General features: G+C 57.9%; 108 protein-coding genes, 1 tRNA gene and 6 pseudogenes (2 of these 115 cut by a window edge). 63 read left to right on the top strand and 52 right to left on the bottom strand.

Annotation, left to right across the window (positions count from 1 at the left end; all coding sequences use genetic code 11):
* The 5 genes from AC1MEW_RS23435 to AC1MEW_RS23415 all read right to left on the bottom strand — a co-directional run.
* Window positions 1-300, bottom strand: the 5' end (the start) of a protein-coding gene (locus AC1MEW_RS23435; RefSeq protein WP_480423761.1) for a peroxiredoxin-like family protein. Its footprint begins 384 nt before the window's first position; only the first 300 of its 684 coding nucleotides appear in the window; the start codon lies at window positions 298-300; its stop codon lies beyond the left edge, outside the window.
* Entirely contained in the window at window positions 297-1643 is a 1347-nt protein-coding gene (locus tag AC1MEW_RS23430; RefSeq protein WP_201256462.1) for an LLM class flavin-dependent oxidoreductase, read from the bottom strand. Before AC1MEW_RS23430 ends, AC1MEW_RS23435 begins: the two co-directional genes overlap by 4 nt.
* Before the next feature lie 15 nt (window positions 1644-1658).
* Complete coding sequence (locus AC1MEW_RS23425) at window positions 1659-2621, bottom strand: ABC transporter substrate-binding protein (protein ID WP_480423759.1); 963 nt, start codon at window positions 2619-2621, stop codon at window positions 1659-1661.
* Between the two features lie 314 nt (window positions 2622-2935).
* Window positions 2936-4519 carry a rhodanese homology domain-containing protein gene (locus AC1MEW_RS23420; protein ID WP_480423758.1) on the bottom strand — a complete coding sequence of 528 codons (1584 nt, stop codon included), beginning with the start codon at window positions 4517-4519 and terminating at the stop codon, window positions 2936-2938.
* Entirely contained in the window at window positions 4516-5124 is a 609-nt protein-coding gene (locus tag AC1MEW_RS23415; protein ID WP_480423756.1) for a cysteine dioxygenase family protein, read from the bottom strand. Before AC1MEW_RS23415 ends, AC1MEW_RS23420 begins: the two co-directional genes overlap by 4 nt.
* A 230-nt stretch (window positions 5125-5354) precedes the next feature.
* Here AC1MEW_RS23415 and AC1MEW_RS23410 point away from each other — a divergent pair, with 230 nt between their 5' ends.
* Window positions 5355-6260, top strand: a complete 906-nt coding sequence (locus AC1MEW_RS23410) for a LysR family transcriptional regulator (protein ID WP_201256466.1) — start codon at window positions 5355-5357, stop codon at window positions 6258-6260.
* Window positions 6261-6380: 120 nt separating this feature from the next.
* Window positions 6381-7175 (top strand): class II aldolase/adducin family protein, encoded by a 795-nt coding sequence (locus AC1MEW_RS23405; RefSeq protein WP_201256467.1) that lies wholly within the window; start codon window positions 6381-6383, stop codon window positions 7173-7175.
* A 125-nt stretch (window positions 7176-7300) separates the two neighbouring features.
* Here AC1MEW_RS23405 and AC1MEW_RS23400 read toward each other — a convergent pair whose 3' ends face one another.
* Window positions 7301-8248 (bottom strand): Dyp-type peroxidase, encoded by a 948-nt coding sequence (locus AC1MEW_RS23400; protein WP_480423754.1) that lies wholly within the window; start codon window positions 8246-8248, stop codon window positions 7301-7303.
* A 249-nt stretch (window positions 8249-8497) separates the two neighbouring features.
* Window positions 8498-9586 (bottom strand): LLM class flavin-dependent oxidoreductase, encoded by a 1089-nt coding sequence (locus tag AC1MEW_RS23395; protein ID WP_201256469.1) that lies wholly within the window; start codon window positions 9584-9586, stop codon window positions 8498-8500.
* 362 nt (window positions 9587-9948) lie between these two features.
* Between AC1MEW_RS23395 and AC1MEW_RS23390 the strand changes: the two genes are divergently transcribed.
* From AC1MEW_RS23390 to AC1MEW_RS23340, 11 genes are all read left to right on the top strand, one after another.
* Entirely contained in the window at window positions 9949-10821 is an 873-nt protein-coding gene (locus AC1MEW_RS23390) for an ABC transporter permease (protein ID WP_201256470.1), read from the top strand.
* Between the two features lies 1 nt (window position 10822).
* Window positions 10823-11611, top strand: a complete 789-nt coding sequence (locus tag AC1MEW_RS23385; RefSeq protein WP_201256471.1) for an ABC transporter ATP-binding protein — start codon at window positions 10823-10825, stop codon at window positions 11609-11611.
* Window positions 11604-12620: an ABC transporter substrate-binding protein gene (locus tag AC1MEW_RS23380; RefSeq protein ID WP_480423753.1), complete on the top strand. Its 1017-nt coding sequence runs from the start codon at window positions 11604-11606 to the stop codon at window positions 12618-12620. Before AC1MEW_RS23385 ends, AC1MEW_RS23380 begins: the two co-directional genes overlap by 8 nt.
* A 193-nt stretch (window positions 12621-12813) precedes the next feature.
* Entirely contained in the window at window positions 12814-13851 is a 1038-nt protein-coding gene (locus tag AC1MEW_RS23375) for an isopenicillin N synthase family dioxygenase (RefSeq protein WP_480423752.1), read from the top strand.
* 20 nt (window positions 13852-13871) lie between these two features.
* Window positions 13872-14696 carry a MetQ/NlpA family ABC transporter substrate-binding protein gene (locus AC1MEW_RS23370; protein ID WP_480423751.1) on the top strand — a complete coding sequence of 275 codons (825 nt, stop codon included), beginning with the start codon at window positions 13872-13874 and terminating at the stop codon, window positions 14694-14696.
* Entirely contained in the window at window positions 14693-15664 is a 972-nt protein-coding gene (locus AC1MEW_RS23365; protein WP_201256095.1) for a methionine ABC transporter ATP-binding protein, read from the top strand. Before AC1MEW_RS23370 ends, AC1MEW_RS23365 begins: the two co-directional genes overlap by 4 nt.
* A complete protein-coding gene (locus AC1MEW_RS23360; RefSeq protein ID WP_369125120.1) occupies window positions 15661-16332 on the top strand; it encodes a methionine ABC transporter permease in 672 nt (223 codons plus the stop codon). Before AC1MEW_RS23365 ends, AC1MEW_RS23360 begins: the two co-directional genes overlap by 4 nt.
* Window positions 16329-17885 (top strand): sugar ABC transporter ATP-binding protein, encoded by a 1557-nt coding sequence (locus AC1MEW_RS23355; protein WP_480423750.1) that lies wholly within the window; start codon window positions 16329-16331, stop codon window positions 17883-17885. The genes AC1MEW_RS23360 and AC1MEW_RS23355 overlap by 4 nt, the downstream gene beginning before the upstream one ends.
* On the top strand, window positions 17878-18903 hold the full coding sequence (locus AC1MEW_RS23350; RefSeq protein ID WP_201202824.1) for an ABC transporter permease: 1026 nt from the start codon (window positions 17878-17880) through the stop codon (window positions 18901-18903). The genes AC1MEW_RS23355 and AC1MEW_RS23350 overlap by 8 nt, the downstream gene beginning before the upstream one ends.
* Before the next feature lie 30 nt (window positions 18904-18933).
* Complete coding sequence (locus AC1MEW_RS23345; RefSeq protein ID WP_322268270.1) at window positions 18934-19989, top strand: substrate-binding domain-containing protein; 1056 nt, start codon at window positions 18934-18936, stop codon at window positions 19987-19989.
* A gap of 441 nt (window positions 19990-20430) precedes the next feature.
* Window positions 20431-22818 carry a TonB-dependent receptor plug domain-containing protein gene (locus AC1MEW_RS23340; RefSeq protein ID WP_480423749.1) on the top strand — a complete coding sequence of 796 codons (2388 nt, stop codon included), beginning with the start codon at window positions 20431-20433 and terminating at the stop codon, window positions 22816-22818.
* Window positions 22819-22859: 41 nt separating this feature from the next.
* On the opposite strand, the gene AC1MEW_RS23335 is transcribed toward AC1MEW_RS23340, so the two are convergent.
* Window positions 22860-23321, bottom strand: coding sequence for a DUF3574 domain-containing protein (locus AC1MEW_RS23335; RefSeq protein WP_201256092.1), 462 nt, complete (start codon window positions 23319-23321; stop codon window positions 22860-22862).
* Window positions 23322-23714: 393 nt separating this feature from the next.
* On the opposite strand from AC1MEW_RS23335, the gene AC1MEW_RS23330 reads away from it, so the two are divergent.
* The gene (locus AC1MEW_RS23330) at window positions 23715-24224 is read left to right on the top strand and encodes a hypothetical protein (RefSeq protein WP_201256091.1); all 510 of its coding nucleotides are present in this window, start codon (window positions 23715-23717) and stop codon (window positions 24222-24224) included.
* 194 nt (window positions 24225-24418) lie between these two features.
* Here the strand turns inward: AC1MEW_RS23330 and AC1MEW_RS23325 are convergent, their stop codons facing one another.
* The 4 genes from AC1MEW_RS23325 to AC1MEW_RS23310 form a co-directional block, all read right to left on the bottom strand.
* Entirely contained in the window at window positions 24419-25009 is a 591-nt protein-coding gene (locus AC1MEW_RS23325) for a helix-turn-helix domain-containing protein (protein WP_201256096.1), read from the bottom strand.
* A gap of 53 nt (window positions 25010-25062) precedes the next feature.
* Window positions 25063-25224, bottom strand: a complete 162-nt coding sequence (locus AC1MEW_RS23320) for a hypothetical protein (protein WP_201256090.1) — start codon at window positions 25222-25224, stop codon at window positions 25063-25065.
* Between the two features lie 311 nt (window positions 25225-25535).
* Window positions 25536-26906 carry an LLM class flavin-dependent oxidoreductase gene (locus tag AC1MEW_RS23315; protein WP_201256089.1) on the bottom strand — a complete coding sequence of 457 codons (1371 nt, stop codon included), beginning with the start codon at window positions 26904-26906 and terminating at the stop codon, window positions 25536-25538.
* Between the two features lie 340 nt (window positions 26907-27246).
* Complete coding sequence (locus AC1MEW_RS23310) at window positions 27247-28200, bottom strand: aliphatic sulfonate ABC transporter substrate-binding protein (RefSeq protein ID WP_480423748.1); 954 nt, start codon at window positions 28198-28200, stop codon at window positions 27247-27249.
* Between the two features lie 226 nt (window positions 28201-28426).
* Between AC1MEW_RS23310 and AC1MEW_RS23305 the strand changes: the two genes are divergently transcribed.
* Window positions 28427-28642 carry a TOBE domain-containing protein gene (locus AC1MEW_RS23305; RefSeq protein WP_034150404.1) on the top strand — a complete coding sequence of 72 codons (216 nt, stop codon included), beginning with the start codon at window positions 28427-28429 and terminating at the stop codon, window positions 28640-28642.
* Window positions 28643-28789: 147 nt separating this feature from the next.
* On the opposite strand, the gene AC1MEW_RS23300 is transcribed toward AC1MEW_RS23305, so the two are convergent.
* Window positions 28790-29422, bottom strand: coding sequence for a response regulator (locus AC1MEW_RS23300; protein WP_201256087.1), 633 nt, complete (start codon window positions 29420-29422; stop codon window positions 28790-28792).
* 39 nt (window positions 29423-29461) lie between these two features.
* Complete coding sequence (locus tag AC1MEW_RS23295) at window positions 29462-30817, bottom strand: cache domain-containing protein (RefSeq protein ID WP_201256086.1); 1356 nt, start codon at window positions 30815-30817, stop codon at window positions 29462-29464.
* A gap of 277 nt (window positions 30818-31094) precedes the next feature.
* Here AC1MEW_RS23295 and AC1MEW_RS23290 point away from each other — a divergent pair, with 277 nt between their 5' ends.
* Window positions 31095-33152 carry a carbon starvation CstA family protein gene (locus tag AC1MEW_RS23290; RefSeq protein ID WP_323570349.1) on the top strand — a complete coding sequence of 686 codons (2058 nt, stop codon included), beginning with the start codon at window positions 31095-31097 and terminating at the stop codon, window positions 33150-33152.
* A gap of 15 nt (window positions 33153-33167) precedes the next feature.
* On the top strand, window positions 33168-33365 hold the full coding sequence (locus tag AC1MEW_RS23285; RefSeq protein ID WP_201119648.1) for a YbdD/YjiX family protein: 198 nt from the start codon (window positions 33168-33170) through the stop codon (window positions 33363-33365).
* A gap of 185 nt (window positions 33366-33550) precedes the next feature.
* On the opposite strand, the gene AC1MEW_RS23280 is transcribed toward AC1MEW_RS23285, so the two are convergent.
* A complete protein-coding gene (locus AC1MEW_RS23280; RefSeq protein ID WP_201257017.1) occupies window positions 33551-34411 on the bottom strand; it encodes a LysR substrate-binding domain-containing protein in 861 nt (286 codons plus the stop codon).
* A gap of 242 nt (window positions 34412-34653) precedes the next feature.
* Here AC1MEW_RS23280 and AC1MEW_RS23275 point away from each other — a divergent pair, with 242 nt between their 5' ends.
* Genes AC1MEW_RS23275 through metC form a run of 10 tightly spaced genes read left to right on the top strand, consistent with a single transcriptional unit; the run spans window position 34654 to window position 45388 of the window.
* Window positions 34654-35496 (top strand): transporter substrate-binding domain-containing protein, encoded by an 843-nt coding sequence (locus tag AC1MEW_RS23275; protein ID WP_480423747.1) that lies wholly within the window; start codon window positions 34654-34656, stop codon window positions 35494-35496.
* Window positions 35497-35542: 46 nt separating this feature from the next.
* The gene (locus AC1MEW_RS23270; RefSeq protein ID WP_201257015.1) at window positions 35543-36394 is read left to right on the top strand and encodes a transporter substrate-binding domain-containing protein; all 852 of its coding nucleotides are present in this window, start codon (window positions 35543-35545) and stop codon (window positions 36392-36394) included.
* Entirely contained in the window at window positions 36391-37815 is a 1425-nt protein-coding gene (locus tag AC1MEW_RS23265) for an FAD-binding oxidoreductase (protein WP_323570347.1), read from the top strand. Before AC1MEW_RS23270 ends, AC1MEW_RS23265 begins: the two co-directional genes overlap by 4 nt.
* Window positions 37812-39023, top strand: coding sequence for an aminotransferase class I/II-fold pyridoxal phosphate-dependent enzyme (locus AC1MEW_RS23260; protein ID WP_480423746.1), 1212 nt, complete (start codon window positions 37812-37814; stop codon window positions 39021-39023). The genes AC1MEW_RS23265 and AC1MEW_RS23260 overlap by 4 nt, the downstream gene beginning before the upstream one ends.
* Window positions 39020-39754 carry an amino acid ABC transporter permease gene (locus AC1MEW_RS23255; protein ID WP_201257012.1) on the top strand — a complete coding sequence of 245 codons (735 nt, stop codon included), beginning with the start codon at window positions 39020-39022 and terminating at the stop codon, window positions 39752-39754. The genes AC1MEW_RS23260 and AC1MEW_RS23255 overlap by 4 nt, the downstream gene beginning before the upstream one ends.
* The gene (locus tag AC1MEW_RS23250; protein ID WP_201257011.1) at window positions 39744-40532 is read left to right on the top strand and encodes an amino acid ABC transporter permease; all 789 of its coding nucleotides are present in this window, start codon (window positions 39744-39746) and stop codon (window positions 40530-40532) included. Before AC1MEW_RS23255 ends, AC1MEW_RS23250 begins: the two co-directional genes overlap by 11 nt.
* The gene (locus tag AC1MEW_RS23245) at window positions 40519-41355 is read left to right on the top strand and encodes an amino acid ABC transporter ATP-binding protein (protein ID WP_322268276.1); all 837 of its coding nucleotides are present in this window, start codon (window positions 40519-40521) and stop codon (window positions 41353-41355) included. The genes AC1MEW_RS23250 and AC1MEW_RS23245 overlap by 14 nt, the downstream gene beginning before the upstream one ends.
* Window positions 41356-41372: 17 nt before the next feature.
* Complete coding sequence (locus AC1MEW_RS23240; protein WP_201257009.1) at window positions 41373-41969, top strand: cysteine dioxygenase family protein; 597 nt, start codon at window positions 41373-41375, stop codon at window positions 41967-41969.
* Window positions 41966-42622, top strand: coding sequence for a glutathione S-transferase N-terminal domain-containing protein (locus AC1MEW_RS23235; protein ID WP_201257008.1), 657 nt, complete (start codon window positions 41966-41968; stop codon window positions 42620-42622). The genes AC1MEW_RS23240 and AC1MEW_RS23235 overlap by 4 nt, the downstream gene beginning before the upstream one ends.
* Window positions 42623-42646: 24 nt before the next feature.
* A complete protein-coding gene (metC, locus tag AC1MEW_RS23230; protein WP_480423745.1) occupies window positions 42647-45388 on the top strand; it encodes a cystathionine beta-lyase in 2742 nt (913 codons plus the stop codon).
* A gap of 49 nt (window positions 45389-45437) precedes the next feature.
* On the opposite strand, the gene AC1MEW_RS23225 is transcribed toward metC, so the two are convergent.
* Window positions 45438-45647 carry a hypothetical protein gene (locus AC1MEW_RS23225; RefSeq protein WP_322268279.1) on the bottom strand — a complete coding sequence of 70 codons (210 nt, stop codon included), beginning with the start codon at window positions 45645-45647 and terminating at the stop codon, window positions 45438-45440.
* Window positions 45648-45969: 322 nt separating this feature from the next.
* Window positions 45970-46167: a hypothetical protein gene (locus AC1MEW_RS23220; protein WP_322268280.1), complete on the bottom strand. Its 198-nt coding sequence runs from the start codon at window positions 46165-46167 to the stop codon at window positions 45970-45972.
* A 287-nt stretch (window positions 46168-46454) separates the two neighbouring features.
* Here AC1MEW_RS23220 and AC1MEW_RS23215 point away from each other — a divergent pair, with 287 nt between their 5' ends.
* The 3 genes from AC1MEW_RS23215 (at window position 46455) to AC1MEW_RS23205 (ending at window position 47244) form a co-directional block, all read left to right on the top strand.
* Window positions 46455-46640, top strand: coding sequence for a hypothetical protein (locus AC1MEW_RS23215; RefSeq protein ID WP_322268281.1), 186 nt, complete (start codon window positions 46455-46457; stop codon window positions 46638-46640).
* Window positions 46641-46707: 67 nt separating this feature from the next.
* Window positions 46708-46899 carry a hypothetical protein gene (locus AC1MEW_RS23210; RefSeq protein ID WP_201196426.1) on the top strand — a complete coding sequence of 64 codons (192 nt, stop codon included), beginning with the start codon at window positions 46708-46710 and terminating at the stop codon, window positions 46897-46899.
* A gap of 60 nt (window positions 46900-46959) precedes the next feature.
* The gene (locus AC1MEW_RS23205) at window positions 46960-47244 is read left to right on the top strand and encodes a hypothetical protein (RefSeq protein WP_322268282.1); all 285 of its coding nucleotides are present in this window, start codon (window positions 46960-46962) and stop codon (window positions 47242-47244) included.
* Window positions 47245-47283: 39 nt separating this feature from the next.
* On the opposite strand, the gene AC1MEW_RS23200 is transcribed toward AC1MEW_RS23205, so the two are convergent.
* On the bottom strand, window positions 47284-47964 hold the full coding sequence (locus AC1MEW_RS23200) for an SOS response-associated peptidase family protein (RefSeq protein WP_201257236.1): 681 nt from the start codon (window positions 47962-47964) through the stop codon (window positions 47284-47286).
* Between the two features lie 309 nt (window positions 47965-48273).
* Here AC1MEW_RS23200 and AC1MEW_RS23195 point away from each other — a divergent pair, with 309 nt between their 5' ends.
* From AC1MEW_RS23195 to AC1MEW_RS23185, 3 genes are all read left to right on the top strand, one after another.
* Entirely contained in the window at window positions 48274-48360 is an 87-nt protein-coding gene (locus tag AC1MEW_RS23195) for a YceK/YidQ family lipoprotein (RefSeq protein WP_369125116.1), read from the top strand.
* Between the two features lie 128 nt (window positions 48361-48488).
* Entirely contained in the window at window positions 48489-48725 is a 237-nt protein-coding gene (locus AC1MEW_RS23190; RefSeq protein ID WP_322268283.1) for a YceK/YidQ family lipoprotein, read from the top strand.
* Window positions 48726-49611: 886 nt separating this feature from the next.
* On the top strand, window positions 49612-50019 hold the full coding sequence (locus AC1MEW_RS23185; protein ID WP_480423744.1) for a hypothetical protein: 408 nt from the start codon (window positions 49612-49614) through the stop codon (window positions 50017-50019).
* A 252-nt stretch (window positions 50020-50271) separates the two neighbouring features.
* Here the strand turns inward: AC1MEW_RS23185 and AC1MEW_RS23180 are convergent, their stop codons facing one another.
* The 4 genes from AC1MEW_RS23180 to AC1MEW_RS23165 all read right to left on the bottom strand — a co-directional run bounded on the left by AC1MEW_RS23180 (window position 50272) and on the right by AC1MEW_RS23165 (window position 54914).
* Window positions 50272-50535: a hypothetical protein gene (locus tag AC1MEW_RS23180; protein ID WP_322268284.1), complete on the bottom strand. Its 264-nt coding sequence runs from the start codon at window positions 50533-50535 to the stop codon at window positions 50272-50274.
* A gap of 610 nt (window positions 50536-51145) precedes the next feature.
* Window positions 51146-51820: a polysaccharide lyase family 7 protein gene (locus AC1MEW_RS23175; RefSeq protein ID WP_322268285.1), complete on the bottom strand. Its 675-nt coding sequence runs from the start codon at window positions 51818-51820 to the stop codon at window positions 51146-51148.
* A gap of 234 nt (window positions 51821-52054) precedes the next feature.
* Entirely contained in the window at window positions 52055-53602 is a 1548-nt protein-coding gene (locus tag AC1MEW_RS23170) for a sensor domain-containing diguanylate cyclase (protein WP_322268286.1), read from the bottom strand.
* A 547-nt stretch (window positions 53603-54149) separates the two neighbouring features.
* On the bottom strand, window positions 54150-54914 hold the full coding sequence (locus tag AC1MEW_RS23165; protein ID WP_322268287.1) for an SDR family oxidoreductase: 765 nt from the start codon (window positions 54912-54914) through the stop codon (window positions 54150-54152).
* 97 nt (window positions 54915-55011) lie between these two features.
* Here AC1MEW_RS23165 and AC1MEW_RS23160 point away from each other — a divergent pair, with 97 nt between their 5' ends.
* On the top strand, window positions 55012-55953 hold the full coding sequence (locus tag AC1MEW_RS23160; protein ID WP_322270885.1) for a LysR family transcriptional regulator: 942 nt from the start codon (window positions 55012-55014) through the stop codon (window positions 55951-55953).
* Window positions 55954-56075: 122 nt separating this feature from the next.
* Here the strand turns inward: AC1MEW_RS23160 and AC1MEW_RS23155 are convergent.
* Both AC1MEW_RS23155 and AC1MEW_RS23150 read right to left on the bottom strand, forming a co-directional pair.
* Window positions 56076-56150, bottom strand: a pseudogene (locus AC1MEW_RS23155) (GFA family protein); the annotation flags it as partial.
* 117 nt (window positions 56151-56267) lie between these two features.
* A complete protein-coding gene (locus tag AC1MEW_RS23150) occupies window positions 56268-56930 on the bottom strand; it encodes an NADPH-dependent F420 reductase (protein WP_322268289.1) in 663 nt (220 codons plus the stop codon).
* Between the two features lie 102 nt (window positions 56931-57032).
* Here AC1MEW_RS23150 and AC1MEW_RS23145 point away from each other — a divergent pair, with 102 nt between their 5' ends.
* Together AC1MEW_RS23145 and AC1MEW_RS23140 are read left to right on the top strand one after the other, a co-directional pair.
* Window positions 57033-57926 carry a LysR family transcriptional regulator gene (locus AC1MEW_RS23145; protein ID WP_322270886.1) on the top strand — a complete coding sequence of 298 codons (894 nt, stop codon included), beginning with the start codon at window positions 57033-57035 and terminating at the stop codon, window positions 57924-57926.
* A gap of 416 nt (window positions 57927-58342) precedes the next feature.
* The gene (locus AC1MEW_RS23140; protein ID WP_322268290.1) at window positions 58343-58795 is read left to right on the top strand and encodes a hypothetical protein; all 453 of its coding nucleotides are present in this window, start codon (window positions 58343-58345) and stop codon (window positions 58793-58795) included.
* 347 nt (window positions 58796-59142) lie between these two features.
* Here AC1MEW_RS23140 and AC1MEW_RS23135 read toward each other — a convergent pair whose 3' ends face one another.
* The 4 genes and pseudogenes from AC1MEW_RS23135 to AC1MEW_RS23120 form a co-directional block, all read right to left on the bottom strand.
* Entirely contained in the window at window positions 59143-60849 is a 1707-nt protein-coding gene (locus AC1MEW_RS23135) for a hypothetical protein (protein ID WP_480423743.1), read from the bottom strand.
* Window positions 60850-61597: 748 nt separating this feature from the next.
* On the bottom strand, window positions 61598-63433 hold the full coding sequence (locus AC1MEW_RS23130; protein ID WP_480423742.1) for a hypothetical protein: 1836 nt from the start codon (window positions 63431-63433) through the stop codon (window positions 61598-61600).
* A gap of 165 nt (window positions 63434-63598) precedes the next feature.
* Window positions 63599-64021, bottom strand: a pseudogene (locus AC1MEW_RS23125) (Heme peroxidase); the annotation flags it as partial.
* A 294-nt stretch (window positions 64022-64315) separates the two neighbouring features.
* The gene (locus AC1MEW_RS23120) at window positions 64316-64462 is read right to left on the bottom strand and encodes a DUF1654 domain-containing protein (RefSeq protein ID WP_480423741.1); all 147 of its coding nucleotides are present in this window, start codon (window positions 64460-64462) and stop codon (window positions 64316-64318) included.
* A 315-nt stretch (window positions 64463-64777) separates the two neighbouring features.
* Between AC1MEW_RS23120 and AC1MEW_RS23115 the strand changes: the two genes are divergently transcribed.
* On the top strand, window positions 64778-65233 hold the full coding sequence (locus AC1MEW_RS23115; protein WP_480423740.1) for a hypothetical protein: 456 nt from the start codon (window positions 64778-64780) through the stop codon (window positions 65231-65233).
* 509 nt (window positions 65234-65742) lie between these two features.
* Here AC1MEW_RS23115 and AC1MEW_RS23110 read toward each other — a convergent pair.
* The 3 genes and pseudogenes from AC1MEW_RS23110 to AC1MEW_RS23100 form a co-directional block, all read right to left on the bottom strand.
* The gene (locus AC1MEW_RS23110; protein WP_480423739.1) at window positions 65743-65952 is read right to left on the bottom strand and encodes a hypothetical protein; all 210 of its coding nucleotides are present in this window, start codon (window positions 65950-65952) and stop codon (window positions 65743-65745) included.
* A 40-nt stretch (window positions 65953-65992) separates the two neighbouring features.
* Entirely contained in the window at window positions 65993-66754 is a 762-nt protein-coding gene (locus AC1MEW_RS23105; protein ID WP_201257253.1) for a S24 family peptidase, read from the bottom strand.
* Window positions 66755-66781: 27 nt separating this feature from the next.
* Window positions 66782-67301 (bottom strand): annotated as a pseudogene (locus AC1MEW_RS23100) (IS3 family transposase); the annotation flags it as partial.
* Window positions 67302-67911: 610 nt separating this feature from the next.
* On the opposite strand from AC1MEW_RS23100, the gene AC1MEW_RS23095 reads away from it, so the two are divergent.
* From AC1MEW_RS23095 to AC1MEW_RS23060, 8 genes and pseudogenes are all read left to right on the top strand, one after another.
* Window positions 67912-68961 (top strand): hypothetical protein, encoded by a 1050-nt coding sequence (locus tag AC1MEW_RS23095; RefSeq protein ID WP_201257246.1) that lies wholly within the window; start codon window positions 67912-67914, stop codon window positions 68959-68961.
* Window positions 68962-69072: 111 nt separating this feature from the next.
* Window positions 69073-71184, top strand: a complete 2112-nt coding sequence (locus AC1MEW_RS23090) for an iron-containing redox enzyme family protein (RefSeq protein ID WP_480423738.1) — start codon at window positions 69073-69075, stop codon at window positions 71182-71184.
* The gene (locus AC1MEW_RS23085; RefSeq protein ID WP_480423737.1) at window positions 71181-73022 is read left to right on the top strand and encodes a carbamoyltransferase family protein; all 1842 of its coding nucleotides are present in this window, start codon (window positions 71181-71183) and stop codon (window positions 73020-73022) included. Before AC1MEW_RS23090 ends, AC1MEW_RS23085 begins: the two co-directional genes overlap by 4 nt.
* Window positions 73023-73171: 149 nt before the next feature.
* Window positions 73172-74128 carry a TauD/TfdA family dioxygenase gene (locus AC1MEW_RS23080; protein ID WP_201257248.1) on the top strand — a complete coding sequence of 319 codons (957 nt, stop codon included), beginning with the start codon at window positions 73172-73174 and terminating at the stop codon, window positions 74126-74128.
* Window positions 74129-74171: 43 nt separating this feature from the next.
* Window positions 74172-75428: an ATP-grasp domain-containing protein gene (locus tag AC1MEW_RS23075; protein WP_480423736.1), complete on the top strand. Its 1257-nt coding sequence runs from the start codon at window positions 74172-74174 to the stop codon at window positions 75426-75428.
* Complete coding sequence (locus tag AC1MEW_RS23070; RefSeq protein ID WP_201257250.1) at window positions 75425-76621, top strand: ATP-grasp domain-containing protein; 1197 nt, start codon at window positions 75425-75427, stop codon at window positions 76619-76621. Before AC1MEW_RS23075 ends, AC1MEW_RS23070 begins: the two co-directional genes overlap by 4 nt.
* Before the next feature lie 124 nt (window positions 76622-76745).
* Window positions 76746-77381 carry a LysE family translocator gene (locus AC1MEW_RS23065; protein WP_201257251.1) on the top strand — a complete coding sequence of 212 codons (636 nt, stop codon included), beginning with the start codon at window positions 76746-76748 and terminating at the stop codon, window positions 77379-77381.
* A gap of 167 nt (window positions 77382-77548) precedes the next feature.
* Window positions 77549-77758: pseudogene (locus tag AC1MEW_RS23060) on the top strand (organoarsenical effux MFS transporter ArsJ); the annotation flags it as partial.
* Here AC1MEW_RS23060 and AC1MEW_RS23055 read toward each other — a convergent pair.
* From AC1MEW_RS23055 to AC1MEW_RS23045, 3 genes are all read right to left on the bottom strand, one after another.
* Window positions 77663-78073: a nucleoid-associated protein gene (locus AC1MEW_RS23055; protein WP_416195267.1), complete on the bottom strand. Its 411-nt coding sequence runs from the start codon at window positions 78071-78073 to the stop codon at window positions 77663-77665. The pseudogene AC1MEW_RS23060 and the gene AC1MEW_RS23055 overlap by 96 nt on opposite strands.
* Before the next feature lie 120 nt (window positions 78074-78193).
* Window positions 78194-78397: a hypothetical protein gene (locus AC1MEW_RS23050; protein ID WP_322268304.1), complete on the bottom strand. Its 204-nt coding sequence runs from the start codon at window positions 78395-78397 to the stop codon at window positions 78194-78196.
* A 40-nt stretch (window positions 78398-78437) separates the two neighbouring features.
* Window positions 78438-79199, bottom strand: a complete 762-nt coding sequence (locus tag AC1MEW_RS23045; protein ID WP_201257253.1) for a S24 family peptidase — start codon at window positions 79197-79199, stop codon at window positions 78438-78440.
* Window positions 79200-79294: 95 nt separating this feature from the next.
* On the opposite strand from AC1MEW_RS23045, the gene AC1MEW_RS23040 reads away from it, so the two are divergent.
* The 4 genes and pseudogenes from AC1MEW_RS23040 (at window position 79295) to AC1MEW_RS23025 (ending at window position 82323) form a co-directional block, all read left to right on the top strand.
* Window positions 79295-79543 (top strand): Cro/CI family transcriptional regulator, encoded by a 249-nt coding sequence (locus tag AC1MEW_RS23040; protein ID WP_480423735.1) that lies wholly within the window; start codon window positions 79295-79297, stop codon window positions 79541-79543.
* Window positions 79488-79619 carry a hypothetical protein gene (locus AC1MEW_RS23035; protein ID WP_323570491.1) on the top strand — a complete coding sequence of 44 codons (132 nt, stop codon included), beginning with the start codon at window positions 79488-79490 and terminating at the stop codon, window positions 79617-79619. Before AC1MEW_RS23040 ends, AC1MEW_RS23035 begins: the two co-directional genes overlap by 56 nt.
* A 12-nt stretch (window positions 79620-79631) precedes the next feature.
* Window positions 79632-81848 carry a hypothetical protein gene (locus AC1MEW_RS23030; RefSeq protein WP_480423734.1) on the top strand — a complete coding sequence of 739 codons (2217 nt, stop codon included), beginning with the start codon at window positions 79632-79634 and terminating at the stop codon, window positions 81846-81848.
* 31 nt (window positions 81849-81879) lie between these two features.
* Window positions 81880-82323, top strand: a pseudogene (locus tag AC1MEW_RS23025) (structural protein).
* A 236-nt stretch (window positions 82324-82559) separates the two neighbouring features.
* Here the strand turns inward: AC1MEW_RS23025 and AC1MEW_RS23020 are convergent.
* The 3 genes from AC1MEW_RS23020 to AC1MEW_RS23010 form a co-directional block, all read right to left on the bottom strand.
* Window positions 82560-83363, bottom strand: a complete 804-nt coding sequence (locus AC1MEW_RS23020; RefSeq protein WP_201257256.1) for a glycosyltransferase family 2 protein — start codon at window positions 83361-83363, stop codon at window positions 82560-82562.
* Between the two features lie 641 nt (window positions 83364-84004).
* Complete coding sequence (locus AC1MEW_RS23015; RefSeq protein ID WP_201257257.1) at window positions 84005-84214, bottom strand: hypothetical protein; 210 nt, start codon at window positions 84212-84214, stop codon at window positions 84005-84007.
* Between the two features lie 215 nt (window positions 84215-84429).
* Window positions 84430-84517: transfer RNA gene (locus tag AC1MEW_RS23010), tRNA-Ser, on the bottom strand.
* Window positions 84518-84640: 123 nt separating this feature from the next.
* Here AC1MEW_RS23010 and AC1MEW_RS23005 point away from each other — a divergent pair.
* Window positions 84641-85312, top strand: coding sequence for a Bax inhibitor-1/YccA family protein (locus tag AC1MEW_RS23005; protein WP_201204159.1), 672 nt, complete (start codon window positions 84641-84643; stop codon window positions 85310-85312).
* Window positions 85313-85384: 72 nt separating this feature from the next.
* Here AC1MEW_RS23005 and AC1MEW_RS23000 read toward each other — a convergent pair whose 3' ends face one another.
* The 3 genes from AC1MEW_RS23000 to AC1MEW_RS22990 are packed head-to-tail and all read right to left on the bottom strand — an operon-like array spanning window position 85385 to window position 86613.
* The gene (locus AC1MEW_RS23000; protein ID WP_201257258.1) at window positions 85385-85777 is read right to left on the bottom strand and encodes a VOC family protein; all 393 of its coding nucleotides are present in this window, start codon (window positions 85775-85777) and stop codon (window positions 85385-85387) included.
* Window positions 85778-85788: 11 nt separating this feature from the next.
* Window positions 85789-86118 (bottom strand): YceK/YidQ family lipoprotein, encoded by a 330-nt coding sequence (locus AC1MEW_RS22995; protein WP_201257259.1) that lies wholly within the window; start codon window positions 86116-86118, stop codon window positions 85789-85791.
* Between the two features lie 57 nt (window positions 86119-86175).
* Entirely contained in the window at window positions 86176-86613 is a 438-nt protein-coding gene (locus AC1MEW_RS22990) for an Lrp/AsnC family transcriptional regulator (RefSeq protein ID WP_201257260.1), read from the bottom strand.
* A gap of 135 nt (window positions 86614-86748) precedes the next feature.
* On the opposite strand from AC1MEW_RS22990, the gene AC1MEW_RS22985 reads away from it, so the two are divergent.
* Window positions 86749-87642 (top strand): DMT family transporter, encoded by an 894-nt coding sequence (locus tag AC1MEW_RS22985; protein WP_322268308.1) that lies wholly within the window; start codon window positions 86749-86751, stop codon window positions 87640-87642.
* A gap of 3 nt (window positions 87643-87645) precedes the next feature.
* Here AC1MEW_RS22985 and AC1MEW_RS22980 read toward each other — a convergent pair whose 3' ends face one another.
* Together AC1MEW_RS22980 and AC1MEW_RS22975 are read right to left on the bottom strand one after the other, a co-directional pair.
* On the bottom strand, window positions 87646-88683 hold the full coding sequence (locus AC1MEW_RS22980; RefSeq protein ID WP_201204148.1) for an FUSC family protein: 1038 nt from the start codon (window positions 88681-88683) through the stop codon (window positions 87646-87648).
* Window positions 88684-88721: 38 nt separating this feature from the next.
* Complete coding sequence (locus tag AC1MEW_RS22975) at window positions 88722-90347, bottom strand: NADP-dependent glyceraldehyde-3-phosphate dehydrogenase (protein WP_201204146.1); 1626 nt, start codon at window positions 90345-90347, stop codon at window positions 88722-88724.
* A gap of 378 nt (window positions 90348-90725) precedes the next feature.
* Here AC1MEW_RS22975 and AC1MEW_RS22970 point away from each other — a divergent pair, with 378 nt between their 5' ends.
* The 4 genes from AC1MEW_RS22970 (at window position 90726) to AC1MEW_RS22955 (ending at window position 94519) form a co-directional block, all read left to right on the top strand.
* Window positions 90726-91088 (top strand): c-type cytochrome, encoded by a 363-nt coding sequence (locus AC1MEW_RS22970; RefSeq protein ID WP_201257262.1) that lies wholly within the window; start codon window positions 90726-90728, stop codon window positions 91086-91088.
* A gap of 18 nt (window positions 91089-91106) precedes the next feature.
* Window positions 91107-92501, top strand: a complete 1395-nt coding sequence (locus AC1MEW_RS22965; protein WP_480423733.1) for a D-arabinono-1,4-lactone oxidase — start codon at window positions 91107-91109, stop codon at window positions 92499-92501.
* A 74-nt stretch (window positions 92502-92575) separates the two neighbouring features.
* Entirely contained in the window at window positions 92576-93784 is a 1209-nt protein-coding gene (locus AC1MEW_RS22960) for a DSD1 family PLP-dependent enzyme (protein ID WP_201205298.1), read from the top strand.
* 213 nt (window positions 93785-93997) lie between these two features.
* Window positions 93998-94519: a GNAT family N-acetyltransferase gene (locus AC1MEW_RS22955; RefSeq protein WP_201257263.1), complete on the top strand. Its 522-nt coding sequence runs from the start codon at window positions 93998-94000 to the stop codon at window positions 94517-94519.
* 1 nt (window position 94520) lies between these two features.
* Here the strand turns inward: AC1MEW_RS22955 and AC1MEW_RS22950 are convergent, their stop codons facing one another.
* Complete coding sequence (locus AC1MEW_RS22950; protein ID WP_201257264.1) at window positions 94521-95213, bottom strand: aspartate/glutamate racemase family protein; 693 nt, start codon at window positions 95211-95213, stop codon at window positions 94521-94523.
* Window positions 95214-95291: 78 nt separating this feature from the next.
* Here AC1MEW_RS22950 and AC1MEW_RS22945 point away from each other — a divergent pair, with 78 nt between their 5' ends.
* A complete protein-coding gene (locus AC1MEW_RS22945) occupies window positions 95292-96059 on the top strand; it encodes an AraC family transcriptional regulator (protein ID WP_201257265.1) in 768 nt (255 codons plus the stop codon).
* Window positions 96060-96128: 69 nt separating this feature from the next.
* Window positions 96129-96623, top strand: coding sequence for a hypothetical protein (locus AC1MEW_RS22940; RefSeq protein ID WP_322268310.1), 495 nt, complete (start codon window positions 96129-96131; stop codon window positions 96621-96623).
* Window positions 96624-96749: 126 nt separating this feature from the next.
* On the opposite strand, the gene AC1MEW_RS22935 is transcribed toward AC1MEW_RS22940, so the two are convergent.
* Both AC1MEW_RS22935 and ccoN read right to left on the bottom strand, forming a co-directional pair.
* Window positions 96750-96971 (bottom strand): cbb3-type cytochrome c oxidase subunit 3, encoded by a 222-nt coding sequence (locus tag AC1MEW_RS22935; RefSeq protein ID WP_201204127.1) that lies wholly within the window; start codon window positions 96969-96971, stop codon window positions 96750-96752.
* Between the two features lie 15 nt (window positions 96972-96986).
* Window positions 96987-98414, bottom strand: coding sequence for a cytochrome-c oxidase, cbb3-type subunit I (gene ccoN / locus AC1MEW_RS22930; protein WP_201204125.1), 1428 nt, complete (start codon window positions 98412-98414; stop codon window positions 96987-96989).
* Window positions 98415-98825: 411 nt separating this feature from the next.
* Between ccoN and AC1MEW_RS22925 the strand changes: the two genes are divergently transcribed.
* The 3 genes from AC1MEW_RS22925 (at window position 98826) to AC1MEW_RS22915 (ending at window position 102230) form a co-directional block, all read left to right on the top strand.
* Window positions 98826-100499: a nitrite/sulfite reductase gene (locus AC1MEW_RS22925; protein WP_480423732.1), complete on the top strand. Its 1674-nt coding sequence runs from the start codon at window positions 98826-98828 to the stop codon at window positions 100497-100499.
* Window positions 100496-100990, top strand: coding sequence for a DUF934 domain-containing protein (locus tag AC1MEW_RS22920; RefSeq protein ID WP_480423731.1), 495 nt, complete (start codon window positions 100496-100498; stop codon window positions 100988-100990). Before AC1MEW_RS22925 ends, AC1MEW_RS22920 begins: the two co-directional genes overlap by 4 nt.
* A gap of 271 nt (window positions 100991-101261) precedes the next feature.
* A complete protein-coding gene (locus AC1MEW_RS22915; protein WP_480423730.1) occupies window positions 101262-102230 on the top strand; it encodes a hypothetical protein in 969 nt (322 codons plus the stop codon).
* Between the two features lie 181 nt (window positions 102231-102411).
* On the opposite strand, the gene AC1MEW_RS22910 is transcribed toward AC1MEW_RS22915, so the two are convergent.
* The 7 genes and pseudogenes from AC1MEW_RS22910 to AC1MEW_RS22880 form a co-directional block, all read right to left on the bottom strand.
* Window positions 102412-104772 carry a tetratricopeptide repeat protein gene (locus tag AC1MEW_RS22910; RefSeq protein WP_480423729.1) on the bottom strand — a complete coding sequence of 787 codons (2361 nt, stop codon included), beginning with the start codon at window positions 104770-104772 and terminating at the stop codon, window positions 102412-102414.
* 89 nt (window positions 104773-104861) lie between these two features.
* Window positions 104862-105005, bottom strand: a pseudogene (locus AC1MEW_RS22905) (transporter); the annotation flags it as partial.
* Between the two features lie 66 nt (window positions 105006-105071).
* Window positions 105072-106478, bottom strand: coding sequence for a DUF1254 domain-containing protein (locus AC1MEW_RS22900; RefSeq protein WP_201257269.1), 1407 nt, complete (start codon window positions 106476-106478; stop codon window positions 105072-105074).
* 203 nt (window positions 106479-106681) lie between these two features.
* The gene (locus AC1MEW_RS22895) at window positions 106682-106885 is read right to left on the bottom strand and encodes a hypothetical protein (protein ID WP_201257283.1); all 204 of its coding nucleotides are present in this window, start codon (window positions 106883-106885) and stop codon (window positions 106682-106684) included.
* Window positions 106886-106895: 10 nt separating this feature from the next.
* Window positions 106896-107687: a hypothetical protein gene (locus tag AC1MEW_RS22890; protein ID WP_201257270.1), complete on the bottom strand. Its 792-nt coding sequence runs from the start codon at window positions 107685-107687 to the stop codon at window positions 106896-106898.
* Window positions 107688-108087: 400 nt separating this feature from the next.
* Complete coding sequence (locus AC1MEW_RS22885) at window positions 108088-108453, bottom strand: DUF6124 family protein (RefSeq protein WP_201257271.1); 366 nt, start codon at window positions 108451-108453, stop codon at window positions 108088-108090.
* Between the two features lie 395 nt (window positions 108454-108848).
* Complete coding sequence (locus tag AC1MEW_RS22880) at window positions 108849-109274, bottom strand: YciI family protein (protein ID WP_480423728.1); 426 nt, start codon at window positions 109272-109274, stop codon at window positions 108849-108851.
* Window positions 109275-109530: 256 nt separating this feature from the next.
* On the opposite strand from AC1MEW_RS22880, the gene AC1MEW_RS22875 reads away from it, so the two are divergent.
* The 3 genes from AC1MEW_RS22875 to AC1MEW_RS22865 all read left to right on the top strand — a co-directional run.
* The gene (locus AC1MEW_RS22875; protein WP_201257273.1) at window positions 109531-109974 is read left to right on the top strand and encodes an SRPBCC family protein; all 444 of its coding nucleotides are present in this window, start codon (window positions 109531-109533) and stop codon (window positions 109972-109974) included.
* A gap of 253 nt (window positions 109975-110227) precedes the next feature.
* A complete protein-coding gene (tpx, locus tag AC1MEW_RS22870) occupies window positions 110228-110728 on the top strand; it encodes a thiol peroxidase (protein ID WP_008030203.1) in 501 nt (166 codons plus the stop codon).
* A 175-nt stretch (window positions 110729-110903) separates the two neighbouring features.
* On the top strand, window positions 110904-110959 hold the 5' end (the start) of the coding sequence (locus tag AC1MEW_RS22865; protein WP_201204106.1) for an MdtA/MuxA family multidrug efflux RND transporter periplasmic adaptor subunit. It continues 1255 nt past the right edge of the window; only the first 56 of its 1311 coding nucleotides appear in the window; the start codon lies at window positions 110904-110906; the stop codon falls past the right edge of the window.

The raw sequence follows: 110959 nt of genomic DNA, 5'->3' as shown, positions 1-110959 counted from the left end.
ATAGAGCCGACGCTGATAATAGGGCAGGGCGATGTTGCAGGCCGGGCAGCCGGCGAAGCGGAAGAAAATCAGCACGGCCGGACCGTTGGCGAGCAATTCGTCACGGCTCAGGCTGCCACCTTCGACCTTTAACAATGTGAAGGGCTCGAGCGAATCACCGGCATTGACGAAGTCCTCGACCCGAGCTTCATTTACCAGGCGTTGACGCTGATCGATGTTGACTTGCAGGGCTGCTGGTTCCCAAGTTGCCAGGCGTTGCGCGTGCAAGTCCGCGAGCAAGCTGTTCAGGGATTCGCTCATGCCAGCGCCTCGCTTTTTTCCTGAGTTTGTGTGGTCGCGTGACGGTTGGCGGGAACGTCGAGGCCGAGGTTGTCGCGCAGGGTGTTGCCGCTGTACTCGTCACGAAACAGCCCCCGCTGTTGCAGCACCGGCACCACCAGTTCAGTGAAATATTGCAGGCCATCGGGTAACAGTGAATTGATGATGAAACCATCGGCGGCGCCGGCTTCGAACCAGGTCTGAAGGGCGTCGGCGACTTGTTCGGGTGTGCCGACGAAATCACGCCGTGGCCGCGAGAAGCGCAGGGCGACCTGACGCAGGGTCAGGCCTTCGTCCTTGGCCAATTGTTTGATCCGGTCCGACCCACCTTTCTGACTGTTGGACCCCAAATCACCCAGCTCGGGGAACGGTGCATCCAATGGGTACTGGCTGAAATCATGGTCGTTGAATGGCCGGCCGAGGGCGACAATCGCATCCTCGATGCTCACCAGTTCCACCGCTTGCTGATAGCGGCTTTCAACTTCCGCTTCATCGCGGCCAACGATCGGGCGGATGCCCGGCAGGATCGACAGCTTCCGGGCGTCCCGGCCAAAGCCGCTGGCGCGTTGTTTCAGGTCTTGATAGTAGGCGCGGGCTTCGTCGAAGGTTTCGGGGCTGACGAAAATCGCATCGGAGTTTTCAGCAGCGAAATTGCGACCGGCCTCCGAGGTGCCGGCCTGGAAAATCACCGGCTGACCTTGCTGCGAGCGGGCGATGTTGAGCGGGCCTTTCACCGAGAAAAACTCACCCTTGTGTTCCAGCGCATGCAATTTGCCGGGGGTGAAAAACTCGCCGCTTTGCTTGTTGTAAGCGAAGGCATCGTCTTCCCAGGAGTCCCACAAACCCTTGACCACATTCAGATGCTCCTTGGCGATGCGGTAGCGCACGGCGTGGGGCGGGTGCTCGGCCTTGCCGAAATTATCGGCGGTGCCGCTGAGCCAGGAAGTCACCACGTTCCAGCCGGCGCGCCCACCGCTGATGTGGTCCAGCGAGGCGAACTGACGGGCGACCTGAAACGGTTCGGTGTAGCTGACGGTGACGGTCGCCACCAGGCCGATATGGCGGGTGGTCGCGGCCAGTGCCGAAAGGATGGTCAGTGGCTCGAAGCGGTTGAGGTAATGCGGGCTCGACTTCTCGTGGATGTGCAGGCTGTCAGCGATAAACACGAAGTCGAACTTCGCCCCTTCGGCCAGTTGGGTCTGCTGCTTATAAAAGTCGAAGTTCACGCTGGCGTTGGCCAGGGCCTGCGGGTGGCGCCATTCGCCCCAGCCATGGCCGACGCCATGGACCATCGCACCGAATTTCAGTTGGCGTTGTTTGCTCATGGTTCTACTCCTGAATTAGCGCGATGCCTGGCTGATAGGGGCACGCAGGGCGTTGAAACTCTTGTCGAAGCCTTGGGAGACGTCGATGTGCTGGGTGAGGATGCCTTCCTGCTGATAGATGTCTGCGGTGGTTTGCAGGCCGCTGATCACCGTGTCGTCAATCGTCACCGGTTGCATGTGTGTGCCTTTGGCTACGGCCAGGTGCACGGCCAGTGGCAGGCCGGTGACTTTGGCCTGGGCGGCGGCATATTCCTCAGGGTGGCTGTTGGTCCAGCGGTAGGCGCGATCGACCCGAGCGACGAAATCGTCGAGTTGCGGGCGTTTGCTTTCGATGGCCTGGCGGGTGGCGGCGAAGTACAAATGGTTGGTCAGCAAGGTGTCGCCGCTGACCAACACCTTGGCCTGACTCTGAGTGGTGGAAATCGTGGTGTAAGGGTCCCAGGTCGACCAGGCGTCGGCGCTGCCGTTATCCAGCAGGATTCGCGACTCGCTCGGCAGCAGGTAGATGAACTGCACGTCGGCAGTGCTCAAACCGACGCTGCGCAAGGCTTTGATCGCCAGGAAGTGGCCGATGGAACCGCGGGTGGTGACGATCCGTTTGCCCTTGAGGTCGCTGGCGGTGTTCAGCGGCGAATCTTTTGGCGCGAGGATGGCTGTGGTGTAACGACCCTCGGCGTGCACGATGCTGACGACTTTGAGCGGCGCACCGGCGCCGAGGGCGAACACGTAAGGCGCATCACCGAGGGCGCCGATGTCCACCGCGCCAGCGTTCAATGCTTCGCCTAATGGTGCTGCGGCGGGAAACTCGGAGAACTGGATCTCGTAGGGCACATCTTTCAGTTCGCCGGAGACTTCCAGCAGCACCTTGATCGTGGACTTTTGATTGGCCACCAACAGCGGTTGCAGGTCGGCCGCGTAGCTGACGGCGGTGAAACCCAGGGTGCAGAAGAGGCTCAACAACAGCGGTTTGAGTGACATGACAAGCTCCAGGCGGGTTCGTGTGGCCTCCGCCTGGAGAAGGGGTCGGTCTGAGATTGACGTTATATCTATAAAAATCTGATGGGAAAGTCTTTCTGGTTATATGCTAATTATTAAGTAAGCTGATTATAAAATTAATCAATATGAAATAAATGCATTTAATTGGGGCTTTAGTCAGGCGAGAACCTGTGGCGAGGGAGCTTGCTCCCGCTGGCTGCGCAGCGGCCCCAAAATGCTTGTGAGCGCTGCGCACTCAAGCGGTAGCAAACTCCCTCGCCACAGGTTTAGTGTGAAGCTGGCATCTATACGGTTGCTTAGATCACAAAAAAGCCGTGCGTGGCGTCGCTGGCCAGTTGCGCCACCAAACCATATTCCCAATCCAGATAGGCTTGCATCGCTTCGCGCGGGCTATCGGTGCCTTCGTACGGGCGGCGATAGCGGTCGATGCGCGGTGAAGCCAGATGGGTTTCGCCATCCTCCAGCGGAAATTGCGCCGCGATCCAACTGGCGGTGCCGCCCTTGAGCAGGAACACCGGTTTGTCGGTCAAGGCCTCGACGTCGGCGACGGCCAGCCGTGCCAACTGGCTGCTGCCGCAGGTCAGTACGTAGCGTTGAGCGGCAGGTATTTTGGCCAGCGCTTCGCTCAATTGCCCGCGCAGCGCCCACCACGCGCCGGGGATATGGCGTTTGACGTAGTTGGCGCTGCTGGTGAAATCCAGCACCACGCTGTCGCCGTGGGTAAGCCATTCGACCAGGGTTTCGACGCTGATTTCTTCGGCCTGCTGCGGTGCAGGAACCGGCGCCTGCCAGGCACTTTTTTCGCTGAAATGCGCAGGCTGTACGTCATCCAGCACATGCACCTCCCAACCCAGTTGCGAGAGCCAGGATGCCGACATGTTGGCGCGCACGCCGTCGTCATCCACCAGCACCAAACGCGCACCGCGGACACTGGCGAAGTGGTCGGTTTCCTGCACCAGTTGGCCGCCGGGTGTCGAGCGGGCGGTAGGCAGGTGGCCAGTTTCAAATTCTTCCGGCGTGCGGACGTCGAACAGATAAGTGCTACGGGTCGACTCCTGCTGCCAGCGCTGAAGATCCGCCAGGGTTGCGCGACCGACCAAGGCTTTGTCGGCAACGCGACGGGCATCCTGGGCGGCGATGTGACGATGTTCCTCGCTGGTCGGGGCGAACCGGCGGGACTGGCCGTGTTGCAGCGTCTGACCGGCCAGGGTCCAGCCGATGGTGCCGTTGCGCAGGGCTGAAACCGGGTTGGCAATCCCTGAGTTGATCAACGACTGCGTGCCGATGATGCTGCGGGTGCGTCCGGCGCAGTTGACGATGATCCGCGTTGCCGGGTCCGGCGCCAGTTCGCGAGCGCGCAACACCAGTTCCGCCCCCGGTACGCTGATGCCGGTGGGAATGCTCATGGTCTGGTATTCGTCGAAACGCCGGGCGTCGAGCACCACCACGTCGGCCTCGCTGTCGAGCAGCGCTTGCACCTCTTCCGCCGCCAGGGATGGCGTATGGCGTTGGCTTTCCACCAGTTCGCCGAAGGCTTTGCTTGGCACGTTGACGTCGATAAACAGCTCGCCACCGGCACGACGCCAACCGTCGAGACCACCTTCCAATAAGCTGACATTGACGTAGCCGAGCCCTCGCAGGCGTTCAGCGGCGACTTGCGCCAGGCCTTCGCCATTGTCGTAGACCGTCACCGAGGTATCGAGCCGTGGAATCCGCGAATACACCTCCAGCTCAAGTTTCGACAACGGAATATTCGCCGCGAACAATGGGTGCGCCTCGGCGAAAGGCGCTTCTTCGCGCACATCCACCAGGGCCAGTTCTTGTTTGTTCAGCAGCGCCTTGCGAATCTCGGCGAAGGAGCGGGTCAGTGGGTGGCTCATAATGCTTGGCTCTCTTTAGACAGATCCCAGATGTTGGGGAGAAAGGCGTTGGAATAACCGGAGATAAAGAGCTTTTCGCTGCCATCAGGCTGATACACCGCGCGGCGCACCGCACCGATATTGGCGCCGTAGACATGGATGCTGATGGATACCTGATCTTCAAAGGCGTTGCTGACCTGATGAATGTCGCCAATCTTCGGCGACACGGCTTCGACCTGGCCTGGCAGCAACTGAATCCGCTCATCCACGGGCAGCAACGTGCCGTCAGTTTGGCGTGCAAAACCCTGGGAATATTCCGCGCCACGCAACATGCCGATCAGGCCCCAGACCCGATGATCATGGATCGGCGTGCGTTGCCCAGGCCCCCAGACAAAACTGACGATGCTGAAACGCTGCCGTGAATCAGCATGCAACAGGTATTGCTGATAGCGCTCCGGGTCGGGTTGGGCGAAGTCTTCCGGCAGCCAGTCGTCATGGCTGACCAACTGGCCAAGCAGCTTGCCGCCACGATGCAGCAGGTCGCCTTCGCGCGGATTACTGTCGATCAATTCCGCCAGGGCGCCTATGAATGCTCTGAGTCTCTCCGGGTGTCGGGCCTGGGTCATGGCAATTCCATCGTTCGTTTCGAAAGTTGTTGTGATCATCTAAGCATAATGATCGTTCTTAATATGCTAGTTTTTAATGATTAGGTTATAGCTGAAAGGAATTTAGAACCCGATTGAATAGCGTTAGACGTTATCGATAGAGACGCTGAAGCGCTTCGGGCTATCCAGATTCCAACAATCGAACTATGCTTTTCAGACATCTTATTGACTGTTCTCTATGTGCGGGCCAAATGAAAATTGATGATATCGATGCCTTCGTCGAGGTGATTCGTTGCCAGTCCATCAGCCATGCGGCGGAGTCGTTGCAGCTGACTCAGCCGGCCATTACGCGGCGCGTGCAAAACTTTGAGCAGGCGTTGGGCGTGGAGTTGTTCGACCGCAACACCAAGCCGCTCAAGCCCACTTTGATCGGAACTCGGGTGTATGAACAGTGCCGTTTGATCCTGCGGGAGATGGATGCGCTGCGCGAACTCGTTGCCACCGACGCGCCGCCCACCGGGCTGCTGCGCCTGGGCGTCCCGCAAACCATTGGTGATGTGGTACTGCTCGATGCGCTCAAGCATTTGCGCGTCGAATATCCGGAATTGCGCGCCCAAGTGGCGACGGGCTGGGGCAGTCAACTGGTCGGCAAGATCGAACGTGGTGAACTCGACGCGGCGGCTGCGCTGTTCCCGGCGGGCAAGATTTTCCCGGACAACATCGTTGGTGAGTCCATCGGCAAGATGGAACTGGTGGTGGTCTGCGCCAAGGCGCAAGTGCCTAAGCGTGCGTGCAAACTGGCCGACGTTTACCAGAGCGGCTGGATTCTGAATCCCGACGGCTGTGGCTTCCGCGCCGGGTTGCAACGCACCCTGTCAGATCAGGGGCTGGCGTTGCGCGTCAACCTGGAGACCTTTGGTACCGAATTGCAGTTGGGCCTGGTGGCCGATGGCCTCGGTCTCGGGCTGGTACCGCGTCCGTTGCTGGAACGCAGTGCGCATTTCGAGCAGTTGGCGGTGGTGCCGCTCAAGGATTTCAAACCAGTGATGGACCTGTGGCTGATCTACCCGCGCTTCCTCGGCAACCTGCAAGGGCCGGTCGATGCCTTTGGCAAACTGGTTGCCGGCTCGCTGCAGAAGATCAAGAGTGCGGCATGACGGGTGCTTGAAGACATAAAAAAAAATAATAATTAGCTTAGATTAAAATGTGCTTTTTATTATTTTTTGGCTTGCCATAGGCTGACTGGAGATCCTTAAGGCCATCCAGGAAGTTTTGCCATGAGCAGCGTCAGCCCGTTATCCAGCGTCTCGAAAAACGTCCGCCAGCGCGTCACCCCCGAAGAATGGGAAGTGCGGGTCAAACTGGCGGCGGCTTATCGGTTGGCTGCCTTGTTCAAGTGGACCGATCACATCTACACGCACTTTTCCGCACGGGTACCGGGGCCGGAGGAACATTTCCTGATCAACGCCTTCGGGCTGTTGTTCGATGAAATCAGCGCCTCCAACCTGGTCAAGGTCGACATCGATGGCACCATCGTCGACGACCCGACCGGCCTGGGCATCAACTACGCCGGTTATGTGATTCACAGCGCTATTCACGGCGCGCGTCCCGACCTGCAAGCCGTCCTGCATACCCACACCCGCGACGGCATCGCGGTCTCGGCGCAGCGCGACGGGCTGTTGCCGATCTCCCAGCATTCCATCGGTTTTTCCGGGCGCGTGGCTTATCACGGTTACGAAGGCATCGCCCTGGACCTGGACGAGCGTGAGCGACTGGTGGCGGATCTGGGGGACAAAAGTGTGTTGATCCTGCGTAACCACGGGCTGTTGACGGCGGGTGTCAGCGTCGAACACGCGTTCCAGCAACTGCACGGTCTGGAGCGTGCCTGCAACATTCAGATCGCCGCGCAGGCTGGCGGCAATGCCGAGTTGATCTTTCCGCCGGCCGAGGTGGTGGCCAAGGTCGAGAAGCAGGCTGAGGTGTTCAAAAGCGGTGACGGGCCGGGTGTGGCGCGGCATTGGAATGCGTTGATTCGGCAGTTGGAGCGTAGTGATACGGCCTATAAAGAGTGACACGACACACCACAACCCCTGTGGGAGCGGGCTTGCTCGAAGGTGGCGGGTCAGTAAACACAATCGCTGAATGACACACCGCCTTCGCGAGCAAGCCCGCTCCCACAGGTTATGCGCCTTAACTGTTAAGGCGCGCGATCCGCCAACTCTTCAAGCAAGTCCGCCGAAGGCACAAAGAACAAACCACCCGTCACCGCCGTGCTGAAATCCAGCAAACGGTCATAGTTGCCCGCCGGACTGCCGACAAACATGTTCTCAAGCATCAGCTCAATGGGTTCTGGCGAACGGGCATAGCCGATAAAGTAAGTGCCGAATTCTCCAGCGCCTGGCCGGCCGAACGGCATGTTGTCGCGCAGGATTTTCACTTCCTGGCCGTCCTTGGTGATGGTCGTCAACGCGCTGTGTGAATTGGTCGGTTTGACCGAATCGCCGAGTTCGATATCGGACAGCTTGGTGCGTCCGATAATGCGTTCCTGAGCTTCGACGGATAACGCGTTCCACGCGCTCATCTTGTGCAGGTACTTCTGCACCAGCACATAGCTGCCGCCGGCAAACTCGGGATCTTCATCACCGATGATGGTGAACTCGGCCATGTGCCGATCATCCGGATTCTCCGTGCCGTCGACAAAACCGATGATGCTGCGCATGTCGAAATAGCGGAAACCCTGGACCTCATCGACCACCGACACTGCATCGCCCAGGGCTGAAAGCAGCTGTGTGGCCAGCTCAAAACACAGGTCCATCTGGTCCGCACGTATGTGCAGCAAAATGTCCCCTGGCGTAGCCGGCGCATGACGACCCTCCTCGCCGAATTCGCGAAAGGCGTGCAGTGCAGCCGGGCGCGGGCCGCCAAACAAAGTGTCCCAGGCACTGGAACCAAAACCGCAGACACAGGACAAGTAACCGGTAGGCACGCGTTTGCCGACGGAGCGGGTGAGGGCGGCGATATCGCCGCACCAGCCTCGGACTTTTTCAGCGGCATCGTTGCCGGGGGCCAATGTGGCCACGATGAAAATCGCGCTTCTAGTGATCGGCGCGCAGACGGCTTGAGGATCAGGCGTTTGATTGGTCATGGGTGTGAACGCTTTCTTCGATGCGAAGTGCAAAGACAGTAGCAGATTCCACCCTCAGGGGATCAAGCCCGCCGCTCGATAAGACTCGGCGATTTGTGAGCGACACAAAACCACTGTGGGAGCGGGCTTGCTCGCGAAGGGGTCATCACATTCAACATCATCGTTGAATGTCACACCGCTTTCGCGAGCAAGCCCGCTCCCACCGGGGATCAGTATTGAGCTTTTCTGTTTGCGCGGGATCGCTTCTGATCAGGCGACTTTTTCCGCCGCTTGCCGCTCCCGTTCAGCCACCAGTTGACGAGTCAACGGGATCAGGCGCTTGCCATAATCGATGGCGTCGTTAAGCGGATCAAAGCCACGGATCAGGAACGTGGTAATGCCCAGGTCGTAGTAATCGAGCAACGCTTCGGCCACCTGTTCCGGGGTGCCGACCAGCGAGGTCGAATTACCCTGCGCACCCAGCAGACCCGCAATGCCGGTCCACAGCCGTTTGTCCAGCCGCGAGCCCTGGGCGGCGGCCGCCAGCAAGCGTCGGGAACCTTCATTAGGCGGTTCGCGGCGGACAAATCCATTCTGTTCGGCCAGGGCAGTGGCCTGTTGCAGGATGCGCTCGGCCCGTTCCCAGGCTTGCGCTTCGGTGTCTGCCAGGATCGGGCGCAACGACAGGCTGAAGCGAATGCTGCGCCCATGCTTCGCTGCTTCGGCGCGCACCTGATTCACCACTTCACGCACCTGTTCGTAGGTTTCACCCCACAGCGCATAAACGTCCGCATGCTTGCCGGCCACCGCAATGGCCGCCGCTGACGAGCCGCCGAAATACAGCGGAATGTGCGGCTGTTGCGGTGATTTCACCGAAGAGTACGCGCCATCGACCTGGTAGTACTTGCCGTCATAGTCGAAGGGCTTTTCGCTGGTCCATTCCTGACGCAAAACATCGAGGTATTCATCGGTGCGGGCATAGCGCTCGTCCTTGCCGATGTAGCTGCCGTCGGCGCGCAGTTCGCGGTCATCGCCGCCGGTGATGATGTGCACGGCGGTGCGTCCGCCATTGAATACATCGAGGGTGGTGAACTGGCGTGCCGCCAACGTTGGCGCGGCGAAACCCGGTCGATGGGCAATCAGGAACTTCAGCTTTTTCGTCACGCTGGCAGCATGGGAGGCAATCAGCGTGCTGTCTGGACTGTTGGAGTGGAAGGCCACCAGGGCACGGTCAAAACCGGCTTCCTCATGGGCGCGGGCGACGGTTTCCACATAGTCAGGCTGCAACACCGGACCGCTGCGAGGCTGGATTTCGGAAGATTGGTGGCCGCCGATGTAACCGATAAATTCGATGCTCATGCTGAGTTCCTTGTCGTTGGATAGGCGTGATTCAAGCCTCCACCTGGCAGGGGGTCGGTCCGTGGTGTCGAAAATAGGCGCAGCGAGGCAGGGCTGTGAAATGCCGTTTTGTTCTAAGTTAATTATTAATTAAATGAATCATAATAAATTATAAATATCAGAAATGCGCATTTTGATCCACGCCAGGGATGCAGGCGGCGAATGGCACGGGCTGAGGGCTTTAATTATGCAAATAATTTATCTGGATTATTTTCTATCTGATTTTTAATCATATTAGGTTATTCCCAAAAAGAATTTCACTGAGGTTTTTTATGCGAATAGCATGAATCCGAAGCCATGTTCTTGATGAGGAAGGAAGTCTGATGACCGAAAAGACATTCGACACGCAGAGCGCCAGCAACTCGCTTTACGTCGATAAGGCTGTTGATAGCCAAGGCGCGTCACGGCTGATACCTGACTGGCTGAGGAACTGGCGAACCCCGGAAGTCTTTCTGCGCTTGCTCAGCCCGATCGCGCTGCTGCTGTTGTGGGAACTGGCTTCGCAGCTCGGCTGGATCCCGCAACGGATCATCGCCGCGCCCTCGCAAATCGGCGGCACGCTCTGGGCGATGATTGTGTCTGGCGAGTTGGGCAAGCATTTGCTGGTGTCACTCCAGCGGGCGCTGCTGGGCTTGAGCATCGGGGTCAGCATCGGCGTGGTGGCGGCGCTGATCACTGGCCTGTCGAAGCGCGGCGAGGTGATCCTCGATTCGCCGATGCAGATGCTGCGTACCATTCCTTCGCTGGCGCTGGTGCCACTGTTCATTCTCTGGTTCGGCATCGGCGAGTTCACCAAAATTGCATTGATTGTCACCGGCACCACCTTCCCGGTGTACCTGAACCTGTTCTCCGGCATTCGCAACATCGACCCCAAACTGATCGAGGCCGCCAACACCCTGGGCCTGAATCGTCGCGAGTTGATCTGGCACGTCATCCTGCCGGGCTCCTTGCCTTCGTTTTTTGTCGGCTTGCGCTATTCCCTGGGGATTTCCTGGCTGGCCCTGGTGTTTGTCGAACAGATCAACACCACCGCCGGCATCGGTTTTCTGGCCAGCGATGCGCGGGACTTCATGCGCACTGACGTGATCGTCATCTGCTTGCTGATTTACAGCGTCCTCGGTTTGGTGATCGACGGCTTGATCCGCACGCTGGAGCGATTTGCCCTGGCCTGGCGCCCATCTTTTGTGAGGAACTGACATGTCGACTATCGCGGCAAAAAACCTGCATTCAGACGCTCCGGTACAACTGCGCAACGTGGTGCGCCAGTTCGGTCAACAACGAGTCATCGATGGCCTGGACCTGGACATCGCACCCGGCGAGTTCGTCGCACTGCTCGGGGCCAGCGGTTCCGGCAAAACCACGTTGCTGCGCAGCCTCGCCGGGCTCGACAGTATCGACAGCGGCCAATTGCGAGTGCCCAAGGCCCGGGCGGCGGTATTTCAAGAGCCACGCCTGATGCCATGGAAACGCGCCTGGAAAAACGTGATCCTTGGCCTGCGCGTCCCGGACGCCAAGGCCCGTGCGGTGCAGGCCCTGACTGAAGTCGGGTTGGCTCATCGACTGGAAGCCTACCCGGCGACACTCTCCGGCGGTGAAGCGCAACGTGTCGCACTGGCCCGAGGCCTGGTGCGCGAGCCGAAGCTGTTGCTGCTCGACGAGCCGTTTGCCGCCCTCGATGCGCTGACCCGGATCAAGATGCATCGGCTGATCATCGAGTTATGGCGCAAACACACGCCGGCGGTGCTGCTGGTGACCCACGACGTCGACGAAGCAATCCTGCTGGCCGACCGGGTCATCGTGCTGGCCAACGGCAAGATTGCCGAGCAACTGACTATCGATTTGCCGCGCGCCCGAGACTCCGGACAGGAGGGTTTTCAAGCGATCCGCGCACGACTGCTGAGCCTGTTGGGTGTTGAAGTGGAAACCGCTGCGGTGGCTGAGCGTCAGGCTACCCACAGCACGGTTCGGCGGTTTGCCCATGGTTAATCGACGTGTTTTGATCTCGGCGATGGCGTTGCTGTCAGGTGCCGCGTTGTTGCTCAGCGGCTGCGGTGACGCCATCGAGCCAAAAGCCCAATCGGACCTGTCCAGCGTCACGCTGATCCTCGGCGATCAAGCCAAGGGCTTGCGCACGGTGGTCGAGGCCGCCAACGCGCTGGAGGGCATTCCCTACAAGGTTCAGTGGGCGAACTTCCAGGGCGCCGCGCCGTTGTTCGAAGCCTTGCGCGCCGGGGCCGTCGATCTGGGGCCCGCCGGCGATACCCCGGTACTTGCTGCGGCCACCGGCGGCACGCCGTTGCGGATTGTCGCGGTACGGCGCAGCCAATCGAGAGGCATCGCCATCCTGGTCCCGGCGGATTCACCGATTCACAGCGTCGCTGATTTGAAAGGTCGCAACGTGGTGGTGTCGTCGGCCCGCGGCAGTATTTCCCAGTACTTACTGATTCGCGCGTTGGCCAATGCCGGGGTTGACGAGAAAGACGTCAACGTCGGATTCGTCCTGCCCACCGACGCGTTGGCGGCATTCAACGCCGGCAAGATCGAAGCCTGGGCCACGTTCGGGATCTATCAGGCATTTGCCGAGCAGCAGGGCGCGCGGGTGCTGATCAGCGGCGAAGGGATCAACACCGGGCTGACGTTCATTACGGCGTCCGATGAAGTGCTCACTGACCCACTCAAACGCAAGGCCCTCAGCGACGTGTTGCAGCGTTTCGCCAAGGCTTTTGAATGGGCACGGCAAAACCCTGAGGAGTACGCGCGGGTGTTCGCCAAGGCCAACGACGTTTCGCTTGAAGTCTCGCAGCGGCTGCGCAGTTGGGGCGATGAGTCGCTGTTGCCGGTCGAGCCGCGGGATGTCCAGGCCTTGCAGCAGGTCGATGATTTGTTCGTCGAGAAGAAGATCTTTCCCCATCGCGTCGACGTAGAGAAATTCACCGACGCCCAGGTGTTTTCCAACGAGTCGCGGGCCCTGAGTCGAACCACGTCTACCCAGTAAATTAACGCCGATTCACCTCGCCTGGCGGAACGCTCCTGTCTCTATGACAGGGGCGTTTTTGTGCTTCCAGAATGTAAAAACGCCACTCGAAGCGAACCTAAGCTAATGCGAAAAAGATATTTATTACTGGTTTTTAAGATCGTTTAGCTTGGATCCATTGCCAGATAAATATCGTTTCACCTGGGAGTGAACCATGCCGCAGCCCCTGGACATCACCACCTTACCGACCCTCGACCTGTCACTGCTCGACGGCACCCCGGCTCAGCGCCAGGGCTTTCTCGACGACTTGCGCCACGCCGCACGGGACGTGGGTTTTTTCTACCTGACCGGCCATGGCATCGACAGCGCTTTGTTGAGCCAGGTTCAGGACCACGCCCGCCAATTCTTTGCCCTGCCGGACAGCGAGAAAGCCGCCGTCGGCATGATCAACTCGCCCCACTTTCGTGGCTACAACCGTGCCGCTTCAGAGATCACTCGTGGCAAGCCGGACTTGCGCGAACAGTTCGATCTGGGCGCCGAACGCGAGGTGTTGCCGCAGGCTGAAAACAGCCCGTACTGGGCGCGTCTGCAAGGCCCCAATCAATGGCCGGCCGCGCTACCGGCGCTCAAGCCATTGCTGCTGGATTGGCAGCAAGCCATGACCCGCATGTCGCTGCGCCTGCTGCGCGCTTTCGCCCAGGCGTTGGCGCTGCCGCAAGACGCTTTCGACCGGTTGTACGGCGACAAGCCCAATGAGCACATCAAGTTGATGCGCTATCCGGGGCAGGCCGCAGACGCCAGCCATCAAGGTGTCGGGGCGCACAAGGATTCGGGTTTCCTGAGCTTCCTGCTGCAAGACCAGCAGGCCGGCCTGCAAGTCGAAATCGAGGAGGGGCGCTGGATCGATGCGCGGCCTCGGGACAACACCTTAGTGGTGAACATCGGCGAATTGCTGGAGTTGGCCACCAACGGTTACTTGCGTGCCACGGTGCATCGGGTGGTGTCGCCGGCCAAGGGCAACGAGCGTTTGTCGATTGCGTTCTTCCTCGGCGCGCAACTCGATGCCGTCGTGCCGCTTTACCCGTTGCCCACGGCGCTGCTGCGTGAAGCACGAGGTCCGGCCAGCGATCCGGACAATCCATTGTTTCGAGACGTCGGCTGGAACTACCTCAAGGGCCGGCTGCGTTCACATCCCGATGTTGCCCAGCGTTTTTACGCCGATGCACTGATCCCCAAAGCACTGACTGCCTAACCTCATCAAGGACTAAGAACATGTTCAAGAAAACAGGATTGACCCTGGCTGTGCTGGGCGCTCTGGTGACGTCTTTCAGTGCCCTGGCCCTTGAGCCGCTGCGAGTGGCAGCGGACCCGGTGCCCCACGCGCAGATTCTGGCGTACGTGCAAAAAATCGACCCGCAACTGAACCTCAAGATCATCGAGATCCCCAACGGCGTGAACTCCAATGAGTTGCTGGTGCATGGCGACGTCGATGCCAATTACTTCCAGCACTTGCCATACCTGAAGTCACAGGAGCAGGCCCTCGGCGAAAAACTCGCGGTGGCCGCGACGGTGCATATCGAGCCGCTGGGTATTTACTCCCACAAACACAAAAATTTCGCTCAAGTCCCGCAAAACGGCACGGTGGCGGTTCCCAACAACGTCACCAACCTGAGTCGCGCGCTGTACCTGTTGCAGGACAACGGCTTGATCAAACTCAAGGCCGGCTTCAACGACCCGGCCACCGATCAGGCCACACCGAAGGACATCGCCGAGAACCCGAAACAGCTGAAGATCCTCGAAATCGAATCGCCGCAAATTCCCCGCGCCCTTGATGATGTGGACCTCGCGGTGATCAATGGCAACTACGCATTGGAAGCTGGTTTGGTCCCGGCCAAGGATGCGCTCGGGTTGGAAAAAGCCGAGCACAACCCCTACGCCAATATCCTGGTGACCACGCCAAAATTGCAGGACGACCCACGGATCAAGCAACTGGCCAAAGACCTGACGTCGCCTGAAGTGGCCAAGTTCATCACCGACAACTTCTCCGGTTCAGTGATTCCGGTGAGCCCTGTGACCGTAGCGGCCACTAAGCCATGATCGTCGTCGAGCAGTTGAGCAAAACCTATGCGCCAGGGCAGGCGCCTGCCCTGGATCAGGTATCCCTGAGCATTCCCGATGGTGCGATCTACGGGATTCTGGGGCGCAGCGGTGCGGGTAAATCGACGCTGCTGCGGTGCCTCAATCTGCTCGAACGGCCCAGTGCCGGGCGCATTCTGCTGGACGGCGAGGACCTGACAGCCTTGTCCGACATCGAACTGCGCCGGCAACGCCAGCGCATCGGCATGATCTTTCAGGGCTTCAACCTGCTGCACTCGCGCAACGTCTTCGACAACATCGCCGTGCCGCTGGAAATCGCCCGCGTAAGCAAAACACAGCGTCATGCGCGGGTCAGAGAACTGCTGGATCTGGTGGGCTTGAGTGATAAGGCTCAGGCGTTTCCTTCACAACTGTCCGGTGGGCAAAAACAACGGGTAGGCATCGCCCGGGCGTTGGCGGCGCGACCGGCGTATCTGCTGTCGGACGAAGCCACCAGCGCCCTCGACCCGCAAACCACTGCCTCGATTCTTGAACTGCTGCGCGACATCAACCGCCAGTTGGGGCTGACTATCGTGCTGATCACCCATGAGCTGGAGGTGGTCAAGTCGATTTGTGATCACGCCGCTTCACTGGCTCACGGCCGATTGGTCGAGGCCGGGTCGATTGCACAACTGTTGGCTAACCCGGATTCCAGTCTCGGTCGCTCACTGCTGCCGGGATACAGCACACCGTTGGGCAACGATGCCCTGGACTTGAGCTTTTTCGACAACCTTTTGGCCACTCCTGTGCTCAATGAATTAAAGCAACAGGGCGTGGAACTGAACCTGCTCGCCAGTGGCGTCGAGTCTGTCGGCGGGCGCCAGGTCGGGCGTTTGCGCGTGGCATTCCGGCAGCCTGGCGATGAACTGAAACTGAACCAGGTCGTGGCGTTTCTCAAACAACGTGGCGTCAGGGTGGAGCGCTCATGAATCGCGTGATCGACTGGAACGAGATCTTCCAACTGGTGCTCACGGCCACCGGTGAAACCCTGTACATGGTCCTGCTGGCGGGGTTGTTTACCTTGCTGATCGGCTTGCCGCTGGGTGTGTTGCTATTCATCAGTCGTAGCGATGGTCTGTTCCCAATGCCCCGGCTCAGCAAAGGCCTGGGAGGGCTGGTCAACCTTGGTCGCTCGCTGCCGTTTGTGGTGATGCTGATCGCCTTGATCCCGCTGACGCGATTGGTGGTCGGTACGACCCTGGGCAGCACCGCAGCGGTGGTGCCGATCACCATCGGCGCCTTTCCGTTCTTCGCCCGAATTGTCGAGAACGCCCTGGACGAAGTCGACAAGGGCCGCATCGAAGCGATCCTCGCCATGGGCGGTGATGTCTGGCATGTGATTTTCAAAGTGCTGTTGCCCGAAGCGCTGCCCGCGTTGTTGGCAGGCATCACCTTGACCCTGGTGATGCTGATTGGTTTTTCCTCCATGGCCGGGGTCATCGGTGGCGGTGGTCTGGGAGATTTGGCGATTCGCTACGGCTACCAGCGCTTCAACAATCAGGTGATGGTCGCCACTGTGGTGGTGCTGGTGATTCTGGTACAGAGCGTGCAAAGCCTCGGTGATCGGCTGGTGCGCTCCTTGGCACACCGACGATGAGTTCGCCTGTTTCCGTGGCACCCGAGTCGCTGATTCGTGTGCGTGAGCTGAGCAAAACCTTTGGCGCCAGCCGTGCGCTGGATCGGGTCAGCCTGGAGATTTACCCCGCCGAAGTGGTGGCGCTGCTGGGGGCCAACGGTGCGGGAAAATCGACTTTGGTGAAGATCCTCGCCGGCAGTCAATCCGCCGATGCCGGTGAGCTTTGGGTCGACGGCCAGCCCCGGTATTTCACCTCGCCACTGTCGGCGCGCCGGGTCGGGATTGTTGCGGTGCACCAGCAAGTCAACGACGGCATCGCACCCGGATTGAGCGTGGCGGAAAACCTCTTGCTCGATGAACTCTGCCAGCCCGGCGCGGACTTTTGGCTGAATCGCAAGCGCCTGTTCGAGCGGGCCGCGAGCATCGCTGCCGGCCTCGGCCTGGAGCTGCCGCTGGAGCAACCGATCGAACGCCTCGGCCAGGCCGAACGGCAACTGGTGGTGCTGGCACGCGCGTTCGCCCTGCAGCCGCGTCTGCTGATTCTCGACGAGCCCACGGCCGCCTTGTCGGACGTCGAAGCCCAGCGCCTGTTCGGCTTGATCGACACGCTGCGCAGTCGTGGGGTGGCGATTTTGTACATTTCCCATCGTTTGTCCGACCTGCAGCGGGTGGCGGATCGCGCCATCGTCCTGCGCGATGGCCAACTGGCCGGCGAGTTCGGCGCCCGCCAGTTGCCCGAAGCGGTCGAGGCCATGCTCGGTCAGGCGCTTGATACTCACGTTTACGAACCGCGCACGGCTGGGCGGGAAGTCCTGACCCTGCGCGCCGCGAAAATCACACCGCATAAAAAGGCGTTCGATCTGACCCTGCACGAAGGCGAAGTGGTGGTGCTCACCGGATTACTGGGCGCCGGCAAAACCGAGATCGCCGAAGTGCTGTTCGGCCTGCGCGAACCGGCGGCTGGCACCCTGCAACTGGATGGCAACGACTGGCAACCCGAGTCGCCACGCCAGGCGATCCACAGCGGAGTGTTCTTTGCCGCCGAAGATCGCGCCAGCCAATCATTGATCGCAGATTTTTCCCTGCGTCGCACCCTGACCTTGCCGTTCCTCGAACGCTTCACCCGTGGCGGTTTCATCCGCAACCGGGCCGAGGCGGCAGCGGTCGAGGCACAGGTCGCGGCATTGGGGATCAAGACTGCCGGAATCGACGTGCCGATGAGTGCGTTGTCCGGCGGCAACCAGCAGAAGGTCGTACTGGGCCGCTGGTTGCTGGGGGACGGGCGGGTGTTGATTCTCGATGAACCGTTTCAGGGCGTGGACGTACGCGCCCGCCGCGAAATCGGCCAACTGCTGCGCGACAGTGCTGGCGGCCGCGCAACGCTGGTGATCTGTGCCGATGTCGACGAAGCCCTGGAAATTGCCGACCGGATTCTGCTGGTGCGCAATCACGCGGTGGTCGCCGAATACTCCCGCGCCGGGCTGAGCCGCGCCACGCTGGTGGCGGCGCTTGCTGGCGTCGAAGTCACTGTTCCAACTATTCATGCCACGCCAAGGAGTAGAGCGAGTGCCTGATTCAAGTTTGCTGTTATCAACCGCCCCGGCGCCCGCCGAGCATCTGCTGCAAGCGCTTATCCGCTATGGGTTGCTTTGGGTGCTGGCGCTGATCCTGGTGTTTTTCAGCTTCGCGGAGCCGGCATTTCTGCGGGTCGGTAACCTGTTCAGCATCTTGCAGTCGGTATCGATTGTCGCGTTGTTGGCCTTGGGCGTGACCCTGACCATGGCCGTCGGCGGCCTCGATTTGTCGATTGGCGCGGTGGCGGCGATGAGTTTGATGATCGCCAGTTACGTCATGGTGGTGCTCGGTTGGGGCGCTGTGCCGGCGGTGCTGATCAGCCTGGCGGGCGGGGCGGCGGTGGGGCTGCTCAACGGCTGGCTGATTGTGAAAATGCGGGTGCCGGACATCCTCGCTACCCTCGGCAGCATGTTTCTGGTGATCGGTGTGCAACTGATCCCAACCGGCGGGCGCTCGATTGCGGTGGGCATGACCCTGCCCAATGGCGATGAGGCCGAAGGCACGTTCAGTGCGCTGTTTCTGGCCCTCGGCCGCGGTCGGTTGTGGGACACCGTGCCGATCCCGGTGCTGATCACCGCTGTGGTCGCGTTGATGGTCTGGCTGTTCCTGGAGCGCACGCGCATTGGTCGTTTGTTCTACGCCATCGGTGGCAACGAGCAGGCGGCACGCCTGGCCGGTGCGCCGGTGCAGCGTTTCAAACTGCTGGCGTACGTGCTTTCAGCCTTGCTCGCGTCATTGGGCGGGTTGCTGCTGGCGGCACGTTTGGGCCGTGGCGATGTTAGCTCGGGTAATGGCCTGGTGCTCGATGCCCTAGGGGCCGCGTTGATCGGTTTTGCCGTGCTCGGGGCGAAGAAACCCAATGCGTTCGGCACGTTGATTGGTGCGTTGTTGGTGGCCACGCTGCTGAACGGCCTGACCATGCTCAACGCGCCTTATTACGCTCAGGATTTCGTCAAGGGACTGGTGCTGGTGCTGGCGCTGATGTTCACCTTCGGCCTCGCGCATCGGGCGCGTTGAGCTGCTTTTAATGTCTCGCAAGGAAGATGTATGCACGGATCATTCAAGGGTTTTGTTCGTCACTGCCTCGCTGGCGCCGTGCTCACGGCACTGGCGCTGAATGCCCAGGCCAAGGCGCTGCCGGGGGCGCCGGCACCATTCGACAAGGGCAATGTGCAAATCGCGTTGGTGGGCTATCTGTTTTCCGGGGATTTCACCGAAGCCTATTTGCGTGGCGTCGAGAAACAGACCGAAGCCCTCGGTGCAACGTTGCGGGTGTTCGATGCCCGGCAGCAGGCGGCGAGTCAGCGGGAGATGATCGATCAGGCCATCGACCTCGGCGTCGACGGCATCATCGTTCAGCTCGGTCTGGCGGAAACCCTCAAAGGCCCGATTGACCGGGCCATCGCCAAGGGCATCAAGGTCGTCGCATTCGACGTCGATCTGAACACCCCGCAGGTCACTCAGGTCGAGCAGGATCACCATGCGTTGGCTCGTCTGGCGCTTGATCAGGCGCTCAAGGACAACGGCACGCGCTTCGATGCCGGTTACGTCTACATCAGTGGTTTCACCCCGATGGAGCGGCGCGATGAGATCTGGAGTCAGGTCAAAGCGGCGAACCCGGGGATCATCGAGAAGGCGCGTTTCGGCACGTTGAATCCGCCGATTGCCAACTCGGTCGCCGATCAGGCCAGCGCCGTGTTGCGCGCCAATCCAGGCATCAGCGTGATCTTCGCGCCGTTCGACGAATTCGCCAAAGGCGCAAAAATCGCCGTGGACGAAGCCGGTCTTGGCAAGAAAGTGAAAATCTACAGCGCCGATATTTCCACTGCTGATATCCAGATCATGAAAGAGCCGGACAGTGCCTGGGCGGCTACCGCTGCAGTCAACCCGCAAGTGGCCGGGGCGATCAGCGTGCGGAGCCTGGCGATGCTGATTGCCGGGGAGAATCCGGGGCATAAAGTGTTGGTGCCGCCGACGCTGATTACCCGTCAGCAACTGGTGGATCTGGACGTGAAAAACGTCCGTGATTTGGCGCAGAAACTGCCGGCGTTTGGCGACACCGCCAATGTGGCGCGCGCGGCGTGGATTCCTTCCGCGGACTAAAGGCAGGCATATAACTAATGTGGGAGCGGGCTTGCTCGCGAAGAGGGAGTGTCAGTCGATATCAATGTTGCCTGACACACCGCTTTCGCGAGCAAGCCCGCTCCCACATTGACTGTGTTTGGTTTGATATAAGTGTTTGAAAGTTGAAGTGGTTAGTTGATGTTAGTTGTTGCCCACTAAACACCCCTGTTGCCCAGCCAACAGTCCGTTCGTCCGATATAACCTAAGTAGTATTGGTTCTTTTCCAAAGATAACCGCCTCGTCTAGCATCGCCTCTCAAGTATTTGTATCAACTTGGAGACGTTCGCGCTTTAAACCTGTTCTACAGCCTTCGCTGCCTTCCGGATTATTAAAACTACAGCAGACATTGCCGTGCACTTGTTGCCGACTTTTTTATGGTCGGCAGGGCCGGGTATTAGCTGCGATAAAAGGAGCTGTTCCATGTATCACCGTTCTCGTTCATTACTCGCCGCTGCTGTAGTCACAGCAATGACACAACTTCCCGCGCAGGCCGAAGAAACTTCCGCCCGTGTCGACGACGACACACGGTTGGGTACCGTGCTGGTCACCGGCACCCGCGGAACTGCCCGCACGGTGCTGGATTCGCCGGTGCCGGTGGACGTGCTGACCGCCGAGGACCTCAAGTCGGCCGGTGCCAGCGGCGGTGAACTCGGTCAGGCGTTGCAGACGTTGCTGCCGTCATTCAGTTTTCCGCGTCAATCCAACTCCGGCGGCGCTGACCATGTGCGGGCGGCGCAGTTACGTGGCATGAGCCCCGATCAGGTGCTGGTGCTGGTCAACGGCAAGCGCCAGCACACCTCGGCGCTGGTCAATGACTCGTCGAAGATCGGCCGCGGCACGGCGCCGGTGGACTTCAACTCGATTCCCATCAGCGCGATCAAACGCATCGAGGTGCTGCGTGACGGTGCCGGTGCACAATACGGTTCCGATGCGATTGCCGGGGTGATCAATATCATTCTCGACGACGCCCCGGAGGGTGGCGAAATCTCCACCACTTACGGCGCCTACCACACCCATCAGGATGCCATCGGCAGGACCACCACCGACGGCCAGAACAGCATGACCACCGCCAAGGTCGGCACGCGCCTTGGCGAGGAGGGCGGGTTCATTCGCGGCGGCACTGAGTACAAGGATCGCGACCCGACCAACCGTGCCGGTTTCGATGGCTTCGCCGATACGCCGGGCCAGCGCAACTACGTCATGGGCGACGGCATCGCGCGGGACGTCAATGCCTGGTTCAACTCCGAATTGCCCCTGGCCGGTGGCAAGGCGTACTCGTTCGGCACCTACAACCAGCGCCACACCACCGGCGCCGAGTTCTACCGCTACCCATCCGAGCAGCCGCAGTTCTACCCCAACGGGTTTCTGCCGCAGTCCCTCGGCGACAATCAGGACCTGTCCGCCACGGCCGGTTTCAAGGGCCTGATTGGCGATAACTGGGACTTCGACAGCAGCGTCACCCACGGCCGCAACCACTTTGATTCGGCCACTCGACGCACCCTCAACGTGAGCTTGGGCGCTGAGTCGCCAACGCGTTTTGACACGGGTGAATACGAACTGCGCCAGACCACCGCCAACCTCGATTTCACCCGCGAGCTGCGCCTGGCCGAGCGTTCGTTCGTGCTGGCCGTGGGCAGTGAATATCGCTACGAAAACTACCTGACCTACGCTGGCGACGAAGCCTCGTACATCGGCACCGGGGCCGACGGCGCCAACGGTTTGCGCCCGAGCGAAGAGGTGAATCTGGATCGCAATGTATTCGGCACGTATGCCGAGTTGTCCGGCGATCTGACTGACCGCTTTTTCGTCGACGCCGCCACGCGCTGGGAGCATTACGACGACGCCGGCAGCAAACTTACCGGCAAGCTCAGTGGCCGTTATCGCCTCACCGATCAATGGGCGCTGCGTGGTGCAGTCTCGAACAACTTCCGCGCGCCGTCCCTGGCACAGGTCGGCTTTCAGAGCACTACCAGTAACTTCGGAACGGGCGGCACACTCACGGACATTCGCGTGCTTTCCGTCAACGACCCGATTGCCCGCGCCCTCGGAGCCCAGAAGCTCGACCCGGAAACCTCGAAGAACTTCAGCCTCGGCCTGACTGCGCAACTGAGTGAACGCTTTGATGCGTCCCTCGACGTGTTCCGCATCGACGTCAAGGATCGGGTGACCCTGTCCCAGCGCATCGGCAGTGATGCCCTGGAGCAGTACATCAACGACAACTTTGGTGTGGCCGGTGTGCACGACGTGAACTTCTTCACCAACGCCGCCGACACCCGCACCGACGGCGCCGAACTGGTGCTCAACTACCATCAGCCGTTGTACGAAGGGCTGCTGGGGTTGACCACGGCCTACACCTACAACCACACCAAAGTCACTAACACCAAGGGCACACCTTCGCAGCTCACCGCGCTGGGCATTGGCAGCGACGCGTTGGTGGGCGTGGAGGAACGCAACACCCTGACCGACGCAGCGCCCAAGGATCGCTTCATGATTTCCGCGAATTGGGCCAGTCAGCATTGGGGCCTGCTCGGGCGTCTGACGCGGCAGGGCGAGACCACGCGGGTCTTTGATTTCGGCGACTCCCAGCCGGAGCAAACCTATGGCGCGGTCTGGCAGCTGGATGCCGAGGTGCAATACAAATTCACGCCAAAATTCGACATTGCCGTGGGCGGCAACAACCTGACCGACAACTACCCGGAGCGCTCCAAGTCGGAAATCAACTACGGCGGCAACCTGCCGTATGACGTGCTGTCGCCGATCGGTACCAACGGCGCCTACTACTACGCTCGCGCCACCTACGGCTTCTAAACGAAACCGCCACCCGGTAAGGGTGGCGGTTGATTGGTTGGTTAGAACGACACCTCGGCCGGTTGCGACAGCCGCAGCACCGACAAATCCCCGGTAATCCGCTTCCAGGCCAGGCGAATCGCTTCGATGTCCTTGCCATGTTTCGCGTCGTTCTCGTGAAGAATCACGATGACTTTGGTGCCCAGGCGCTCCGGCTCCTTGGCGCCATGGTCACGCCACTGGCCGTAGGCGTCGAGGACGCTGAAGCCGTCTGGAAAGCGCGGCGTGACTTCCTGATCGAGAAACTCGCGCCAGCGCGCGGGGCTGATCACTCCTTCCTTGCCCTCCAATGGTCCCACCGAGAAATACAGCTCGGTGCGCAGCCATTGCGCCTGCGCCGGGCGCGAGGCATCGCCTTGCAATGTCGAACTGGCGGGGTCTTTTGTATGAACCGAAACGGCAGGCGGGCTGGCACAACCAGCCACCGCCAGGAACAGTGCAGCCAGTAAAAGGCGTTGATGCATGGAACGTCCTTATTTAGCGAGTTGGAGAGCGTTGCCATTATAGGGGCGGCGCTTAATAGCTAGAAAAGATTAAAAAGTGATCCTGGATTGAACTTAAGTAATAAGCGAGAGCATGAAAAAAGTGGGGGCTGTTTAGAACGATTATTTCTTTCAGTTATTTATATAGCTGTCAGTCGAATATCTATCGCCGATGAAACGGCGTCACTGCTTTTAAAGTGTCTGCAATAACAATCAATAGGATGCTACAGCAGTCATAACTGATCGGTGCGCTGCACTAAGTCGGTTCTGGCGCCCATTTTTGCTGCTGGATCAGCCTCTTGTCGACCCTGCGCCAATCCTTAGAATCCACTCCATCAGCTCCGTCTTACTCTTAAATATTCAGGGAACACCATCATGATGAATGCCATGCAGATGCAAATGCCGATGAACGCCAACATGCCAATGATGCCGATGATGGGCATGCCGATGATGATGGCGACCATGAGCTGCGAAATGATGGACGACGGCATGATGTGCAAAATGATGCCGGCCGCTGGCATGGACATGGCGATGTTCAAGAACAGCGCTGAAATGATGCAGATGATGATGAACTGCGGCATGCCGATGATGATGCATTGCGGCAACATGAGCATGATGTGCATGTCCCAGGCGGCCATGACCATGCCGATGATGAACATGATGATGCCAATGCCGATGATGGGCATGCCGATGCCATCGATGAAGTGCGTGATGGAATGCACCATGATGGCGGACGGCATGATGTGCAAAATCATGCCAATGGCCGGCATGAACATGGACATGATGAAAAACTGCTGCGCCCTGATGATGAAGATGATGAACGACTGCAGCATGCCGATGATGATGAGCTGCAACGGCATGCCGCTGATGTGCTGCACCTGCTGATCCCGGGCCGCACAAAAAAGCCCCCGCAGCCATAGGCCTCGGGGGCTTTTTCATTCCAGCAAACACCACAAATCTCCTGCGAAAATGAAATCCCTGTGGGAGCGGGCTTGCTCGCGAAAGCGGTGTGTCAGGCACAACAATGTTGACTGACACTCCCTCTTCGCGAGCAAGCCCGCTCCCACATTGATTGTCGATTAGTCCAGGCGTTCGGGGTAGGTGACCACCAGATAAGCGACGGCTTCACTGTCGGCCGGGTTGCGATAGCGGTGAGGCTGGTCGGCGTAGAACAGAATCGAATCACCGGTCGAAAGTAGGTAACGTTCATCGTTGACGCTGATTTCCAGCACACCCTGGGACACCACCAGGTTCTCCTGAACCCCAGGGCCATGCCCCTCGGAAACGTCTTCACCCAACGGACTCAAGCGCAGTTCGTAAAACTCCGATTGGCGGGCCACGTCGAACGGAAACAGCGCTCGGCTGACAAAGGCACCGCTGGCACTGACCAGGCGTTTGCTCTGGCTCGCCGACAACACGGCGACACCTTCAAAGGCCCGATGCTCAAGAAATGCGGCCACTGACACCTTCAAGCCCTTGGCGATTTTGCACAGCACTTTGATCGACGGCACGCTACGCCCGGACTCGATCTGCGCCAGCATCGCCCGGCTCACACCGCACTGGCGGGCGAGGGCATCGAGGGACAAATGTCGCTTGCCGCGCAGGCGTTGCAGGTTCTGCGCGACGCGATCACAGGTCGGGTCTTCTTCCAGTGATTCCAGGTTATTCAAATCCAGCACGGGTTCGTCGGCGCTCGCCAGAAAGCGCGAGGGTTGCTGCACGTTCACGCGTGACGCGTCTCGGAAGCCTTGGCCGCTTGCACCCACTGAAAGGCCTGCAAACCGGCGTTACATGCGTACATTTCCCACATGGCCCGTGCCCGTTGCTGAGCCTGTTTGCGTTTGCGGTAGCTGGCGAAGTCGATGAGGTTGTCAGTCGGATTCATAGGGCACTTCACTGTGGTGATGAATGACGGGATGAGCTGACAATACGCGGATATTTTTATAACGATAAATACTGATTTTGTATTTATTAATTCTTTTTGGTTCTTATAAGTCTTGCCACGGGGCGCAGGAGCAGAACATCAACATCGCGCCGGATTACGCGCAGTACGCCTTCGTGCTGGAGAACGGCCGGAGGGATGAAGGTTCGGCGGCCGAGTTGGCTGCTTGGGAGGACTTGCGCACTTACTATCAGGGGGCTGTGGGGTAGGGCATCTGCCTGGCGCCTGTCCTTGCGGGCAGGCGCCATGGCTGATCAATAGCGGAACGAGGCGCCGTAAGCCGAGTCCGGCAGATGGCTGGTGCCGTCCGCTCGCAACCTTGATCGCAGGGTGCCGCGCTGCGGTTCGGTGCGATACAAACCGCGCTTTTGCAGCTCGGGGATGATCAGTTCGACAAAGTCTTCCAGGCTGCCGGGACTGAGCAGCGGATTGAGCATGTAGCCGCTGGTGCCGCTGATGCGCGCGTGTTCTTCAATGCGGTCCGCCACCTGTTGCGGATTGCCCACCAGGATCAGATCACTGCCACGGGTGACGTTGGCGAAACGCTGTTTGACGTCGCCCGCGGTCAAGGGCTTGCCGCTGCCATCGGGACGCATCACGTAGGAGGTCATGCCTTCGGTGTGAGTGGACAGCGCGTCACTGTCGGCGTAGCGGCTGATGTCGATTCCGGTATCGCCGGCATAACTGACCAGTTGCGCCTGCAAGTGGTAGTTGCTTTGCAGTTCGTCATATTTGCGTTGGGCTTCGATCTCGGTCTTGGCGGTGACGATCCGCAGCACCGTCAGTGATTTCACATCCTCTGCCTGCCGACCGCGGGCCCTGGCCTGGGTCCAGATGTCTTCCAGGCCCTGGCGGATTTCCTGGGGGTTGGATTTGGCGACGAAAATCAGTTCAGCGTGCTTGGCCGCGAACTCGCGACCACGGCCCGACCACCCGGCCTGGATCAGCAGCGGCGTGCGTTGCGGCGAGGGCGCGGTCAGGTGTGGTCCGGCCACCCGGTAATGTTCGCCGACGTGGTTGATCGGGCGTACCCGGTCGCCTCGTGCGTAGAGCTGGCGTGCCTTGTCTGCTACCACTGCGTCGTCGGCCCAGCTGCCTTCCCAGAGCTTGTAGACCACATCGAGGAATTCTTCGGCGCGTTCATAACGGTCGTCGTGCTTGATCATTTGCTCCAGGCCGAAGTTGCGCGCGGCGCTGGTCAGGTAGGAGGTGACGATGTTCCAGCCGATCCGGCCGTTGGTCAGGTGATCCAGGGTGCTGAAGCGTCGGGCATGGGTAAACGGGTGTTCGTAGCTGGTGGTGACGGTGACGCCGAAGGCCAGGTTTTCCGTGACGGCGGCGAGTGCCGGGATGATCATCAGCGGATCGTTGGCCGGTGCTTCCACGGCCCATTTCATCGCCGCATCGGCGTTGCCGCCAAACACATCGTAGAAGCCCAGCACATCACCGAAAAACAACATGTCGAGGTGAGCCTGATCGGCAATGCGTGCCAGGTTCGACCAGTAACCCAGTGAGTTGATGGCCAGGCGTTCGTCAGCCGGGTGAGTCCAGAGGCTTGGGGCGCCACCGCAACCCACACTGGCTTGCTCGTAGAGGGCGAACAACAGAGGTGTTGGATCAGACATTGTGCTTCCTGAATGAAATTAAGACCGCGCCGACGTATTTGGCGGCGCGCAGTCTTGACCAAGGCGTTGCTGCAACGCCGTGGCACTGGAGAGTTTTTGGGGAGGGTCGCCAGGTGGCGTGGCCTGATCTGGATCGGCATCGCTGACCGGGGGGGTGAACCTTGGATGCCAGAGTGCGTATATATTTAAACGCACTATAAAAGTGCGCTGTACGGCTTTTATGGAATAACTGGCTTGCTTTGCGCTATATCAACGCGCTGGCCGAAAGGGCCCTGAGATTCAGAATCTTCGTTGACTGTTACGCCGCCATCGCGAGCAGGCTCATTTCTACATTGGAGTCCTAGGGTGTCCAGATGTCGACGTCTTTGGCATCGACTGCTCTGGGCAATAGTCCCTCGGCGAAAAATGCGTCGGCGATTTTTTGTTGTTCGCCTAGTTGATCAGCCTTTACCGGTTGCACCTGGTAACTGCGATGGGCATTCGCGGCCTCAACGGTTTCCACATCAAGGTTGCCCCACAACGGGCCGAGTACTTGTGCTGCATCACGGGGGTTGTGCTTTACCCAGTCGCCGGCCTTGTGCAGTTGCTCGTAAACCAGCTTCAGAATTTCAGGATGCGCCTTGGCGTAGGAGGTGCTGGTCAGGTAGTAGCGTTTGTAACTGGCCAGGCCAGAGCCGTCCGCCAGGGTGCGGGTCGGCAGTTGACGTTGCACGCCGGTGAGGAAGGGTTCCCAGGTGACCCAGGCGTCGACCTTGTTGTTCTCGAAGGCCGCCCGACTATCGGCCGGTGACAGGTACGCCGGCTCAATATCGGAAAATTTCAAACCAGCCTTGTTCAGGGCTGCGATCAGCAAATAGTGCGAACCTGCCGCTTTGGTCACCGCGACTTTCCTGCCTTTCAAATCCGCCAGTTGCTGCAACGGCGATTCCTTGCGCACGACGATTGCCTGGGCTGAAGGCGAGGGTGCTTCCTGGGCAAAGTAGGTCAGTTTGGCCTGGGCGGCCTGAGCGAAAATCGGCACGGTATCGGCCACGTCAGCGCTGATATCGACATTGCCGACATTCAACGCCTCCAGCAGCGGCAAGCCACTGGAAAACTCATGCCAGGTCACATCGATATTGTTTTCTGCGAGGGTCTTTTCCAGGGTGCCTTGGGTTTTCAGCAGGGTGATCAGAGTCGATGATTTCTGATAGCCGATCCGCACCGTTTCCCGGGCCTGGGCCGGTAGTACGAAGGACAAGGCGAGCGCAACAACCAGACTGGTAAGGACAGCGTTTTTGAGGGGCTTTGACATGGCGAACTCGACAGTTAGCAAAGGAGAAGGTGGCTATCTGTCATGAGCATAGGGTTCTAAGAATTATTCTTTAAATAATTTTTAGGTCTTAGCTTAAGGGTTTCGTATATTCAATTCAGGAATAAACAAATCGTTATTTATTCCTTTTGTCGTCCGCTGAACAGGTGCATTTTGAAGGCCTGCACCTCAGTGCGGTTTTGCCCCACATCAGACAGGAAGCCTCAACATGACTATCAAAGCGATCAACGTTCGTAACCAGTTCAAAGGCGTCATCAAGGAAATCCTGGAAGGCGAAGTGGTCTCGGAAATCGATGTGCAAACCGCCTCCGGAATCGTCACCTCGGTAATCACCACCCGCTCAGTGCGCGATCTGGAATTGAAGATTGGCAGCGAAGTGATTGCCTTCGTTAAATCCACGGAAGTGTCGATTGCCAAGCTCTGATTTGCTGTTGTGGCGAGGGAGCTTGCTCCCGCTTGAGTGCGCAGCACTCACAAAATCTTGGGGCCGCTGCGCAGCCCAGCGGGAGTAAACTCCCTCGCCACAGGCAAGTCCCCCTCACCACAAGGTTTCTTGTTTGACTCGAGATTTTCAGCGAGAAATCAACCCACGCTCAATCGCGTAGTTGAGCAACGCCGCCGGTTTGTCGATGTTCAGTTTGCGGCGGATGCTCAGGCGATGGGTTTCCACCGTGCGCACACTGATATCCAGTTCGCGGGCCATTTCCTTGTTGTTCAGCCCCAAGACCATTTTGCACAGCACCTGACTTTCTCGCGGAGTCAGTTCGTTATCCGTGGGCCGGTCAGCCGCCAGTTTCTGGGCGATTTCGGCGCTATAGAAGGTGCCCCCACTGGCAATCGCCTCGATAGCCGCAATGATTTCCCGTGAAGGGGAATTCTTCAGCACATAGCCGCTGGCACCCGAACGCACCGATTCGCTCACGTACTCATTGTTGTCGTACATGCTCAGTATCAGGATCTTGATCGACGGGTGTTCCTGGCGCAGTAGGCGGGTCAGCTCAAGACCGTTCATGTCCTTGAGACCAATGTCCACCAACAGCAAGTCGGGCTGGGTCTGGCGGACCATTTCAACCGCGCTCGCACCACTGTCGGCTTCACCGACGATTTCCAGAAAGTCCACCACCGTCAGCAAGGCGCGAATGCCGTCGCGTACCAGTGAATGATCGTCGACCAGGGCGACGCGGATCGGGAAGGGCAGGCTCATCAGGTTATTTCTCTTATTGTTGTGTGACGGTGATCGGCTTCAGGTGGCCGTCACACTCATGGGCAGCAGAACGTTCAGCTCGCTTCGGCCCGGCGTTGAATGAAGGTCGAACCGGCCACCAAAATGCTCGACCCGTTCACGGATATTGCGCAGGCCGATGCCGGCGTTCAGGCGTTCGACTCGATTGACGTTAAAACCGATGCCGTCATCCACGACGATCAAGCGCAATGCCTGCGCCGATCCTTGCAGCGTGATCGACACCGTGCTGGCCTGGGCATGCCGTTCAATATTGGTCAGGCCTTCCTGGGCGATGCGGAACAGGGCCACGGCCGCGCCGTCTACCAGATCACAATCCACCAAGTCGCTTTCATAATTCACCTGCAAACCACTGCGCTGCTGGAACTCAGCGGCCAACTGCCCCATGGCGGCGGGCAGGCCCAGGGTGTCGAGCAGCGATGAGCGCAAGTCATGGGAGATGCTCCGAACCTCGCCAATGGCACTACCGAGGCGCTCGGTGGCTTCACGCAAAATATTCAGGCCATTGTCCCGACCGGCCTCGATCAGGTGGCTGGCCAACTCGAACTGAAACTTGATGGAAACCAGCAACTGACTGATGCCGTCATGCAGTTCGCGGGAGACCCGCGAGCGTTCTTCTTCCTGCAAGCTGACGATGCGCTGGTTGAGTCGCTGGAGCTTTTTGTCGGCCAGGCGATGTTCGCTGACGTTCAATGTCATGCCGCTGATAAACACCAGCAGCACGGCAATCAGCGCGACGGCGGCGATTGCCAGCATGGTGCCGTGGATACCTTGGGCGACTTCATCGCGGGCTTGTTGGGTGGCTTGCTCGATGTCTTCGAGGTAGATACCAGTGCCGAGCATCCAGCCCCAACGGTCCAGCATCACCACGTAGGCGAGCTTGTCGGTGACCGCGCCGGTCGAGGGTTTTTTCCAGGCGTAACGTTGGAAACCGGCGCCGGATTCTGCGCTTTTCAGCAAGGCTTGAATCACCGGCAAACCGTGCGGGTCGGTCATGTTCCAAAGGTATTTGCCGACCAGCTCGGACTGCCGCGCGTGCATCAGGCTGCGACCCTGGCGGTCATAAACGAAGAAGTAACCGTCGATGCCGAAGCTGAGTTTGCGCAGTTCTTCGAGCACGCGCTGCTGTGCCGCTTCGTCACCCTTGCCATCGGCATACAGCGGCTCGATCAGGCTCTTGGCCATTTCTACGTAGTTTTTCAACTCCGCGCGTTTACTGGCGAGGATGCTGTCTTCGATCAACTGCGCCTGCTGTTCGCCGAGCTGTCGATTCTGGACGATGACCAGCGCGCAAATAACCGCAATCGCCAGGATCAGCGGCAGGATACCGAGGGCAACAATTTTGTGTTTGAGCTGCATATCTACTCCTGTCCAGACCGGGCGACGGTGCGGCAGGGCCGTTGGCGGGTGTCGTGGTGGGGGCATGATAGGCCAAAAAGACCTTCACTTCGCCAGCGTAAAGAGCCGTCGGACTAATGGATAAAACCGATCTGCGTAGTACTACGTAGAAGGGCCTTACGTAGTACTGCGGATTTCACTGATGGCGACATGCGCGGATATTAGGCAGGCTCGCATAACGGGCACCATTATAAAAATTATCGCCGCGGCCTATCGGACTGCCGGCAGGAGACACGCAATGACCCGTCTGGTTAAACACCTCGCCTGGTTTGTCGTGGCTGTCATTGGAGCGTTTGCGCTGAGTGTCGTGGCCTTGCGCCGCGGCGAAGCGATCAACGCCCTTTGGATTGTCGTCGCCGCCATCGCCATCTACCTTGTTGCCTACCGCTATTACAGCCTGTTCATCGCCAATAGGGTGATGGAACTCGATCCCAATCGAGCGACCCCCGCCGTACTTAACAACGATGGTCTGGACTACGTCCCGACCAACAAACACATCCTTTTCGGTCACCACTTTGCAGCCATCGCTGGTGCCGGGCCTTTGGTCGGTCCGGTGTTGGCAGCGCAGATGGGCTACCTGCCCGGCACACTGTGGCTGATTGCCGGTGTGGTGTTCGCCGGCGCGGTTCAGGACTTCATGGTCCTGTTCATGTCCACCCGCCGCAACGGTCGCTCGCTGGGCGACATGGTCCGTGAAGAAATGGGCCGCATCCCTGGCACCATCGCGCTGTTCGGCTGCTTCCTGATCATGATCATCATCCTTGCGGTGCTGGCGCTGATCGTGGTCAAGGCCCTGGCCGATAGCCCGTGGGGCATGTTCACCGTGATGGCGACCATCCCGATCGCGATGTTCATGGGCATTTACATGCGCTACATCCGTCCGGGCCGCATTGGTGAAATCTCGGTGATCGGCGTGGCGTTGCTGCTCGGTTCGATCTTCGTGGGCGGGCAGATTGCTGCTGATCCGGTGTGGGCCAAAGTGTTTAGCTTCACCGGGATTCAGATTACCTGGATGCTGATCGGTTATGGCTTTGTCGCGGCGGTGCTGCCGGTGTGGCTGATCCTGGCGCCACGCGACTACCTGTCGACCTTCCTGAAAATCGGCACCATCCTGGCGTTGGCGGTTGGGATTCTGATCACCATGCCCGAGCTGAAAATGCCGGCGCTGACCCAATTTATCGACGGCACCGGTCCAGTATGGAAGGGCGGGTTGTTCCCGTTCCTGTTCATCACTATCGCTTGTGGCGCGGTTTCGGGTTTCCACGCGCTGATCGCTTCCGGCACCACACCGAAATTGCTCGCCAGTGAAGGCCATGCCCGTTACATCGGTTATGGCGGCATGTTGATGGAATCCTTCGTTGCCATCATGGCGATGGTTGCCGCTTCGGTGATCGAGCCGGGCGTGTACTTCGCCATGAATAGCCCGGCCGCCGTGGTCGGTAGTGACGTGGTGACTGTGGCGCAAACCGTCAGCAGTTGGGGCTTTGCGATTACCCCGGAAGCCCTGCAATTGGTGGCCAAGGACATTGGTGAAACCACCGTACTGGCTCGCGCCGGCGGTGCACCAACGCTGGCAGTCGGCATTGCGCAGATCCTGCACAGTGTGTTGCCGGGTGAAAACACCATGGCGTTCTGGTACCACTTCGCGATCCTGTTTGAAGCGCTGTTCATCCTGACCGCCGTCGACGCCGGCACGCGGGCCGGACGCTTCATGCTTCAGGATTTGCTCGGCTCCTTCGTTCCGGCGCTCAAACGAACGGAATCCTGGACCGCCAACCTGATCGCGACTGCCGGTTGCGTGGCGATGTGGGGTTACTTGCTTTATCAAGGCGTGATCGATCCGCTCGGTGGCATCAACACCTTGTGGCCGTTGTTCGGTATCTCTAACCAGATGCTCGCTGGTATCGCGCTGATGCTCGCCACCGTCGTCCTGATCAAAATGAAACGTCAACGCTACATCTGGGTGACTTTGTTGCCGGCCGCGTGGTTGCTGATTTGCACCACCACCGCCGGTTTCATTAAGTTGTTCGACGCCAACCCGGCGATTGGCTTCCTGGCCCTGGCCAAGAAATACAGCGATGCCCTGGCCAACGGTCAGATCCTCGCGCCGGCCAAGGACATCAATCAGATGCAACACGTGATCTGGAACGCCTACACCAACGCAACGCTGACAGCGCTGTTCCTGTTCGTGGTGTTCAGCATCCTGTTCTATGCGCTCAAGGTCGGGATTTCGGCTTGGGGCAGCAAGGAACGTACGGATAAAGAATCACCGTTCCAGGCTGTGCCGGATGCGTGATCAAGGATTGCAACGATGTTCAATGACCTGAGTCGCCTCGGTAAATACCTCGGTCAGGCCGCGCGCCTGATGGTCGGCATGCCCGACTACGACAACTACGTCGAGCATATGCAAACCAAACACCCGGACAAACCGGTGATGAGCTACGAGATGTTCTTTCGGGAACGTCAGGAAGCGCGTTACGGCAGTAAGGCTGGGCCGAAGTGTTGTTGATCTATTGGCACTGAAGTAACGCAGTACCCTGTGGGAGCAGGTTGAACCGGATATTTGTGAGCGACCCCCAAACCACTGTGGGAGCGAGCTTGCTCGCGAAAGCGGTGTGTCATTCAACATTAATGTCGACTGACACGGCCTCTTCGCGAGCAAGCTAGCTCCCACATTTGTTTTGTTTTGTGCTGTTAGTGCCCTTGATTGCTTTTGATCAACTCGTAAGCCCGGCGCACCAACGGGTTCACCGTATTCGGCCGAATCCACAAGTGATATGTCACGTCCGGCAACCGCGGCAACCCATCGTTTTCCCCCAATACCCGCATGTCCGGCCCGAGCATTTCCATGCTTCTCGGGGTCACGCCCAACCCTGCACGGGTCGCAGCCTTGATGCCAATCAGGTTCGACGCCAGGTACGCCTGGCGCCAGGGAATGTTCGCGCGTTCCAGCGCTTCCAATGCATAGCGCCGATAGATGCTCGGTTCATCCACCAGGATCAGCGGCAACGGTTCACTGGGGTTGTGAATGTACTGCGCCGAGCAAATCCACCACACCGGCGAGGTGCGCAGGGCGAAGCCTTCGAGAGTCGGATCCGCGCGAGTGGAAATCACCATGTCGACCTTGCCCCGGTGCAGGTCTTCCATCAGGAAGGGACTGCGCCCGACATCGATCTCCAGGCGCAAGCGCGGTGCCGAGCGGGCTATGTGGCTGAGCATCGGCGGCAGGATGGTGTCGGCGATGTCATGGGGCGAGCCGATACGCAGCACGCCGCTCAAGCTGCTTTCGCGCAAGGAGTTCAGCGCGTCGTCATTGAGCGAAAGCATTTGCCGGGCATGACGTAGCAACTGCTGACCCGCTTCCGTGAGTTGTTTTTGCCGGCCGCGCTTTTCGAACAGGCTCACGCCCACCTGTTGTTCCAGCCGCTGCATGTGCTGGGTGACTGACGATTGCGTGCGGTCCAGCTGCGCGCCGGCTTCGGCAAAACTGTGGTGATCGACCACCGCTATGAAGGTACGCAGTAATTCGAGATCGAGGGTAGGCAGGGTCGACATGGAGGCTGCTTTTATATCAAGGGCACGAACATAAACATTACATATTTTTATGTGTTCGGAGAAATGGATTTTCTTGAGTCGTGTTTAGCGCCCGCAAACACGGCGATATAAGCGTTTTGCTAAAAAGTAAAACCTTCCGAGTTATAACGATATTAGATATTTGCATTTCCGTTGCCTGAGCGCTGTACCTAGGATGCCACTCATCAGGTCGGGGTACGCCGATCATCCATGAGGGGAAATCCATGTTGCTCGAGCGCTCACCCGTTAAACGATTGTTGCCTGTGGTGCTGGGCGCGTTGATTTCCTTGTCGGGCATCAGCGCCGCGCAGGCCGATGCCACGCTGGACAAGATCCAGCAACGCCACGTGTTAGTGGTCGGCGTGCTGCTGTCCGGCGGGCCCTTTGGTGCGATAGATCCCTCCAGCCAAAAGCCTCGCGGCTTGAATGTCGACCTCGCTGAGGAGCTGGGACGCCAGCTTGGCGTCGAAGTGCAACTGGTGCCGGTCCTGCCGGCCAACCGCGTGCAGTTTCTGCAGCAGGGCAAAGTCGATTTGCTGATCGCCAACATGGAATGGACCACTGAACGCGGTGAGATCCTCGGCTTTGTGCCGACCCCGTTCTACCGCGTCGGCGGCACCGCCGCCGTGCTCAAGGACAGCAAAATCACCCGTTGGGAAGACCTGAAGAACCAACCGGTCTGCACCTCCCAAGGCAGTAGCTACGTCAAGCCGCTGACCGATTTGGGCGCCGAGATCAAAGCGTTCAAGAGCTCGTCCGAATCCTTGCTAGCCCTGCGCGGCAACAACTGCGTTGCGGCTGTGCACGACGCCACGCTGATCAACCCGTTGCTTGCCGACACCGCCGAATGGCAGGGCTATCGCGCCCTCGAACCGGAACTCAACCCGGCGCCGTCGGTGATCTGGACCCGCCGTGGCGAAAGCGACACCCAGGCCAGACTCGACCCGATCATCAAGGCGCTGCACCGCAGCGGCTGGTTGATCGAGGCTCAAACCCGTAACCACATCACCCCGGCATCCCCGGCGCTGGTCGAGTTGCAGAAACAGTTCCAGGCCAACGGCGCCTGAGGCCGGTTCATCGTTTTTAACCGACCAACGCTCAAGGTAGCTGTGCATGAAGCCTCTTTTTTCCGCTAAAACCCTGACCACCCTATGCCTCGCCGGGTGTGCCGCACTGGCCGCCAGCCTGGCCCAGGCCGACGCCACACTGGACAAAATCGAGCAACGCCACGTCATCAGCGTCGGAGTGATTCTCAGCGGTCCGCCGTTCGGCACCATTGACCCGAAGACCGGCGAACACCTGGGCTATAACGTTGAACTGGCCAAGGGCATAGGCAAGGCGCTGGGCGTCGAAACCAAGACCGTTTCGGTGCTCGCGCCGAACCGTGTGCAGTTCCTGCAACAGGGCAAGGTCGACATCCTGATCGCCAACATGCAGTTCACCGAAGAGCGTGCCGAGATTCTCGACTACGTGCCCACGCCTTATGAAGAAGTCGGCGGCGCTGCGTTGATTCGCAAGGGCTCGGGCATCACCCAGTGGGCTGATCTGAAGGGCAAGCCCGTGTGCGTGTCCCAAGGCAGCAACTTCATCAAGCCGTTGCAGGAAACCTACGGCGCCGAGATCAAGGCGTTCCGCAGTCAGTCGGAATCGCTGTTGTCGCTGCGGGGCAATGGCTGCGTGGCGGCGGTGCACGTCAGCCCGACCATGCAGGCGTTGTTGAGTGATGCCGAATGGGCCGGTTACGAGATCCCGTTGCCGGGGGATTTGATCCCGTCGAACTCGGTGATCTGGATTCGCAAAGGTGAGCACGATACCCAGGCCAAACTGGATGCCATCGTCCGTGACTGGCACCGCAGCGGCTGGCTGATCGCGTTGGGCGAACGCACCGGCATGGCGCCGTCCCAGGCTCTGCGCGACCTGCATGAACAGTACCGCAACGCCGAACCGCTGGCGGTTCAGCCATGAGCCAAGGGTTGTTCGAGATCTTGCAGCAACTGCTCGGCGCCAGTCATGTGCAAAGCAATGAAGACGCTGCGCCGTACCTGACCGACAAGCAGGGTCGCTACGTGGGGCAAGTAATTGCCGCCGTGCACCCGGCCAACACCGAGGAAGTCGCGGCGGTGGTCCGCGCTTGCGTGGCCAATGACACGCCGGTGGTGGTGCAGGGCGGCAACACCGGTTTGATGGGCGGCGCGACTCCGGACGGCAGCGGCCGCGCCGTGCTGTTGTTGCTCGATCGGCTGAACCGCGTGCGCAACCTGGACACCGACAACGACACCCTGACCGTCGAGGCCGGCTGTATTTTGCAAACCGTGCAGGACGTGGCGCGTGACGCCGGTCGCCTGTTCCCTCTCAGCCTCGGCGCCGAAGGCAGTTGCACCCTCGGCGGCAATCTGGGGACCAATGCTGGTGGCACGGCGGTGCTGCGTTATGGCAATACCCGCGAGCTGACTCTGGGGCTGGAAGTGGTCACCGCCCAAGGCGAAATCTGGAATGGCCTGCGCGGTTTGCGCAAGGACAACACCGGTTACGACCTGCGCGACCTGTTTATCGGCAGCGAAGGCACCCTCGGCATTATCACTGCCGCGACCCTGAAGCTCTTCCCGTTGCCCAAGGCCCAGGCCACGGCGCTGCTGGCCTTCGACTCTTTAGCACAGGCCGTGAAATTTCTGTCCCACGCCCGCGCCGGTTTCGGCGCCAGCCTGACCGCGTTCGAATTGCTCAGCGCCGATTGCCTGGCGTTGTTGCGTGAGCAGTTTCCACAAGGTCCACAGCCGTTTCTCGGCGCCGTCGAGCCGTGGTTTGCGTTGCTGGAACTCTCCGACAACCACAGTGAAAGCCATGCTCGCGAAGCGTTTGAATCGGTGTTGGGCGAAGCCTTTGAGCAAAGTCTGCTGGCCAATGCGCTGATCGCCGAAAGCCTGGCCCAGAGCGAGGGCCTGTGGTTGCTGCGGGAAAACATGAGCGAGGCGCAGAAGCGTGCCGGTCGCAACATGAAGCACGACATCTCGGTGCCGATTTCCCAGGTCGTGGCATTTGTCGCTCACACCGACGCGCTGTTGCAAAAAAAATTCCCCGGCGTCCGGCATTTCACCTTCGGCCATTTGGGCGACGGCAATCTGCATTACAACGTCGCTCATCCACTGGGTTCGACGGTCGAGGCGCACATGGCTAATTACGCCGCTCTCAGTCTGTTGGTCCACGACAGCGCCCACGCCCACGGCGGTTCCATCAGCGCCGAACACGGGATTGGCCAGCGCAAAGTCGGACTGCTGGAGCGCTACAAAAGCCAGGTGGAGCTCGATCTGATGCGGCGGATCAAGCACGCACTGGACCCGAAAAACCTGCTCAATCCGGGCAAGGTTGTGGAGGTGCCAAAACCATGACTCTTCGTCTGTCCAAACGCGTGCAGCGCGTGTCGCTGTCGGCCAATGCGGCGGCCAAATCCCAGGCCACGGCGTTGCGAGACGCCGGTCGCGACATCCTCGACCTGACCACCGGCGAGCCGGATTTCGACACCCCGGAGCACATCAAGCAAGCCGCCTATGCCGCCATCGCGGCCGGCGCCACCAAGTACACGCCGACGCCCGGCGTCAAAGCCTTGCGGGTCGCCGTGCAGCGCAAACTCCAGCGCGAGAATCGACTGGATTACCCATTGGAATCCATCGTGATTGCCAACGGCGCCAAACAGATCATCTTCAACGCTTTCGCCGCGACCCTGGATGACGGCGATGAAGTGCTAGTACCAACGCCGTACTGGCCGACATTTCCGGACAGCGTGCGCTTCAATGGCGGCGAACCGGTATTCATCGAATGCGGGTTGGCCCAGGGCTGCAAGCTGACGCCGCAGCAACTGGAACAACACATTGGCGAGCGCACGCGCTGGCTGATCCTCAACGGCACCGGCAATCCGAGCGGCGCGGTGTACAGCGCCGGCGAGTTGCAGGCGTTGGCCGAGGTGCTGCGTCGGCATCCGCAGGTGCTGATTCTGCTGGATGAGCTTTACGAACATATCCGCTTTGACGGTCAACCGGCCCAGAGCCTGCTTAACGTCGCCCCGGATCTGCAACCGCGCTGCCTGCTGGTGGGCGGTGTGTCCAAGACCTACGCCATGACCGGTTGGCGCATCGGTTTTGGTGCCGGGCCGCAGGCGTTGACCAGTGCCATGGCGGTCGTGCAGTCGCAATCGACGTCGGGCGCTTCCTCGGTCGGGCAAGCCGCTGCGTTGGCAGCCTTCGACGGTGGGCTGGATTTCTTGTCGGCACAGGTCGCTGCGTATCAGCAACGACGAGATCTGCTGGTAAGCACCTTACGCAAAGTGGATGGCCTCGAGGTGCTTGAACCTCAGGGCGGCTTTTTCGTGTTCGTCCGCTGCGAAGGCCTGTTGGGACGTTATCGCCCGGACGGTGTACGCCTCAACAATGACGCCGATGTCGTCGCGTATTTGCTGGATGAGGGCGTCGCTGGCGTCGCGGGCAGCGCTTATGGCTTGTCCCCGTGGTTTCGCCTGTCCATCGCCACCGCGACCGACAACGTTGCCGAGGCCGGACGCCGCATCGCCTACGCCTGCGGGCAATTGCGGGGCGAAGCATGAGTCATCTGTTGGAGCTTTTCGTCCACTGGACCGCCGGGTTTGGCCTGAACTACGGCTTTCTGCTGGACGCCTATCAACGCGGCACGCTGGAGCAGGGCGCGCTGACCACGGCGTTGCTGTGCCTGTTCACCATCGTCGGCAGTCTGTTGGCCGGTGTCGGGTTAGCGGCAATGTTGACCTCGGGCAAACCCTGGCTGGCGACACCGGCGCGGGTCTTCATCGAAGTGACCCGCAACACCCCGACGCTGGTGCAGCTGTATTGCGCGTTCCTGGTGTTGAACATGCTGCTGACTCAAGCCGTCGGCACGGCCAACCCGCTGACACCGTTCGCCTGGGTGGTGATTGTGATCTCGCTGCACAAGGGCGCGTTCCACGCCGAAGCCCTGCGCGCCGGCATTGAAGCGGTGCCGGCGGTGACGCTGGAAGCCGCCAGCTCCCTGGCATTCAGCAGTCGTCAATTGCTCTGGAACGTGCAGCTACCGCTGGCCCTGCGCTTTGCTTTGCCGTCGCTGATCAATAACCTGATCGACCTGGTGAAAATGACCGCTGTCGCCTCGGCGATTGCCGTCGGGGACATCACCTACGCGGCGATCATGATCTGGACCCAAAGCGATAACGTGCTGGAACTGATGATCCTGATCCTGACCTTTTTCGGCTTGCTGAGTTTTATCGTCAACTGTGTGGGGCGCCTGCTCGAAGCGCGCCTGAGGATGCCCGGCTATGGCCATTGAATCGTCCGTCAGCGCGCCGCTGGCCTGGCCGCGTCGGCATGTCGGCAAACTGCTGCTGTTGGCGGTTGCTGTGTTCTGGCTGCTGTACTTCGCCCCGCAAAGCCCGGTGTTCAAGGCCTTGCTGCAATGGTCGCCGGCGCTGGTCGTGGGCTTTGGCCAGAACATTTTGATCAGTTTGGTGGCGATCGGCTTGGGCTCGCTGCTGGGATTGCTGGTGGGCGCATTGGCCGTGTCGCCGCTAAGGCTGTTGCGACTGCCGGCACAGATTTGGGTGCAGATTTTCCGCAATGCGCCGTGGCTGGTGCTGATCTATTTCACCACCTATGTGTTCCCGTTCGAGATCAAGATCGGCAGCACCTACGTCTCGTTTCCGGACTGGGTCAAAGTCACCATTGGCCTGGCCTTGCCGGCGAGCGCCAACGTTGCGGAAATCTTCCGTGGTGCCATTGCCTCGATCCCCAGCACCCAATGGGAAGCCGCGCGTTCCCTGGCCTTCACCCGTGGGCAGATTTTCCGTTCGATCATCCTGCCGCAGTGCTTCAAGCGGATGTTGCCGCCGTGGATGAACCTCTACGCGGTCATCACCATGGGCACCGCGCTGGCATCCCTGGTGGGCGTGCATGACGTGATCGACACCGCGCAGATCGCCAGCAACACCGTAAACATGACCGGTTTCACCGTGGTGATTTACCTGAGCCTGCTGGTGTTGTTCTTTGCTTATTGCTACCCGATTTCCCGACTGACCCAACGCCTGGAGCGACGTTATGCCTTCTATTGAAACCGTCGCCGAGCCCCTGGTCAGCCTGCGCGACCTACACTTGTCGTTCGGCGCCAACCCGGTGCTCAAGGGCATCGACCTCGACGTCCATCGCGGCGAGGCCGTGTCGATCATCGGCCCGTCCGGTTCCGGCAAGTCGACCATCCTGCGTTGCATCACCGGCCTGTTGCAGCCCCAGCGCGGCAGCATCCGCGTCGGCGCCACCGAGGTGCACACCCTGGCCAAGGAAGCCCAGCGCATCGAGTTGCGCAAGCGCGTGGGGTTTGTGTTCCAGCAGTACAACCTGTTTCCGCATCTGTCGGTGCTGGAAAACCTGGTGATTGCGCCACGCAAGGTCTTGGGTCGCAGCCGGATCGATGCCGAGAAAGAAGCCCGGGCCTTGCTCGCCAAAGTGCGCATGGAACACAAGGCCGATGCCTATCCAGGGCAGTTGTCCGGCGGCCAGCAGCAGCGAGTGGCGATTGCCCGCGCCTTGGCCATGCGCCCGGAACTGATTCTGTTCGATGAAGTGACTTCGGCCCTCGATCCGGAAACCGTTGGCGAGGTGCTGACGGTGATTCGCGAGCTGACCGAAGAGGGCATGACCTGCGTGCTGGTGACCCACGAAATGCGCTTTGCCGAAGAAATCAGCGACATCGTCTACTTCACTGAAAACGGCGTAATCGTCGAACACGGCAGCGCCGCGCAAATCTTTCAGCACCCGAGCAGCGAACGAACCCAGGAGTTTTTGCGCCATGCGCTGGGTGACCCGGGCCGTCGCCCGGCGACTGCCAATGATCCGTATCTGTTGACCAACCTGAGCCGCTATAGCCTGTCCGTGTAACACCGAGGAGCTAATTCATGAGTACCGATAACCGTGCCGTCGTCATTGAGGATTTCCTCAAGAAAATCCGTGTGATCAATCAACGGGGCGTCGACCGCGCCGCACTGGTTGAAATCGTTGCCTTGCTCGAAGACCTGGCCGAGCGCCGGGATCTGTTCAACTTCGACGCGTTCCCGGCGCCGGTGCCGGGGCAGGGCAGCACCGCGTTCCGCTACCGTCTCAATGACGATGGCGACACGCCGACGCTGTACTTGAACTCGCTGCTGCCGGGCAAAAGTACGCTACCGCACAACCACGAAACCTGGGCGATCATCAGCGCCGTAGAAGGCCAGGAAATCAACTTCGTCTACGGTCGCAGCGACGAAGGTCGCGAACCTGGCTTCACCACGCTGCACCTGGAAAAAGAAGTCATCGTGCAGCCCGGCACGTCGATCTCGTTCCTGGGCGAAGACCTGCATGGCATCCGTGTCGAAGGCGAGCACGCGACTCTGCATTTCCACCTCTATGGCCTGCCGCTGGAATCGCTCAACGGCCGCTACGGTGTGGACACCGACGGGCGGATTCTCAACTACAACGCCTCGCAAATGGCGCCGTCGATCAAGGCCTACGCATGATCGATTTGTATTACTGGCCCACCGGCAATGGGCTGAAGATCGGCATCCTGCTCGAAGAACTCGGGCATGCGTACCGCGTGCTGCCGATCAACATCCGCGAAGGCGAGCAGAAGCAGGCGGCGTTCCAGCGCATCAGCGCGAATGGGCGGATTCCGGCGATTGTCGATCAGGCACCGCAGGGTCTGGACGCGCCGCTGAGCCTGTTCGAGTCCGGTGCCATTCTCAATTATCTGGCCGACAAGGCCGGGCGTTTTCTGCCGGTTGCGGGCAGTGCCGAGCGGCAAAAGGTTCAGGAATGGCTGTTCTGGCAGGTCGGGCATGTCACGCCCTACCTGAGCCAGTTGCAGCTGTTCAAGGAGAAGGCGCCCGAGCCGATCCCGTTCGCCCTCGACCTGCTGAATGCCGAGGCGACGCGCCTGTATCGGGTACTGGAAACGCGGTTGTCCGAGGTGCCGTATGTGGCGGGTGACTACTCCATTGCCGACATGGCGATCTTCCCGTGGATTCAGCCGTTGCGTCAGGGGCAGGACCTGGCGGACTTTCCGCATATCCACGTCTGGCGCGAACGCCTCAAGGCCCGTCCGGCCATTCAACGCGCCTATGCCAAGGGCCGAGAAATCGCCGCCAATGAGCGCTCCCTCGCGCTTCAATAACTCTATTTTTCTAGCGGGACTCCCATGAGCCAGACCGTAACTCCAGGGCAATTGCAGCAGTGGCTGTTCGACGGGCAGGAAATTGCCCTGTTTGACGTGCGTGAGCATGGTCAATATGGCGAAGCCCATCTGTTTTTCGGGGTGAACCTGCCCTACAGCCGCCTGGAGTTGGAGGTCCGGCGTCTGGCGCCGAATCCACAAGTGCGGCTGGTGATCTACGACCAGGATGGCGGCGGCGTTGCGGCGCGTGCGGCCCAGCGTTTGCAGGCATTGGGTTATGGCCGCGTGCACGTCCTGGAGGGAGGTGCCGATGGCTGGCAGGCCGCCGGTTTTCAACTGTTTGCCGGGGTGCACGTGCCGTCCAAGGCATTTGGTGAGTTGGTGGAGGAGGCCAGCCATACGCCGCATATCACCGCCACGGAGTTGGCCCAATGGCAGGCCCGGGGCGAACCGTTGGTGGTGCTCGACGGTCGGCCGTTCGATGAGTATCGCAAGATGACCATTCCCGGCTCGGTCTGCTGCCCGAATGGCGAACTGGGCTATCGCGTCCACGATCTGGTGCCGGACGAGAGCACGCCGATTGTGATCAATTGCGCCGGTCGAACCCGCAGCATTATTGGCGCGCAGACGCTGATTAACCTGGGGGTGAAGAACCCGGTGTATGCGCTGGAGAACGGGACACAGGGTTGGTATCTGGAAGATTTTCAGTTGGAGCATGGCAGCACACGGCGCTATGCCGATGAGGTGTCATCTGATGCCTTGCCGGCTCAGCGGTTGGCCGCCGCGCAACTGGCGCAAAAGGCTGGAGTGAAAACCGTGGCGGCGACACAGGTTGAGCAGTGGTCAAGGGATGCCGGTCGCAGCCTGTTTCTGTGTGATGTGCGCACTGCCGAGGAGTTTGCCGCCGGCAGCCTGCCGGGCGCGCAACACACGCCGGGTGGGCAGTTGATTCAGTCCGCTGATTTGTATGTCGGCGTGCGCCAGGCACGGTTGGTGCTGATCGACAGCGATGGCGTGCGGGCGCCGATTGTGGCCAGTTGGCTGCGTCAGTTGGGGCATGAGGCGTATGTGCTTGAGGGCGGTGCGAGCAGTTCTTTGGCATTGCCAGTACTCGAAGTCGCCGCACCTGAAGTGTTGCCATTGATCAGCGTCCAGGCATTGGCCGATGCGCTGAGGGACGCCGCCGTTGCACTGATTGATTTGCGCCCGAGCATGAGCTATCGCAAAGGTCATATCGGCGGGGCGCGTTGGTCGATCCGTTCGTTGCTCGCAGCCGAGGTCGCCGGTGAATTGCGGCCATTGGTGCTGCTGGCCGACGATCCGCAACTGGCGGCTTTCGCGGCACTGGAATTGCCCGAATACCAACGCCAGCAAACCCGGCTGCTGGACGGTGGCCTCGACGCCTGGCGCGCGGCGGGTTTCGCGGTGGAGGAAACGGTCAATACACCGCTCAATGAACAGTGCATCGATTTCCTGTTCTTCACCCACGACCGCCACTCCGGCAACAAGGATGCGGCGCGGCAATACCTGGCCTGGGAGATCGGTTTGCTGGCGCAAATGAGCGAAGACGAAATCGCCAGCTTAAAGCCGCTGCAAGAGAAAAAGTCCAGGGTTCGTACCCAGCTCATTCATTTGGCACGCACCGAAAAGGGCAATGGCGGTCGCGCCGTCAACGTCCCCGTCACGCGGTTAAGTACGGTGCTGTTCGACAACCTCGCGCAAATGCGTGACGCCCGTTCCCGGCGCGACCATGAGCGAGTGCTGAGCTATGGCGCTCGCGGCAACCCAACGGCATTCGCCCTGGAAGATCTGGTCACCGAACTTGAGGGCGGTTATCGCACCCGCTTGTTTGGCACCGGCCTGGCAGCGGTCGCCCAGACGTTCCTGGCCTACCTGCGGCCCGGCGACCATGTGCTGATCACCGACGCGGTCTACTCGCCGGTAAGGCGCCTGGCCCGAGAGTTTCTACAGCCGTTCGGCATTCAGGTCAGCTACTTCGCGCCTGACGCCCGCGACCTGCACATGCAGCTGCAAGCCAACACCAAAATGGTCTACACCGAAGTGCCTGGTTCGCTGTTGTACGAACTCTGCGACCTGCCGGCCATCGCCGCCCTGTGCAAGCCGCGCGGCATCTTGCTGGCCGTGGACAATACGTGGGGCTCAGGCTACTTGTATCGACCGCTGACCCTCGGTGCCGACATCTCGATCATGGCGCTGACCAAATACGTGAGCGGTCACAGCGACGTGGTCATGGGCAGTGTCTGCACCCGGCAAGAAGCCTGGCAACCGCTGGCGGCCATGAGCGACGCCTTCGGCAGCGCTGTCAGCCCCGATGACGCCTACCTGGTGCTGCGCGGCGCCCGAACCCTGGCGTCACGCCTGGATGTTCATGAACGCCAGGCCCTGGAAATCGCACACTGGTTGCAGGCTCATCCGCAGGTGAAACGGGTGTTCCACCCGGCATTGCCCGATCACCCCGGCCATGACGTGTGGCAGCGTGACTTCAAGGGCAGCAATGGTTTGCTCTCGTTCGAGCTGCACGACGCCAACGCGAGCTACGTCGAACGTTTCATCGACGGGCTTCAGCTGTTCGGGTTGGGTGCTTCTTGGGGCGGCTATGAAAGCCTGATCACCGTCGCTGAACTCAAGGAACGTGACAGCGCACAGGATCGCGCACTGAATCCGGTGCTGCGCTTGCATATCGGGCTGGAAGATGTCGAAGCGTTGATCGAGGATCTGGAGCGGGGATTCGCTGCTGCGAGGTAAGCGTGTGCGCTTTGCGTCGCGTCGGCAGCGAATCGGTGATGAGCGTCAGTTATCGATGGTTGTCGCTTTTGGCCGGGTCTGCGTTGCGCCGATCCGGGCCAGCGGGGTTGCCAGTGTCCACCAGTCTTCTCTCGACCAGCACATTCTGCAGCGCCTGGCGGGCCACCGGGTCCAACTGATGTTCACGTTCCTTGAGTTCAAGCAGGATGGGACTGGACCAAGTGCGATAGGTTTTTTCGGCGGTTCGAACGGGTGTCATCTATCTCTCCTTGATAAGGCGCTAGCGATGAAGCAGCGGCTGATTGATGAGGTAGAAACGTTAGTTGAGGAACGGGGTTGTTGCCAGTCGACTATCTGCCCCTGGCATAGTGATGGAGTCCTTATTGTTGATCCTTTGCCCGGCGTCATGTCCACGCTCACGGAAGATGCCGCGGCCACTCTGCAGAAAAAACTGACGCTCAGGGTCTCGGCGGCACTCCTTCAAAATTTTCAGTCATCAGGGATCTGTACAACGTAGAGGGAGCGCTTGCCGCACGCCTCATTAATACGAGTAATGAGGCGTGAGAGAAGTGGGTGTCAGATCAGGCGCAGGCCTGGCCGACGTGGTTGTCTTGTGCCCCGGCGATGAGGTGCAGTGGTATGTGCGGCGGCGCATCCAGTGAGGGAACCTCGATATTGCCCACTATTTGCACGTGTCGCTCAGTCAGCGCGGTCGACTCTTCTTCCTTTGCCTTAGCCATTCTCGCGTGGTTCATTGCGATTTCGTTGAGAGTTGACACGTTACATCTCCCGGTGACTGACCAAGCGTATCGCTGGAGTCCTTAAGCGTTGATTTGATTGCAGTCGCGTCAGAATTACGTCGCTCTGGGGCTGCTAGGACCGGGCAATGCAATCCCTAAGCCAGATGGCGTCAGGTATTGGGCACCATGCTTTTATGGGCGACGAATGGTGCCGGGTCAACGTGCACCGACCGTCAGACCGCCTGAATTATCGATACTGGCCCCACTCCATAGGGTGAGGAGCAATTGTTCCTCGATGGCGGTGAACTCCGGCCAGAGGCAAGTTAATGACATCATTCGAAGACTTCCGCATCAAATCGCAAGCGCTTTTGATCGAGTTGGATGCCGCGACTATGGGAATGATGACGCTAGTGACATCTAAATGTGTTTCCGGACCGGAATGGGACGCTGCGACCAAAAGACAACACGATGCCTATGAACGCTGGAACGCTTTCCTCAATATTCCTGGCTAGCCGGCAACGCGGTTTGTTTGCGATTCGGGCGTAAAATGGCAATGCACTTCATCAAGAGGAGCAGCACATGGACGCCGACCAAGTGAATAAGCAAGCGACGGAGCAACGAGTTTGGGATCGATACTTCTGCGCCGCATTGATTGCGGAAAGCAATCTGACGGCACCGGTGGTAGGAGAAGCCACTCACCAAGACCGGCAGAACCTGTTGGTTGAACGGGCCAAAGCGCTCGCCGACAAAATGATGGCAAACCGAAAATAAACAGAGCCCAGCCATCGCGCTGGGCTTTGCACATCTGGCCGGTACCGATGATCGGATGTTGTGAATCATTCACCTTATTCGCGCTCAATGATGCTGAAGTATTTACTTCTCGGTGACGGTAGCGTCAATGGGGTTAAGGCAATGACATCAGTCGACGATTTCAGGATCAAATCGCATGCGCTGCTGGCGGATCTCGATGCTGCAACAACGGAAATGATGGAGCTGATTTCATCCCGCTCTGTGTCAGGGCCGGCATGGGAGGACGCCGTCAAGCGCCAGCACGATGCCTATGAGCACTGGAATGCTTTTATTAATAGTCGTGATGGGCGTGATCCGCCTGATTGACCACTCTGCGGTGCTATTGAGGAGTCCATCGAGAATGCCTCACCGCGCTGCCACGATCAGTTCAGGCCCCTGATTGTGCACATTGCCAACGGCCATATCGACCTTGAACCATTCGAAGCCTTCGCAAGGCTCGGCCTGTAGAAGTGCCATCTGCTCAGCACGCTCCTTGGGCGTGGCCGGGTTCAGCCATTCCCGGGCCAGTTGCGCTGAAAGCGTCACGGGTTGGCGGTCGTGGACGTCCACCATACCGCCAGCGCTGTCGGCGGTGATGATGACGAACCCGTCATGTTCATCCGGTTCATGTTCGTACCTTGGGTACTGACCAATCGCTGCGCAGAGGATCGGCGCGCGATCCTTGCGGCGGATCAGGTAGGGCTGTTTCTTCGGGCCACCCTCATAGACCCACTCAAACCAATTGTCGATCGCGATGATCGCGCGATGCGGCCAGATCGTTTTGAAGAATGGGCCATGGGCGACTTTCTCGACCCGGGCGTTGATCGGCGTGGTGTGGTCCTTCGACCAATGAGGTCGCCATCCCCAGCGCACCCTGTCGGCGTGCAGCACATCGCCTTCCTGGTGGAAGAGGGCGAGTTGAGTGGTCGGCGCGGCGTTGTAGTATTCCAGCGGCAGGTCGCCGACGGTATTGATCAGGGCGTTGGGAATACTCAGTGCAGCTACGAAGTCGTGAATGCCTCGGTACTGGGAAAGTCGTCCGCACATGATCGGATCCTCCGCCTGTACCTTCAGCGTAGACCAGTGCTTGGGTGGTTATTATGAAGTTGGGCCGGCACGATTGTTTCGACTCAGGCATCTATCAGTGGGAGTGCATGCGGCGGGCCCTGGGTCGGTGACTAACTTTTCGCGATAGCGTCTATGACGCAGGCAATGGAAAAGTAATAAGGAAATTACGTGCTACGCAAGCTCATATTGATATTGGCCATTTCACAATTGAGTGGCTGTGCCTGGATTGCTGCCAATTCCTACGGGTCCATTTCCTGTTTTAACGGAACGGAATTCGAGTTCAAAGAGATGATGCCTTTAGTGGGGCCGTTCATCATTCTCGACCTTCCCTTTACGTTGCTGGCAGACACGCTATCGGTGCCTGCTTGCTTGTAACCGCCTGCCAATCGCTGCCTTCATGTGAATACCCAGGCCCGCGCCAGGCGACGGCTTGGGTTTGTTGTATCAACAGAGCATTGTCGCGACGGGACTCCGCTCGCGGATGAAAGTAATAAGGACGTTACGTGTTTCGGAACGTGATTTTGTTGGCCATGTTCGCCTGTTTAACTGGGTGCATGGCGGTAGCGATGAGAATGGACTACGAGCACCCATGCCCCTATACGGGTGTGCGTTTTGACTGGTGGTTAGTCGGCACATCCCACGGAAAACTAATCCCCTTTTTACTCATTGATGCGCCGTTTTCGTTGGTGGTCGATACGGTATTTTTTCCCTTCGAGTATCAGTACAGCTGCAACATTTAATTTGATGCCGGCGTTCGTTCGCATCGCGATGTGATCTACGCGGGGTGCTACCCCTGGCTTTGCCTGTGGGTCGACGCCAGAGCGTTCGTACAGAGGAAAAGTAAATTTGAGGGGGCGGGCGGGTTTTTGTTTTCATATTTCAGTTGAGGACTATTGGTCCTGTTTTCAAGAACGAGCGTATGTTTCGTATTCCTAAGGATAGTGTGGTGGCATTTTTGGAAGGTCTTCCGGAGCAAGCAGTCATCCAACTGCTTTAGTTTATAGGTGGTGCTGGGTTTGGATTGTCCGTACGGGTACTTTAGGTAATTGTTGATGGTGACGTTTCGTGATATCTCAACGAGGGCGCGACACGCAGCATCCACTAAAGAACGGGTATTGAAATCGACCAGCGCTGATACAGCAGAGCTGCTGCTCAGTGCGTTGAGCGACTGCTATAGTCGCTTCCTTTCAGGATGAGGAAGAATTATGCGACCGCTGATGGGGGCGCTGGCTTCAGCATTGTTGGCTGGGTGTTCAAGTGTTGGAGATATCAGGCAAACACCACCGGTGCTCGATTTGGTATCTACTCGCACGCCTAAGGTTGTGGCTGAGTGCATCCGTGATGGATGGCAAAGCACGCAGTTAATTGGCGGGAGTATTGGAGGCCTTTTACAGACGTCAGGTGATCGCTATACGGTCCTGGCACCAAATGCTGAAATGCCCTGGCATTTGGTTGATATCGACCCAACACTCACCGGATCCGTTGTTCGTTATCGATTCTTTCGCACATGGCAATCTCCCTCCGATCGAATATCCGGCGTCGTAAAAATTTGTGTGAGATGAAAATGCTATCTCGAATTTGGCACGCTGAAATACAGCATCAAAAATTTATGGAAGAGGACGAGTCATGCGGATTTTGATAGGGGCGGTGGCGTTGACTCTACTTAGTATCGCGGGGTGTTCCACCTCACCCGTTTCAGCTGAAAATGCAGCGTCAGTACCGGCGTCGAGGCTTTTCGCGTTTTCTGAAAAGAATGAATCTCAGCTTGTGGTAACGAGAGATGAGGGCATTGTCGGGTCTGAAATTCGTTTCATTTTGCATATTGATGGAATGCCGGCAGCTGAGTTTCATCCGGGTGAGGTAGCCCGATTTGGCCTTACTCCGGGCAGGCATGTCCTCGGGTTGAGTACTTGGGTAATGTTTGGGACATCTTCCGTCGCTGAATCCGAGATTGAATTAAAAACTGGCGAGTCTGTTCGGCGGCGGATTTCAATGAGTAGCGGGGATTTTTACTTGACTCCCACAGCCTACTAAAAATTCATAACGCCCGCTTCGGCGGGTTTTTTATTGCCGGAGATCGGACAAGCCAAAGATTCCCACCGAAGCGCCCGTTCGGATACACAGCAATTGGGTGCGATAGTCGGGCGAAGGTTGGGTGACGAGTTGCAGGGTTTGGGGGCGTACGGTCGGCAGGACGCCAGGAAAGAGGCGAGTGTTTCGGAACTACGTTGACGGGGTAGGGGGCTGCGTCCTACTGGATTAGGTCCGCAACCCGAAACGTCAATCTTATTTTTGCCAGTTATCAATGAGCCATTTGAGTATTTCAGCCCGCTTTTGAACGGAGCCAGGCAGCTTGGTTTTAATCAGGCGCTCGGCGTTCAGAGCTTGATCTTTGTCTGCGCAGATACTGTTAAGGAAGCGCAGTACCTCATAGCCTTCGTCCCGGTCTACTTCGTCTCGATCCAGTTTGCCGGTGTAATTCCGGTTGTCCCCCGAATCTGCCGACCAAGTGTACTTGTAGGCGAGTTGGCTCTTCGTGATTGCAGACATGTTCTCTCCCTTGAGGTAATGGCTAGATGCCTCTAGCCCAACAAGGTTGTAATAAATCCAGACAGTTTTGCAATAGTAATTTTTTGGTCATGCGTTTCAGTCCGCGTAAAACCTGCTTCAGAAGCCGCAAGTTATTTGATTTTGGAATGAAGAAAAGGCAGCCAGGAGGTTTGAGCCGCGAGGCCTGTAAAAAGCCCAAGCGCCAATGGCACGGGGATATATCTCATGTTGACCTGCGTCTTTTCCTGGCAGATTCGTGCGCCTCAACCCAGTTCGATAGTTCCAGGATGGCAGCCTCAAGGGTGAGTTGTTTTTTCGTGGATCTCGCAACGGGGAAGCGAGTAGCGCTGATTTCACCAAACGCCAGAAACGAAAAAGCCCTGACTATTCAGGGCTCTAACGTATTCAAACTTTCTTCCGGACCGAAAACGCACCATTGTCGAAGACGAACGACTGGCAGACATCGGCGGAAATGCCGATGTCATCCTGGCACAGACGCCATCCCTGTCGTCTTCCAGCGCCACAGTCTCGGCGGCGTAGGGCCTAAGCATATCCATCGCGTTTTTTCGACCTGATGTGGCAGGCCGCCAGTAAATAGCCGGAGCACAGATTAGACGTGGCTCACGGACAGTTGGCTGACAATACAAATCGAGCCGTCGCTTGGTGAGGTGGCATCGGTGTAGTCAATTTGATTGTAAATACCTCCATGGAAATCGAAAGATTTGGATATCCAGGAACTGCCTAGTTGCAAAATTGGGGAGGATGCGGACTTGCCGCCCACGCTGGCACTCACAACAACGGCGCCAGCAGACGTGCTATGGATGCTCACCTGATACTTCGCACCTAACGCAACGTTGCCAAGCAGAAGTTTAGGCGTTGGGTCCGCGCCGCTGTAGTTCTTTCGAAACGCGTAAGTGAGCGAGCCTTTCTCCCAAAACACCTTGATCGCCGGATCTACACTGTCTTGAACGTGCATCTGTGAAACCACGACCTTTTGGGCAGAGTTGACCTTCACCAGTGTCATCTCTTGCTGGTTCCAATGGTCGGCAGCGCTAATCAGAGTCCAGTAATTCGACTCTTTCCATTCGCAGCGCGTTCGATGCGTACTCTTGCTTGATGCTCCCTTGGTGGGGGCTGTGAGCTGAATAGATCCATCTGCCAGCCGGATGATTACGGTAGGGCACTCTTCCAGAGCTTTATCGCCGTTTAACTCAAGCGCTACCGGGTTAGTACCTGACGTCGGCAACGGGGTAGCAATGTCGAAGTTACTGATATCTACAGTCATGATTGTCATCCTTGTCATGAGAAGTGTTTTTCAAATTAGGGATAGGCAGTTTGATGCAGGTGAGCGGATATAGGCGGCAGTTACGTTCGCAAAAGCGACGGCCTCTCAAGCTTAAATTTTTAAAGCTGTAAAGGGTAGATGTCGAGCCTTTGGGGGGCGCGGAAAAGTTTATTCAACTGAGGCTATAGGCATTCTTGAATGCTCTAGCATTAGTTGAATTTTTCTGTTGAGTCATTAATTGGAGATAACAGTCCGGTTTCTCCCGCTGGATTTGGCGATGTAGAGCGCTTTATCAGCAATGTCTACCAGGTTTTCAGATGTCCCGGTCTTTGAGGCGGACAATGCGCCGATGCCAACACTGATGGTCACTACTCCAATAGGAGACTCACTATGATTGATTGCACTTTGCTCTAATTCGATTCGGATTTTTTCGGCTATCAGGAAAGCTCCAACATAGTCTGTGCCTGGAAGAACGATGGCGAATTCTTCTCCTCCGTACCTTGCAGCAAGATCGTCTGTCCGGGTTACATGCCTTTTTATTATCGCGCTCACGGTCTTCAGGCATTCATCCCCTTGTACATGGCCGTAATGGTCGTTGTACTTTTTGAAGAAGTCGACATCGATCATGATTAAGGCTGTGTCATCTGATTTTCTTTTTGTCCTGCCGATTTCTGCTTCAATGAAAAAGTCAAATTGCCGGCGATTGAACAGGCCCGTTAATCCGTCTTCTAGAGCAAGTACGCCGAGGGCCTTGTTTGCTTCTATGTAGATTTTCTGAGAGAGTTGTAGTTCTTTTTGTGCCTGGATTTGCTGGCTCATCAGTTTGATGAGTCGATATCCAAGAAGGCTCAGTATCACTAACAATATGGATGATATAAGCAGGCTGGCGAGTGATTCGCTACGCCAGTCAGCAAGTATTTCGCTTTTATCAAATGCAGCGATAATTACAAGGGGGTATCCATCAATGCGTCGAAAACTGATGACCCGCTCTACGCCATCGATAAATGATTTGATTGTTGCGGTGCCCGAATTAATCGCGGGGGTTAGTAGGGCAAATGCTTGTCCGCTTGACATGTCTGTGCCGACGTCAGCGTCACGAAATGGTTTGCGTACTACAATTCGCCCGGTTGAGGATGCAAGGTTGATAATGCCATTGTTTCCTATGTCTATGTCATCGTAAAGGCTGAGGAAGTATTTCAGATAAACTGTGGCTATCGTTACACCAGCAAAGCTACCGTCGGGATGATTGATTCGCCGCGATACCGTCATGATCCATTCGTTTGTTGAGCGGCTAAGTATAGCTGGGCCAATAAAAGTGGTCGGGTCGGTGTGGTCGCGATGGTAAATAAAGTAGTCGCGATCTGAGTTGTTTGCGCCAGCTGGGATTATGCCGTTTGAGTTAAGCAGCCAGCGACCCTGTTCGTCATAAATAAAGAAGCCATGTATTTGAGGCAGGTGTTTTTGTTGTATTTTTAGAATCTCACCTAAGTTTTTTAAATTCTCCGGGCTGGTACCTTCAGCTTCCAGCCGCTCCTTAACCCCTAAAATCACTGTGTCGGCTTGAGTGAGCGTAGCTGCGATACTGGATGACAATGTCTTGGAAAGGTTTGACATCTCGGTTTCTTTGTCGTGCAAGTGGTACTCCAGGGAGTTAAAGACCCCCCAGATGCTTATTGCTATCAATGAGATACACACTGCTGCGATGAAGAGAACGACGTGACCGACTTTTAGCTTGGCATTAGCCCATTCGACGTCAAAGATTGAGGCCATTTTGGTTAACATAAAACCCCTTCCATGTGGCTCTTATCGTGGTGTTAAACGTGTTCGATTTTTCTAAGATGGATTTCTTTTCAAAATGGTGCAAGTGGCATAGTAGCGCGACTTTGGATTTGTAGATCCGAACGATTGCTTTTGGCCGTTTGCCGCCAGTCACGAAGGGCTTTAATCGCCCAATTGCGGACCTTCTGCCGCCCTCAAAAAATATCGCGGCTAAAGCCCCTGCCACAAGGAACTACGATCCTATGTAGGAGGGCTTTCGCCGCGAGCTTTTGATCTTAAGCAATGGAGAAAACAGGCCGCTTCTGGCCGAGGCTGTGTAAAAACGTTTTTGAGCGCGACAGGTACTCAAAACCGGACTGAAAATCGCGCTCCTACGCGAAATCCACATCTGCTGACGTGCCGATAAATTTCAGATTTAACGTAGACGCGCACACTTCAATTTTGGCGAAGCGTTTTTACACACTCTGGGCCGGAAGCAATCCTAAACCGCAACGTATCCAGCGCAGTCATGGCGCTGTTCCTGAAATGGACTCAGTGCGAGTCAGGTCACTCAGACCAGCCGAGCGCCGCCGTCGATGTTTAGCGTGGCGCCGTTCATAAAGGTGTTGGTCATCAGGAAAACGGTAGCGGCGCCTGCTTCAGCGGCGGTACCGATGCGATGCACCGGCAGCACTTGCTCCCATGCGCTCACGTACGCATCGCGCCCCTTGCCCAGGGCTTTGCTAAAAATGGGGGTGTCGATCGGGCCTGGGGACAGGGTGTTCACACGGATGGGCGCCAGCTCCAAGGCCAGGCCACGTGCCAGCGCTTCCATTGCCGCCGATGCAGCGGCGATCACGGCGGTGCCATGGGCGTTGGGCCGGTCGGCCAAACAGCCAGAGATAAAGACGATGGAGCCGTCCTTGGACAACCGATTTCCCAACGCGCGGATGGCGTGCAACGAAGCCCATATACGCTCTTCGAATGCCCGACGCAGGTATGCGATTTCAGCGTCCAGCACCTTGCCCGCCACAAATGTGCCGGCGAGTAGAACCAGATGATCCACGTGAGGAATGTCCGCCAAGGCAGCGTAGACGGCATCGCCGTTGGTGACATCAGCGGCGCGCCAGCCGGCGAGCCTGTGTTCTGTCGCCGCTTGCTCGGCGCGCTCGGCATTGGAACCGATCACGGTCACCGATGCCCCGGCGGCTTTGGCTTGAATCGCGGCGGCTAAACCGATGCCGGATGTGCCGCCGAAAATCACCACCGTGCGGCCTTCCAGATGAGAGGGTAGCTGTTGGGTAAATGCGGTTTGTATGGTGGTGGAATGGCTCATGGTCGATCTCCTTGACTGCCTGAATGGCGTCGTTGGGCAAAGACTAAAGATTCGAGCCAACATTGATAATCAGGCCATAAATCGCTTTACTAGTGCCATGAAGGAACAAATAGGGTTGGACCGCCTTACCGGTCTTATTGCCTTTGCCCGCGCTGCCTCTTTAGGCAGCTACACCGCTGCAGCCCGCGATTTATCCGTGTCGCCGTCCGCTATCAGTAAAAGCGTGCAACGCCTTGAGCAACATTTCGAGCTACGTTTATTCAGCCGCACCACCCGCTCGTTGACCCTGACACCTGAAGGCCGGGATCTTTACGAACGGGCGCTACGAATTCTGCGTGAAGTAGAGGACATCGAGCAGGCCGCAGTGGCCTCGCGCGCTGAGCCCTCCGGCACCTTGAAAGTGACCGCTTCGCCGCCTATCGGGCTGAACATATTGGCGCCGGCGATTCCCAGGTTTCGCGAGCGCTACCCCAAGCTCGCCATCGACCTGCGCTTGGGCGATCAGTTTGTGGACATCGTTGCGCAAGGCATCGATGTGGCTGTGCGCGTGGGCAACCTGGCCGATTCGCGGCTTATCTCCCGCACGCTGGGGCCGCATCGAATCTGCGCTTTCGCCTCTCCAGCCTATTTAGCCAAACGCGGCACGCCCCTGGAACTCAGCGACCTGGTCGACCATGACTGCGTGAATTTTCGCTACCAGAGCTCGGGCCAAGCGCTACGTTGGCCATTCAACGTGGGGGACCAAATGGTGGAGATAGCGCCCGACGCATCCATCGTCATTGACGCCAGCGATGCGGTTGCCGCAGTGCTTGCAGCTGGCGGTGGCATTGGCATTTCACCCACCTATGTCGCCGCGCCCTATGTCGCACGGGGAGAACTGAAGCCGCTATTTCCACAGTTCGCTGTCGACCGTTCCTCCATCACGGCCTTGTGGCCAGAGAGCCGCCGAGGCAGCCCGAATGTGAAGGCGTTTGTGGGTTTCCTGAACGAGCTATTTCCCAGCCCTACCGCGTGGGACGAGATCGTAGCGAAGGCGTAGTGCCAGGTTTCTTTCTGAACCAAAGCTGGACGTCCGCTTTTTGCCGTTTGCAACCAGTCTCGAACGGCTGCAATCGAGTGTGGATTCAACCGGTCATACGTGACAGGTTGAAACGACCGAAAGCCGACCCGGTAGGGTAGGCCTGCTGCCATAAGTCGCACGTTGCCGCACAGGCAACCGCCGGTGAATCGGTCCATGCTGCGTCTCGTCTGGCCGAACTCTGCCTGCTACGGCTGGCCGAAATCCACAACCCGAAGCTGACATTGTCCTCCGTCAGCTCCAAGTCTTCTCTCGATCCAGTGGGTGCGGACAATTCAGCGGCGCCACGATCCGTCGGGCAATTCGACCTGCCGTTGGGCCGCAGCCAAGGCAACCTTCAGCCCCTCTTTATCCAGTGGTATGCAGTAAGCGGGTTTAGCCCGTTCGAATCGCCAGCTATCATCAAGGCTGCCAGCATCAACGGCGTCGAATCCAATCTCGTCCAGCAATCTGATAACCAGGGCTTTGGCGGCCGGATCATCAGCAGCGATCGGAAGTGCGCGTCGGTCGGGCGCCGCTGCGGGGCGTGCGTCCGGCACCAAATCCCGGGCAAGAATGGCATTGAACACCTTGACCACATTGGCCTGGGGCAGATGCTCGGCGAGCAGGCGGCTGGTGGTGGTTTCGAAGCGGTCGAGGGCGGCGATAGGGTCGTCGCGTTGCGGGTAGTAGTTGTTGGCATCCAGCACGGTTTTGCCCTCCAGCCACTGCGCCGGCACACTTCGGTAATGCGCCAGGGGAATGGCCACCAGCACCACGTCGCCAAATTGTGCGGCGTCCTCGATAGTGCCGACCTGACTGCCGGGAATGTCAGTGAGTATGCTACTCATCGTCTGTGGGCCGCGTGAGTTGCTGAGCATCGCCTCGTGTCCCGCTGCGATGACCAATTGCGCCACCGCACGTCCGATGAAGCCTGCTCCAATAATGCCGATTCGCATGTCTTTGCTCCTTGATTGGTAGGAAGAGTCCATGATGATTGCCAACCACTGGCAGATAAATAATCATCGGGTACTTAGTCTCGTTACCAGGAGTGTTGAATGATGGATCGTCTGACGAGCATGAGTGCTTTCGTGATGGCGGCGGAATCAGGCTCCTATGCCCGCGCCGCCGAGCGATTGGGTCTGTCGCCGCAGATGGTGGCCAAACATGTTGCCGCTCTTGAGCACCGGCTAGGGGCGCGGCTACTGAACCGTACTACTCGGCGCCAGAGCCTGACTGAACTGGGGACTGCTTACTACGAACGCTGTAAGCATATTTTGAGCGAAGCCGAGGCTGCCGACACCCTTGCCCAGATCATGAACGACACCCCTCGTGGCAAACTGAAAGTCAGTGCTCCCGTGACCTTCGGTTCCTATAGCCTCATGCCATTCGTGACGGATTTCTTGCGGCACCACCCTGAGGTAGAAATCGATCTGCATTTGACGGACCGCTTCGTCGATCTGGTGGAGGAGGGTTATGAGGTGGCTTTTCGGATCGGCCCCTTGGCCAACTCCAGTTTGACAGCCAGACCGTTGGCGCCTTATCGGTTGGTGGCCTGCGCAGCCCCGAACTATCTGATCGAGCGCGGAACGCCACAAACACCGGGTGATCTCGAAAACCATGAATGCTTAGGATATGCCTATTGGTCCCGCCCGGCTGACCGCGAATGGCAGTTTTGCAAAGGCTCCGTAGTTCATAAGGTACAAGTCGCCAGTCGTTTGCAGGTCAACGAGAGCAAAGCGCTGCTGACAGCAGCGCTTGACGGGTTTGGAGTTGTCCTTGGACCCGAGGACTTTCTTGAGCCGGCGCTGCGCAGCGGCGAGTTGGTGCGATTGTTAGCTGACTTCGAAGCTCCGAGCCGACAAATGCATTTGCTCTACACGGCAAATCGTCAAAGAACAGCCAAGCTCCGACGATTTATCGATGCAGCGATCGCCCGCTTTGGTTCGCTTTGAGCAGACTTTTGAATTGCCTAAGCCGCATTAATCTGTGATTTATCTCGGTCGCAGACTTCTGCTTCATTTACTGCACTGACTGGTCGGGCAGAGTCCGCATCATGTCGATGCAGTCGCCGACCAGTATCTGGTGGGAAGGGGGCATGGGTTGCTTCGGGTAGGCCTCTACGGCTGGCGTATTGGCGTTTAATTTGGGAATGGTCTATTTTTTTGATGGCTGGCATTAAGCAAAATGCTTGGGCAAATTCATCAAGAATTCGCGTGTGGACATGGTGCTTGGCCGACCGGCATATGAGGCTAGGCACTGACGGAAACCGATCTATTTAATCTAGGCGTCTCGGCTTTTTAAAATTAAAACACTCGGTCTGTGTGCGGTTGGTGAATTGGAAGATTCTTGCAATTAAAATGGAGTTTATATGAGATTAATAGGATTTCACGCTACTAGGTCTGGGCATAGGGCATCCTTAAAAGGCGGTCTAAGAGTTGTGCCAGGGGTTTGGGACCATGCCTCGGGAGGGGAATTAGGAAATGGTTTTTATGTAATAAAAACCTTTAAAAAGACACCGGCTGTTTATGCTTACGGATATGGAATTGCTGCTGCTGTTGTTCCTGCTGAGGGCGTTGATATATGGTCAGTATATTGTAGTAAGGAGTTGGCTGAAATGGATAGCTTTGCGGTTCCAGTGGCTCAGCAGTGGCTTAACATACCTGCAAGCTACTGTAATGATTATGATTGGCTGTCGAATTTTAGTGAAAATCCAGCTGTGCAGATTAAATTTAATCCTAAAGCTTATAGCTATCTAACGATTGAGCTTACACAGGTTTTAACTTTGCAGGAGGCTGATAATATAGTGTTTGGTCCCTCTTGATTTAAGTTTTTTATGATCTGGCCTGTTTAGATCATGGGTCAGATTACTTGTATGTGGTTCAAAGATTGCGCTGTTGGTCTCGTTTCTTTCCCGCTACCTCACAATTCTACTAATTCTGCGGCGGGATTCTTCCCTATGCTCCATCTCCTAATGGCAGCCGGCAGTGCGCTCTGACCTTCCTGCTGAGCCGCATCATGCCGCCTTCTCGCTTCGGGAGTTGACGGCGACGAGCACAGCGGAGGCGGTGGTTTTGAAAAATAACCACTTATGGAAAATCTACATTGCAGGCGCCACCCTCCGTGACCGGATACGACAGTTAGTAAGCGACAAAGGCCTTTTACCTCGATTTACTGTGCCGCAGCTTGTACGGCGATGCTCATAACACCCCCTACAGCGGGTGTTACGACTAGATATTCAATAGTGATATTTGTAGCGTCCACTACAGAACAGCGCATGAAGCCAAGAGTTAATGTTTTTATCGTTAGTCCTGTCAGGGATGATTTAATATCTTGGCGTCTAGGCGTATAAAGCAGGCCATGGGGAATGATCATCGTTTTAATCCCCGCAGCGTCTAGGTCGCCTGCGATGGATGATTGTTCTTTGGAAAAATTAGTTGACTTGGTTCCACCGTTCAAGCCAGTTCCTTCGATATTGAAGCGGTCCGAATTAACTATTGGTGCATTACCTATTGTATATGCACCGGATGATGGGGATATATCCAAGTTGATCCTATTTCTACCCCCGTGTGAGTCCACTGGAGTGGTGTATTCAAAACCTGCGACCACGGTGTTCGCAATCCAACCGCGGATTCTATTGCGGCTTGAGGTGACTTTTAGGCCGGTCTTGGTCCCACGAATAAATAGATCAGCAATGGCTGTGCCCACGCCACCGATAAAAACGCCATTGGAAAATGCAACAGCGGCAGAGTTATCGTAAATCTGCATGACGCCGATGCTGTTAAAGTCTCCTGTGATCTTGGCGATCCAAGCGTCTGGTGTGGCGGTAGATGATGCGGCGCGAGCGAGTCCTCGCCATACTCCAATCATGTTGCGAGAACCCGAAATCGTAACCATATCGCCACCTTGGCCGCCGAAGTACTGATTCAGATTTGAAATCAAACACGATCCGGCATTAATTTCTAATGAACCACCATCCACGGTGATCTGACCGAACGAACCATTAGTGCCGATATAGATGTTCTTACGTTTGCGACCGCTTGCACTGGTCCAGTTCATGTCACCCTGGAAGCAATGTAAAATTGTGCAGTAAGTGGGGGCCCCATTGTACGTCTCGTCGAGAACCTCACTGAAGTAGTTCCAGCCTTCATTTCGCATGCCAGTGATATTGTCCATGTGGACACTGTGCGGCCCGCGGTTTATCCAGCCATCTCCGTTGTTGTCGCGGACAATTAAATCGCGAACAAAGCCTTCCTCTTGATCGGCAATTGAAGCGTTGCTGGATACGTTCGTTGCATACTCAGTGTAAAGGCCGCCGCTGGCGCCCCATCCGATAACAACGTGATCTATTATCGTGTAGGCGCCATAGAAGCAGCATGCTCGGCCGACACTGTTATGTTCTTTGTTGCCATTTACCTGAACATTTCTTAACCCAAACCAGGAGGGCACTCGATTATCTGTTGCGACTGGTAAGCCCGTGCCGGTCAAAACCGGAAAATTTTCTGAGGTTACAAAGTCTACGTTTGATCCCGTCTGTTGCAGTAGTATAGATACCAAGGGATTTTCACCTTGGATAATTACCCCTCTGGGAATTACCATTGTGCTGGCTACGTATGTTCGAGGCCCAAGAAGTACTGTTCCACCAAGTGAGCCGAGAGCAGCAACTGCTTTTGCCAAACCGTCTGTGTTGTCGACAAGTCCTGGCAGGCAGTAGTCGTCAGCGTGGACACTGTGCCGCGATGCTGACTCCACCACAGAAAGTACTGAGCTAGCGCTCCGAGGTACGAAAGGAATTTGGGGGGATCCTTGGTTGGAATCAATCAGGACTTTCTCAAGTGGAGTAGTTTCAGCTAGTTGAGTGGATTCGCCGATAGTCATATTTACCTCAAGTTATGTTGATCCCATATACATGGGTTTTTAAAGGCTTCATTCGCCTGAATGAAACCACGTTGGAGCTGAACCTTTTTAGGAGACTTCTTTTTGCGGTAGTTTTTCAGTGATTAACCGCCGAGAGCTTTACGGCAGTCGCCATTACCTCAAATGCCGCCTGGTGGAATGGTCAGCCAAATGCGGTGCCGCCGCTGTGTTGGGCTGGCGGGCTGCCTTCGGGTTTGCTGGCGATCTTGTGGGTGACGCGATGGAGAACGGGCATTGCGAATACCTCGGGTAGGCACCGCACGCCTCAGCTCTGCCAAACTCTCATTTCGAAACATCCGCGCCACGTTTTTGCATATCTGCACTTTGTGGCGCGGACTTTCCATCGCTTGGAACGAGAGGGTCGGTCCGAGCGCATGAGCGCTCAAAGTCAGGTTCTGCACAGCCTCGTTCATTTCCTCGATGCCGTTCCAGGCCATCAGTTCGTCAAGCTTCTGCCGCGTGCCGAGCCGTAACCGGTGCCGCAATTCCTTCTCGTCGTACTCGATCCGCTTCTCGGCGGCCTTCGCCGATCGCTATTGTCCAGTCTTGGCCATGGCCTGCCTCTTCGAGATCGCTGGCCGGCAGGTCCAGACAGGACTGTCGGCTTCGTTGGTTTACCCAGGTGTTCATCCGCCTCAAATCTGTCCACCCGGGGTGACGCGGCTTTCTCTGGCGATCAGTTCCATGCACTTGATCCGGATACCCTAGATTAAGTTAATACAGCTGCGGCTTTGAATATTGCTGTAGTACCAGCCAGTCCCGAAGTAGTGCACTTCCATCTGTCCGGCACACCGGCACCCACGGCAATGTTTTCAATGATGTGCCCTTGAGTGTAATAAAACCCGTCAGTAGGCACTGTAGAAGCAGAGTGAACAGATACAGACTGAAGCAAAAACTCAGAACCGGCTACGTAAGGTTGTATGCGCATAAAAGTGGCTATACCACCAGCGGGTATTGTAATGTCCCGACCTGTACCAGTAATTATATTACCACCAGAAGAATTTTTGAGAGTTACAGGGCCGGTAGTTGCTCGCAGCACTAAAATTTGTCCCGGTAACAAATTGCTGGATATGTGAGACAATCGTACAGAGCGATCAGGATTAGGTGCTATTGTCCCAAAACCATGTGATCCCATATCAATCTTGCCGTTAGTGTCCATAGCAGGCGATTTTTGTGGCAATGCAGGCAGTATGGTAAGTCCGGTAGCATCACTACGAAGGTAACCTCGCCAGTTGATACCATTGCATTCGTTGGCTCCAGAAGACGTATCGGAAATTAAGTGATCATAAGACCCCTCTACGACGTTACCCTGACCCCAATCAATCTGGCCTTTAGATCCTAAAGTAACAATATAACCTGTTCCAGGCGTACCGCCAGCCGTGGCACCAATACCTGCATTGGCAAAGCGGTTGTTAGAAAGACTAATATTCCCGTCACCTGTCATAGTCACTGCTTGTGCCAAGGTCTCATACCAGCAACCATCAGATGTAATATTACGTGCAGGACCATCGACCCAAAGACCCTTCTGCGATCCTTGAAATGAGAAACCATCACTAAAATTTATATTGTGGCCGGCTCGAGAGGCATTGCCTACACCAGAAACATCCGAAGTGCTTTCGCCATTGATACCTTCGTAAGCAGTTGTTGAAGGAGCAGGGTCAACAGCGATTTTGACCGAGTACAGTGCACGTGTTACGACGGAGGAACTAATGCTTTTACCTTGCCCGCCTCGCACTGAGATCTGGCCATGTTGCCCAGTAAACAGCCAAGGCTCACCGCCATCCTGAACCTCAACTTGAACATCAGAAAAGTCGATCCACTGGTGTGGTCGCTTCGAGTTGGCTTGGGTATAACCGCCACGAGACCAAATGCCTTTTTTGAAGTTCCAAAAACACACATCCACTAGATTTGAGTGCCAGAAACCCCCCTCTACATAGCTAGCGTCGTACTGTGCATGGCAGTAGAAACCCCATTGATTTGGGTTGACCGCAGCTGTCCCATATACATAAGAGGGTGATCCGCAAAATGTAATACCACTGATGTGCGCACCCTGTACTACCCCTGGAGCCAGTTCCAGCATACCGTATGGCTTACCATTGGCAGGATCGAAAGGCAGAGCCGAGATGAAGGTATTACGAGAGCCCATGCCTTGAAGCGGCGTGCCACTGTAGTGAATGATTCGGGTAACCGGATAAACTCCGGCAGTAAAACTTACGCCGTAACCGCCATAGGCTACTTTGGCCATAGACTGAGCTTTAGCCTGTGCGCCCGCAATGGCCGGAGACCAATCCCATGTCGTAGGGTCTGACGGGTTAGGCTTATTGGTAATTAGATTGGTGAATTCCCAAACACTGATCCAGGTAGTACTTAATGAAGCAGCGACAGTGCCTGTGCTAGCAGAAGCCATAGGTGTTCTGCTCCAACTGACTAAAGCAGCGTCTTCGGTAGTAACAGTGGTTGCTTGAGTACCTCCGATTTGGGTTGTAAGGTTATTGTTGATGTTGGATGGTGCGTCTACTGCGTGAGTTAAAGTGTCGTTAGACATAAATACTCCAAATTTTCAAATGCATAAATTAATGAATGGGTGCTGTTTTTACGATCGCCCTACTTAATGATTTCATCTGAGTCAGTATGTCTGTTTCGATAATACTTTTCGGCAGATCCAACTAAGGTTGCCGGTGTCATTTATTTACTATTCGCTTGATCTTCCTCATGCCGCGGCATTCACCAGGGTTACTCCGGCCATGCTGAAAAGCGAGCCTTGCTGAGCAACCAGGGCGTCGAATGCGTCCCAGTTGACGGTCAGCACGCTTAGCGGTGCCAGCCCGCCAGCTACGGCGTGCACCAGGGCTTCCAGATTCGTGACCTCGGCGCGGTAGGTCATCGGTTTTGCTTCATTCGCAATCCGCTGCAACTCTTCCTCTCGGATGCGCTTGCGGGTGGCTTCCGCTTTTTCTTCCTCGGCTTTCTGATGTTTCGAAATTCGAACCTTGATCAGCGCCACCAGGTCATCGTTCGCCTTCAGCACCAGTTGCTGAACGTTGTTGAACAGGAAGACGTAATCGGCGGTCAGTTCGACCAAGCTCGCCAGGTTGGCGCGGATGCTGTCGCTGACCTGGCTGGCGACGATCTTTGGGCCTTTCGGCTTGTTCTCCCGCTGTGTAACTGTTCTTGGCGTTTTACGCTGCACGCCCGGGTCAGTTGCCAACCCTCTGAACCGTTGAGGCCGGTTCATCGCTGCCTTTGAATCTGGGCCGGTAGTGATCCGGCAAGGTGTATCACTAAAGAGCGGCGCGGCTTTCGCTGCTGGGCCGGTGTTGCGTTGGCTTGAGATGAACAGTAGGCATTGGCTAACATTTTGTAAATAGGTATTGGCTAATTATTTTTTGATAGGCATAAAAAACCCGCACTAGGCGGGGTCATATTTTCAGTCGCAGTATTTTCGCCAGCCGATCCTGACGGTGCCGTCACTCAGGCGTTCGATGCTTACGCCGTTAGTTTCCTCAATATCTCGAATGACCTGGTGCCATGCCTCAGGGTTCTCGTCCTTTCGCCTGGATACCACGACAGCCATTTTGCTTTTTGACGCTAAGCGCCGCGATCAGCTCTTTGATTCGCCGACCGACGAGCTCATAGGAATTCTTTGGCTGCGATCCGGATGTAGGGTGAAACATAGGGCGCTCCTTGCGTTAGCTGTACGCACATACAGTATTTATCCTGACACAATTTAGCAATAGTCCCAAGCGGGCTCGGTTCGTTTAGCGAGGAGAAACCCTCTAAAAGCCCGGAATAGACGGCATGCGGGTGGATGTCTAATTGCTATCATTCGGATACAATCCGCGCCGGTCGATTTACGGCCGAGCCAATGATGGCGATATGGAGTGGTGTGATGGTTTTTCGTAAAGCGTGCGCTGGGATGGCGATAGTTTTGGCGTTTGCAGTATCCGGTTGCGCGAGCATTGTCAGTGACAGCAAGCCAAAGGTGGGGCTGTACAGCATGCCGACCAAGGCGAATTACGTGATTAAGGACAGCAAGGGAGGCGTTGTGATGAAAGGCGTCACACCTGGCGCAGCCATTCTGGAGACCAGTCGCGGTTACTTCAAAAGCGAAAGCTACACAGTCACCTTCCAGAAGGACGGCTACGCAGAGACAACTGTTCCTTTGAAATCCACGGTGAGCGGTTGGTACTGGGGCAACCTGCTGATTGGAGGTTTGATCGGTATGCTTATTGTCGACCCACTTACCGGCGCTATGTACGCGCTGCCAGAAGACGCTACCGGCAATCTTTCGCCAGTCGTGCTGCCTCAGGTCTCCTTGCTGCCGGCGCCGGGTGTAACGCAGTAATTGCAGGCACAAAAAAGCCCGCGCTTGGCGGACTTTGCAATTGGCGTTGCTGCGTTATTCTGCGGGATAGGCCCAGCCAGTTCGCGTCCAGTAGGTGGATTGGCCTATATCGGGTGCTTTCGAATACTCGGTCGCGCGCTTGAGTCCGATTTGCATTAGGTCATCACGCACTTGCATTACCGTCCACGAAATGTCCTGGCTGAGATCCAACTGCGCAAAACAGTACTTGCGTGTGATCATGACAGACCACAACGCATATTCGGCTTGGGTGTAGCTGGTATAGGCTCGATCAAAATCGCTAGGTGAAACGCAGCCGAAAGCCTCTCTGTCGAGATGTACAAGATCTTCCACAGGAGCGTGAGTTGCTTTCAACTGTCGCCGGAGCTGCTGTTGGCTTTCGGGAGAGCAGAATTATCAGCAGGCCTGCCAAGGCAATAGTTCTTGATTTGGTTTGGTGAGGGGCATGAAACCTCCTGCAAATCTACTTCGCGCCGGCTGATTCGTAAGCTTTAATGAAGGGTCGCAACTCTGCGACTCTCTCCAATCCTGACCCGATCAAGCGCACGATTTAATGCGTCCAAGGCGTCGAGGAGGGCTTTCGCCTCAGATTCCCGGCCATCACCCCAAAGGCGTTCAGCCATTTTGTTCAGGGCCTGGATAGAGCGCTCAATGTCAGCAGCGGTCGTTGCTACTTTGCTTTCCGGCTGTTTCTTCGGCATTCAGTAACCCTTCTGCAGGGCATTGCTTTGTCGTTCAATTTTAGCGCGCAAACATGCCCCACCAGAATACGTGGCCCAAGATTGCGATCTGCTGATCCTGGATCTCGGCAAAGGTGTAATCCTCGTCCGGGTGCTCATCGCGGTTGAAGCTGCGTAGACGGATGCCGCTCGGCAGTCTGTAGAGTTGCTTCACGCGGAGTTGGCCGTGGTGGGTGATCGCATACATGTCGCCGTCGACGATGTCGCCCAGGGAGCTCTTGCCGACGTTGATACCTACGGTCGCGCCATCGCGCAGTACGGGCAGCATGCTGTTGCCGCTGACGAGCACGCACTTCGCGTTGCTGAACTGAACGTTGTTGTGACGAAGGTCTTTCTTGAAGAAGCGCAGCCTAGCGCTGTCGCTTTCCTCAATCACGAATCGGCCGGAGCCGGCGGCCAGTTCCACTTCGCGCAGGAAAGGGACGTAGACCTCGTCATCGTCGAGAGGGGTGTTGTCGTCCCAAGGCTGGATATCCGAGAGATGGACATCAGCTCGGATAGTTCGATCAAAGCCTTTCTCGGCTTCTGATGCCGAAAGAATATTGCCCATCCGATCGCTTAAGCCCCAGTGAGAAGGCTTCACAACGTCCGAGAAATACTCGATCAGCTCCATGAGCTTCGACTTATCGATTCGGCCCGTCTTCACCCAGCCTTGGACAGACGGACCCGCCACGCCGAAATCTTCGGCGAGCTTCTTCTTTGTAACGCGTTTGGCGACCCGAGCTTGCTCGATGGCTGCGCCTAATTCAGGACCTGTAAGCATTGCCTAATTAAGCCTATTCGTTAGCCAGGGAGTTTCTTGTCGGCGTTTCATGGATGCTGATGCCTCTGGGCCGATTAGCTGATTTTTCCAGTTGTACAAGGTCGGCCTGCACACGCCCAGCTTTTGAGCCCCGGCGTTCGCACTTTCTTGTCGCGTACACAGCGCGATGACCAGCCTGCTTCATCGCTGGCGGGCGTGATAGCCCGTCAGATCGACCAACGACGCGGGTGTGCAGTTCGGGGTGCAATTCATGAATCCAGGCACGCAACGAATCCCGTGCCGGGTAGCCCAAAGCCTTGATGGTGGAGGCAACGCAGCGCCAGTGGTCGAGATAGTACCCGACAGCCTTTTCCCTTTGGGCCAGTGAGTACTTCGGCTTCGAGAGCATGTAACCACGCGACAGGTCGAGGCATCGCTCGTACTCTTCATGCCAGCTCTTCAGAGAGTTCTTCGTCGGGTAGCCCAACTGACGAATAGTTGCCCCGGTGTGCTTCCCCAGTTTGATGTAGAGCTTGACCGCTCGGATGCGGTCTTCGTATGAATACATGAACTACCTCCAGGTAGTCCAAGATTTCTACCGCCCCCCCGAAACAATATCCTGACCGATGCGTTAAAGTTTAGAGGCCGCGCAATGGAGTGGAGATACCGGTCACGCTGTTAGTGAAACGATCGTACACAATGAGCAAAATACAAAAATATTCGTATTCGCCGACGAAATACACTTTGTTACATATTGACAGCCAGAATTTACCGCCTAGAATCGGTGCTACAAATGTGCCTTCGGTGGGATCCGGAGGGAATAAGACAAAGGAGTGTACTAATGCGTGGAAACTCTCAGCAGCACCGTATTGCAACATGCAATGCTTCCAGATTACGCCTCCTGATAACAACATCCGTTCATCACACTTCTTTCTCACCGTCTCGCGGTGCGACTTCCACTGCCCCCATCTCCTCTGAATTAATTTCGACTTTCACACCTTAGAAAGCGCTATTACACAATAACTAAATTTTATGCTGTCCGGCCTACCGCGGGCTGTTGTTAGCACGTTCGCGATTTTCTAAATTATAACTTCGATAGTTGTACGGCGGTGTTCGCTCTGAAAAAAGCTTTCCTGATCAAATGGAATTCCGATTCTCACTCAAGGAGTAGTTTGACCATGTTCAAAAGTCGCAAGCGCATCGCACTTGATGATCCCGGTCTGGAACGTGTGAAGTTGACACCGCAGATGCTCGATTACGATCGATTCGCCAGTCGTGGTCGCTCCCAGTACTTGCCCTATGTCATGGGTTTCAATGCCGCCGACTACCGATCGCCATCGATCAATACCGATCGGCTCGGCTTTCGTCTCGCCCATGATGCGCAAGGCCGACCGATCAGTGCCGGTAACCTGGGGACACACGCACCGCAGGCGGTCAATCTGCTGGTCGGGGCCTCGTCAGCCTTGGGATATGGGGCCTCCAGCGATGCCGCCTCGGTGGCGAGCCGCCTTGCCGCGCAGGATCCCGACGGTACGCCATGGTTGAATTTTGCGGGACACTGCTTCAATTCGACCCAGGAATTGATGCTGTTCATTCTGCATGTCCACCGCTTGCCCAAAGTGCGCAAGATCGTGGTCATGGGCGGCTTCAACACGCTGGTCATGGCCCGTCTTCCCGAGTTCATTCGCGGTGACCTGCCGCCGTACCACTTCTGCGGCGATTACTATGAAAAGTTTGATGAAATTGCGGAGGAAAATGGCGCCGAACTGCCGCCCGTCAAACTTCCAAAGTGGCCGACCGAAACTACCGCAGTGCCACCGATTGCACACACGGTGGCACGCGCCGCCGAAGACACGCTTAATTGTTTGACCACGTGGAAACGACTTGCTGACTCCCTCGGTGCGGAACTTTCATTTCTCATGCAACCCTTGGCGACTTGGGTGAGAAAGCCGTGCACCGAAGAGCAGAAGTTGTTCGATGAACTTGACCGGATTTCCCGATTTGGTACGTGGCAAAACTTGTACGGTGATATATCGGATCCCGCCGTCGCTGACCATTATTCCGATAACCTGGCCAGCGGTTGTCATGCACTGGGTATTCGATTTTGCAATCTGGTCGATGATTTACGTCAACGCCCGACCGATGAATGGTTATTTGTCGACCGCGCACACTATACCGACGTTGGCAGTGATGTCGTGGCACGCGCCATTCATCGAAATCTGCAGTAAGGATTAAGGAGGTCTTATGTTAAAGCGAATTCGCAAGGCACTTGGCGGTTTGTTCAAGAGAAAGAAAAAAGCCAAGAAGAAAAACAATTCCTCTATCTATCCAATGTACTGATGAAGACTAATCGGCAGATTTTTTCCAGCTTCCTCGGGGCCCAGGCAGGGGAAGAGGCCAGGCGGGTGTTTACCTCGGCCTCCCTGCGCACCTGCCTCGAGACAGTGCCTGGAGCAGACCTGATAGACGTCGACTTCGCCAGCGAGACGGCCCTGGCCGGGCTGCCAGGCGTTGCATTCGAACGGCTCCGACCCGTGCGCGAAGGATTTCGAAGGTTGACGCAGGCGATCAAGGCTGACGAAAAGGATGCCCGGGCGCTGCGTGCCAAAGCGGCGCTGGAGTCGGCGCCCTTGCTGATCGGCAGCCAGTACCTGATTCATGGGCTGTGTGGCAGCTGGAACAACGAAGCGCGCTACGCGATGGCAGCGCTGAGAATCCATGCGGCGGATGTCGGTGTCGGTCAACCGGCGGCCAGTCGTATCCAACGCTACCAGGAGTTGCTGCGTCAACATGGGCTGGCGGATGCCGGCGAAGACCTGCTGCGGGCGGGGGGCGACCCGAGGATCTCGGATGGGGCCTTCAACTTTGCCTCGACGCTAGCCGTGCTCGGGCATTTCCCCGAGTCGCTGATGGCCCAGGTCCTGGGGGCCAACCTGTACCTGCGTCATTGCGGGCTGCTGCCCTCGTTCGAGTTCATCGCTGACAATGAACCTTCCGCCTGCCAATTCCTCGATCTGCGTCGCGACCCCGCCGGGGGTACAGATGACCTCGCCGCGCTCGCCGAAACGGCGGTGCGCGAATTCCTCCTGCACGCGGGGGAGTCGGGCCACACTGGCGTACGCCAGGGTTACCAGTGGGCACGCTGGCAGGCCGAGGCGATGAGCGAGGCGCTGCTCGATGTGCTTGAGCGCTGGCTCGATCCGAGGGAGGCGGCGCGTCATTTGATCAGCCGTCGTCGGCTGGATGCTTGCCAATACCATGACAAGACGCGACTGAACAAGGCGCCGATGAAGCCCTTGCTGGAGGTCGACGATTCCTTGACCTTCCTCGACCACCTTGCCGCCAGCACTTACGTGAGGGCGGGTAAGCCGGAGTCGAGTCCGCTGCTCACCAGCCTGATTTCGCCGCGGGGCAAGATGTTCCGCATCTTCAGCCGCGACGACATCGTCATTCTTCATCGCTGGATCGCCGGCTTGCCCTACGCCGATGCGCCCCTGCAACCCGCGGCCTGCCAGATGTGGAAGGACGACGGCAGGCTCGTTGGGGCCATCCGGGAGGACATCGAGGCGCCGGTCCTGGTCACCAGCCTCAGCCTGCGACAGGCCTACCCGCGCCTGCTGCGCGTGGAGCTCACGCCTGCTGAGGAACACTACAGCGGACACTACGTGACACGCTGGCTTGCCAGGGCCGCGAGTGGGGTCGCCAACGGGCGTTGCCCATTGCCGGAGCAATGGGCTCCCGGTGTTCTGCAGCCATGGTTGCAGGGCCAGCACGTGGCGTCCAACCAGTCACTGGAACAGGACGAAGAGCTGCCATCGCGCGAGGACGTGGTGGCCGATATCCTCTCCCTTGCGCCGTTGACGATGATCGACGGTGCCTGGCTGGCGGGATTCGCCCATCCGGCGGTGGCCTCCACCGCGTACGGCAGCCGACTGTTCGAAACGCTTTTCGATGAGCTGGGCAACGGCATCGAGGCTCAGAACCATCCCGTCATCTACCGCCATCTGCTCAAGGCGATACATGGTGAGTTGCCAGCCACCGCCGACCCCGGCTACGCCAATGCCGCCTGCTTCAACGACGAAGACTTCGAACTGCCGGTGTTCTGGTTGTCGATCAGACGATATTCCCAAACCTACTGCCCGGAGATCCTCGGGTTGAACCTGGCGATGGAGCTGTCCGGTGTCGGTGGCGGCTATCGGCGTACCCACAAGGCCTTGGTTGCCTATGGCTATCCGACGATGTTCGTCGACCTGCACAACTCCATCGACAACATATCCACCGGGCATACGGCATGGGCTGCCGCGAGCCTGGATGCCTACCTCAGCGCATTTCCTCGAAGTGATCGTGACGAAATGTGGGCGCGGGTCCGTACCGGATTCGTCGCGCTCAATCCACCCAGGGAGCAAACCATGCTGGACAAGTTTCGCAAGAAAGTGAGGGCGCTGCTATGACGTACACGCTTGGCATCTCGGCCTTCTATCACGACAGTGCGGCCACCTTGGTAATAGACGGCAAGATCGTTGCCGCCGCCCAGGAAGAACGCTTCAGTCGGGTCCGCCATGACCCGGGGTTTCCACGCCAGGCCATCGAGTACGTCCTGGCGCACGCGGGCATCAAATTGGCCGACGTCGACCATGTCGCCTATTACGAAGATCCGGCGCTCAAATTCCGCCGTGTGCTCTCGACAGCCGTCGTGGCGGGGCTTTCAGCCGTGCGCACCTATGCGCCGGCACTGGGTGACTGGCTGTCGACCAAGCGGCGGATGGACCGTGAGGTTGTACGTCATCTGAAAGCGATGGGCGACCGGGACGGTCGTCAGGTCGAAGTGCATGGTCACCACGAATCCCACGCCTCTTCGGCGTTCTTTCCCAGTCCGTTTGAGAGCGCCGCAATCCTGTGCATCGACAGTGTCGGTGAATGGGCGACGACGACCCTCTGGCACGGCAAGGCAGACGGCATCAAGCTGGTCGCGGAGTTGTCCTTCCCCCATTCGCTGGGCCTGCTCTATTCGGCGTTCACCTACTTCTGCGGTTTTAAGGTGGACTCCGGCGAATACAAGCTCATGGGGCTAGCGCCCTACGGCAAGACGACCTATGTCGACACGATTCTCTCGAATCTGATCGATGTGAAGCCCGACGGCAGTTTCAGGCTCGACTGGACCAAGTTCGAGTTCATCAAAGGCGAAGTGATGACGGGCAAGGCCTTCGAGCAACTGTTCGGTGGACCCCGGCGCTTGTCCGAGGCGCCACTGACCGAGCGCGAGTTCGACCTGGCGGCATCGGTGCAGAAAGTCACGGAAATAGTGGTGTCGCGCCTGGCCAGGACTGCCCGTGAACTGACAGGCGAGACATCGCTGTGCATGGCCGGGGGCGTCGCCCTCAACTGCGTGGCCAATGGCGTGATCTCCCGTGAGCGAACCTTCGACAGGCTGTGGGTGCAACCGGCGGCGGGCGATGCAGGTGGTTCCCTGGGTGCCGCGCTGCTGACCGACCGCAAATGCCGTGGGGTGACCCGCCGCGAACTGCCCGCTGGTGTCCTCGATGGCATGAGCGGAGCCTTGCTCGGCCCGGAATACAGTGAGGAACAGATCAGGGACGAACTGGAAGCCTGCGGCGCCGTTTTCCACAGGCTTTCACAGGAAGAGGTCGACCGCCGTGTGATCACCAGCATCGAGGACGGCGGGGTGATCGGCTGGTTCCAGGGGCGGATGGAGTTCGGCCCACGCTCGCTGGGCGGCCGTTCGATCCTCGGAGATCCGCGCCGCGCGGACACCCAGACGACCATGAACCTGCGCATCAAGTTTCGCGAATCCTTCCGCCCTTTCGCGCCTGTGGTGCTTGAGGAACAAGCGTCGGACTACTTCGACATTGTCGAGGAAAGCCCCTACATGCTGGTGGTCTCGCCGGTGGCTGAGGCCATTCGCAGGGTGATCCCAAAGGAACAGGCGCAGCTGACCGGCATCGACCTGCTCAAGGTGGCGCGCAGCAATTTGCCGGCGATTACCCATGTGGACTTCTCGGCCAGGGTGCAGACCGTGGACCGGGAGCGCAACCCGCGGTTCCGCGCGCTGCTTGAGCGCTTCTACCAGCGTTCCGGGTGTCCCGTATTGGTCAACACCTCGTTCAACGTGCGTGGCGAGCCGATCGTGAACACGCCATTCGAAGCCTATCGCTGCTTCATGCGCACCAACATCGATGTGCTGGCGATCGGCGATTTCTACCTGGACAAGTCGGAACAGCCCCAGTTCGAGGAAGCCGTCGACTGGCGCGAGACCGTGCCGTTGGACTGATGGACTGATCATTTCATTCACTAGGGAAGGTGCACCATGGATTACGTTCTGCTCTACCTGATCCTGCCGCTGGGGATGTTTATCCGTCGAACCCGCGCGTTCGCCCACCGGCCGGATCCCAAGGTCAGCTCATACTTGAACCGCAAATCATGAGCCTCATGGCCATAGATGTTCAGCAGGCTTCGATGGTCCAGGTCATGATCATCGATTCGCCCGACCTGAGCGGGCTGGAGGGCTGTCGCGCGAAGTTGGCCGAAATGCCGCACCGCGCCGACAGCGTGGGAGAAATCGGCGGGGACTGGCTGAGCACCGTGTTGGGCAGCGACAACGTCGAGGCGATCCGTGCGTTCCCCGCCAGCCCGTTCAAGGCACTGCTGGTGCGGGGTATCTCGCTCTCCACGGATGTCGCGACGCCGTGCAATGGCTTCCTGCCCAATGCCCAGTGCATCCTGGACTTCGACCTGCTGCAGTTCGGCATGCTGCAGCTGCTGGGTGTCAGGCCGCATGCGGTCGAGTACGAAAACCTCGGCAAGCTGGTCAGGAACGTGGTGCCGGTGCCGGAGGCTGCGGGCACCACGAGTTCCTGGGGCGCGGACGTGGAGTTTTTCTGGCACACCGACAATCCCAACTGGCCCTTCGACGACCAGGGCCGGGATGTCACGACATCCGTGCCGAACTTCCTGGCCTTTGCCGCCGTGCGCAATTTCGAAGGTGCCTCCACCGACATCGTCTGTGTGGATCACATCCTCTCACAGCTGCCCGCCTGGGCAACGGCCCAGTTGCAGAAGCCTGCCTACACCTTCGGGGCTCCTGCTTCCAACGAGGGCTTCGATGGCCAGCAGAAGGTGCTGCCGATCCTGGAGCAGGGCGATAGCGGTTATCGCCTGCGCTTCGACGACGGCATCGTGGCGGCGCTCGACCCGGACAGCAAAGAGGCCCTCGGGCTCCTGTGCCAATGCCTGCGCGATGCCCAGGGTATCGAAGTGGTGATGCAACCGGGTGACTTCTTCATTTTCAAGAACGCCCGCGTGCTGCATCGACGCAAGGCGTTCCAACCTATGCCCAACAGCAAGGCGCGCTGGCTGCGCAGGGTGTACTGCAGTTGAACCTTTTCTTCAAAACCCATCACGATAAATAGGAAACTCACACATGAACAAGCGTATCGCAGTAGTCGGTGGCCGCCCCGCGCCCATTCACGGAGCCAAGGAACTGGGCATCGACGTAGTGCTGGTGCACCAGGAGGGTGACTACGAGCAGGAGATCGTCGCCCATTGCGAACAGGTGGTGCATGCCAGGATCGACGACGCCGAGGCGATCATCAAGGTGCTCGAACCCCTGCATCGCGAACGTCCGTTCGATCGCATCATCACCACCACCGAAGTGGCGGGCGAGTCGACGGGCAAGGTGGTCGATCATTTCGGCCTCACCGGAGTTTCCTACAAGACCGCGCGCCTGCTCAAGGACAAGGTGGCTATGCGCGAACTGCTGGCCAAGCATGACCTGAGCCCGGTTGCCTATCGCCATGTCACCAGCGCGCAGATCGCCATCGCGTTCGTCAAGGAGCATGGCAAGTCGGTGCTCAAGCCGGCCGAAGGCGTCGCCAGTCTGCATATCCATCCCTGCGATGACGAAGCCTCCGCCACCAAGGCCTGGCAAGCGCTGCAGGACGCCGACGTCAAGCACATCATCATCGAGGAATACCTGGAGGGGCCGGTCGTCAGCGTGGACTCCTTCTCCTTCAAGCGCCGCCACCTGCCGATCGGCTACTCCCAGTACCGCATGAACGACAAGTACGTCGAGTGGGAGGTCAGCACGCCAAGCACCGATGCCAAGAAATGGCTGAAAGAGCTGAAGGAAATGACCTGCCGCCTGCTCGACGCCGTGGAGCTGGAGGAAGGCCCTTCCCACAGCGAGTTCGTGCTGACGCCAAAAGGCCCTCGGGTACTGGAGTCCCACGCCCGCCTGGCCGGTTCGGGTGCCCCGGAATTGGTGAGACGCGCGTTCGGCCTCGACCTGAACCGGATGTTCCTGACCGTGCCCCTGGGTATCGACACCCTGCCGGAAGTGTCGCCAGAGCCGAAGGCCGGTGCGGCGATCCAGTTCTTCGTGCCGACACCTGGCAAAGTGATGAAGGTCGAGCTCGACCTCAAGCCTGACGTCGACGTGCGTCACACCAAGCAGGGCGAGACGCCACTGGTGTTCCTGCCGTTCCTGTTCGAGCTGGGCCAGGCCGAGCGTGCCGTGGTCATCCAGAAGCACGAGGGCGACCAGATTCCACCTCTCGATACCGTTGCCGACTGCGTCTCGGGGTATGTCCTGGCAACAGGCGTCTCGCGTGAGGACGCGGTCCGGATCGGCGACGAACTGGTGGAGGCCGTTCATTTCATCGTGGAGCCCAAGGCATGAGCTACCTGCTCTGCTTGCATCGTTGGGTCGGCTCCCAAGCCCTCTACGACCGATACGAGTTGCCTGCGGGGATGATGATTCGGGCGATCTGCACGCCCGAATCCATCGCATCGCTGCCGAGTGAGCGCCTGGCGTCGAGTTCGACGCTGGCCTCGCTGGACGATACCGGGGCGGTCATGGCCGAGGTCGAACGCCTGGTCGCGCAGCACGGTGTTCCGGCGCTGGTGGTCGCCCTCAATGAGGGCGACCTGCTCAATGCCGCGTCGATTCGCGAGCGATGGAAGGTGCCGGGAGACCGGGTTGCCTGGACCGAGCGGTTTCGCGACAAGCTCACCATGCTGGACATCGCGGGTCGGCAGACGTCGATCAGCGTGCTGCCGGCGGTGAACGCCGATTCCCGTGAAGCCGTGGAGCAACTGGCGACCGAGCATGGCTATCCGCTGGTGCTCAAACCACGCTATGGTACGGCGAGTCGTGGCGTGAAGATCCTTCGCGGTCCTGGGGATCTTGGTCCGTTGCAACAGGCCGTGGAGCCCATGATGGTCCAGGTCTACTGCGCCGCCCCGATCCTGCACGTAGACGGTTGGTGGGATGGGCAGCGGATCGTGGTGGTCACCGCGTCGCGCTATGTGAACAGTTGTGCCGATTTCGGTCCGGACAGCCCGCTGGGCAGTATCGAGCTGGAGGAGGGCGAGGACGAGCAGCGGATTGCGCGGCGCGTCGAGCAGTTGCTGGCGGCCTTCGCGCCGGAGCGGGAAATCGTCTTCCACCTCGAACTGTTCGACCGGGGTGACGAGTTGCTGTTCCTTGAGATTGGTGCCCGTGTCGGCGGTGCTGAAATTCCGTTCCTCTGGCGGGAGGTGAGGGATATCGACCTGCTGGGGATTGCCTGGGAACTCCAGACAGGGGCGTCCACCCGCTACAGGGACCTTGCACGCAGCCGCAGCAATGAGGGCAGACCCTTGCGTCGTGAACGTGGGGCCTGGGTGATCGCCCGGCGCGGCAGTTCGCCGCACGATGGGCTGGGAACCCTGTACTGGGCCCAACCACAGGACCTTGAGCACTCCGCCAGTGGTGTCTATGAGGGCTCCAGGACCCGCTTGCGCCTGCGCAGCTTCGATGGTCCCGCGCTGGTACACGATGTGGGGAAGGTCTTCGAACAGTTATCCGAACTATGGAGTGTTCAATCGTGAGAACAGCAGTTGTAACGGATGCCAACGCTGGCATTGACGAGGCGTACGGCCGCACCTTGGCCCGTCGTGGCGGGCGCGAACAGCTGCCGGCCACCCATTTTTCTGTACACGAAGGAGCACGCTGATGGTTTCGCCGGAAAACCTGGCCGGTGTGGCCATCATTGCCCTGGGCATGGTGCTGACACCTGGACCGAACATGATCTACCTGACCTCGCGGGTGATTTCCCAAGGGCGACTGGCGGGGATGATTTCCTTGGCCGGCGTGGCCCTGGGCTTCGTGTGCTACCTGGTGGCTTCGGGACTGGGGCTGGCGGCCTTGTTCAAGGCCGTGCCGGTGGCCTACGACGTCGTCAAGATCGCGGGCGCATTCTATCTGGGCTACCTGGCCTGGAACATGCTCAAGCCCAGGGGCGCCTCCCCCTTCGAGGCGCGCGAACTGCCGCCTCACTCGCCGAAGCGGCTGTTCACCATGGGGCTGGTGACAAACCTGCTGAATCCGAAGATTGCGCTTATGTATTCCGCGCTGATTCCCCAGTTCATCGATCCTTCCGCGGGATCGACCCTACAGCAGTTCATTCAGCTGGGGCTGGTACAGATCGTCATTGCCGTCACCGTGAACGGTATCATCGTCCTGGCCGCCTCCCGGGTCAGCAGCTACCTGACCAAGCGCCCCACTGCCATGCGCACCCAGCGCTGGGTTTCCGGAACTGTACTTGCTGTGTTTGCGGTCGATATCCTACTGCGCAAGCCGATGACCTGATAGAGGAGCGGGCCTTGCGCAGGTCCTGGAGCTGTACAGGGAACGGCTTTAACACAAAAAGTCCCGCGTTGAGGTGGGACCTGCGTCATTAAGAACGCAGCAATTACCAACAAAAGCCTAACGCATCGGAACCGGTTGTGGCTGGTAGTAGCCCGGTGGCGGTGCCTGGTAATAACCGGACCATGAACATTGGGCTGAGCATCCAGGTCGCGGCGCTGCTGATGCTAACGGTTCCTGCGGCCTGGTTGACCATCCCTTGGGTAATGGGCGCTCAGGCGCTGTCAGGGATCGCCAAAGACCTGAACAAGATGAGTGCCAAAAGCTCCATCAAACTCCTGGTGTCCGATGGGCAACAGGGCCGGTTTTATCAATGGATAGTCGGTCATTCCTTGCAGGTGGTGGCAAAAGAAGATGTTGCCGCCCACCGTCAGGCTGGATTCTTCCATGAGCTTTTGCAGATGCTCGATGGCGGTGCCGCTGAACTCCGTAAAGTCTTCGGTGCCAGCAAGGTATTTGCTGAGCCAGCCGCTGAAGCGGGGCGCGCCGGATTCGGCATGGAAGAAGCCCCAGCCTTTTCCAGTCTTGGCGTTATAGCTTTCGTTGAACTGTTGAACCAGCTCGTCGCGGGCTTGGCTCTCGACGAGTTCGCCGGCGCTACGGTGCAGAATATAGGGGCAAGCGATCGTAAGCATTTCAATTTCATGGCATCCCCCCAAAATTAAGTGCGAACTCTACCATTCGTGGCGCACGCCCACCATTGACGAGGAGGGCGGGCAGAACGAAAAAGCCCGTCGCGAGCTGAGTCGTAGATTTTAATGGAGGACTCTTCGGCTCTCCCCAATCCTGACCCGATCAAGCGCACGATTTAATGCATCCAAGGCATCAAGTAGGGCTTTCGCCTCAGATTCCCGGCCATCACCCCAAAGGCGTTCAGCCATTTTGTTAAGGGCCTGGATAGAGCGCTCAATGTCAGCAGCGGTCGTTGCTATTTTGCTTTCCGGCTGTTTCTTCGGCATTCAGTAACCCTTCTGCAGGGCATTGCTTTGTCGTTCAATTTTAGCGCGCAAACATGCCCCACCAGAAAACGTGGCCCAAGATTGCGATCTGCTGATCCTGGATCTCGGCAAAGGTGTAATCCTCGTCCGGGTGCTCATCGCGGTTGAAGCTGCGCAGACGGATGCCGCTCGGCAGTCTGTAGAGTTGCTTCACGCGGAGTTGGCCGTGGTGGGTGATCGCATACATGTCGCCGTCGACGATGTCGCCCAGGGAGCTCTTGCCGACGTTGATACCTACGGTCGCGCCATCGCGCAGTACGGGCAGCATGCTGTTGCCGCTGACGAGCACGCACTTCGCGTTGCTGAACTGAACGTTGTTGTGACGAAGGTCTTTCTTGAAGAAGCGCAGCCTGGCGCTGTCGCTTTCCTCAATCACGAATCGGCCGGAGCCGGCGGCCAGTTCCACTTCGCGCAGGAAAGGGACGTAGACCTCGTCATCGTCGAGAGGGGTGTTGTCGTCCCAAGGCTGGATATCCGAGAGATGGACATCAGCTCGGATAGTTCGATCAAAGCCTTTCTCGGCTTCTGATGCCGAAAGAATATTGCCCATCCGATCGCTTAAGCCCCAGTGAGAAGGCTTCACAACGTCCGAGAAATACTCGATCAGCTCCATGAGCTTCGACTTATCGATTCGGCCCGTCTTCACCCAGCCTTGGACGGACGGACCCGCCACGCCGAAATCTTCGGCGAGCTTCTTCTTTGTAACGCGTTTGGCGACCCGAGCTTGCTCGATGGCTGCGCCTAATTCAGGACCTGTAAGCATTGCCTAATTAAGCCTATTCGTTAGCCAAGTAGGCAATGGCTTGTCGGTAATTAGTTAATGACTTATATTTGGCGCATAACAAGCCGGAGAACCCCATGACACCAGCAGAAGCGGTTCGAAAGGCAACCGGGATTTTGGGCGGCCAAACAGCGCTGGCCAGCCGTCTTGATGTTCGAACTCCAACTGTTAGCCAGTGGTGTTCGGGAGGTCGGCCGGTCCCGGTGGCAAGAGCGATTCAGGTCGAAGCGCTCACAACTGAGCGGGATTTTTTGTACTCGAGGAATACCAATGACTTACAACACCGGCAACGCCCTGGGATCGAGCGACGTTCTCGACCTGAATGACAACGCGGTCAATTTGGACTGGTTCGCCAACGGTCCCGCCGCGTTCTACCCCGACCGATTCGGTACATTCCGCTAATCCGTCGCGGGAATGAATGCCGAGTTCGTGGCGGCTCAGGTTTCAAGCGCTAACACCTTCATCTCCACACAAAACGCCAAGCAGGAAGCCTTCGACGCTGCGCAGCTTGCCAGGGCAAACGAATACACCACCGACAAGAGCGATCGAGATACTGGGTTCGCCGCCGATCAGGCAGAGCGAGTCGTCGAGTTCTGCGAGTTTCTGGAGTCCAGTGGCTACGAGGCGCCAGTCGATTATGTAGCAGGTCTTGGCATCACTCGCCCGACGCAGACCGTCCGCTTCGGTGGCGAACTTTACCGAGCGAAGGGTGCAAGCCTGCCGTTCACCACCACCACTTGGCCGGCGGACTCGGCCAAGTTCTTTGCTATTGGTGATGCCGCCCTGCGCCAAGAGCTGGCTTCTACTGATTCGATCAAAGGCGCCACCCTGGTAGCCCATTCGACCGTTCACGTCGCCTCCATTATGGATTTGCAGACAGCCAAACGCGATCCAGCGTGGGCGGTTCAGACCTCGGCGTATCGCCCGGGCGTGTTCGCTCTTGGTGCGCCCCGCAGCACCAACGGAGGTGGGCGTTTTATTTGGATGGAAAGCGTCCCGAAAACTCAACACAACGGCGGAACGGTTATCAGCCCTAGTGTTCCTTGGAGTGGTGAACAGAACACCCTTGCGGCATTCCTCAAGGCAACTGGCGAAACCAGTCCAGGCGGCAATGGCTGCTTTGTTTTGGTCTTGCAGGGCGAACTATATGCCGAGCAGTTCGGCGCAATTGGCGATAACGCCTCAGATAACAGTGCGAGTTTCCAAGCGGCAACCAACTACCTGCAATCGGTATCTACGGGCGGGAAGCTACGCATTGGCCTTGGTCAGTTTCAACTGTCCACCGCCATCAAGAACGATCGGTCGACTAACGCAGCCGTTGGACGGGTTTCCTACGTGGGGGCGGACGAAAACGGTACGCAGCTGCTGTACACCGGGTCGGGCAACTGCTTCGAGATCCTGAATAGCCACGCTGTTGGAGTCGAGAACTCGACTTCTTGTCAGATAGTTTCTGACATGTCGATATTCAAGGTTGGATCTGCAGGTGCGACCGTCGGTATCGTGGTGAATCTTGGAGCGTGGCCAAAGTTTGAGCGACTAAACATTCAAGGGTTTGATTACGGAATGTATCTACAGGACGTAGATCATCCATATTTCAGCACGGTCAATCTTCGCTTCAACAACAAGGGCATATATGCGCAACGAGCAATACCTGCCAGAGCGCTTAGCACCGCACCAAACAACTATACGTTTGTTTCGTGCAGTATCAGCAATAACGGCACGTATGGGATGTATATCGTAGGTGGATCAGCTATTAACTGGTATGGCGGATCTTGCGAGTATAACGGGCATGTTATTGGTTCGGCCGGATTTGGGGTTCAACTGGAAGACTGCGGGTACGAAGGAGGGGTGGGGGCCAACTTTAATAATGTGTATTTCGAGGCTAACAACGGCATAGCCGATGTTATCCTTAAGACACAGAATGTCGACAGCGGTGCCGTGCTTGGCGCACTCCACAAAATCAGCTCGGACTTCCATCGAAATCTGACAGGCTCGAACATAAACAACATTCTGTGCGTTTTCGGGCCGCCCGGGTCAGTGGGCACGCAGGTTCTTAATGTGCATGGATCGGCCTTTAAGTCATTCGGTGGCTATGTGCCGAATGCGGCAACCAAGAACATCTCATTCTCTGACACTGTCGCAAGTGCCGGCAACTTCTTTGATGCTGGCGCGTTCTACGCAGACCCAGTAGAGCGTCCTGTATTTGCCCAAACGCATAACAAATATTATGCGACCGTTTCCAAGAGTGCTAATCAAGCAGTGCCTACTGCGGTCTGGACCAAACTATTACTTGACGCCGTACCCAATTTCTTTCTATTGGCTCCATCATTGTCGACTCATGACATTTCGATTCCAGAAACCGCGCTATTCAACGTGTCTGCTACGATTAGTTTTAGTGGGAACGTTGCTGGTCTGCGCGGTGTTCGGTTTAAAATTGGAAGCCTTGTTGTCGCTTCTGCTAGTACCTCTGCCGTGGCGGACAATGTTGTATCTCTTGATATGACTCGGTGTATGTCCATAGGGAATACTCTTAGCGTGGAAGTGTTGCAGACGTCCGGCGGAAGTCTCGACGTGCAAGGAGTTAATATTGGGAATACGCTTATAAACATAAATAAAGTAGTTGGGCAATAATGGCGAGCTATTAACGAAAGCCTCTCCGTCGATAGCGCTATTTCCGCATGGAGAAAAGTGTAATCATCGACAAGACACACGGGGCCGCAACCGCAACCCCGGAAACATTTACTACAACCCAGCCAATCAGTGGCAGGGGTAGCTCAAGCCAGACCCCGCTATCGAGAAGCGATTTGCCAGATTCGACGTACCCGAGAACGGTATCCGAGCCCTGGGCATGACGTACCAGCGTAAGCGCGGGCTGAAGACGGTGAAGGCGATTATCAGCCGGTGGGCACCCTCGGCAGAGAACGACACCGACGCTTATGTGCGTGCCGTCGAGGCGAACACTGGCACCAAGCCTGGTGCCCAGATCGATCTGTCTATTCCGGCGGTGATGCAGGGCTTCGTGAAAGCGATCATTCACCACGAGAACGCCGGGTATGCCTACCCCGAAACGGTTCTGACTGAAGGCGTGCGGCGGGCGCTGGCATGAGCCCGGTGCAGAAGCTGGTCGGGCTGTTGGTGCTGAACGTGGCGCTGACGGCCGGCAGTGCGGCGGGCACCTGGAAAGTTCAGGACTGGTGCTAGAGGGCCCACAACAATTGATTTGGATACGGAAGATAAACCATGCACTTTTATACTGCGACGCCCATCTTAGATAAAAATTTAGCTCCTAGGGCTAAACCCCGTGAGCAAGGAGCTGTAAATGTGATGGCAAGTGGCTGTAACTCAACTTTTTCGGCCACCTCTGTCTTTGTATTCGCCGACTACTTGATTATATATTTTGGCCCTTCGATGAGTGTCAGCATAGCCTCCCATCGCAGAGACCGTTCCGCTTTGAAGATGGTCAAGATAACTAAATATTTTTCGCGGAGAAATAAAGTTGATCGTATAGCCTAGCGCAACCATTCTGTCTTGCAGTTCATAACCGGGATTTCGATCATCCATTAGAAAGTGAAGTCCGTGTTTTTTAATTAATCGTACGTTCCACAAAGCACAAAAGCTCTTTAAATACGTCTCTCTATAGGGTTTAGGATCTTTTGCTTGCATCCCTAACACCCGTAAGCCTCGTCGAGAGTAGTGCTTGATAAATCGCGAAACCAGGCGCCAGGTAGATCTGGTCCAGCCTCGATTCAACTGCTCAACGCATCCAACCGCTGCAACTTTGTGTGCGCCGGCGCAAGAGTCAATCATCATGGGGAAAATAGCGGGGTCATAAATAAATGTATCGGTATGCAGCAAAAATACATATTCGGTTTCAATCTTGTCTAGCGCCATATCCAGTGCTCGACCATGCGCCACGCTCCCAGCTTCGGGCCCCCATGATTTTCGCTCGATCAAGTTGACCCAGTTCAAGGTGCGTAGGTATTCGCTGCTCGTATCGTTTGAGTCATTGTCCACCACGTAAACGGGAACCCCAATTTCCCGCAATCCTTCGTACAATAGGTTTAGGCAGGTCTGGGTGAGTTGAAGGGACCTATAGTTAACGAGGATAATGCTATAGTTCGTCGCGGAAGCAGAAGAAGAGTTCATAATTAAAATCTCAGTAATCGAACGTTTTGATCCTTCGTTCCATCGACGGAGTTTTTATGTGATCACCAGAAAAAGCCTTTGATCACGCAAGCGCACTTTTGCACCTGACACAATTTTCTTGTGGCGTACAACGTCACACCATCCTGAGTGCTTATTTAAATAAAAAATAATTAAACTTGGATTTTGCACTGATTGCACTTTTATACAAGTCTGTTCGGAATGCGAAGATTGAAGACGCAAAGAATGTGAATCGACGCCCAGCCACACCTCCGAAAACTAATACCAGGCATGTAGCCATTCAGTGAAAGGAATGTGAAATATTTAGTGTTTTTCGCTTATTTAATAACTCTTCTGTCTCCCCAGCTTTTAAATACACCGGCGCTTCTTTAAAATTAACATGACTTAATTGCTATTTTTCCGTCTCTGATCTGAGCTATTTGTAGATGGAGATATGAGCAGTCTGGATAAGTTTTTAACTTGCGATGACTTATTTGTTCTGAGGTGCTCTCAGCCACAAACTCTCGGGTTGGGCGCCCATTTTGACTGTGGAGAGTAGATACTATCCGCTATTGACGTTGTGCCAATAGTTTCGGCAGCCGCTGCCACGATTACATCGGTAGCTTTCCGTTTTTCAGATTGCTTTAATCCGGCGCCATCAGCACTGCCAGCGTCAGCTTAATGAACTCCTCGTTCTTGTCGATGGTGTCCAGGGCGCCGCGGACGTTGTCGGCGACATCGGCTGCGCCACGTGCCTCGACCCAGTTGGGAAGCTCCATGATGGCGGCCTCAAGGGCGAGTTGGTTTTCATTGATCTTGTACAGCAGGGAAGGGAGTAAGTCTGAATGGGGCATTGCGAGTCCTCAGTTTTGAGGACAGCGTAGCAGCGGAAATGTCGTGACACATATGGGAAATTGAAGCGGTCGGCAGGACGCCGGAGGAGGAAGAAAAGCGGCTAGTTTTGTAACGGTTACCAAATAGTTTTGTAACGCCTCCAAAAATCAGCGCCGATTCCCAAACCCCAGAAACGAAAAAGCCCTGACTAATCAGGGCTCTAACGTATTCAAGATGGCGGAGGCGATGGGATTCGAACTCATGGACCTGTTACAGTCGACGGTTTTCAAGACCGTTGCCTTAAACCACTCGGCCACACCTCCGTTTGTGTTGCGGGCGCCATAATACCTGAATGAAACACACTGTCAAACTCTCTGCATGGCTTGTTACAGAGCGTCTGTTATGATCTTTGCGACTGAACGTTTCAAACCAACAGGAGTGTCGCTATGCGCGAACAGGATTACGCAGTTAATAACAGCGTGCAGGCTGAGCAGCTAGAGGTTAGCCGCGTCCTGCGCAACACATACGGCTTGCTCGCTCTCACCCTCGCATTCAGCGGTGTGATGGCGTTCGTTGCTCAGCAGATGCGTGTCGGTTACCCGAACGTTTTCGTGGTGCTGATCGGCTTCTATGGCCTTTTCTTCCTTACCAACAAACTCCGTGACTCGGCCTGGGGCCTGGTGTCGGCTTTTGCCTTGACCGGTTTCATGGGTTTCTTGCTCGGCCCGATTCTCAACCGTTACCTGGGTATGCAGGGCGGGGCTGAAGTCGTGAGTTCCGCGTTCGCGATGACTGCACTGGTGTTCGGTGGTCTGTCGGCCTACGTGCTGATCACCCGCAAGGACATGAGCTTCCTGGGTGGTTTCATCACCGCCGGGTTCTTCGTGTTGCTGGGTGCGACGCTGGCGGGCATGTTCTTCAAGATCAGCGGTCTGCAACTGGCGATCAGCGCAGGTTTTGTGCTGTTCTCCTCGGTCTGCATTCTGTTCCAGACCAGCGCCATCATTCAGGGCGGCGAGCGTAACTACATCATGGCGACCATCAGCCTGTATGTATCGATCTACAACCTGTTCATCAGTTTGTTGCAGATCTTCGGCATCATGAGCCGCGATGATTAATCGCAAGTCTTGAGTAAAAAACCCGCTTAGGCGGGTTTTTTATTGTCTGCGATTCGGTGCTGGTCGTTGATTTCAACCTGGCTCGTGGCAACAGACGCAGAGCTTGTTGCCGTCGGGATCGCGCATGTAGGCGCCGTAGTAGTCAGGGTGGTAATGCGGACGAAGGCCCGGCGGCCCCTCGCAGGATCCACCATTGGCCAAGGCCAGCGCATGGCAGCGGCTAACGCTTTCTCGATTAGGAGCAAGCAGGGCGATCATCTGCCCGTTCCCCGGTGTGGCCGGGTGTTCGTCGAACGGAGTGCCGATGACAAACAACGGACGGGGTGCGTCCTTGCTCATCCATCCAGCCCAGGGTTTGGTCGAATCGCAGAATTTGGTCTGCAGATTGAGTGCAGCCATGATCGGTTGGTAGAACGCCATTGCGCGATCAAAGTCGGTGATGCCGATAAAAACGTGGGACAGCATTCGCTTGCTCCTTACTCCGCCACGACAATGCTGCCATCGGCCTGCTGGCGATAGATGGTATAGGGCAACAGCATGGTGTCGAGGGCACCTGAAATGACCACGTCAATCAGCACAAATATCGTGCCGTTGTTGTACTTCTCCGGATCGACGCCCGCCTCCAGTGGCGCATGCAGGGTGCAAAAATCATAGGTCACGCCGCTGTAGATGCGTGGCACCGCGCCGCAGTAGCTACGTTTCTCCTTGAGGCTTTTTACCGCCGCTTCGTCACTGCGCACCACCGTCTGCACAGTACCGCAGCCCGCGAGCATCAGCGCCGCCAACATCATTGCCTGAATCTTCATACCGCCAATCCTTAGCCGCAAACCAATAAATCTACGCTGATCCTGACAGAACGCCATTCACGCCATCGGTGGCAACCGGCGTTTGACCGGGGTTTTCTTGACGATGGCGGTGTTGGTTTCAGCATGGGTGTTAAGGCGGTCGAGCAGAGTGTCCAGTTGTTCCATCGAGCGCACGTGCAGGCGCGCGATGAAGCAGTCTTCCCCAGTGACCTTGTCGCACTCGGTGAACTCCGCAATCGCCTGGATTTGCCGCTCGACTTCCTGTAATTGCCCCGGCAGCGGGCGGATTCGCACGATCGCCTGCAACTGGTAGCCAAAGCATTTTGGATCGATCTCGACCGTATAGCCCTTGAGCACGCCACGTTCTTCGAGACGACGCAGGCGTTCGGCGACGCTGGGTGAGGAGAGGCCACTGATCTGCGCCAGCGCCTTGAGCGAACGTCGTGAATCCTCCATCAATGCGCTGATCAGCACTTGATCAATGTCGTCGGTCATGGCGAAGCCCCTGTTAGGCAATTGAATGAAACGGCCTTGATAAAAAAGGCAGAAGCCGAGTTTAGCCTGATTTATGCGCTGGAGAAGACCACCGTTGGATTGACATAATTCGGGCTCAAACACAGGAGTCTGATGATGGACAAAACACTACGCCGCGGCTCATTTGAAATGACTGCTGCCATGCTCATTTCCGGGACTATCGGCTGGTTTGTGCTGGTGTCCGGGCAACCGGTACTGGATGTGGTGTTCTGGCGCTGTGTGTTCGGTGCCGGCACCTTATTGCTGATCTGCGCGGCGTTTGGCTTCCTGCGGTCGGGCATTCTGACCCGCAGCACATTCCTGCTGACGGTGCTCAGCGGTGTGGCGATTGTCGGTAACTGGCTGTTGCTGTTTGCGTCTTACTCCCGCGCATCGATTGCCATTGGCACGGCGGTTTATAACGTTCAACCGTTCATGCTGGTGGGTTTGGCTGCGCTGTTTCTTGGGGAGAAAATCACCCTGCAGAAGCTGTTCTGGCTGGGCATATCGTTCCTGGGGATGCTGGCGATTGTCAGCGCCCACGGTGAGCAGGGCGCGGGTGGCAGTGATTACTTGGTGGGGATCGGCCTGGCGCTAGGCGCGGCGTTCCTATACGCGATTGCTGCATTGATTATCAAGCGCCTGACGGGCACACCGCCGCACCTGATCGCGTTGATCCAGGTCTGCACCGGCGTACTGTTGCTCGCACCCTTTGCGCACTTTTCGGCGTTGCCTCAAGCGCCAAGTGCATGGGCCAGCCTGGTGACCCTGGGCATCGTGCACACCGGCGTGATGTACGTGCTGCTTTACGGCGCGATTCAAAAACTGCCGACGGCGTTGACCGGTGCGTTGTCGTTTATCTACCCGATTGCGGCGATTTTCGTCGACTGGTTTGCCTTCGGCCATCGTCTGGAACCGCTGCAATGGCTCGGCGTCGCCGCTATCCTGCTGGCCGCCGCCGGTATGCAGCAGGGCTGGGGTTTGAAGCTGCGTCGAGTGGCCACGCAGTAACAGTCAGATGTTCCAGCGCGGGGCAGTCTTGGACAGGCGCTGGCGCATTTCGCCGATGTTGGCGGCCAGTTGCCGGGTCAACAAGCGGTAGCCATCCAGCGGACTGTAAACCGGCGCATCGAGGCTGGCGTCCGGTAGCTCCACCGGCCGATTGAGCCGCTGGGACGCCCCGGACTTCAAGGCCCGGGCCATCCCGATCAGTTGCACCCGGATCTGCCGGTGCTCGGCCTTCAACGCCGTTTGCAGGTGAGCCATGGCGACCGGGTCACTGGCATCCGGTCGGGTGTTACCGAGGATCTCCAGCGTGCTGATGCACATACGCAGATTGCGTTGGATGGCGTCCAACTCCGTCATGGATATCCGCACCTCCTTGGACACCGATGGCATCAGCGAGCGCAGTTGCACCATCACCGCGCTGAGGCGACCCATGATTTTGAGGTGTTCGTCAGCGCTAACCGGTTGGCCGTTGATGATGCGCCCGTAAATGGTTGCGCAGTCGCGCAAGGCATCGGCCAGGTTGTAGCGCCAGGAGAACACCGCGTACAGCGGCAGGGCAAAGGAAAACGCCAGGGCCAGGGCGATGCCGATGAGGATATCGACCCCGCGCCACAACCCGTCAGTGACCGGGTTGTCGCCATGCCCGGCGACGATAAACACGGTGATCGCCGACAGCAGCGCCGTGTAACCACCCTTGCCGATGGCGTGATACGAGAAGAACCCGCACACCACCGACATCGCGAAATAAGTCAGCCATGGCATCCCGAGCCAGGCCTGTTGTGCCACCAGCAGCAAGCCGACCCCTGCACCGATCAAGGTGCCTATTGCCCGCTCGGCGGCTTTTTTGCCAATGTTGCCGTGGTGCTGCAAGCCGCCGATCACCACCAGCATAGTCACCGACGCCCACTCGCCGTGGGGCAGGTGGATGCCGGTGGTCAGCAGGATCGTCGCCAGCAACCCCAGAGAAACCCGTACCGCGTGGATGACTCGGGCGTTTCGATAGCGCCGATAAGGGTCGAGTAACGGACGCAGCAATCGGCGCATCAGGGGTGGCAGGCGATAGGCTTTCAGGTCAGGTTTCCTCAGAAAATGTAATCAGTCGTCAGGAAGCTCGAATCGCGCCCGCGAATGATCTCGCTAATGAGCGCTTTGTTGCTGTCCTGGAACTTGGTCGCCACCAGTGTCCGGATCGAAAACACCCGCAACGCATCATGTACCGACAGTGTGCCTTCGGCGGAGTTCTTGCGGCCGTTGAACGGGAAGGTGTCCGGGCCGCGCTGGCACTGGGCGTTAATGTTGATGCGCCCGACCTGATTGGCGAAGGTGTCGACCAATCGGCCAACCGCCACCGGGTTGGTGCCGAAGATACTCAGCTGCTGGCCGAAATCCGATTCAAGGACGTAATCGATCACTGTATCCAGATGCCGGTACGGCACGATCGGCACCACAGGGCCGAACTGCTCTTCCTGATAGACGCGCATCTGCGGGTTCACCGGGTACAGCACCGCCGGGTAGAAGAACGACGCGCGGGCCTCTCCACCGTTGGGATTGACCACAGTGGCGCCTTTACTGACCGCGTCTGCCACCAGCGAATGCAGGTATTCGACCTTGCTCGCTTCCGGCAGCGGCGTCAGCGCCACGCCGGTGTCCCACGGCATGCCGGGTTTGAGGGTGGCGAGTTTGGCGTTGAATTTCTCGATGAACGACTCGACCACATCTTCATGGACGAAGAGGATTTTCAACGCGGTGCAGCGCTGGCCATTGAACGACAGCGAACCGGTGAGCGCTTCGCTGACGGCGTTGTCCAGGTCCACCTCGGGCAGCACGATGCCGGGGTTTTTCGCGTCCAGGCCCAGCGCGGCGCGCAAGCGGTGTGGTTTCGGGTGAAGCTTTTTCAGGTCGCTGGCAGCTTTGTTGGTGCCGATAAACGCGAAGATATCGATCTTGCCGCTGGCCATCAGCGCGCTGACGGTTTCGCGGCCGCTGCCGTAGATCACGTTGATCACGCCGGTCGGGAAGCTGTCGCGGAAGGCTTCCAGCAGCGGGCGAATCAACAACACGCCGAGCTTGGCCGGTTTGAACACCACGGTGTTGCCCATGATCAGCGCCGGAATCAGCGTGGTGAAGGTTTCGTTCAGCGGGTAGTTGTAAGGTCCCATGCACAGCGCCACGCCCAGTGGTACGCGGCGGATCTGGCCGAGTGTGTCCTGTTCCAGCTCGAAACGGCTGGAGCGGCGGTCGAGTTCCTTGAGGGCGTTGATGGTGTCGACGATGTAATCGCAGGTGCGGTCGAATTCTTTTTCCGAGTCCTTGAGGTTCTTGCCGATTTCCCACATCAGCAACTTCACCACCGCGTCACGCTGCTGGCGCATACGCCCCAGGAAGGATTCGACGTGTTGAATGCGCTCGGCCACGCGCATGGTCGGCCACAGGCCCTGGCCACGGTCGTAGGCGCGGACGGCGGCGTCGAGAGCGGTCAATGCGGTTTCAGCATCCAGCAGCGGCGTGCTGCCAAGGATCACTTGTTCATCGCCATTCTCGCCGGTCAGATACACCGGGCTGCGGACTTGGGCGAGGGGGCCGCTCCAGGTTCGTAACTCGCCATCGACCAGGTATTCACGTTGCTCGGTCTGGCCGTCGAGGCGGTATTTTTCCGGGATGTCGCTGCTGTCGGGAAACAGATTGCCAAGGATGTGTGCTGTGGTCATGTCGCTACCCCGTGTGGATTCTGATGCACTGATGAATCGTTTTAGCAGACCTCGACCTCGCTTGTCATGACTCATCTCAGGTGAAAGTTGCTTATTCAAGATAGTCGCTGATGTTGCCGCGAGTGGCTTGTTCGACGCCGGCCCATTGTGGGAGCGGGCTTGCTCGCGAAGACGGTGGGCCATTCAGTCTTGTAGTTGCCTGACACACCGTCTTCGCGAGCAAGCCCGCTCTCACAGGAGATTTGCTGGCCTCAGAAGCCCCCCTTAATGTCCGGCAATGCCCTCAACCCCGCCACGTGCCTGGCTTAGTGTTGCCTCTCCTTGATCAGAATAAGAAATGTGCACCGGCTGGCTGGCGCACTCAACGAGAGGACTGCTATGCCGACAATCAGGTACGCGGCGTTACTGGTCGCCGCTGTGCTACTTAGCGCTTGCGGTGATGAACCCAAAACTCAGGCCACCCGCAGCGAAGCCGGCAGCGCCGCACCCACCGACACCGCACTGGCGCAGGTCTACGCCAACAGTTGCAAGCTCTGCCACGCCAATCCCGCCGCCGGGGCGCCGATGACCGGCGACAAAAAAGCCTGGGAGCCGCGGGTGCTGCAAGGCGCCGACACGCTGCTCGATCACGCGATCAACGGCTACAACGGCATGCCGCCGATGGGGATGTGCATGCAGTGTTCCGAGGAAGAATTCCTGGCGCTGATTTCATTTATGTCCGGTCAGTCCATCCAACAATAAGAACGGCAGGTGCACTTCATGACAATGGACCTGACACGACGTCAGTTATTGCAACGGGCGAGCATCATCGGTGCCTTCACTGCGCTCGGTTCCAGCCCGGCGCTGGCCGAACTGCTGCGCGCGCCACGATTGATTCCCTGGCGCAACTGGTCCGGCGGCCAGAGTTGCCTGCCGGCGGCGCGGTTGGCGCCGAAAAACCTCGATGAACTGACCCAAGTGATTCGCCAGGCCCCCGGCAAGATCCGCCCGGTCGGCTCGGCGCATTCCTTCAGCGCGCTGGTGCCGACCGACGGCACGCTGTTGTCCATGAGCTACTTTACCGGCCTGCTCGACCACGATCCCAGCACGTTGCAGGCCGAGTTCGCCGGCGGTACGCCGATGTCACGCATGGGCACGCCGCTCAAGGACATCGGTCAGGCGCTGCAGAACATGGCCGACATCGACTACCAGACCCTCGCCGGTGCGATTTCCACCTCGACCCACGGTACCGGCAAGACGTTTCAATCCTACTCGGCCCACGTCTCTGGCCTGCAACTGGTCACCGCCAGCGGCGAAGTGCTCGACTGTGACAGCACCCATCACCCCGAAGTGTTCAGCGCTGCCCGGGTTTCCCTCGGGGCTTTGGGCGTGGCGAGCAAAATACGCCTGCAAAATCGCCCGGCCTATCGTCTGAGAGAACGCCAGTGGATCGCCAAAACCGAAGAACTGCTGGAAGACATCGACAAAAACACTCAGGAAAACCAACACTGGGAAATGCTCGTGGTGACCCATTCCGACTACGCCTTGTCGATCGCCCTGAATGAAACCACCGACCCGGCCACGCCGCCGATCCCGGCAGATGAGGAGGGCGGCAACGAGTTCGTGACCCTGATCGAGAAGATCGACAAGTACGGCAGCGACTTCCCCGACCTGCGCCGCACCATGCTCAATAACCTGCGCCACCTCGCCAGTTTCGATGACCGTGTGGGCGACTCGTTCGACATCTACGCCAACGTGCGCACCGTGCGTTTCAACGAGATGGAATATTCGGTGCCGGCCGAATACGGCCCGGCCTGCCTGCGGGAAATCATCAAGCTGATTCAGGACAAAGACCTGCGTACCTGGTTTCCCATCGAATACCGCTACGTCAAAGCCGACGACATTCCCCTGAGCATGTTCGAAGGCCGCGACAGCTGCTCGATCTCGGTTCACCAGCATTACCAGATGGACCATCACAACTTCTTCGCCGCCGTCGAACCGATCTTCTGGAAGTACAACGGCAGGCCGCATTGGGGGAAATTGCACACGCTCAACGCGAAGAACCTGCAGCCGCTCTACCCACGCTGGCGAGAATTCATCGAGGTCCGCCAGGCGCTGGACCCCAGCGGCAAGTTTCTCAACGCGCATCTGATGTCGATTCTGGGGGTGAGCTGATGGCCGTGAATCGACGCAATTTTCTGCTCGGCAGTGTAGGCGTGGGCGCCTTGCTGATTGGCGTTGGCGCATGGCTGCGACCGGGGGACAGGGGCGGACCGTACAGCGAATATTTCCGTGCGTTGAATCGAGAACTCAAGGACCACGGCCCGATGCGTCCGGTGATGTTGATCGATCTGGACCGCCTCGATCACAACATCGACGTGGTGATGCAATCGGTCCAGCGCGCCGGCAAACACTTGCGGCTGGTGGAGAAATCCCTGCCGGCGCCAGGGTTGCTGACGTACATCGCCCAGCGTGCCGGCACGAAGCGTTTGATGTCATTTCACCAGCCATTTCTCAACCACGACGCCGTGCAATTTCCCGACGCCGACATCCTGCTCGGCAAACCGCTGCCGGTGCGTTCGGCGCAGTTGTTTTACGAAACCCACAAAGGGCCATTCGACCCGGCGAAGCAGTTGCAGTGGTTGCTCGATACCCCCGAGCGACTCCGGCAATACCTGGCGCTTGCGCAAGGTCTGGGCACGCGACTGCGCGTAAACATCGAGCTGGACGTCGGCTTGCATCGCGGCGGTGTCAGCGACCTGGGCGTGCTCGGGCAGATGCTGGCGCTGATCAGCGCTCACCCGCAACACCTGGAGTTCGGCGGGTTCATGGGCTACGACCCGTTCGTGGGCATGGGCGTGCCGGGGATTCTTGGTTCGCCCGAGGAACTGTTCGCCAAAGTTATGGTGATCTACAACCGCTGTGTCGATTTCACTCGTCAGCAGTATCCGGGCTTGTGGCGTGAAGGTCTGACGCTCAATACCGCCGGCAGTCCGAGTTATCGCATGCACGAACAGGAAAGCCTGAGCAGCGAAGTCTCGGTGGGCACGGCGATGCTCAAACCGACGCACTATGATTTGCCATCGTTGGTGGACCATGTGCCGGCGGCGTACATCGCCACGCCGGTGTTGAAAAGCACCGGCGCGGTGAACATTCCGGCGCTGGACGACAAGTCGAAACTGTTCTCGTGGTGGGACGCCAATCAGCGCGAGACATTCTTCATTTATGGCGGCAACTGGATGGCCGAGTTCGAATCACCCCAGGGATTGCAGAGCAACGGCGTGTATGGCCGCAGCTCCAACCAGGAAATGGTCAACGGCTCCAGCGCAGTGGGATTGGTGGTGGAAGATCAAGTGTTCCTGCGTCCGACCCAGACTGAGTCGGTGTTGTTGCAGTTTGGTGATTTGCTCGCTGTACGCGGCGGCAAAATCGTCGATACCTGGCCGGTCTACGCCTGAGCACCGTCACACCCATGGAATGCAAACCCTGTGGCGAGGGGGCTTGTCGGAATGCCGCACCACCCCGTTCGGCGGCGCAGCCGTCGCATGACCTGTATGCGAGATATGCCTGAAGGAATGCTGGGGTCGCTTCGCAACCCAACGGGGGCAAGCCCCCTCGCCACAGAGGTCTTTGGCGGTTTAGAGTAAGCGGCCACTCAAGGAAGAATCACTATGCCCGCCACCGACCCCATCATCACCATCCAGCGCTTCAGCGAATCCCACATCGACGGCGTTACCGCGCTCTACAACGACCCGGCCATTACCCGTCAGGTGCTGCAAATGCCGTTTCAGTCCACCGAGGTTTGGCGCAAACGCCTGGCACCGGATAACGAGCGGGTGGTGCAATTGGTGGCGCTGCATCAAGGGACGATCATCGGCAACATTGGTCTGGAGCAGTTCTCGCGGATCCGCCGCAGCCACGCCGGCAACCTCGGTATGGGCGTCGCCGGGGAATGGCAGGGCAAGGGCGTTGGCTCCAAACTGTTGGCGACGGCGCTGGAGATCGCTGACAACTGGATGAACCTGCGCCGGGTCGAGCTTTCGGTGTACGCCGATAACGAAGCGGCCATCGCGCTGTACCGCAAATTCGGTTTTGAAGACGAAGGCCTGTTTCGCGACTACGCCGTGCGTGACGGCGTGCTGGTGGATGCCTTGAGCATGGCGCGTCTGCGTTCCACGCCCAAGGTCGGTTGAGTCAGTCGCCCAAGGCGAACGCCACCGCCGCCTGCGCATGCAGTTCGGTGGTGTCGAACAGGGGCAGGGCGCTGTGCTCGGGTTTGATCAGCAAGGTGATTTCCGTGCAGCCAAGGATGATTGCCTGGGCGCCGCGCGCCGTCAGCGACTCAATGACTTGCTGGTAAACCTTGCGCGACGCCTCGCTGATCACCCCGACGCACAACTCGTCGTAAATGATCCGGTGCACGGCTTGGCGCTCTTCCACCTCAGGTACCAGCACCGTCAGCCCCATGGCTGCCAGACGATCCTTGAGGAAATCCTGCTCCATGGTGAACGCGGTGCCCAGCAAGCCAACCTTGAGCGCTCCGGCCTCGACTGCCGCTTGGCCGGTCGGGTCGGCGATGTGCAGGAACGGAATGCCGATCGCGTCCTGAATCTGCCCGGCCACCTTGTGCATGGTGTTGGTACACAGCACCACGCATTCGGCACCGCCAGCCTCCAATCTGCGCGCGGCATCCACCAGAATCGCCGCCGCATCGTCCCAGCGCCCGGCATGCTGGGCTTGTTCGACAGGCCCGAAGTCGACGCTGTACATTAGCAATTGTGCCGAACGCAACGGTCCGAGTTGGTCACGGACCTGCTGGTTGATAAGGCGATAGTATTCGGCGCTGGACTCCCAGCTCATGCCGCCGATCAGGCCGATGGTGCGCATGTCGTGCTCCTGTTGTTGGCTACCCTTTGTTAGAGAGTCTCCCGTGGATTCGAGCGTCGATCTATCAGGAAATTTCACATGCTGAGCCAAAGCCTGCTGAGCGATAAAGTTTGCCTGCAACTGCTGCCGCGCGCTGCTTACAGCGCGCGGGATCCGGCGCAGTGGCACACGCTTGGCGTGACGCTGGAGCGCCAGCAAGGTGTGCATGCCATCGATTCGGACCATCGGGTGGACTTCGACACACTGCCCGGCGTACTGGCGCACACACCGGTCGGCGTCGAAGTGTTTTCCGAATCGGCCAGCGGCGGTGAATACCTGGTACTGCGGATGGACGAACAGTTCGCCCATCAACACGTGCCTTTGGTAAACCATCGCGTGCAGTCCGCCGGGAATGGCCGGGCGTTAGCGCTGGCGAGAGAGTTGCGGCGTTTGCTGCTGGCCCCGCAACCTGACCGGCTGGCCCTGGAACAAGGTGTGCTGGCGTTCGTCGCTCTGGCGGGTGTGCCAGCCGAAACCGCGCAGCGGACCACGGCCCAGGCGTTCGCCCGGGTGCTGGATCAGATTGCCGAGCAGTTCCACCAACCCCTGAGCCTGGAACAGCTGGCCGTTACTTATGGACACAATGAGCTGCGGTTCCTGCGCGACTTCACCCGTGCCATCGGCCTCACGCCCCATGCGTATCTGATTGAAGTCAGGCTGCAGGCCGCGCGCCGGCTGATCGAACAGACGAATCTGCCCCTGGCCAGCATCGCCCAGGACGCAGGCTTCGCCCATCAGTCGCACATGGGCAGCGCCTTTCGCAAACACTTGGCCATGACCCCCAGCCAGTACCGCTCACGCTTTTAGTCGTACGTCGGTGGCGCGCATCTGCCATGCTCAAAGTCCGCAGCACTGCTTCAACATAGGAACACCGCAATGGACGACGTACAGCAACTGGGCGAGATGCTTCGCCACTACGCAGAAAGCGAAGCGCACAAGAAGCAATTGTTTGAGTCGCAATCGGCCGTGTGGGCGACGCGCATTGGTGAGCTGTTCGATCAGATCCAGCACTGGCTGGAACCGGTCCAGGCACCGAATCTGCTGGAAGTGAGCCGTGAGGTGTACGTCGCCTCTGGGCCGAGCGTGCCGGTCGAGACTTCGACCTTCAAGACCGAGAAGCTGACGGTTGTGATTGCCGGCAAACCGGTGGAGTTTGTGCCAGATGTGATGGGCGTGGGTGGTCAGATTTCACTGGCGGTGATGGGCCTGACGGCCGCGCGTTACGGCAGCATTTCGCTGGTGTGCCTGCCGCCATCCGCGAGCTGGCAGTGGCGCAAGACCAATGGCCTGAAAGACCCGGATACGTTCAGCTTTGATGCGAACTTCCTGGCGTTGCAGTTGCAGAGCCTGATACCCCGCGAACGCGGCTGAATCCTGGCTGGCACATAACCCTGTGGGAGCGGGCTTGCTCGCGAAGAGGTCATCAGCTTCAACATCTTCGTTGACTGCTAGACCGCTATCGCGAGCAAGCCCGCTCCCACATTGATCGGCGTTGCATCAAATTTCGAGGTTGCCCCAACCAGGTTTAGCTTCCTCCGGCGCCACCGCCTTCACAGTCTTGCCCGTCGCCAACTCCACCCTTCGCGCCACCTCCGGGTCATCGGCAAACGGCATCAGACTCGCATCCTCCAGGCTCTCGGGCGTCTGGTGTTTCAGGCAATACTCAATCGCCAGCCAGAACCCGACAACCCCAAACAGATTCAACATCGTCTCGATCATCTCAAGCTCCTTGCCTCAAGCAATCTGCGCTTCACGCTCGGCCATCACCACGTCCGCCACCCGCACCGTGCGCCAGCAGTTGTAAGCCATCAGCAGCATGCCGCTGAGGAAGAACACCCCGCCGGCAAACCGCACCACAAACCCCGGATGGCTGGCCTGCAAGGCCTCGACGAAGGAATAAGTCAGCGTGCCGTCGTCGTTGATCGCGCGCCACATCAGGCCTTGGGTGATGCCGTTGACCCACATCGACGCGATGTACAACACGGTGCCGATGGTCGCCAGCCAGAAGTGCAGGTTGATCAGCGGCGTGCTGAACATCTGCTCGCGGCCGAAGACTTTCGGCACCATGTGGTAAATCGCGCCGAAGGTGATCATCGCGACCCAACCCAAAGCACCCGCGTGAACGTGGCCGATGGTCCAGTCGGTGTAGTGGGAGAGGGCGTTCACGGTCTTGATCGCCATCATCGGGCCCTCGAACGTCGACATGCCGTAGAAGGCCAGTGACAGCACCAGGAAACGCAGGATCGGGTCGGTGCGCAACTTATGCCAGGCGCCCGACAGGGTCATCATCCCGTTGATCATCCCGCCCCAGCTCGGCGCCAGCAGGATCAGCGACATGGCCATACCGAGAGACTGCGCCCAGTCCGGCAGCGCGGTGTAGTGCAAGTGGTGCGGGCCAGCCCAGATATACAGGGTGATCAGCGCCCAGAAATGCACGATCGACAACCGATACGAGTACACCGGCCGTCCGACCTGTTTCGGCACGAAGTAGTACATCATTCCCAGGAACCCGGTGGTCAGGAAGAAACCCACTGCGTTGTGCCCGTACCACCACTGGACCATGGCGTCGGTGGCCCCGGAATACACCGGATACGACTTGAACCAGCCCACCGGAATCGATAGGTGATTGACCACGTGCAGCATGGCAATCACCACGATGAACGCGCCGAAAAACCAGTTGCCGACGTAGATGTGCTTGGTCTTGCGCTGCACCACGGTGGTGAAGAACACGACAGCGTAGGCGACCCAGACCACGGTCATCCACACCGCGCCGGAGAACTCGATCTCGGCATATTCCTTGGTGGTGGTGTAGCCCAGCGGCAAGGTGATCAGCATCACCACAATCACTGATTGCCAGCCCCAGAAGGTGAAGGCAGCGAGCTTGTCCGAGTACAGCCGCACCTGGCAGGTACGCTGTACCGCGTAGTAACTGGCGGCGAATTGTGCGCTGCCGGCAAAGCCGAAAATCACCAGGCTGGTGTGCAGCGGACGCAAGCGGCCGAAGGTGGTCCACGGCAGGTCGAGGTTCATTTCGGGCCACACCAGTTGCGAGGCGATAAACACCCCCATCGCCATCCCCACGACGCCCCAAACAATGGTTGCCACGATGAATTGGCGGACGACCTTGTAGTTATAGGCCTGTCCGATTGTCGCTGTGCTCATGGTCAGTTCATCCATGCAAAGTCTTGCCAGGCCACCCGGTCTGGCATGGGATGCACTGTAGAAACCCTGTCGGAAACAAAACAGACTCAGGAAAACTCGATTTATGCGGATCAGATGCAAGGCATGCCTGCGGCCATCTGCCGTGCTCTGATACGGTTTTTTAGGTTTCAGGTGGGTCTGTAACGCGCTGCGCCGTAGGTCCATAGTCGCCACCTAGAAAACGAGCCGCAGAGCCTGATGCCATTCAGTGTTGACGCAAACCTTGTGGGAGCGAGCTTGCTCGCGATGGCGGCTGTTCATTCAGCACATGTGTTGTCTGTCAGTCAGCTATCGCGAGCAAGCTCGCTCCCACAGAGATTGTGGTGACTGGCATTAGCCACCGAGCCCGATCAACCCTGATGAGGTAGCCACATGTATCAGTACGACGACTATGACCGGGCGCTGGTGTTTGAACGGGTCGCGCAGTTTCGCGATCAGGTCGAGCGCTTCATGGTGGGTGAACTGAGCGAAGAGGAGTTCCTGCCGCTGCGCTTGCAAAACGGCCTCTACATGCAAAAGCACGCCTACATGCTGCGGGTGGCAATACCCTACGGCACCCTCGGCGCCGGACAAATGCGCACGCTGGCGAGCATCGCCCGGGACTACGATCGTGGCTACGGCCATTTCACCACCCGGCAGAACATGCAGTTCAACTGGATCGAACTGGCCCAGGTGCCGGATATCCTCGAACGCCTGGCCCAAGTGGAAATGCACGCGATCCAGACTTCCGGCAACTGCGTGCGCAACATCACCACCGAAGCGTTCGCCGGGGTCGCGGCGGACGAACTGATCGACCCGCGCCCCCTGGCGGAAATCCTGCGGCAGTGGTCGACCATCAACCCGGAGTTCCTCTTCCTGCCACGCAAATTCAAGATCGCCATCTGCTCGGCCAAGCAGGATCGCGCGGCGATCATGATGCATGACATCGGCCTCTACCTTTACCCCGGCAGCGATGGGCAAATGCTGCTGCGAGTGATCGTTGGCGGCGGTCTGGGGCGCACGCCGATCCTTGGTTTGCAGATTCGCGAAGGCCTGCCGTGGCAGCACTTGCTGTCCTACGTTGAAGCGGTGCTGCGGGTCTACAACCGCTACGGCCGGCGGGACAACAAGTACAAGGCGCGGATCAAGATTCTGGTGAAAGCGCTGGGCATCGAAGCCTTCGCCAAGGAAGTGGAAGAAGAGTGGCAACACCTCAAGGACGGCCCCGCGCAGTTGACCGACGTCGAGTATGAACGCGTTGCCAGTGCCTTCGTCCCGCCGGTTTATCAAGCGCTGGCGGGCACCAACCTGGATTTCGGTACGCGCCTGACGCAGAACCCGGCCTTCGCCCGTTGGGTCGCGCGCAACGTGCAGCCGCACAAAGTGCCGGGTTACGTCAGCGTCGTGCTCTCGACCAAACCGGGCATCGCTTCACCGCCAGGAGACGTGACTGCCGAGCAGATGGACGCTGTGGCCGACTGGTCCGAGCAGTTTGGTTTCGGCGAGATTCGCATCGCCCACGAGCAGAACATCGTGCTGCCGGACGTGACCAAGGCTGACCTGTATGCGTTGTGGTGCCTGGCCTGCGATCAGGGGCTGGGCTGCGCAAATATCGGTTTGCTGACCGACATCATCGCCTGCCCCGGTGGCGATTTTTGCGCGCTGGCCAACGCCAAATCGATCCCGATTGCCCAAGCGATTCAGGGTCGATTCGAAGACCTCGATTATCTTCACGACCTGGGCGACATCAGCCTCAACATCTCCGGCTGCATGAACGCCTGCGGCCACCACCACATCGGCAACATCGGCATTCTGGGCGTCGATAAGAACGGCAGCGAGTGGTACCAGATCACCCTCGGCGGTGCCCAAGGCAGGAACAGCGCGCTGGGCAAAGTCATCGGCCCATCGTTCAGTGCGGCCGAAGTACCCGACGTAATTGAGCGGATCATCGCTACCTTCGTCCGTTACCGCGAAAGCGAGGAACTGTTCGTCGATACGGTACAGCGCATTGGTCTGGAGCCGTTCAAGGAACGGATCTACCCGAAAGTGCTGGAGGCGTCGGTATGAACAATCTGTTGCGGCTGGAGGAGGGACTAGCGCGGATCGTGACGAACGATCCGTGGACGCTGGTGCGTACGCTCGAGGGTGACTTGCCGACAGGCCCGTTAGTGTTGCCTTTGGCCGGATGGTTGACGCGGCGCTTCGAACACAATCCAGCACGCGATGCTGTGTGGCTGGGGCCGGATGATGAGGTCGAAAGCCTGAAACCATGGGCCAGGTTACTGCCAATGATCGCCGTGGATTTCCCGAGTTTTCGTGATGGTCGCGGCTACAGCCAGGCGTACCTGTTGCGTACTCGACTGGGCTGGACCGGTGAATTGCGCGCAATTGGCGACGTGCTGCGCGATCAACTGAGCCACATGCGCCAGTGCGGGTTCGACAGCTTTGCAGTGCGCGAGGACAAGTCCGCTGAAGATGCGCTGAAAGGGTTGGCGGGGATGAGCGTGTCGTATGGGCGTTCGGTGATTGAGCCGCGACCGTTGTTCAGACGCCGCTGAATATCACCATGCAACTTAAGGCCTGTGGGATTTTGTGGCGAGGGAGCTTGCTCCCGCTGGGTCGCGAAGCGGCCCCTGCATTTATCCAGTTGTACCGCGTCCGCTGGATTGACGACTGCTGCGCAGCCGAGCGGGAGCAAGCTCCCTCGCCACATTGATCTTCAGTGAATAGGTATTTTTACTTGGGGCCGGTACTGGCATTTTGGTAGAGTCCGCCGCACTCAGCGGTTTTTTGGCTGCATGGACGAAATCAAGAAGGGAGTCTGACGTTGTGAGCTTCGGCAAGAAGATTTTAGGGCTGACGGCATTTTTACTGATGTTGACCCTCTGGGGCGGTTACTTCTACGTGTTCCAGGAAAACCGTGGCGGGCAGTTGGGCGGCGCCTACGACAGCACCGCCTGGTGCGGCACACCACCGTCTGCCGATGCGTTGTCGCTGGGCAAGGATCAACTGACCCTGCGCATCACCAACAACCTGCGCGGTGAGTTTATGCTCGGCGGCTCGATCATCGTGTCCGAGCGCACTTTCAACCGCTACGACCTGGGCCGCAACGAACTGCGTTTGCGCCTGGAACCGTTGCAATGGTCCTACGGCGCCACGCCGATCTTCCTCGAACAGGTCCGGATTAAACCCCTGAGCCGCAACCTCGCCTCGGACAACAAAAGTGCCTACGCCGAACTCGAATCACGACCGATTGGCGTGCAGGGGCGGGCTACCGAGTTTCCTTTCGACACCTACCGCTACGGTTACAAACCGGTGCTCTATTACCTCAAGGGCAACGAGCGCATCGACCTGCGCTTCCGTCACATCACCACGCTGATGGAGATGTCGAACACCTTCACGCCAATCCAGAAGTACAACCGCGTCGAGTACATCAACGAGAAAAACTCGATGGTGCGTGATGAGGATTACAAGGCTTACGCGCCCAACGAATGCGCGTTCAGCGTTGAGCGTAAGGGTTCGTTCAAGGTGATTGTTTTGCTGATGTTGCTGGTGCTTTGCTTGCCGCTGATGCACGTGTTTTATCGCGACGAGCCGGGTATCGACTTTCTGGCCACGCTGGTGGGGGTTGGTGCGGTAAGGATGCTGCTGGTGGGGCCGTTGCAGGATTTCCAGCTGTACAACATCGACTTTCTGTTTGGCGCGGCGATTCTGCTGGTGGGGACGGTGTCGCTGATCAAGGCGATGCGGGCCAATAGTCGGCGGGTATTGGCGGCTAAGAGTGGTTCAACGTGGTGATGCTCTATCAGGTCAACACATAACCTGTGGCGAGGGGGCTTGCCCCCGTTGGGCTGCGCAGCAGCCCTAAAACCTGTCGACGCGATTCTACAGACTTACCGCATTCGCCGGTTTTACGACGGCTTCGCCGCCGAACGGGGGCAAGCCCCCTCGCCACAGAGGCCTCAAGATCAGCCCCCAATCATTTCAACGCCGGATCGCCCATGTTCATCTTCTTCCAGCCCTGCAGCAGCACTTGGGCCTTCGGTTCCTTGCCGTTCTCCAAGTAATACTGGATCAACGACAACCGCGCATTACGGTTGGCCGGCTGAACTTTCAACAACCGCTCCAGCTCTTCGCACGCTTCATCAACCTTGCCGCTGTCATGCAGCGCCACCGCCAATACATAACCGTACTGCGCGCTCTGGGGCTCCAGCGCGGCGGCTTTGCGTAACAGCGGCATCGCTTGCGCGGTTTTACCGGCACGAATCAGCGACAAGCCCTGGGTATGCAGCAACAGCGCAGAATCCGGGTGCTCCTTGACGCTCTGCTCCAGCAGCGCTTGCGCCTCAGCACCGCGACCTTTGGCTTCCAGCCATTGCACCAGCGTTACCAGCGCCGGGTAGAAGTCCGGGTCACGTTTCAGGGCCATACGCAGCAGCGGCTCGACGTCCGCCGTACGTCCACTGCCCTGATAGAGCATGGCCAGGTTGAGGTTGGCCTCGGCGCGTTCCGCCAGGCTTTTTTGCACGTCTTCGTATTCGGCGATCGCCGCTTCCCAGTTGGCCTGGGCGCTGCCCAAACCGTTGCGGGCCACGCTGAGCAGGTCCCGGGCCGCGACAATCCGCACAGCCTTCACCGGGTCGCCGAGCAGCGGCGTCAACAGCGGCGCACGCTCCGGTGGCGGCAGGAACGCACTGATCGCCCGCACCGCGCTTTCACGCACCTGTGGCGCCAGGTTGCTCAAGTCCTGGGTCGCCAGTTTCAGCGCTTGCTCGCTCGGGTACAGCGGCAACTCGGCCAGCAACGTCGCCCGTTGAATCGCCGGCAGGTTGCTGCGCTGCAATTGCTCGTACAAGGCTTGCGCGGCGCCGGGTTGGCCGTTGCGGATCAGCCACAAACTTTCGTCATAACGCGGTGCCTGAACAGCAGACGCCGAAGCGGTGTTCCACAGCTTGAATTGCTCGGTGACCTTGTCCCCGGCCTTGCCCTGGTGACAGGTCAGGCAGGCGTCCGGCGTGCCAAGTTTTTTAGCGCGCTCGGGGTTGGGAATGCTGAAGCTGTGGTCATGCCGGAAGTCGTTGCCCATGTAGAACTTGCCCGGCATATGGCAATCCACACACTGCGAACCCGGCTGGCCCATGGTGTGGCGGGTGTGTTCGATGGAGTCGTAGTTCTTCGCTTGCAGGCCCTTGCCGTCGACGCCTTCCACCGCAGTTTTGCCGGCGGTGTTGTGGCATTGCAGGCATACGCCGTTGCCCGGCGCCTTGAGTTCGGTGCTGTGGGGGTTGTGGCAGTTGCTGCAACGCACACCTTTGTCGAACATTTTGCTTTGGGCGAAGGAGCCGTGCTCGAACACTTCGTCCTTGATCTTTCCGTCCAACGCATACAGCTCGCGGGTCAGGGTGCTCGGCAAGTAGTCGTCCATCAGCCGTTTGCCGACGGTGTAGCCATCGCCCAGCGGTGCGCGACGCGAGTGGCAGCGGGCGCAGGTTTCGATCTCGACAGTGGCGTTTTTGTCCTTGAGGTCGACGGCAAAACCGGCGTGGATCAAGTCGGTTTTTTTCGCCGTCCATTCCAGGTGATTGGACGCTGGGCCGTGGCACGCCTGGCAGCCAACGCCAAGGCTGTTCCAGTGACTCTCAAAGGTGTTTTTTACGGCATCGAAATTTCGGTTGTAGCCAGTGGTGTGGCACTCGACACACATGAAGTTGGCGTTCTGGCTCGGCTTGCTCCAGTGCAGCGGGTTCTTGAAGTTCACCCCTTGCCCCGGATAGAGATGAAACCAGCGCTGCTTCTCGGTATCCCAGGCCACGCCGAGGGCTTGCAACCGGCCTTCGCCGACTTCGATCAGGTATTGCTGAAGCGGCGCGATGCCGAAGGTGTAGGCGACTTTGAAATCGGCATTCTTGCCGTCGATCCCAGGTGTGTTGACCCAGAACTCGTCACCTTTGTGCGAGAACACAGTGGTCTCTTTTTCCGCCTTGAAGGTGACGTTTTTAAAGTCCCCCAGCATCGTGTCGGCGGTGGCGGGTTGCATCGCCAATTGGTGATGGGAGCCTTGCCAATCCTTGACCTGCTCGGTGTGGCAGCCCTGGCATTGTTGCTCATCAACCATCGTCGCCGGGGTCGCAGCCACTACCGGTTTGGCCGGTTGCACGACAGGCGCGCTGACCGCTACAGGCTTGAGCGGGGCGGGTGTGCTGCTGTTGAAAAGAAACCAGCCGATTCCCGCGACAGCCAGCAGCAAGACGCCGATGGTGACGGGAAACAGGTAACGGTTAATCAAGGTCGGTGGCGAATCAAGGTTTGTGTTTACTGCTTTATTTTTATGCTTCGACATTGCGACTTCCGTGGTCCGAGTGCGTTGGCCGTTGAAGGCGCGCTTTGACGCTCGATGCAGCTTTGCCGGATGGCGAACTCTTCCTTGGTCAGCGCCGGGCCGATCGGGGTGTTGGTGTTGATGCGGTTGTAATAGCCGAAAACCATGTTCAGGTCAGTCGGCAGGTTCTGCCAGTCGCGGGCGTTGTCGGCCTGGCTCAACAGCGGGGTCATGGCCAGCGTCAGTGCCGTCATTCCTTTTTTTGATGTCTTCAAACGCATCTTTTTGCTCCTGCAATGTTCTGAATGACGGTTTACGACTTATTGACCAATCGGCGTCAGCAGCGGGATCTTCCACTGACCGTTCACCACTTCCGGTTTAGGCAGGTACAGGCGCAGCACGGTGTAGAACGGCCCGTGCGGTGCCGGCAGCCAGTTGCTTTTCTTGCCGTCCACCGGCTCGGAATGCTGCACATACAGGGTCAGCCCGCCGTCAGCATCGCGCTTGAGCTTGGGCAACATCCGCGAATTGATCAGGTAGCGCTTCGTGTGGTTGGCCACCAGCAACTTGGTCTTGCCGTCGTACAGGGTCAGCGACCAGAAGGCGTCGGCCGGCGGCAGCTCGTCCTTGTTGAAGTGCAGGGTGTAGCTGTGGCGGGCGCCGTTGAGTGGTTTGCCCTGGTTGTCGACGAAGTAGCCGATGTAATTCGCCTCTTCGGCGGAGTTGCCGAAGATCCCGACATTGGCGCCGACGTAGCGATACAGGTAGTTGCCATTCAGGTGATCGCGGGTGCCGAAGAAGTCGCCGCTGGTGACTTGGTGTGTGTCGATTTTGTCCTTTTTGAACTGGGCGAACTCGGCCTTGCCGTCGGCGATGCCGTCGTCCAGCGCCTTGCGTTGTTCGGCGCTCAAGTCGCTGACTTTGAACGGCTGGCCACCGACGATGCCGATCTTGGCGAAGCGTGCCAGCAGGTCTTTTTCCACGTCCTGGGGTGGGGCGAAACTCAGCATGAAGTTGAGGTAGCGGAACAGCTCCGGGCTGTCGCTCATCGTCGCCGTGGGTTTGGGCCAATCGACTTTTGGCGCGGCAGGTGGCGCCGGTTGCTTGAGGTACTGGCTGAGGGTTTGAACCTTGTAGGCGTTCTGGATCAGCTTGACCTTGTTAAGGTCGGCATTGTCGAACAGCTGCGTGCGATACAGCGCGTAGGCAATGTTGCTTTCACTGCGCACCAGGCGATCGATGTTCACCGGTTGCTGGCCTTGCCAGTCCGGGCCCGCAATCATGAACGTGCCGCCCTTGTTGCCGGTGCTGCGAGTGCCCAGGTACGCAAAGTTTTGCGTGTAGAGGTCGATCAACTGCACCGAGTAGTAACGGTTTTCTGCAATCGGCGGCAGGGTCAGCACCACGGGCTCAGTCCGCAGGTCCATCCAGACGAAGGAGTAGGGCGTGTCAGAGTTGGGGGTGACAAATGCAGTGTCTGCGGGCGAGAACACTTTGGTGGTGTTACCGATCTTGTTGAACGGCGCCTTGAAATTCGGCCCACCTTTGTCCACGGCTTGGGTGTAGAGGGTCTTGTACATCTCCACTACCGGGAAGCCATACAGATAGGCTTCCTTGGCGATGCCGCGGGCTTCTTGCGGCGTGGCGCTGAAATCCGCCCAGGCACTGCAACTGAGCAGTAACGAGAGACTGGCAAGCATCAGGCGTGGGGCTTTTTCAAACTGCATGGTGTGTCCTTTTCAAGTAATGCCGGTCAGTCAGAGATCGAACTAACAATGAGTAACCTGTGGCGAGGGAGCTTGCTCCCGCTGGACTGCGCGGCAGTCCCTTTTATGGGGCCGCTTCGCGACCCAGCGGGAGCAAGCTCCCTCGCCACAGGTAATGCGCTCGCCGGTCCATTCCTTGACTGGCCGATATTGATCTTTGGGCATCACTTCACAACGGTGATGTCATCCAGTTTCCAGCTCTTGTCGACATACGCTTCAGTCGGCGCATACAGCCGGGAGTCGCTGAACGAGTGCTTACCCGGCGGGGTTTGTACCCCGACTTCCTGTGCCTGCGCTTGAGCGCCAACACCACAACTGGCGAACATCGCCATTACACTGAACCCTGCCGCACGAAGTGAAATATGCATATGAGTGTCCTTATTTGCCAACCGTGACATTGATCCCGGCGAACAGCGTGAACTGCGGCAGGCCATCGCCTTTGCGTTCCACGGTCCACTGGGGTTCTACAAAGGCGTTGAGGATGTTGGTGCCGGACTTCCAGACCTTGCCACCACCCAAGCCGATGGGGATGTAATGGGTGTCGTTTTTCAGGTCGAAGGTCCAGGTGCCGGTGGACCGCAGGTACCAGCCTTTTTCCAGGTTATGCATGATGAAGGGCTGCATCGTCGCGGTTTCGACGTGGGCGCGGTCACGGTCACCGGCGAACGAACTCTGGTACTGAACCAGCGCACCCAATAGGCCGCGGGGTGACGAATCGATGGCGACGGCGGCCAGGCCTGCCTGCCACTTGCCGGTGCCCAACTCATCTTGCTCGGCGGTGGGCGCGGTGATCTGCGGGCCGATGCCCAACTGGATGCCGTCGGTCTTGAGCAGGAAAATATCGAACAGGTTCAGGTCGCCGATACCGGTGCTGTAACCGTTATGCGGGTCGGGGCGGGTGCTGATCGGCAGAGTCGCGCGCAGCAATTGCGGCACGCCGATGAAATCGTTGGGCGCTACCGGCAGGGTGCCACGCAGCAATGCGTCATTGGTATGAACATTGGTGTCGTAGAGCCTGGGCGTGTAGTAATCCTGCAGGTTGGCGCCGGGCGCCAGGCTCAGCGGGTTGTTACTCTTGTTGGCTTCCTCTGCGTTATCCGCCTGAGCACAAGTGGCAGACGCCATGAGTGACACCAGCAAAAGGGCGTGCGCTCCTGGATTTTTCGACATGATTCCCCAGTTCCTTGATGGCTCAGTGGACGAACCCGGCCATATGTTTGGCCGTTACTGTGTAATCTCTTTCCGATCAAGCCTGTAGGACACATCAGTTGAAGCTAGCAGCTAACCACAAGTTAGCCAGCCGAAAGGGTTAATTCCTTCGTTTTGCGTACGCGTTCTCGTTATTTTTGTGTACTGGAAAGTTAAATTGAATCAGTGGGTTGGGGGCGGGAGTTTAGGAGGGAGTTAGGCTTTTCGGGGGGGATGGGGGCGTGCGACGGGCACAAATACTGTGCCCGTAGAAGATCAAATGTGGGAGCGAGCTTGCTCGCGAAGGCGCCGTGTCAGGCAACATTTCTATCGACTGGTACGCCGCTTTCGCGAGCAAGCCCGCTCCCACAAGGGGGATCACCTATTTAGGCAATTCGAAGTTATCCAGCATCCGATTCACCGCCAGTTCACCCAACATGACGACCTGTTGAATGCCCATCAGGGTGTTGCGATGCGGTCCCTCCATCAGTCCGGCGAAGTTACTGAGCATGACACTCGCCGACGCCATCGATTCGCAGGCGTGGGCCAGCAGGGTTTCCTGGTCGGCATCGGGGTAGATATTGAAGAGGGTGCTGGGTTTTCGCGGTGGGATAGGGTTTTTCAGGGCCCCGGGGTTGAGGTAGAAATTGAGCGCGCGGTCGGCGGCCTCTTTGAGTTTTTTGGCGTCGAGGGCCGGGTCGTGCGGGACCGGATCTGTGTCCGGAGGATTAGGTGTTGCCTTGAACATGATCTTCTTTTTCCTGAGTGATGCCGCCACTCCTTGCTACTAACAAGGGGGTGGCGGCTGTACGCAGGTTAGTAGACCGGGGAAAAGAAGAAAGCCGGCGCGCCCAAGGACGCCCTGCGCACAGCCACCATCAAGTACAGGCATGGAAATACCTGTTTGACAGTCACTTGTGCATCTTCTAATACCGCGGGCTACTAAACCCGATCACTGACCATCAGTGATGCGGACAAAGTTACCGAGCAGCCCCCAGACGCACAAGCCGGCGGATTCTGGCGTAGTTGTAGGCAAAGGCGCAAGACGATGTAGCCTCGCGGAAACCTTCTGACACGCCATTTAAACAGAGCGTTAAACACCCTCAATTACAACGGGTATTGAGCGCGCCGCGCCGGCCCTATTCAGTTCTTTTTCCCCTGCGCCCGCACTCGCTCTTCCTGCTCGCGCAACTCAGGTGTGAACTCGGCACCAAAGTCCTCGGCCTCAAATATTTGGCGAATCTCGATCTCGGACTCTCTCCCAGGCATTGGGTTCGGACAGCGTTTGACCCACTCGATCGCTTCCTCTTTTGATTTCACCTGCCATATCCAAAAGCCGCCGATCAGCTCTTTGGTTTCGGCGAACGGCCCATCAATGACCGTACGTTTTTCGCCCGAGAACCGCACGCGAGCGCCTTTGCTACTGGGTTGCAAACCGTCGCAGTCGAGCAGAATCCCAGCCTTGGACAGTTCCTCGTTGTAGGTGCCCATCGCGGTCATCAGTTCCTCGGAAGGCATCACACCGGCCTCGGAATCCTGGCTGGCTTTCACAATGATCATGAATCGCATGGTTTTATCTCCGCTGGAAGTGAGTGATTCGCTACCTAGTCGAATGGCCGTCTGCTGAATCGACAACACCGCCCACAAAATTTAGCAGCACACCGATACCCGTGTCGGAGCTGCCGAAGGCTGCGATCTTTTGATCTTTGCCTTTAAAAGCAACATCAAAAGATCGCAGCCTTCGGCAGCTCCTACGGGGGGATGTGTGGGGGTTGAGCGCGGTGGTAGGCTGCGCGTTCCCTGGCCAATGGAATGCCTGCCAATCATGCCCGTTCTGCAACTCACCACCCTGATCCCCGACCGCACGCCTGACCAAGTCCTGGATTTCTGCCTCGAAGGCGTCAACTTCCCGAAAATCTTCCCCGAACGCGTCACGCCGCTGGGCGATATCGACCTGAACAATCTGCGTATCGAGGCCGGGCGCCAGTTCCGCTTTCGGCACTGGATGTTCAACGTCATCCCGTCGAACTGGACGGTGGTGATTCGTGAGGTCGGCGAAACGCATTTCATCGATGAAATGCTCAAGGGGCCGATGGCTGCCTTTCGTCATGAACATCGAGTGGCGGCGGGCGAGGGCGGTACGCTGTACACCGACCGGGTGACGTATGCGGCCATCGGCGGCGCACCGTTGGAATGGTTGCTGGTCAACGGCTACATGCGGCGGATTTTCGAGGCGCGGCATCGCAATATGCTGCGGTTGCTCGCCTGAATCAGCCTGTACGCAATCCCTGTGGGAGCGAGCTTGCTCGTGATGACGGACTGACAGTCACCCAATGTGCTGAATGCTAGACCGCTATCGCGAGCAAGCTCGCTCCCGCTGGTTTTGTGTCGTTTGTGCGAGTTGTATCCAATTTCACCTACGACACTTCACAATTTGTATCTGGGCATAGGTCGTCGGACAATTTCGTGGTTAACTTCGGCCTCTTCAGATTTTCAACAACACTTCCAGAAGGACTCCGTTCATGGCTCAAGTCACTCTTAAAGGCAACCCGGTTCAAGTCAACGGCCAACTGCCACAAGCCGGTTCCAAGGCACCAGCCTTTTCCCTGGTTGCCGGCAATCTGTCCGACGTGACCCTGGCGAGCTTCGCCGGCAAGCGCAAAGTGCTGAACATCTTCCCAAGCGTCGACACCCCGACCTGCGCGACTTCGGTTCGCAAGTTCAACGCCCAGGCAAATGATGTCGCCAACACCGTCGTGCTGTGCATCTCTGCTGACCTGCCGTTCGCCCAGGCACGCTTCTGCGGCGCTGAAGGCCTGGAAAACGTTCAGAACCTGTCGACCCTGCGTGGCGCCGAGTTCATCGAAAACTACGGCGTGGCCATTGCTGACGGCCCACTCAAAGGCCTGACCGCCCGTGCCGTCGTGGTACTGGACGAAAACGACAACGTGCTGCACAGCGAACTCGTTAAAGAAATTGCAGAAGAGCCTAACTACGAAGCGGCACTCGCTGTTCTGAAGTAACCGGCTTTACAATTGTTAACGGCCTGGCACTCGCCAGGCCGTTTTCATTTGTGTTTCAGTCCCTTGGACAAACATCCTGTTACGTAAGCCAAAGGTAAATAGCCGGTAAAGCCGCTTTGCTTAATGCTCGCCAGTGCTTATCGTTCAGCCTCCCGTAGAAGAAGCCCCCGCGCCCATGGTTGATCATTCAATGCAATCCTCCTCCCGTAGTCCCCGTCGCTGGCTGTTCGG

It is taken from the genome of Pseudomonas sp. ASL4, from assembly GCF_056680395.1.
Note: the sequence above shows the minus strand (reverse complement) of the source record. Positions and strands in the feature narration are given on the sequence as shown.

What these genes read in the sequence shown, in the direction of transcription:
- AC1MEW_RS23195 (WP_369125116.1), top strand. Translation starts at nt 48,274, where the DNA reads ATGATGCCTTTAGTGGGGCCGTTCATCATTCTCGACCTTCCCTTTACG.
- AC1MEW_RS23300 (WP_201256087.1), bottom strand. Translation starts at nt 29,422, where the DNA reads ATGAGCCTGCCCTTCCCGATCCGCGTCGCCCTGGTCGACGATCATTCA.
- AC1MEW_RS23240 (WP_201257009.1), top strand. Translation starts at nt 41,373, where the DNA reads ATGAGTACCGATAACCGTGCCGTCGTCATTGAGGATTTCCTCAAGAAA.
- AC1MEW_RS22985 (WP_322268308.1), top strand. Translation starts at nt 86,749, where the DNA reads ATGGACAAAACACTACGCCGCGGCTCATTTGAAATGACTGCTGCCATG.
- AC1MEW_RS22980 (WP_201204148.1), bottom strand. Translation starts at nt 88,683, where the DNA reads ATGCGCCGATTGCTGCGTCCGTTACTCGACCCTTATCGGCGCTATCGA.
- AC1MEW_RS22965 (WP_480423733.1), top strand. Translation starts at nt 91,107, where the DNA reads ATGACAATGGACCTGACACGACGTCAGTTATTGCAACGGGCGAGCATC.
- AC1MEW_RS23180 (WP_322268284.1), bottom strand. Translation starts at nt 50,535, where the DNA reads ATGTCTGCAATCACGAAGAGCCAACTCGCCTACAAGTACACTTGGTCG.
- AC1MEW_RS23335 (WP_201256092.1), bottom strand. Translation starts at nt 23,321, where the DNA reads ATGCATCAACGCCTTTTACTGGCTGCACTGTTCCTGGCGGTGGCTGGT.
- AC1MEW_RS23020 (WP_201257256.1), bottom strand. Translation starts at nt 83,363, where the DNA reads ATGAACTCTTCTTCTGCTTCCGCGACGAACTATAGCATTATCCTCGTT.
- AC1MEW_RS23310 (WP_480423748.1), bottom strand. Translation starts at nt 28,200, where the DNA reads ATGTCAAAGCCCCTCAAAAACGCTGTCCTTACCAGTCTGGTTGTTGCG.
- AC1MEW_RS22995 (WP_201257259.1), bottom strand. Translation starts at nt 86,118, where the DNA reads ATGAAGATTCAGGCAATGATGTTGGCGGCGCTGATGCTCGCGGGCTGC.
- AC1MEW_RS23340 (WP_480423749.1), top strand. Translation starts at nt 20,431, where the DNA reads ATGTATCACCGTTCTCGTTCATTACTCGCCGCTGCTGTAGTCACAGCA.
- AC1MEW_RS23045 (WP_201257253.1), bottom strand. Translation starts at nt 79,199, where the DNA reads ATGCTTACAGGTCCTGAATTAGGCGCAGCCATCGAGCAAGCTCGGGTC.
- AC1MEW_RS23285 (WP_201119648.1), top strand. Translation starts at nt 33,168, where the DNA reads ATGTTCAATGACCTGAGTCGCCTCGGTAAATACCTCGGTCAGGCCGCG.
- AC1MEW_RS23390 (WP_201256470.1), top strand. Translation starts at nt 9,949, where the DNA reads ATGACCGAAAAGACATTCGACACGCAGAGCGCCAGCAACTCGCTTTAC.
- AC1MEW_RS23330 (WP_201256091.1), top strand. Translation starts at nt 23,715, where the DNA reads ATGATGAATGCCATGCAGATGCAAATGCCGATGAACGCCAACATGCCA.
- AC1MEW_RS23315 (WP_201256089.1), bottom strand. Translation starts at nt 26,906, where the DNA reads ATGTCTGATCCAACACCTCTGTTGTTCGCCCTCTACGAGCAAGCCAGT.
- AC1MEW_RS23265 (WP_323570347.1), top strand. Translation starts at nt 36,391, where the DNA reads ATGAGCCAAGGGTTGTTCGAGATCTTGCAGCAACTGCTCGGCGCCAGT.
- AC1MEW_RS23245 (WP_322268276.1), top strand. Translation starts at nt 40,519, where the DNA reads ATGCCTTCTATTGAAACCGTCGCCGAGCCCCTGGTCAGCCTGCGCGAC.
- AC1MEW_RS23280 (WP_201257017.1), bottom strand. Translation starts at nt 34,411, where the DNA reads ATGTCGACCCTGCCTACCCTCGATCTCGAATTACTGCGTACCTTCATA.
- AC1MEW_RS23160 (WP_322270885.1), top strand. Translation starts at nt 55,012, where the DNA reads ATGAAGGAACAAATAGGGTTGGACCGCCTTACCGGTCTTATTGCCTTT.
- AC1MEW_RS23170 (WP_322268286.1), bottom strand. Translation starts at nt 53,602, where the DNA reads ATGTTAACCAAAATGGCCTCAATCTTTGACGTCGAATGGGCTAATGCC.
- AC1MEW_RS23175 (WP_322268285.1), bottom strand. Translation starts at nt 51,820, where the DNA reads ATGACTGTAGATATCAGTAACTTCGACATTGCTACCCCGTTGCCGACG.
- AC1MEW_RS23000 (WP_201257258.1), bottom strand. Translation starts at nt 85,777, where the DNA reads ATGCTGTCCCACGTTTTTATCGGCATCACCGACTTTGATCGCGCAATG.
- AC1MEW_RS22920 (WP_480423731.1), top strand. Translation starts at nt 100,496, where the DNA reads ATGAACAATCTGTTGCGGCTGGAGGAGGGACTAGCGCGGATCGTGACG.
- AC1MEW_RS23225 (WP_322268279.1), bottom strand. Translation starts at nt 45,647, where the DNA reads ATGACACCCGTTCGAACCGCCGAAAAAACCTATCGCACTTGGTCCAGT.
- AC1MEW_RS22875 (WP_201257273.1), top strand. Translation starts at nt 109,531, where the DNA reads ATGCCCGTTCTGCAACTCACCACCCTGATCCCCGACCGCACGCCTGAC.
- AC1MEW_RS23115 (WP_480423740.1), top strand. Translation starts at nt 64,778, where the DNA reads ATGGTTTTTCGTAAAGCGTGCGCTGGGATGGCGATAGTTTTGGCGTTT.
- AC1MEW_RS23425 (WP_480423759.1), bottom strand. Translation starts at nt 2,621, where the DNA reads ATGTCACTCAAACCGCTGTTGTTGAGCCTCTTCTGCACCCTGGGTTTC.
- AC1MEW_RS23360 (WP_369125120.1), top strand. Translation starts at nt 15,661, where the DNA reads ATGAATCGCGTGATCGACTGGAACGAGATCTTCCAACTGGTGCTCACG.
- AC1MEW_RS23375 (WP_480423752.1), top strand. Translation starts at nt 12,814, where the DNA reads ATGCCGCAGCCCCTGGACATCACCACCTTACCGACCCTCGACCTGTCA.
- AC1MEW_RS23135 (WP_480423743.1), bottom strand. Translation starts at nt 60,849, where the DNA reads ATGACTATCGGCGAATCCACTCAACTAGCTGAAACTACTCCACTTGAG.
- AC1MEW_RS23365 (WP_201256095.1), top strand. Translation starts at nt 14,693, where the DNA reads ATGATCGTCGTCGAGCAGTTGAGCAAAACCTATGCGCCAGGGCAGGCG.
- AC1MEW_RS22925 (WP_480423732.1), top strand. Translation starts at nt 98,826, where the DNA reads ATGTATCAGTACGACGACTATGACCGGGCGCTGGTGTTTGAACGGGTC.
- AC1MEW_RS23255 (WP_201257012.1), top strand. Translation starts at nt 39,020, where the DNA reads ATGAGTCATCTGTTGGAGCTTTTCGTCCACTGGACCGCCGGGTTTGGC.
- AC1MEW_RS22890 (WP_201257270.1), bottom strand. Translation starts at nt 107,687, where the DNA reads ATGTCGAAAAATCCAGGAGCGCACGCCCTTTTGCTGGTGTCACTCATG.
- AC1MEW_RS22955 (WP_201257263.1), top strand. Translation starts at nt 93,998, where the DNA reads ATGCCCGCCACCGACCCCATCATCACCATCCAGCGCTTCAGCGAATCC.
- AC1MEW_RS23275 (WP_480423747.1), top strand. Translation starts at nt 34,654, where the DNA reads ATGTTGCTCGAGCGCTCACCCGTTAAACGATTGTTGCCTGTGGTGCTG.
- AC1MEW_RS23400 (WP_480423754.1), bottom strand. Translation starts at nt 8,248, where the DNA reads ATGACCAATCAAACGCCTGATCCTCAAGCCGTCTGCGCGCCGATCACT.
- AC1MEW_RS23270 (WP_201257015.1), top strand. Translation starts at nt 35,543, where the DNA reads ATGAAGCCTCTTTTTTCCGCTAAAACCCTGACCACCCTATGCCTCGCC.
- AC1MEW_RS23070 (WP_201257250.1), top strand. Translation starts at nt 75,425, where the DNA reads ATGAGCTACCTGCTCTGCTTGCATCGTTGGGTCGGCTCCCAAGCCCTC.
- AC1MEW_RS23395 (WP_201256469.1), bottom strand. Translation starts at nt 9,586, where the DNA reads ATGAGCATCGAATTTATCGGTTACATCGGCGGCCACCAATCTTCCGAA.
- AC1MEW_RS22900 (WP_201257269.1), bottom strand. Translation starts at nt 106,478, where the DNA reads ATGCAGTTTGAAAAAGCCCCACGCCTGATGCTTGCCAGTCTCTCGTTA.
- ccoN (WP_201204125.1), bottom strand. Translation starts at nt 98,414, where the DNA reads ATGAGCACAGCGACAATCGGACAGGCCTATAACTACAAGGTCGTCCGC.
- tpx (WP_008030203.1), top strand. Translation starts at nt 110,228, where the DNA reads ATGGCTCAAGTCACTCTTAAAGGCAACCCGGTTCAAGTCAACGGCCAA.
- AC1MEW_RS23405 (WP_201256467.1), top strand. Translation starts at nt 6,381, where the DNA reads ATGAGCAGCGTCAGCCCGTTATCCAGCGTCTCGAAAAACGTCCGCCAG.
- AC1MEW_RS23050 (WP_322268304.1), bottom strand. Translation starts at nt 78,397, where the DNA reads ATGCCGAAGAAACAGCCGGAAAGCAAAATAGCAACGACCGCTGCTGAC.
- AC1MEW_RS23250 (WP_201257011.1), top strand. Translation starts at nt 39,744, where the DNA reads ATGGCCATTGAATCGTCCGTCAGCGCGCCGCTGGCCTGGCCGCGTCGG.
- AC1MEW_RS22975 (WP_201204146.1), bottom strand. Translation starts at nt 90,347, where the DNA reads ATGACCACAGCACACATCCTTGGCAATCTGTTTCCCGACAGCAGCGAC.
- AC1MEW_RS23290 (WP_323570349.1), top strand. Translation starts at nt 31,095, where the DNA reads ATGACCCGTCTGGTTAAACACCTCGCCTGGTTTGTCGTGGCTGTCATT.
- metC (WP_480423745.1), top strand. Translation starts at nt 42,647, where the DNA reads ATGAGCCAGACCGTAACTCCAGGGCAATTGCAGCAGTGGCTGTTCGAC.
- AC1MEW_RS22880 (WP_480423728.1), bottom strand. Translation starts at nt 109,274, where the DNA reads ATGCGATTCATGATCATTGTGAAAGCCAGCCAGGATTCCGAGGCCGGT.
- AC1MEW_RS23210 (WP_201196426.1), top strand. Translation starts at nt 46,708, where the DNA reads ATGGACGCCGACCAAGTGAATAAGCAAGCGACGGAGCAACGAGTTTGG.
- AC1MEW_RS23110 (WP_480423739.1), bottom strand. Translation starts at nt 65,952, where the DNA reads ATGCCGAAGAAACAGCCGGAAAGCAAAGTAGCAACGACCGCTGCTGAC.
- AC1MEW_RS22885 (WP_201257271.1), bottom strand. Translation starts at nt 108,453, where the DNA reads ATGTTCAAGGCAACACCTAATCCTCCGGACACAGATCCGGTCCCGCAC.
- AC1MEW_RS23150 (WP_322268289.1), bottom strand. Translation starts at nt 56,930, where the DNA reads ATGCGAATCGGCATTATTGGAGCAGGCTTCATCGGACGTGCGGTGGCG.
- AC1MEW_RS23235 (WP_201257008.1), top strand. Translation starts at nt 41,966, where the DNA reads ATGATCGATTTGTATTACTGGCCCACCGGCAATGGGCTGAAGATCGGC.
- AC1MEW_RS23085 (WP_480423737.1), top strand. Translation starts at nt 71,181, where the DNA reads ATGACGTACACGCTTGGCATCTCGGCCTTCTATCACGACAGTGCGGCC.
- AC1MEW_RS23320 (WP_201256090.1), bottom strand. Translation starts at nt 25,224, where the DNA reads ATGAATCCGACTGACAACCTCATCGACTTCGCCAGCTACCGCAAACGC.
- AC1MEW_RS23055 (WP_416195267.1), bottom strand. Translation starts at nt 78,073, where the DNA reads ATGCTTACGATCGCTTGCCCCTATATTCTGCACCGTAGCGCCGGCGAA.
- AC1MEW_RS23185 (WP_480423744.1), top strand. Translation starts at nt 49,612, where the DNA reads ATGCGGATTTTGATAGGGGCGGTGGCGTTGACTCTACTTAGTATCGCG.
- AC1MEW_RS23215 (WP_322268281.1), top strand. Translation starts at nt 46,455, where the DNA reads ATGACATCATTCGAAGACTTCCGCATCAAATCGCAAGCGCTTTTGATC.
- AC1MEW_RS23080 (WP_201257248.1), top strand. Translation starts at nt 73,172, where the DNA reads ATGAGCCTCATGGCCATAGATGTTCAGCAGGCTTCGATGGTCCAGGTC.
- AC1MEW_RS23355 (WP_480423750.1), top strand. Translation starts at nt 16,329, where the DNA reads ATGAGTTCGCCTGTTTCCGTGGCACCCGAGTCGCTGATTCGTGTGCGT.
- AC1MEW_RS23120 (WP_480423741.1), bottom strand. Translation starts at nt 64,462, where the DNA reads ATGGCTGTCGTGGTATCCAGGCGAAAGGACGAGAACCCTGAGGCATGG.
- AC1MEW_RS23005 (WP_201204159.1), top strand. Translation starts at nt 84,641, where the DNA reads ATGCGCGAACAGGATTACGCAGTTAATAACAGCGTGCAGGCTGAGCAG.
- AC1MEW_RS23035 (WP_323570491.1), top strand. Translation starts at nt 79,488, where the DNA reads ATGACTTACAACACCGGCAACGCCCTGGGATCGAGCGACGTTCTCGAC.
- AC1MEW_RS23385 (WP_201256471.1), top strand. Translation starts at nt 10,823, where the DNA reads ATGTCGACTATCGCGGCAAAAAACCTGCATTCAGACGCTCCGGTACAA.
- AC1MEW_RS23345 (WP_322268270.1), top strand. Translation starts at nt 18,934, where the DNA reads ATGCACGGATCATTCAAGGGTTTTGTTCGTCACTGCCTCGCTGGCGCC.
- AC1MEW_RS23305 (WP_034150404.1), top strand. Translation starts at nt 28,427, where the DNA reads ATGACTATCAAAGCGATCAACGTTCGTAACCAGTTCAAAGGCGTCATC.
- AC1MEW_RS23065 (WP_201257251.1), top strand. Translation starts at nt 76,746, where the DNA reads ATGGTTTCGCCGGAAAACCTGGCCGGTGTGGCCATCATTGCCCTGGGC.
- AC1MEW_RS23410 (WP_201256466.1), top strand. Translation starts at nt 5,355, where the DNA reads ATGAAAATTGATGATATCGATGCCTTCGTCGAGGTGATTCGTTGCCAG.
- AC1MEW_RS23030 (WP_480423734.1), top strand. Translation starts at nt 79,632, where the DNA reads ATGAATGCCGAGTTCGTGGCGGCTCAGGTTTCAAGCGCTAACACCTTC.
- AC1MEW_RS22970 (WP_201257262.1), top strand. Translation starts at nt 90,726, where the DNA reads ATGCCGACAATCAGGTACGCGGCGTTACTGGTCGCCGCTGTGCTACTT.
- AC1MEW_RS23420 (WP_480423758.1), bottom strand. Translation starts at nt 4,519, where the DNA reads ATGAGCCACCCACTGACCCGCTCCTTCGCCGAGATTCGCAAGGCGCTG.
- AC1MEW_RS23430 (WP_201256462.1), bottom strand. Translation starts at nt 1,643, where the DNA reads ATGAGCAAACAACGCCAACTGAAATTCGGTGCGATGGTCCATGGCGTC.
- AC1MEW_RS22990 (WP_201257260.1), bottom strand. Translation starts at nt 86,613, where the DNA reads ATGACCGACGACATTGATCAAGTGCTGATCAGCGCATTGATGGAGGAT.
- AC1MEW_RS22895 (WP_201257283.1), bottom strand. Translation starts at nt 106,885, where the DNA reads ATGCATATTTCACTTCGTGCGGCAGGGTTCAGTGTAATGGCGATGTTC.
- AC1MEW_RS23090 (WP_480423738.1), top strand. Translation starts at nt 69,073, where the DNA reads ATGAAGACTAATCGGCAGATTTTTTCCAGCTTCCTCGGGGCCCAGGCA.
- AC1MEW_RS23130 (WP_480423742.1), bottom strand. Translation starts at nt 63,433, where the DNA reads ATGTCTAACGACACTTTAACTCACGCAGTAGACGCACCATCCAACATC.
- AC1MEW_RS23200 (WP_201257236.1), bottom strand. Translation starts at nt 47,964, where the DNA reads ATGTGCGGACGACTTTCCCAGTACCGAGGCATTCACGACTTCGTAGCT.
- AC1MEW_RS23165 (WP_322268287.1), bottom strand. Translation starts at nt 54,914, where the DNA reads ATGAGCCATTCCACCACCATACAAACCGCATTTACCCAACAGCTACCC.
- AC1MEW_RS23105 (WP_201257253.1), bottom strand. Translation starts at nt 66,754, where the DNA reads ATGCTTACAGGTCCTGAATTAGGCGCAGCCATCGAGCAAGCTCGGGTC.
- AC1MEW_RS23370 (WP_480423751.1), top strand. Translation starts at nt 13,872, where the DNA reads ATGTTCAAGAAAACAGGATTGACCCTGGCTGTGCTGGGCGCTCTGGTG.
- AC1MEW_RS22910 (WP_480423729.1), bottom strand. Translation starts at nt 104,772, where the DNA reads ATGTCGAAGCATAAAAATAAAGCAGTAAACACAAACCTTGATTCGCCA.
- AC1MEW_RS23380 (WP_480423753.1), top strand. Translation starts at nt 11,604, where the DNA reads ATGGTTAATCGACGTGTTTTGATCTCGGCGATGGCGTTGCTGTCAGGT.
- AC1MEW_RS23145 (WP_322270886.1), top strand. Translation starts at nt 57,033, where the DNA reads ATGGATCGTCTGACGAGCATGAGTGCTTTCGTGATGGCGGCGGAATCA.
- AC1MEW_RS23140 (WP_322268290.1), top strand. Translation starts at nt 58,343, where the DNA reads ATGAGATTAATAGGATTTCACGCTACTAGGTCTGGGCATAGGGCATCC.
- AC1MEW_RS23415 (WP_480423756.1), bottom strand. Translation starts at nt 5,124, where the DNA reads ATGACCCAGGCCCGACACCCGGAGAGACTCAGAGCATTCATAGGCGCC.
- AC1MEW_RS22945 (WP_201257265.1), top strand. Translation starts at nt 95,292, where the DNA reads ATGCTGAGCCAAAGCCTGCTGAGCGATAAAGTTTGCCTGCAACTGCTG.
- AC1MEW_RS23260 (WP_480423746.1), top strand. Translation starts at nt 37,812, where the DNA reads ATGACTCTTCGTCTGTCCAAACGCGTGCAGCGCGTGTCGCTGTCGGCC.
- AC1MEW_RS22950 (WP_201257264.1), bottom strand. Translation starts at nt 95,213, where the DNA reads ATGCGCACCATCGGCCTGATCGGCGGCATGAGCTGGGAGTCCAGCGCC.
- AC1MEW_RS23075 (WP_480423736.1), top strand. Translation starts at nt 74,172, where the DNA reads ATGAACAAGCGTATCGCAGTAGTCGGTGGCCGCCCCGCGCCCATTCAC.
- AC1MEW_RS23095 (WP_201257246.1), top strand. Translation starts at nt 67,912, where the DNA reads ATGTTCAAAAGTCGCAAGCGCATCGCACTTGATGATCCCGGTCTGGAA.
- AC1MEW_RS23040 (WP_480423735.1), top strand. Translation starts at nt 79,295, where the DNA reads ATGACACCAGCAGAAGCGGTTCGAAAGGCAACCGGGATTTTGGGCGGC.
- AC1MEW_RS22935 (WP_201204127.1), bottom strand. Translation starts at nt 96,971, where the DNA reads ATGATCGAGACGATGTTGAATCTGTTTGGGGTTGTCGGGTTCTGGCTG.
- AC1MEW_RS23015 (WP_201257257.1), bottom strand. Translation starts at nt 84,214, where the DNA reads ATGCCCCATTCAGACTTACTCCCTTCCCTGCTGTACAAGATCAATGAA.
- AC1MEW_RS23295 (WP_201256086.1), bottom strand. Translation starts at nt 30,817, where the DNA reads ATGCAGCTCAAACACAAAATTGTTGCCCTCGGTATCCTGCCGCTGATC.
- AC1MEW_RS22940 (WP_322268310.1), top strand. Translation starts at nt 96,129, where the DNA reads ATGGACGACGTACAGCAACTGGGCGAGATGCTTCGCCACTACGCAGAA.